91 protein-coding genes, 1 tRNA gene, 1 other RNA gene and 1 pseudogene are annotated in these 115,343 nt (G+C 52.2%); 53 read left to right on the forward strand and 41 right to left on the reverse strand.

Going from position 1 to position 115,343, the window contains the following annotated elements; translation table 11 throughout:
* Together A6301_RS19915 and A6301_RS19920 are read left to right on the forward strand one after the other, a co-directional pair.
* On the forward strand, window positions 1-919 hold a 919-nt coding region (locus A6301_RS19915), incomplete at its 5' end, for a putative Ig domain-containing protein (protein WP_234258559.1).
* A gap of 108 nt (window positions 920-1,027) precedes the next feature.
* The gene (locus A6301_RS19920; RefSeq protein WP_107170846.1) at window positions 1,028-2,536 is read left to right on the forward strand and encodes a TolC family protein; all 1,509 of its coding nucleotides are present in this window, start codon (window positions 1,028-1,030) and stop codon (window positions 2,534-2,536) included.
* Between the two features lie 79 nt (window positions 2,537-2,615).
* Here A6301_RS19920 and A6301_RS19925 read toward each other — a convergent pair whose 3' ends face one another.
* The 7 genes from A6301_RS19925 to A6301_RS19955 are packed head-to-tail and all read right to left on the reverse strand — an operon-like array spanning window position 2,616 to window position 18,696.
* Window positions 2,616-4,718: an amino acid adenylation domain-containing protein gene (locus A6301_RS19925; protein ID WP_234258560.1), complete on the reverse strand. Its 2,103-nt coding sequence runs from the start codon at window positions 4,716-4,718 to the stop codon at window positions 2,616-2,618.
* On the reverse strand, window positions 4,715-11,050 hold the full coding sequence (locus tag A6301_RS19930; protein ID WP_234258561.1) for a non-ribosomal peptide synthetase: 6,336 nt from the start codon (window positions 11,048-11,050) through the stop codon (window positions 4,715-4,717). Before A6301_RS19930 ends, A6301_RS19925 begins: the two co-directional genes overlap by 4 nt.
* 22 nt (window positions 11,051-11,072) lie before the next feature.
* A complete protein-coding gene (gene dhbA, locus A6301_RS19935) occupies window positions 11,073-11,846 on the reverse strand; it encodes a 2,3-dihydro-2,3-dihydroxybenzoate dehydrogenase (protein WP_234258562.1) in 774 nt (257 codons plus the stop codon).
* 5 nt (window positions 11,847-11,851) lie between these two features.
* Window positions 11,852-14,995: a non-ribosomal peptide synthetase gene (locus A6301_RS19940; RefSeq protein ID WP_234258563.1), complete on the reverse strand. Its 3,144-nt coding sequence runs from the start codon at window positions 14,993-14,995 to the stop codon at window positions 11,852-11,854.
* On the reverse strand, window positions 14,992-15,867 hold the full coding sequence (locus A6301_RS19945) for an isochorismatase (protein WP_234258564.1): 876 nt from the start codon (window positions 15,865-15,867) through the stop codon (window positions 14,992-14,994). The genes A6301_RS19940 and A6301_RS19945 overlap by 4 nt, the downstream gene beginning before the upstream one ends.
* Window positions 15,868-15,877: 10 nt before the next feature.
* Complete coding sequence (locus A6301_RS19950; RefSeq protein ID WP_234258565.1) at window positions 15,878-17,503, reverse strand: (2,3-dihydroxybenzoyl)adenylate synthase; 1,626 nt, start codon at window positions 17,501-17,503, stop codon at window positions 15,878-15,880.
* Window positions 17,500-18,696 (reverse strand): isochorismate synthase MenF, encoded by a 1,197-nt coding sequence (locus A6301_RS19955; RefSeq protein WP_215484113.1) that lies wholly within the window; start codon window positions 18,694-18,696, stop codon window positions 17,500-17,502. Before A6301_RS19955 ends, A6301_RS19950 begins: the two co-directional genes overlap by 4 nt.
* Before the next feature lie 331 nt (window positions 18,697-19,027).
* On the opposite strand from A6301_RS19955, the gene A6301_RS19960 reads away from it, so the two are divergent.
* Both A6301_RS19960 and A6301_RS19965 read left to right on the forward strand, forming a co-directional pair.
* Window positions 19,028-20,290 (forward strand): MFS transporter, encoded by a 1,263-nt coding sequence (locus tag A6301_RS19960; RefSeq protein ID WP_234258566.1) that lies wholly within the window; start codon window positions 19,028-19,030, stop codon window positions 20,288-20,290.
* Between the two features lie 97 nt (window positions 20,291-20,387).
* A complete protein-coding gene (locus A6301_RS19965) occupies window positions 20,388-22,349 on the forward strand; it encodes a TonB-dependent receptor domain-containing protein (RefSeq protein ID WP_234258567.1) in 1,962 nt (653 codons plus the stop codon).
* A 49-nt stretch (window positions 22,350-22,398) separates the two neighbouring features.
* Here A6301_RS19965 and A6301_RS19970 read toward each other — a convergent pair whose 3' ends face one another.
* The 7 genes from A6301_RS19970 to prfC all read right to left on the reverse strand — a co-directional run bounded on the left by A6301_RS19970 (window position 22,399) and on the right by prfC (window position 29,133).
* On the reverse strand, window positions 22,399-23,115 hold the full coding sequence (locus A6301_RS19970) for a 4'-phosphopantetheinyl transferase (protein ID WP_107170836.1): 717 nt from the start codon (window positions 23,113-23,115) through the stop codon (window positions 22,399-22,401).
* Between the two features lie 148 nt (window positions 23,116-23,263).
* Window positions 23,264-24,541, reverse strand: coding sequence for a NupC/NupG family nucleoside CNT transporter (locus A6301_RS19975; RefSeq protein WP_205540913.1), 1,278 nt, complete (start codon window positions 24,539-24,541; stop codon window positions 23,264-23,266).
* A 301-nt stretch (window positions 24,542-24,842) separates the two neighbouring features.
* Complete coding sequence (locus A6301_RS19980) at window positions 24,843-25,640, reverse strand: TatD family hydrolase (RefSeq protein ID WP_215484110.1); 798 nt, start codon at window positions 25,638-25,640, stop codon at window positions 24,843-24,845.
* A 113-nt stretch (window positions 25,641-25,753) separates the two neighbouring features.
* Window positions 25,754-25,942 carry a stress-response protein gene (locus A6301_RS19985; protein WP_215484121.1) on the reverse strand — a complete coding sequence of 63 codons (189 nt, stop codon included), beginning with the start codon at window positions 25,940-25,942 and terminating at the stop codon, window positions 25,754-25,756.
* A gap of 162 nt (window positions 25,943-26,104) precedes the next feature.
* Complete coding sequence (locus A6301_RS19990) at window positions 26,105-26,266, reverse strand: DUF1328 domain-containing protein (RefSeq protein ID WP_012773166.1); 162 nt, start codon at window positions 26,264-26,266, stop codon at window positions 26,105-26,107.
* Window positions 26,267-26,414: 148 nt separating this feature from the next.
* The gene (osmY, locus tag A6301_RS19995) at window positions 26,415-27,023 is read right to left on the reverse strand and encodes a molecular chaperone OsmY (RefSeq protein ID WP_205540910.1); all 609 of its coding nucleotides are present in this window, start codon (window positions 27,021-27,023) and stop codon (window positions 26,415-26,417) included.
* A 520-nt stretch (window positions 27,024-27,543) separates the two neighbouring features.
* Window positions 27,544-29,133 (reverse strand): peptide chain release factor 3, encoded by a 1,590-nt coding sequence (gene prfC / locus A6301_RS20000; protein ID WP_205540908.1) that lies wholly within the window; start codon window positions 29,131-29,133, stop codon window positions 27,544-27,546.
* A 291-nt stretch (window positions 29,134-29,424) separates the two neighbouring features.
* Between prfC and A6301_RS20005 the strand changes: the two genes are divergently transcribed.
* Complete coding sequence (locus A6301_RS20005; protein ID WP_215484109.1) at window positions 29,425-30,354, forward strand: hypothetical protein; 930 nt, start codon at window positions 29,425-29,427, stop codon at window positions 30,352-30,354.
* 51 nt (window positions 30,355-30,405) lie between these two features.
* On the opposite strand, the gene A6301_RS20010 is transcribed toward A6301_RS20005, so the two are convergent.
* On the reverse strand, window positions 30,406-31,104 hold the full coding sequence (locus A6301_RS20010; protein ID WP_215484108.1) for a YtjB family periplasmic protein: 699 nt from the start codon (window positions 31,102-31,104) through the stop codon (window positions 30,406-30,408).
* A 156-nt stretch (window positions 31,105-31,260) separates the two neighbouring features.
* Between A6301_RS20010 and serB the strand changes: the two genes are divergently transcribed.
* The 3 genes from serB to nadR all read left to right on the forward strand — a co-directional run bounded on the left by serB (window position 31,261) and on the right by nadR (window position 34,956).
* The gene (serB, locus tag A6301_RS20015) at window positions 31,261-32,238 is read left to right on the forward strand and encodes a phosphoserine phosphatase (RefSeq protein WP_234258568.1); all 978 of its coding nucleotides are present in this window, start codon (window positions 31,261-31,263) and stop codon (window positions 32,236-32,238) included.
* A 17-nt stretch (window positions 32,239-32,255) separates the two neighbouring features.
* Window positions 32,256-33,638: a DNA repair protein RadA gene (radA, locus tag A6301_RS20020; RefSeq protein ID WP_005971086.1), complete on the forward strand. Its 1,383-nt coding sequence runs from the start codon at window positions 32,256-32,258 to the stop codon at window positions 33,636-33,638.
* A gap of 64 nt (window positions 33,639-33,702) precedes the next feature.
* The gene (gene nadR, locus A6301_RS20025) at window positions 33,703-34,956 is read left to right on the forward strand and encodes a multifunctional transcriptional regulator/nicotinamide-nucleotide adenylyltransferase/ribosylnicotinamide kinase NadR (RefSeq protein WP_107170828.1); all 1,254 of its coding nucleotides are present in this window, start codon (window positions 33,703-33,705) and stop codon (window positions 34,954-34,956) included.
* Here nadR and A6301_RS20030 read toward each other — a convergent pair.
* The 3 genes from A6301_RS20030 to zapA form a co-directional block, all read right to left on the reverse strand.
* Window positions 34,953-35,594, reverse strand: a complete 642-nt coding sequence (locus tag A6301_RS20030; RefSeq protein ID WP_234258569.1) for a 5-formyltetrahydrofolate cyclo-ligase — start codon at window positions 35,592-35,594, stop codon at window positions 34,953-34,955. The two genes, nadR and A6301_RS20030, sit on opposite strands and share 4 nt — an antisense overlap.
* 39 nt (window positions 35,595-35,633) lie before the next feature.
* Window positions 35,634-35,818: non-coding RNA, 6S RNA (gene ssrS / locus A6301_RS20035), on the reverse strand.
* Window positions 35,819-35,892: 74 nt separating this feature from the next.
* Window positions 35,893-36,222: a cell division protein ZapA gene (zapA, locus tag A6301_RS20040; protein WP_005971092.1), complete on the reverse strand. Its 330-nt coding sequence runs from the start codon at window positions 36,220-36,222 to the stop codon at window positions 35,893-35,895.
* Between the two features lie 192 nt (window positions 36,223-36,414).
* Between zapA and A6301_RS20045 the strand changes: the two genes are divergently transcribed.
* The 4 genes from A6301_RS20045 to ubiI all read left to right on the forward strand — a co-directional run bounded on the left by A6301_RS20045 (window position 36,415) and on the right by ubiI (window position 40,833).
* Window positions 36,415-37,002 (forward strand): YecA family protein, encoded by a 588-nt coding sequence (locus A6301_RS20045; RefSeq protein WP_107170826.1) that lies wholly within the window; start codon window positions 36,415-36,417, stop codon window positions 37,000-37,002.
* Between the two features lie 61 nt (window positions 37,003-37,063).
* On the forward strand, window positions 37,064-38,389 hold the full coding sequence (pepP, locus tag A6301_RS20050; protein WP_234258570.1) for a Xaa-Pro aminopeptidase: 1,326 nt from the start codon (window positions 37,064-37,066) through the stop codon (window positions 38,387-38,389).
* 25 nt (window positions 38,390-38,414) lie between these two features.
* Entirely contained in the window at window positions 38,415-39,593 is a 1,179-nt protein-coding gene (gene ubiH, locus A6301_RS20055; RefSeq protein ID WP_234258571.1) for a 2-octaprenyl-6-methoxyphenyl hydroxylase, read from the forward strand.
* A gap of 28 nt (window positions 39,594-39,621) precedes the next feature.
* Window positions 39,622-40,833 (forward strand): FAD-dependent 2-octaprenylphenol hydroxylase, encoded by a 1,212-nt coding sequence (gene ubiI / locus A6301_RS20060; protein ID WP_234258572.1) that lies wholly within the window; start codon window positions 39,622-39,624, stop codon window positions 40,831-40,833.
* A gap of 138 nt (window positions 40,834-40,971) precedes the next feature.
* Here ubiI and A6301_RS20065 read toward each other — a convergent pair whose 3' ends face one another.
* The 6 genes from A6301_RS20065 to A6301_RS20090 form a co-directional block, all read right to left on the reverse strand.
* Entirely contained in the window at window positions 40,972-42,375 is a 1,404-nt protein-coding gene (locus A6301_RS20065) for an APC family permease (protein WP_234258573.1), read from the reverse strand.
* A gap of 85 nt (window positions 42,376-42,460) precedes the next feature.
* On the reverse strand, window positions 42,461-43,615 hold the full coding sequence (locus tag A6301_RS20070) for an iron-containing alcohol dehydrogenase (RefSeq protein ID WP_234258574.1): 1,155 nt from the start codon (window positions 43,613-43,615) through the stop codon (window positions 42,461-42,463).
* A 10-nt stretch (window positions 43,616-43,625) separates the two neighbouring features.
* Complete coding sequence (locus A6301_RS20075) at window positions 43,626-44,996, reverse strand: aspartate aminotransferase family protein (protein WP_234258575.1); 1,371 nt, start codon at window positions 44,994-44,996, stop codon at window positions 43,626-43,628.
* A 198-nt stretch (window positions 44,997-45,194) separates the two neighbouring features.
* Window positions 45,195-46,019, reverse strand: coding sequence for an AraC family transcriptional regulator (locus A6301_RS20080; RefSeq protein WP_005971115.1), 825 nt, complete (start codon window positions 46,017-46,019; stop codon window positions 45,195-45,197).
* 87 nt (window positions 46,020-46,106) lie between these two features.
* On the reverse strand, window positions 46,107-47,144 hold the full coding sequence (locus A6301_RS20085; RefSeq protein ID WP_234258576.1) for an NADP-dependent oxidoreductase: 1,038 nt from the start codon (window positions 47,142-47,144) through the stop codon (window positions 46,107-46,109).
* A 94-nt stretch (window positions 47,145-47,238) separates the two neighbouring features.
* Window positions 47,239-47,745, reverse strand: a complete 507-nt coding sequence (locus A6301_RS20090) for a TIGR00645 family protein (RefSeq protein WP_012822286.1) — start codon at window positions 47,743-47,745, stop codon at window positions 47,239-47,241.
* A gap of 464 nt (window positions 47,746-48,209) precedes the next feature.
* Between A6301_RS20090 and rhaT the strand changes: the two genes are divergently transcribed.
* The 4 genes from rhaT to A6301_RS20110 all read left to right on the forward strand — a co-directional run bounded on the left by rhaT (window position 48,210) and on the right by A6301_RS20110 (window position 50,927).
* The gene (gene rhaT / locus A6301_RS20095; RefSeq protein ID WP_234258577.1) at window positions 48,210-49,244 is read left to right on the forward strand and encodes an L-rhamnose/proton symporter RhaT; all 1,035 of its coding nucleotides are present in this window, start codon (window positions 48,210-48,212) and stop codon (window positions 49,242-49,244) included.
* Window positions 49,245-49,441: 197 nt separating this feature from the next.
* Window positions 49,442-49,957, forward strand: coding sequence for a hypothetical protein (locus A6301_RS20100; RefSeq protein ID WP_234258578.1), 516 nt, complete (start codon window positions 49,442-49,444; stop codon window positions 49,955-49,957).
* Between the two features lie 172 nt (window positions 49,958-50,129).
* Window positions 50,130-50,549: a hypothetical protein gene (locus tag A6301_RS20105; protein WP_234258579.1), complete on the forward strand. Its 420-nt coding sequence runs from the start codon at window positions 50,130-50,132 to the stop codon at window positions 50,547-50,549.
* Window positions 50,550-50,597: 48 nt separating this feature from the next.
* The gene (locus A6301_RS20110) at window positions 50,598-50,927 is read left to right on the forward strand and encodes a hypothetical protein (RefSeq protein ID WP_234258580.1); all 330 of its coding nucleotides are present in this window, start codon (window positions 50,598-50,600) and stop codon (window positions 50,925-50,927) included.
* Window positions 50,928-50,988: 61 nt separating this feature from the next.
* On the opposite strand, the gene A6301_RS20115 is transcribed toward A6301_RS20110, so the two are convergent.
* Window positions 50,989-51,663 carry a hypothetical protein gene (locus A6301_RS20115; protein ID WP_234258581.1) on the reverse strand — a complete coding sequence of 225 codons (675 nt, stop codon included), beginning with the start codon at window positions 51,661-51,663 and terminating at the stop codon, window positions 50,989-50,991.
* Between the two features lie 169 nt (window positions 51,664-51,832).
* Here A6301_RS20115 and A6301_RS20120 point away from each other — a divergent pair, with 169 nt between their 5' ends.
* From A6301_RS20120 to A6301_RS20130, 3 genes are all read left to right on the forward strand, one after another.
* Entirely contained in the window at window positions 51,833-52,222 is a 390-nt protein-coding gene (locus tag A6301_RS20120; RefSeq protein WP_234258582.1) for an Imm10 family immunity protein, read from the forward strand.
* 114 nt (window positions 52,223-52,336) lie between these two features.
* Window positions 52,337-52,801: a DUF4265 domain-containing protein gene (locus tag A6301_RS20125; RefSeq protein WP_107170812.1), complete on the forward strand. Its 465-nt coding sequence runs from the start codon at window positions 52,337-52,339 to the stop codon at window positions 52,799-52,801.
* Between the two features lie 86 nt (window positions 52,802-52,887).
* Complete coding sequence (locus A6301_RS20130) at window positions 52,888-53,232, forward strand: hypothetical protein (RefSeq protein ID WP_107170811.1); 345 nt, start codon at window positions 52,888-52,890, stop codon at window positions 53,230-53,232.
* Window positions 53,233-53,522: 290 nt separating this feature from the next.
* Here A6301_RS20130 and A6301_RS20135 read toward each other — a convergent pair whose 3' ends face one another.
* Window positions 53,523-54,137 carry a YagU family protein gene (locus tag A6301_RS20135; protein ID WP_107170810.1) on the reverse strand — a complete coding sequence of 205 codons (615 nt, stop codon included), beginning with the start codon at window positions 54,135-54,137 and terminating at the stop codon, window positions 53,523-53,525.
* 545 nt (window positions 54,138-54,682) lie between these two features.
* Here A6301_RS20135 and A6301_RS20140 point away from each other — a divergent pair.
* The 4 genes from A6301_RS20140 to A6301_RS20155 are packed head-to-tail and all read left to right on the forward strand — an operon-like array spanning window position 54,683 to window position 59,777.
* Complete coding sequence (locus A6301_RS20140; RefSeq protein WP_234258583.1) at window positions 54,683-56,296, forward strand: ABC transporter substrate-binding protein; 1,614 nt, start codon at window positions 54,683-54,685, stop codon at window positions 56,294-56,296.
* A complete protein-coding gene (locus A6301_RS20145; protein ID WP_107170808.1) occupies window positions 56,274-57,233 on the forward strand; it encodes an ABC transporter permease in 960 nt (319 codons plus the stop codon). Before A6301_RS20140 ends, A6301_RS20145 begins: the two co-directional genes overlap by 23 nt.
* The gene (locus A6301_RS20150; RefSeq protein WP_234258584.1) at window positions 57,226-58,092 is read left to right on the forward strand and encodes an ABC transporter permease; all 867 of its coding nucleotides are present in this window, start codon (window positions 57,226-57,228) and stop codon (window positions 58,090-58,092) included. The genes A6301_RS20145 and A6301_RS20150 overlap by 8 nt, the downstream gene beginning before the upstream one ends.
* Window positions 58,089-59,777 (forward strand): ABC transporter ATP-binding protein, encoded by a 1,689-nt coding sequence (locus A6301_RS20155; protein ID WP_234258585.1) that lies wholly within the window; start codon window positions 58,089-58,091, stop codon window positions 59,775-59,777. Before A6301_RS20150 ends, A6301_RS20155 begins: the two co-directional genes overlap by 4 nt.
* Window positions 59,778-59,845: 68 nt before the next feature.
* Here A6301_RS20155 and A6301_RS20160 read toward each other — a convergent pair whose 3' ends face one another.
* From A6301_RS20160 to rhaS, 4 genes are all read right to left on the reverse strand, one after another.
* Window positions 59,846-60,142, reverse strand: coding sequence for a type II toxin-antitoxin system RelE/ParE family toxin (locus tag A6301_RS20160; protein WP_234258586.1), 297 nt, complete (start codon window positions 60,140-60,142; stop codon window positions 59,846-59,848).
* Window positions 60,130-60,420 (reverse strand): CopG family ribbon-helix-helix protein, encoded by a 291-nt coding sequence (locus tag A6301_RS20165; RefSeq protein ID WP_012822277.1) that lies wholly within the window; start codon window positions 60,418-60,420, stop codon window positions 60,130-60,132. Before A6301_RS20165 ends, A6301_RS20160 begins: the two co-directional genes overlap by 13 nt.
* 61 nt (window positions 60,421-60,481) lie before the next feature.
* Complete coding sequence (locus tag A6301_RS20170) at window positions 60,482-61,336, reverse strand: helix-turn-helix domain-containing protein (protein WP_205540880.1); 855 nt, start codon at window positions 61,334-61,336, stop codon at window positions 60,482-60,484.
* 24 nt (window positions 61,337-61,360) lie between these two features.
* Window positions 61,361-62,200: an HTH-type transcriptional activator RhaS gene (rhaS, locus tag A6301_RS20175; protein ID WP_205540879.1), complete on the reverse strand. Its 840-nt coding sequence runs from the start codon at window positions 62,198-62,200 to the stop codon at window positions 61,361-61,363.
* A 368-nt stretch (window positions 62,201-62,568) separates the two neighbouring features.
* Here rhaS and rhaB point away from each other — a divergent pair, with 368 nt between their 5' ends.
* The 7 genes from rhaB (at window position 62,569) to A6301_RS20210 (ending at window position 74,125) form a co-directional block, all read left to right on the forward strand.
* Entirely contained in the window at window positions 62,569-64,059 is a 1,491-nt protein-coding gene (gene rhaB, locus A6301_RS20180) for a rhamnulokinase (protein ID WP_205540878.1), read from the forward strand.
* A complete protein-coding gene (locus A6301_RS20185; RefSeq protein WP_107170802.1) occupies window positions 64,056-65,318 on the forward strand; it encodes an L-rhamnose isomerase in 1,263 nt (420 codons plus the stop codon). The genes rhaB and A6301_RS20185 overlap by 4 nt, the downstream gene beginning before the upstream one ends.
* A 4-nt stretch (window positions 65,319-65,322) precedes the next feature.
* The gene (rhaD, locus tag A6301_RS20190) at window positions 65,323-66,147 is read left to right on the forward strand and encodes a rhamnulose-1-phosphate aldolase (RefSeq protein ID WP_107170801.1); all 825 of its coding nucleotides are present in this window, start codon (window positions 65,323-65,325) and stop codon (window positions 66,145-66,147) included.
* A 138-nt stretch (window positions 66,148-66,285) separates the two neighbouring features.
* The gene (rhaM, locus tag A6301_RS20195; protein WP_107170848.1) at window positions 66,286-66,600 is read left to right on the forward strand and encodes an L-rhamnose mutarotase; all 315 of its coding nucleotides are present in this window, start codon (window positions 66,286-66,288) and stop codon (window positions 66,598-66,600) included.
* Window positions 66,601-67,038: 438 nt separating this feature from the next.
* Entirely contained in the window at window positions 67,039-68,616 is a 1,578-nt protein-coding gene (locus A6301_RS20200) for a methyl-accepting chemotaxis protein (RefSeq protein WP_234258587.1), read from the forward strand.
* A gap of 500 nt (window positions 68,617-69,116) precedes the next feature.
* Window positions 69,117-71,825, forward strand: coding sequence for a magnesium-translocating P-type ATPase (gene mgtA / locus A6301_RS20205; protein ID WP_234258588.1), 2,709 nt, complete (start codon window positions 69,117-69,119; stop codon window positions 71,823-71,825).
* Window positions 71,826-72,175: 350 nt separating this feature from the next.
* Window positions 72,176-74,125, forward strand: coding sequence for a methyl-accepting chemotaxis protein (locus tag A6301_RS20210; protein ID WP_205540874.1), 1,950 nt, complete (start codon window positions 72,176-72,178; stop codon window positions 74,123-74,125).
* A gap of 97 nt (window positions 74,126-74,222) precedes the next feature.
* Here A6301_RS20210 and A6301_RS20215 read toward each other — a convergent pair whose 3' ends face one another.
* The gene (locus A6301_RS20215; protein WP_234258589.1) at window positions 74,223-75,320 is read right to left on the reverse strand and encodes a DUF1615 domain-containing protein; all 1,098 of its coding nucleotides are present in this window, start codon (window positions 75,318-75,320) and stop codon (window positions 74,223-74,225) included.
* Window positions 75,321-75,473: 153 nt separating this feature from the next.
* On the opposite strand from A6301_RS20215, the gene A6301_RS20220 reads away from it, so the two are divergent.
* Both A6301_RS20220 and A6301_RS20225 read left to right on the forward strand, forming a co-directional pair.
* Window positions 75,474-76,265, forward strand: coding sequence for an HNH endonuclease (locus A6301_RS20220; RefSeq protein ID WP_234258590.1), 792 nt, complete (start codon window positions 75,474-75,476; stop codon window positions 76,263-76,265).
* Window positions 76,266-76,347: 82 nt separating this feature from the next.
* Window positions 76,348-77,385 (forward strand): S66 peptidase family protein, encoded by a 1,038-nt coding sequence (locus tag A6301_RS20225; RefSeq protein ID WP_234258591.1) that lies wholly within the window; start codon window positions 76,348-76,350, stop codon window positions 77,383-77,385.
* 156 nt (window positions 77,386-77,541) lie between these two features.
* On the opposite strand, the gene A6301_RS20230 is transcribed toward A6301_RS20225, so the two are convergent.
* From A6301_RS20230 to A6301_RS20240, 3 genes are read right to left on the reverse strand one after another with little or no spacing between them, the layout of a single operon-like run.
* Entirely contained in the window at window positions 77,542-79,143 is a 1,602-nt protein-coding gene (locus A6301_RS20230) for a hypothetical protein (RefSeq protein ID WP_234258592.1), read from the reverse strand.
* A gap of 45 nt (window positions 79,144-79,188) precedes the next feature.
* On the reverse strand, window positions 79,189-79,980 hold the full coding sequence (locus A6301_RS20235) for a nucleotidyltransferase domain-containing protein (RefSeq protein ID WP_234258593.1): 792 nt from the start codon (window positions 79,978-79,980) through the stop codon (window positions 79,189-79,191).
* A 4-nt stretch (window positions 79,981-79,984) separates the two neighbouring features.
* A complete protein-coding gene (locus A6301_RS20240; protein ID WP_014913985.1) occupies window positions 79,985-81,220 on the reverse strand; it encodes an RtcB family protein in 1,236 nt (411 codons plus the stop codon).
* 191 nt (window positions 81,221-81,411) lie between these two features.
* Between A6301_RS20240 and rtcR the strand changes: the two genes are divergently transcribed.
* The 10 genes from rtcR (at window position 81,412) to A6301_RS20290 (ending at window position 93,076) form a co-directional block, all read left to right on the forward strand.
* Entirely contained in the window at window positions 81,412-83,001 is a 1,590-nt protein-coding gene (rtcR, locus tag A6301_RS20245) for an RNA repair transcriptional activator RtcR (protein ID WP_234258594.1), read from the forward strand.
* 160 nt (window positions 83,002-83,161) lie between these two features.
* Window positions 83,162-83,431 carry a hypothetical protein gene (locus tag A6301_RS20250; protein ID WP_039462890.1) on the forward strand — a complete coding sequence of 90 codons (270 nt, stop codon included), beginning with the start codon at window positions 83,162-83,164 and terminating at the stop codon, window positions 83,429-83,431.
* Window positions 83,432-83,444: 13 nt separating this feature from the next.
* Window positions 83,445-83,789 carry a hypothetical protein gene (locus tag A6301_RS20255; protein WP_052902170.1) on the forward strand — a complete coding sequence of 115 codons (345 nt, stop codon included), beginning with the start codon at window positions 83,445-83,447 and terminating at the stop codon, window positions 83,787-83,789.
* Window positions 83,790-84,271: 482 nt separating this feature from the next.
* Window positions 84,272-84,607 carry a hypothetical protein gene (locus tag A6301_RS20260; protein WP_234258595.1) on the forward strand — a complete coding sequence of 112 codons (336 nt, stop codon included), beginning with the start codon at window positions 84,272-84,274 and terminating at the stop codon, window positions 84,605-84,607.
* A gap of 591 nt (window positions 84,608-85,198) precedes the next feature.
* Window positions 85,199-86,194 carry a LysR family transcriptional regulator gene (locus tag A6301_RS20265; protein ID WP_010286764.1) on the forward strand — a complete coding sequence of 332 codons (996 nt, stop codon included), beginning with the start codon at window positions 85,199-85,201 and terminating at the stop codon, window positions 86,192-86,194.
* 376 nt (window positions 86,195-86,570) lie between these two features.
* Entirely contained in the window at window positions 86,571-88,010 is a 1,440-nt protein-coding gene (aspA, locus tag A6301_RS20270) for an aspartate ammonia-lyase (RefSeq protein WP_005971181.1), read from the forward strand.
* 374 nt (window positions 88,011-88,384) lie between these two features.
* On the forward strand, window positions 88,385-89,800 hold the full coding sequence (locus A6301_RS20275) for a TolC family protein (RefSeq protein WP_215483973.1): 1,416 nt from the start codon (window positions 88,385-88,387) through the stop codon (window positions 89,798-89,800).
* Window positions 89,797-90,789, forward strand: a complete 993-nt coding sequence (locus A6301_RS20280; RefSeq protein WP_205540865.1) for an HlyD family secretion protein — start codon at window positions 89,797-89,799, stop codon at window positions 90,787-90,789. The genes A6301_RS20275 and A6301_RS20280 overlap by 4 nt, the downstream gene beginning before the upstream one ends.
* A complete protein-coding gene (locus tag A6301_RS20285; RefSeq protein WP_215483975.1) occupies window positions 90,789-91,904 on the forward strand; it encodes an ABC transporter permease in 1,116 nt (371 codons plus the stop codon). Before A6301_RS20280 ends, A6301_RS20285 begins: the two co-directional genes overlap by 1 nt.
* The gene (locus A6301_RS20290) at window positions 91,898-93,076 is read left to right on the forward strand and encodes an ABC transporter permease (RefSeq protein ID WP_234258596.1); all 1,179 of its coding nucleotides are present in this window, start codon (window positions 91,898-91,900) and stop codon (window positions 93,074-93,076) included. Before A6301_RS20285 ends, A6301_RS20290 begins: the two co-directional genes overlap by 7 nt.
* A 63-nt stretch (window positions 93,077-93,139) precedes the next feature.
* Here A6301_RS20290 and A6301_RS20295 read toward each other — a convergent pair whose 3' ends face one another.
* Together A6301_RS20295 and A6301_RS20300 are read right to left on the reverse strand one after the other, a co-directional pair.
* Complete coding sequence (locus A6301_RS20295) at window positions 93,140-94,267, reverse strand: lipase family protein (protein ID WP_234258597.1); 1,128 nt, start codon at window positions 94,265-94,267, stop codon at window positions 93,140-93,142.
* Window positions 94,268-94,567: 300 nt separating this feature from the next.
* On the reverse strand, window positions 94,568-95,689 hold the full coding sequence (locus A6301_RS20300; RefSeq protein ID WP_205540862.1) for a cupin domain-containing protein: 1,122 nt from the start codon (window positions 95,687-95,689) through the stop codon (window positions 94,568-94,570).
* A gap of 499 nt (window positions 95,690-96,188) precedes the next feature.
* Between A6301_RS20300 and A6301_RS20305 the strand changes: the two genes are divergently transcribed.
* The 8 genes from A6301_RS20305 (at window position 96,189) to A6301_RS20340 (ending at window position 105,867) form a co-directional block, all read left to right on the forward strand.
* Window positions 96,189-97,265: a YafY family protein gene (locus tag A6301_RS20305; protein ID WP_234258598.1), complete on the forward strand. Its 1,077-nt coding sequence runs from the start codon at window positions 96,189-96,191 to the stop codon at window positions 97,263-97,265.
* Between the two features lie 77 nt (window positions 97,266-97,342).
* A complete protein-coding gene (locus A6301_RS20310; protein ID WP_234258599.1) occupies window positions 97,343-99,001 on the forward strand; it encodes a dynamin family protein in 1,659 nt (552 codons plus the stop codon).
* Window positions 98,994-100,529, forward strand: a complete 1,536-nt coding sequence (locus A6301_RS20315) for a dynamin family protein (RefSeq protein ID WP_234258600.1) — start codon at window positions 98,994-98,996, stop codon at window positions 100,527-100,529. The genes A6301_RS20310 and A6301_RS20315 overlap by 8 nt, the downstream gene beginning before the upstream one ends.
* Window positions 100,526-101,356, forward strand: a complete 831-nt coding sequence (locus A6301_RS20320; RefSeq protein WP_234258601.1) for a hypothetical protein — start codon at window positions 100,526-100,528, stop codon at window positions 101,354-101,356. Before A6301_RS20315 ends, A6301_RS20320 begins: the two co-directional genes overlap by 4 nt.
* Window positions 101,353-102,330 (forward strand): hypothetical protein, encoded by a 978-nt coding sequence (locus A6301_RS20325; RefSeq protein WP_234258602.1) that lies wholly within the window; start codon window positions 101,353-101,355, stop codon window positions 102,328-102,330. The genes A6301_RS20320 and A6301_RS20325 overlap by 4 nt, the downstream gene beginning before the upstream one ends.
* Window positions 102,327-104,441 carry a dynamin family protein gene (locus tag A6301_RS20330; RefSeq protein WP_234258603.1) on the forward strand — a complete coding sequence of 705 codons (2,115 nt, stop codon included), beginning with the start codon at window positions 102,327-102,329 and terminating at the stop codon, window positions 104,439-104,441. The genes A6301_RS20325 and A6301_RS20330 overlap by 4 nt, the downstream gene beginning before the upstream one ends.
* 226 nt (window positions 104,442-104,667) lie before the next feature.
* Window positions 104,668-105,372 carry a LuxR C-terminal-related transcriptional regulator gene (locus tag A6301_RS20335; protein ID WP_234258604.1) on the forward strand — a complete coding sequence of 235 codons (705 nt, stop codon included), beginning with the start codon at window positions 104,668-104,670 and terminating at the stop codon, window positions 105,370-105,372.
* 255 nt (window positions 105,373-105,627) lie between these two features.
* Window positions 105,628-105,867 carry a helix-turn-helix transcriptional regulator gene (locus A6301_RS20340; protein WP_341614430.1) on the forward strand — a complete coding sequence of 80 codons (240 nt, stop codon included), beginning with the start codon at window positions 105,628-105,630 and terminating at the stop codon, window positions 105,865-105,867.
* Window positions 105,868-106,219: 352 nt separating this feature from the next.
* Here A6301_RS20340 and A6301_RS20345 read toward each other — a convergent pair.
* The 4 genes and pseudogenes from A6301_RS20345 to lptF all read right to left on the reverse strand — a co-directional run.
* Window positions 106,220-106,381 (reverse strand): annotated as a pseudogene (locus tag A6301_RS20345) (Arm DNA-binding domain-containing protein); the annotation flags it as partial.
* A gap of 220 nt (window positions 106,382-106,601) precedes the next feature.
* Window positions 106,602-106,686 (reverse strand) — tRNA-Leu (locus A6301_RS20350).
* Between the two features lie 219 nt (window positions 106,687-106,905).
* Window positions 106,906-107,982, reverse strand: a complete 1,077-nt coding sequence (gene lptG / locus A6301_RS20355) for an LPS export ABC transporter permease LptG (RefSeq protein WP_107169455.1) — start codon at window positions 107,980-107,982, stop codon at window positions 106,906-106,908.
* The gene (lptF, locus tag A6301_RS20360; RefSeq protein ID WP_234258606.1) at window positions 107,982-109,097 is read right to left on the reverse strand and encodes an LPS export ABC transporter permease LptF; all 1,116 of its coding nucleotides are present in this window, start codon (window positions 109,095-109,097) and stop codon (window positions 107,982-107,984) included. Before lptF ends, lptG begins: the two co-directional genes overlap by 1 nt.
* A 282-nt stretch (window positions 109,098-109,379) precedes the next feature.
* Here lptF and pepA point away from each other — a divergent pair, with 282 nt between their 5' ends.
* The 3 genes from pepA (at window position 109,380) to A6301_RS20375 (ending at window position 114,313) form a co-directional block, all read left to right on the forward strand.
* Window positions 109,380-110,891: a leucyl aminopeptidase gene (gene pepA, locus A6301_RS20365; RefSeq protein WP_005973662.1), complete on the forward strand. Its 1,512-nt coding sequence runs from the start codon at window positions 109,380-109,382 to the stop codon at window positions 110,889-110,891.
* Window positions 110,892-110,995: 104 nt separating this feature from the next.
* Window positions 110,996-111,445 (forward strand): DNA polymerase III subunit chi, encoded by a 450-nt coding sequence (locus A6301_RS20370; RefSeq protein WP_005973664.1) that lies wholly within the window; start codon window positions 110,996-110,998, stop codon window positions 111,443-111,445.
* Between the two features lie 12 nt (window positions 111,446-111,457).
* The gene (locus A6301_RS20375) at window positions 111,458-114,313 is read left to right on the forward strand and encodes a valine--tRNA ligase (protein WP_234258607.1); all 2,856 of its coding nucleotides are present in this window, start codon (window positions 111,458-111,460) and stop codon (window positions 114,311-114,313) included.
* Window positions 114,314-114,416: 103 nt separating this feature from the next.
* Here the strand turns inward: A6301_RS20375 and A6301_RS20380 are convergent, their stop codons facing one another.
* Window positions 114,417-115,037, reverse strand: coding sequence for a LysE family translocator (locus A6301_RS20380; protein WP_234258608.1), 621 nt, complete (start codon window positions 115,035-115,037; stop codon window positions 114,417-114,419).
* Window positions 115,038-115,343: the final 306 nt, after the last annotated feature.

The following is a 115,343-nucleotide window of genomic DNA, read 5'->3' on the forward strand; positions in this document are numbered from 1 at the left end:
CAACGTCAACGATGCACCCGTGGTCGCCACGCCAATCCCGCCGCAAAGCGTGGCACAGGATGGTGGCTTCAACTTCACCGTGCCTGACGGCACCTTTAGCGATCCAGATGGTGACACGCTGACGCTCAGCGCTACTCTCGCCAACGGGTCACCGCTGCCAAGCTGGCTGCGTTTCGATCCGACTATCGGCACCTTCTCCGGCACGCCGGGCAATACGGATGTTGGTACCTTGGTAATCCGGGTAACAGCCACCGACGGCAGCAATACCTCCATCAGCACCAGCTTTGGCCTGACGGTGACGCGCAGTCTTGTGAGCGGCGATCCGCAGTTCAAAGCTAACGACGGTATTGGCCGGACACCATCAGCTAGCGATACACGCCAGTTGTCGGCGCAAGATGCCATAACAGCACCGCCGACATTAGGTGGTTTGATTGCCAATCCTTCACTCGGCAATTTCACCGTGGGTAGCGACGGTGCACCGAAGTCAGTGATGTCTGCTATTTTCGCTACCGGACGTCAGAACACCGAGGGAGGCTCCCTCCCAGCTAGCCAGGTGGCCAGCACTTTCGGACGTGGCGTAGCCAGCGGCATTGGCATTAATTTCGACAGCACACTAGGTTCCTTCCCCAGCTTCAGCAAAGATCCCGCGTTAGGCGGCACCTCATCGCTGGCTAGCGCATTCTCGGGGATCTATCTGCCTTCACTGACGCCAATGGAGGTCTTCTCCAGTGGCAGTTGGAAGGACATTCCGCTCGATAGAGTAAGTAACACAATGAATAGCACCGATGACGGCACTGGGCGTTCCGTGGCATTTACGCCTTCGCTAGATCGGCAGCTACAACAGATAGGTGACTCGGAACTGCAACGTCTGGCAGCTATTGAGCAAGCATTGCAGGAAAGTGGTCAGCAGCAAGGATAACCCTGCACCACTGTGCAGCAAGCAGCGATACGCCAGGCGATCGCAATAACAACCAGAACCATCACAAGAACAAAATTGGTAATAATGACAATGACGAGGAGCGGAATCGTGTTAAAGGGTCGGAAACTATTTAGCCTTAGCGCCATCGTGCTAGCCGCCAGCGGCTGTGCCGTAACCACCCAGCCGATCAGCAAGGTCGAAAGCGGGCAACGCAGCCAGCAGGACCGAGTCGCCATGTTCAGCCAGCAGGAGCCGGTTACAGCACCGATCACGCTGTATGATGCGATGGCGCGTGCGCTGAAATACAACCTCGAATCACGCTTAAAGGTGATGGAATATGCGCTGAGCCAGCAGCAGGTGGATCTGGCACGCTACGATATGTTGCCGAAACTGGCGGCATCTGCGGGCTATGTGGGACGCAATAATATGAGTGCCTCCAGCAGCCGCAGCGTGGAAACAGGACGTACCTCTCTGGAACCGTCCACTTCACAGGATCGCGACCGCGATGTGGCCGATCTGACTATGGTGTGGAATGTGCTCGACTTTGGCGTCAGCTACGTTACCGCTCAGCAAAAATCGGATCAGCGCTGGATAGCCGAAGAGCGTAAACGCAAAGTCGTGCACACCATCCTGCAAGACGTGCGCTCCGCCTACTGGCGCGCCGTTGCTGCCGAGCGTCTCTTGGGACAGATTGACAGCCTTATCGCCCGCGTTAACGCCGCACGCGACGCGAGCGAGCATATGTCATCACAGCAGATTGGCGATCCGATTGAAGCACTAAGCTATCGGCGCGCGCTGATTGACGCCACGCGCCAACTGGAAGAACAACGCCGCGCGCTGTCTCTGGCTAAAACGGAGCTGGCAACGTTGATGAATCTGCCGCTGGATACGGCCTACAAACTCGCGTTGCCACAGAGCGGTGATGAAGTCGTACCGCAGTTGAATGTCGATGTGAAGGTGCTGGAAGAGACTGCACTGGTCAGCCGCCCGGAGCTGCGCGAGCAGGATTATCAGGTGCGAATTCATGCCGCCGAAACCCGCAAAGCGCTGCTGCGTATGCTGCCCGGCGTGGAAATTAGCGCAGGCGGCCACTATGACAGTAACTCCTTCCTGGTCAATAACAGCTGGGCGGACGTCGGAGTAAAAGCCACTTGGAATCTGTTTAACCTGTTGTCCGGCCCGGCCGCACGTAAAGCGGCGCAGGCTAACGAGTCGGTGTCGGAAATTCAGCGTCAGGCGATGTCGCTGGCGATCATGGCGCAGTTATACATCGCCAGAGCCAACTTTAATGAGGCACAGAGACAGTATAAAACCAGTGCAGAATTGCGCGATCTAGACACCCAAATCGTCGAACAGTTGCGAAACCGCTACAAGGCCAACAGCATCGGCGAATTGCAGCTGATTCAAGGTGAGCTAAATGCCCTTAACGCCAGCCTGCGTCAGGACTTGGCCTATGCAGAACTACGCAATACCTATGGCCAGATATTCTCAACGATCGGATTGGATTTACTGCCGAAATCATTGCCATCCGATAGTCTGGTAGATATCAGCAAGTCACTGCGCCAATCTGACACCAACTGGCAGCAGGGTAAAATCAGTACATTACAATCGTTCTGATAGCCGTGTGGCAATCGTGTATTGCCACCGCCGCTTTTTACGCAGACACAGAGGGCAGCAACGCTGCCCTCTGTGTCTTTCAGACTTCGGTCAGGCGTTTACGATCGACCTTGCCACTACCCGTTTTGGGCAGCTTGTCGAGCACCACAATGCGCCCTGGCACCATGTAAGCCGGCAAGAACTGGTGTAACTGTTTGCGCAGCGCCAGTTTGGTCATCTCTGAGCCGGGTTTATATTCAACGTAGCCGACCAGTACCGCCTCATCCCCTTCCCCCTGAAGTTTGACGGCCGCATCCTGCACCTGTTCGATGCGTTTTAATTGTGCCTCGATCTCCCCTAGCTCGATGCGAAATCCGCGTAATTTTACCTGATCGTCGAAACGCCCGAGATATTGGTAACGATCGTCCGCCAGCAGCCGGACTTTATCGCCCGTGCGGTACATCCGCTGTCCCGACTCCGCCTGTTGAATAAAGCAGTCTTGCGTCAGATCGTCACGCTGCCAGTATCCACTGCTCAGTGCGTCACCGAGGATGCACAGTTCGCCAACCATCCCTTCCGCCAGCGGATGACGATCGTCGTCGATCACCAGATGCTGATAGCCCACCAACGTGTTCCCCAGCGCGACCGTGTGCTGGTTCTCCAACGCTGCGCTATCTATTTGTGCCATCTGCGACCAAATCGTCGCTTCAGTTGGCCCATAGCAATTCCATAACGTCCTGCAACGGCTGACCAAACGCTGTGCCAGCCGCAGATCCAGCGCTTCGCCGCCGCACAACGCCACCAGATCGGGTTTACCCTGCCAACCCGCTTTGAACATCATGCGCCAAAATGCGGGCGTGGCCTGCAATACGTTGATTTCCGGTCGAACCTGTAAATACGCCGCCACTGCTTGCGGATCTTTGTATTCCTCATGCGTGGTCAGGTGCAGCACGCCACCGATCCACAGCGGGGCAAACACTTCCAGCATGGAGATATCAAACGCCAGCGTGGTAATCAGCAGCCAGTTGGCGTTATCCGTTAAAGCCAGCCGATCTACGCTGGCATGAATAAAGGTTTGCAGCGCCCGCTGACCGATCACCACACCTTTCGGTTTCCCCGTCGAACCAGAGGTAAACATCATGTAGGCCGCCGTTTCCGGTCCTCCGACCCGTGCCAACTGTACGCTCGCCGTAGAATCGCTGGCGGCATACGGTAAATCACACAGATTCAGTACCGGGCAGTTAAACGCCAGCGACCCACCGGTATAGCCGTCCTGCAAGACCGCTGCCAGTGCTGCTTCTCGCTGAATCGCTTGTAGCCGCTCTCCCGGAAAATCCGGCTCCAGCGGCACAAACGCTACCTGAGAAAACAAGCAGGCCAGCAGCGCCGCTACCGTGTCAGGCTGCCGACTGAGATGCAGCCCCACACGCTGACCAGCAGTGATACCCTGCGCCGCCAGCACCTGTTGAATCAACGCCACGCGTTGCAGCAGTTCCCAATAGCGAATTTCGCGTTCCTGAAAGGCGATCGCCACACGATCCTGACGCGTTTCCTCAGTAAGACGCGCCAGCAGTTCATCGTGCAATGCGAGCGTCGTCGCTCTATGCGGTAGCGGTGCCACCTGCGGGCTGAGGCGAATCTGCGTCAGCCGCTCCCAGCGCTGTGCCAACAGGCCATCGAGTAGCTGCGTGAGATGACGAGACATACGCTGTAGCTGCTGATTATCGAACTGCCCATCAGGTGTCGTCAGAATTAACCGATCATTCTGCACCTGTACGATCAGCGCCACTTTTTGCACGCCTTCAGGCAACGATGCCGCATCTCCCGCAATTAGCAGGCTGCTAAACAGCGCATGCTGAGTTTCATCAGTCAGAACTGCGGACGCAGGCTGTGAATCGCACGACGATCCCACCTCTGCGGTCCACTCGCTGACAAGACGATCGCGCTGGTGGAAATGAGCGATCAACGGCCTCACGTTATCAGGAAGATCGGACGTAACGAACGCAGCACATACCTGTTCTTCACCACTGTATTTGTACAGTAGCCAGCTCCACGCCGCACACACCAGCGATGTAGGATACTGACGGGACAGCTCACTGCTGTGGCGCTGTTCACCGTGCGCGGCACCCGTCCGCTGCCCGAAGGCTGTCGGTTGCTGAATATCTACCAACAGATTCCCGATGGCATCGTTACTCCCTGTCATGACAGCGTTTCCTCATTGGCAATCGCCCTCGACAGAGCCAAATACTCGCTCAGCGCCTGTGGTGACGGGTAGCGCTGCAAGAGCGCAACATTTATCGGCAGCGCTAATGCACGGCTCAGCGCCTGTGCCAACGCAATACGCTGGAGCGAATCGACACCGCTTTCACACAGCGTCTGCGACCAGAGGCCAGATTCAGCGAGATGCAGCGTCTGCGCCCACACGCGCAGCAGCAGTTGAGCAGACGGCGTAGTCGGCTGGCTAACACCGCTATGCGGCGCGATTTTCTGTGCAGCCGCTAAACCTGTCGCTTTATCATGCCCGATAATCTCGGCGGGCTGCTGTGGCGAACTGTTCACCAACGCGACCACATCGTCATGCCAGCGCATCAGCACCCGACGCGCCTGCGCACTATCCAGCGCATCGGCATCAAACTCGAAGCGCAGCAGCATACAGCCCGCCTGCTCACGCACCACCAAATTCAGCGGCATCTCGACTTTTTCATAGGCGGCGGAGAACTCGGGAGATAGCCGATGCGGTTCGTCAGCGCGTTGGCCCGGTTCTGCTTTCACATCTGGATAGTTTTCATAAATAAACAGGCTGTTGAACAGACGCGGACGTCCGGCTGTCAGCGCAATCAGCGACTGCGTGGCATGCTGATTCATCGCCATCAATTCATTCTGCAACTGCACCAAATGCTGTTGCAGCGACACGGACTGCTGCCAACTCAGCGCCAGCGGCAGGCTGTTGATGTACAGACCTACGCTGCTCGCTACGTCCTCCACCGGACTTTCCCTGCCCGACAGCACATTCCCGACAATACTGACCGCATCGCCGGTCGACCGCGCCAGCAGCCGGTGCCAGGCGTATTGCGCGATAATGCTGTGCGTAACGCCCACCTCGCGGGCAAAGGCGATGAGTGCAGCCTGATCCTGTTCGTTCAGGCTCACGCTGGTAACCTGCGGTTCAATCTGCGTCAGGTGCTGGCTGAGATCGGCGCGTTTCCCCGCCGCCGCAAACAGCATCGCTACATCGTTGGTCTGTGCCAGCAGCGGCTCCCTCTGCTGCCAGAAAGCCTCGACAACGGGCTGCTGCGCCACGGCGTGCAGCGTATAATCCACATAAGCACGATCCACCTGAATCGCGGGCGCTTCGCCGTGCATCAATATCTGACTGTTCATCAACATCTGATAGTCACGGTGCACCGCCCCCAATAGCTGTGGCCCGCTCCAGCCATCGATCACGCTGTGGTGGCAGCTTAAGAGCACCTGATAGTCCTGCTCGCCCAAACGGAAACAGGCAATGCGCAACAGCGGCGGCTGTGACAAATCAAATCCGGTGCGTAAATCCTGCTGACGATAGCGTTCGATGACCGCCAGTGGATCGGCATCCCGCATCAAATCCTGATAGTAGAAAGGCAGGTCTGCCTGCTTCACAATCACCTGTACGCAGGCACACTCGCTCTCCAACGCAGCACGCAAAGCAGGGAAACGCTGAATCTGGCGCTGCCACGCCTGACGATAGCCTGCCACATCCAGCGCCTGCGCATAGCGAATCGGCGTTTGTAGATGATACGCATCATCCTGCGGACAACGCAGACGGTGATACAGCATCGACTGCTGGAGAGATGACAGCGGCAGCAGTGTATCGATGTCATAACGCTGCGACAGGCTGTCGAGCTGCGTCTGGCTCAGGTTAACGGCCGGGAAATCGCTGGGGGTAAAGACGACTCCGTGACGTAGCTGTGCCAGACAGGCTTTCGTCAGCGCCCGCAGATTTTCCGTCAGCCTCGCCATCAGGCGTTCGCTGTCGCGCTGGTTGAGGCAACCGACCTGGCGCAGCGTCAGCTGTCCGCCCGTAATACCACCGTGAAGGCTGATAATCTCTGCCGGTTTATTCTCCGACGATACACAGACTCCCGGCGCGACATCGACCGGACGCCACACGCCAGCCGCCTGAACCGATAGGCCAAGATAGTTGAATACAATCGGCGATAGCGTCAGCGAACCGCCCTGCGGGTGATGGTAGCGCAGCGGGTTAAACCCAACGCCTTTGTCCGGCACCTGACGCAGCCGTTCCTTGCTAGATTGAATCAGGGAAGTCCAGTCAGGCTTATCTTGCAGACACACTGGATAGGTGCTGGTAAACCACCCGACAGTGCGGCTGACATCCAGCGTCGGATCAATCGTTTCGCGACCGTGTCCTTCCAGCATGATACGTGCTTTATCGCCCCAGCCGAGATCGTTTAGCGTGCGCATCAGCGCGGCCAGCAGTAAATCGCTGACGTCGGTATTAAAGGCACGATTGGCCTCGCTCACCAGTTGGCCGGTGGTTTCCGTATCCAGCGTCAGCATCGCGGCGCTGGCCTGGCCCTGTGGATCTTTCACCGCCAGCAGCGCCGTCTGATCCACGCCGTCTTCCTGCGCCTGCCAGTACGTCAGCTGTTCTGCATGTTGTGTAGCGTAGTTTTGCAGTGCCGTCCCCCACTGGCGATAGCTCGACGTTTTAGGCAGCAGCGGTTCACCGAGGTACAGCCGCTCAAGATCGTCGACCAGAATGCGCCAGGAGACGGCATCAATCACCAGATGGTGGAAAGCGAGGAACAAGGCAGTGTCCGCCTGTGGATGGTGTCGCACCAGCGCACAACCCATCGTTCTTCCTTGGGCGGGATCGAATTCACTCTGCAACGCGGTAAGCGCCTGCTGTAGGCCATCGTCGCCAAGCTGGCGATAATCCAGTGTCGACACAACAGGACAAGGCACGTCTGCCAGATAGCGTTGCCCTTCGGCATCACAGGCCAGACGCAGCGCGTCATGTTGCGCCATCAGCGCCTGCAACATGGTGGTAAGCCGTCTGGCATCCACCTCTGGTAATTGGATCATCGCCGCCTGATTCCAGTGTTCAGGACGTACCAGCGCTTGATCCATAAACCAGCGCTGAATCGGCAGCAGCGCGAATTCGCCTTCCAGCGTGCCCTGCTCTGCTACGATACCGACATCACGATTATTCTGCGCCAGCACGCGACACAGACGCCGCACGCTCTTCGCTTCAAAAACGTCTTTCACCGTGCAGACATAGCCTGCGCTGCGCAGTCGCGTCGTCAGTTGGATACTGAGGATGGAATCACCGCCTAAGCGGAAAAAATCATCCTCAACGCCCAGCGGCGTATTCAGCACGCTGCGCCAAATCGCTAGCACGTCCGCTTCCAGCGGATTATCGGCTTCACCGTCGCCGTCATTCGCTTCCAGCACCGGCGGCAGCTGTTTCGTATCCAGCTTGCCGTTTGGCGTCAGTGGCATCTCTTCCAGCACAATCAACCGGAAAGGCACCATGTATTCCGGCAGGTGCTTCGCGACATCAATCAGCACGGCAGCAGGTTCAGGGGTGCTGCTACCTACTTTCACCGTGCCATAAGCGACCAGCGCCGGACGACTCCCCACCGGCGCCACAATGACTTTAACCTGCTTCAGAGACGAGCAGACCGCCGCCAGCTGTGCCTCGATTTCACCCGGTTCTATGCGATAGCCACGCAGTTTGATCTGCTCATCAATACGGCCACAGTATTCATAGTCACCGTTGTTCAGCAGTCTGGCTTTATCGCCCGTGCGATAAATGCGCACGGTCACCGTACCCAGCCCCGTATTGTTCACGTCGTGTAGCGTGATGTGCTCGAAGCGGCTGGCGGTCATCTGCGGTTGATTAAGGTAGCCACGCGCCAGACCAAGTCCCGCAAGGCATAGCTCTCCCGGCACGCCCACCGGACACAGCTGTCCAGCCGCATCCAGAATCAGCGCCTGAATATGAGCGATGGGCTTACCGATGGTGACAGGCTGACCTTTACGCAGGCGGGTGCTCAACGCCGTAACGGTACACTCCGTCGGCCCGTACATGTTGTACAGCGCAACCTTATCGGCCCAGTTTTCCACCACGGCATTCGGGCACGCTTCACCGCCCATGCCAATGGCCTGAATGCCGTTAACCTGTTTGGGATCGAGAATCGACATCAGCGCTGTTGGCAGGATCAGGTGCGTCGCCCCTGCCTGTTCCGCCTGCACAATCGCCCGATCGTTGGGTTCGCCAAACGCCAGCGTGCCACCGCTGCTCAGCGGCAACAGCGTCGTCATGTTACCGGCGTCAAACGACAGCGACATGCAGTTGAACATGGTGCTTTGCGGCGTGAACGCGATGCGATCGCGATGATCGTCCAGCAGATTGATCAGCGAACCGTGTTCGATCATCACGCCCTTCGGCAGACCGGTCGATCCCGAGGTGTAGATCACCTGTGCCAGTTGCTGTGCATGGCGCAGAATGGCTGGCGGTTCATCGCCCGGCAGATCGTGCCACTGCGCGGCAACCGTAGGATCGGTCAGATCGATACACTGCTCGGCTGACCACTGCGCCAGTGGTTGCCCATCACCACCGAGAATGACGGAAAGATTGGCATCGGTAATGATGTGGCGTAGCCGCTCTGGCGGGTAATCAGGGTCCAATGGTACATAGGCTGCGCCTGCTTTCCAGACGGCCAGCAGCGCAATGACAAAATAGCGATCGCGCTTCGCCAGCACGCCGACCAGCGACTGCTCACCCAGCCCCAAGCGGTATAACCAATGTGCTAGCTGGTTAGCCTGCCTATTCAGCTCAGCATAAGTCAGCGAGTCAGCGAGACTCTCGCCATCAAAGGCAACGGCCAGTTGCTGTGGATCGCGCTGAGCCACCGCTTCAATCACGTCGGTTACCGTCAGTTGCGGCTGCGGATAGCTACGCGGCAACTGCTGTGTTTCCGCCAACACGGCGGCAAATCGATCCGCTTCCATCAGCGGCAGATGCCAGACATCGGTTTCCGGGCTCTCCACCACGGCTTCGATCAGCCGGATAAAGCGGTCGGCGTAGTACTGGATCGTCTGACGCTCAAACAGCGCAGTGGCAAACAGCCAGTCCAGCCGTACTTCGCCCATCAGTTCCGTCACTTTAACCGAGATATCCGTCTTCGCCGGCAACACCGGCGAGGTTTCCTCCGCCGCATCACAGCCGGGGATCAGATCGTTAAAATCCACTTTAGCCTGATAAACCAGCATCACCTGAAAGATCGGGTTGATCGCCGTGGTGCGATCGGAACCGATCGCTTCACTCAGCGCTTCAAAGCGATAGAGCTGATGATCGAAAGCGGAGAGATCTTGCTCACGGCAGTATTGCAGGTAATCGACAAAGCTCTGTTGATCCTGCAACTGGGTGCGCAGCACGATGGTGTTAACGAAGAAGCCAACGACATCTTCGATATCCGGCCGCTCGCGGTAGGCCAGCGGTGAACCAATGACGATATCTTTCTCACCGCTGATGCGCGCCAGCATCAGGGAAAACACCGCATGCAGGCCAATGAAATTAGACGTGTTGTAGCGCTGACACAGACGCTTAAATTTATCCCACAAATCGTTGTTAATCGCGGAGAAGATCACCTCACCGCCACTGTTCTGGTGTGCCGGACGCGGTTTATCCAGCGGCAGGCTATGTACTTCAGGAATACCCGTCAGCCGCTCAACCCAGAACGGTTTGAATTCATTGTGGTAATCGAGAAACGACGCAGAGTTAAACCAGTGTGCGTAGTCGATATAGTTAAGCTGCGTGGTCTCGACGGGATAGGGTTGGCGGTTCTGACAGGCCAAAAAGGCCGGCTTGAAGTCCGCAAACATATTCTTCACCGACCAACCATCGGAAATAATGTGATGCTGGGTGATCATCAGAACGTGCACCCGTTCGTTCATCGTTACCAGCCGCACACGGGTGAGATCGCCTGCCGTGAGATCGAACGGACGGCTGATTTCCGCTTTCACCTGCTGTTGTAAACGCGCCTCCCGTTCGGCTTCCGGTAACAGTGAGAAGTCATCATGCTGTATCACAAACGGCTGATAGGCATCGATACGCTGCTCACCCTTGCCCTGTTCATTGACCACAAAACGGGTGCGCAGGCTGGCATGGCGCTGTGCCAACGCGTCAAAGGCAAACTCCAGTGCGGCCACATCCAGCGTGCCGGTCAGACGAAAATAGACCGGCATGTTGTAGAGGTGCGATTGCTCTTCGTATTGCTCGATAAACCACAGCCCACTTTGCGATGATGACAGCGGGCCAGACGTCGCATTCTGCGGCGCGATGGGGCGTTCAAACGCCTGTTGCGCCGTCAGGCAACGCACGATGGCGTCCTTGTTTTCCTTAATCGTGCGCCCAATCTCTGCCGTGATCGCGTCTTTATTGGACTGAGAAACCAACTGCCCTTGTGCATTTAACGCCAGACGAACACCCTGCCGTTCCAACTGCTTTAACAGCGTTACGATATCTTTCATGACTTGTCACTCTCTTCGCAAATCAGGCCGTCAGCGTTGCCCCGCCGTCCACCACCACGTCCTGCATGGTGATGTGGCTGGCCAGATCGGAAGCCAGAAAAACCACGGTATTGGCGATCTCATCCGGCTGAGCAATCTTACCCAGCGGAATTCCCAGCTTGTACTGGTCAGGAAAGCCCGCGATAGTGCGCTGCTCGGCATCAGCGCTGTGCCACATGCCGCGCTGCATCGGCGTATCCGTCGAACCAGGCGATACCAGATTGCAGCGCACACCGTAAGGCGCCAGCTCCAATCCAGCACAGTGAGACAGACTGGTAAGCGCCGCTTTCGAGGCGCAGTACGCCGCCATCTGTAGACGGGGGACATGGGCGGCATTAGAACCGACGCAAACAATCGCACCGCGACGCTGCTGCTTAAAGTGCGGAACCAGTGCGTTCAGCAGATAAAATACGCCGGAGGCATTGACGTTAATGCACTGATGCCAGTCGTCCACACTCAGCGCATCAATGTCACCTAAACGCAGAATCCCGGCGGCGTTAACCAGAACATCAAGCCCCGTTTCCGCCAACTGCTGACGGCACACCGCCGCCACGCGATTCGGCTCGCTAATATCCAGCGTCACGCTGGTAAACGGGCGATCGTTATACGGTTGAAATGCACGGTCGAATCCGATCACGTTCGCGCCCAGCGCGACAAACTGGCGGGCAATACTTTCTCCAATGCCGCTCGCCGCACCGGTTACCCACACCGTTTTCCCACTGAAATCAAACTGAAGAGGTTGTGCCTTGTTCATCATTTTCCCTACCACACCATTTCCACGCTGTTTTCATCCTGCGACAGCCTGTCATCCAGATAACGGCAGAAGTCGCTGAGCTGTGGGTGATCGAATACATCAGACACTTTGATGCTGACGGAAAATTCAGCAGCCAGACGATTAACAATCTGAATGGTCTGCAATGACTGCCCGCCCAGCTCGAAGAAGTTATCCCGCGATTGAATCCCCGATACACCAAGGATCTGCTGCCAGATAGCGCTGACCCGGTTCTCGGTTTCGTTGGCCAACGCCTGCGTAGGAGCTTCATCGCAGTATTCCGCCAACAGACGTTTGCGATCGACCTTGTTGGAGCCGGTTTTCGGCAACTGGTGGAAGGCACGGTAATCCGTAGGGATCATCGCAGGCGGTAGCACACTGCTCAGACGCTGTTTCAGCGCACGAGCATCGATTTCTCCCTCTTGCGTCGCGACAAACGCCACCAGACGCCGCACTCCGTTGGGATAAACCATGCCCTGCACGCAGGCTTCGTCGATATCAGGCTGTGCCAGCAGATGAGCTTCGACTTCCCCTGGCTGAATCCGATAGCCGCTGATTTTAAATTCGTTATCCATCCGCCCGAGGTACAGCAGCCGCCCTTTTTCCAGCCGTACTCTGTCGCCCGTGCGGTAGGCAGGCCGTTGCCGATCGCCCACCGCCAACGGCGCAAACGCCGAGTGCTCCGTGCCGATATAACCCGCCGCCAGCGTTGGCCCCAGTAGCACCAGTTCCCCTTCTGCCGCAGGGCGGTCACCCACCGCCAAAATCAGCGCGTTGACGCCTGCCAACGGCAGACCGATAGGAAGCTGTGCCACATCGGCAGACTGCGTTTGCAGATCGCAAGTGGTCGCCACCACCGTGGTTTCTGTTGGACCATAGGTGTTGATTAAGCGCAGCGTATCCGGCGCATAGCGTTGCCACTGCACCAGTTGTTCGGGATACACGGCTTCACCGCCAATGATGATGGCACGCAGAGCAGAGGGCATCGCCAGCGTGCCGGTTTTCAGCCCGATTACCCATTCGTTCCAGAATGCGGTCGGCAGATCGAGCAACGTAATCGCCTGTGCTTCTACCTGCTCAACAAAGGTCGGAATCGATTCCAGCATCTCATCGGTGCGCAGCACCAGCGTCGCACCGCTGGTCAGCGTGGCAAAAATCTCTTCAATGCTGGCATCAAAGTTAAACGGGGCAAATTGCAGCACGCGATCCGTTGCACGCAGGCCATAGCGTTGGCGTGCCGCCGCCGTGAAGTGATCCAACGCGCTAGCGCCGATCTCCACGCCTTTCGGCAATCCCGTCGATCCAGAAGTAAACATGACATAGGCAATCTGTCCTGCTTTCGACTCCACAGTAGGCATAGCCACGGCCTGCGCGTGGGATGATAAAAGATGCCCTGCCAGAACGATCTCACCAGAAAAAACGGAGGCTAGCCGATGCTGGTAGTCCGCCTGCGTCACAATCGTACGCAGCTCAGCAATCTGGATAATGTGCTGCTGCCGTTCGCGTGGCTGTTCAGGGTCGAGTGGCACATAAACCGCGCCACACTGCATCACGGCCAGCAAACTGATAATGGTTTCCGGGCTACGATTCAGCATAATGCCGATGCGTTCGCCGGACTGTACGCCACGCTCATGCAACGCCGCGGCGGCCTGAACGCTCAGATCCAGCAGTTGCTGATAGCTGTATTGCCGATCGCGCTGCACTAACGCGATATGATGCGGGTTTTTACGCGCAGCCTTGGCAATCGCCGTCAGAACGGGTTCAACAAACGGCTCAGGCTCACGGCTAGCGATCAGCGCCAGTTCACGTTCTTCACGCAGCCAGCGTTCTAGCAGTTCGCCGCTGGTTTGCTGCGGCTGCGCCAGCCAACGCTGAAGCAGCGTGAACAGGGTTTCTTGCAGGCTGGCAAGCGCTTCCGCGCTGTAACAGGCAGGATTGGCATCAAAGTCCAACACCGGGGTGCCATCCGGTTTAAAATGGATCTCGATCGTCAGATCTTCTACTGGCCCAGCGCTGAGATTCAGCGTGCTGGACGACAGCGATCCGTAATTGAGCGGATGATCGAATGGCATGATATTGATCAGCGGCCCGAACAGGCGCTGTTCACCGCCGACGCGGTTCAGATCGCGCCGTAAATGCTCATAGCGATAATGCTGATGACGACGCAACGTGCGTTTGGTGCGGGCAACCTGCTGCGCCAGCGCCACAAAATCCGCCTGCTCATCCACCTGAATGCACAGCGGCACGATATTCATCTGCATGCTCGGCACCGTCAGCGAGGCGGAACCGATTCGGTTCATCACCATCATGCCGAACGTCAGTCGGTCGCTGCCGGATACCAGTTTCAGGTGCGTCGCCAACATCGCTAAAAATAGATCCGGCCAGCTGATTTTATTGCCTTCACACAGCGCCGTTAGCGGCTGCCAGAGATCCGCAGGCATATCACAGCTTTGACGCAAAAAACGCGCCGCTATCGGCGCTTTCTTCTCGCTGAAACTGACCGGTTCCGGCATCGCATTCAGCGTTTCCAACCAGAAATCACGCGCCTGTGCTGTCTGCCCACGGGTATCGCGCTGCCGTTCCTCTTCCAACACCTCGCTGAATGGGCCAAACTCGGCCACCGGTGCAGATTGTCCTGCCGTCAGCGCGCTGTAGATCTGGGCGATACGTTGAAACAGCATCGTGGTGCCGAAACCGTCCAAGGCAATGTGGTGAACGCAGCTGTAGAGAAAATCACGCTTTTCACCGCACAGCAGCGCAAAGCGGCAAGGTAATCCGTTTAGCAAATCCAGCGGCTGGGAGATTTCATCACGCGCCCACTGGCGTATCGTCTGCTCTTCATCCGCCATCGGCACAGGCAACAGTTCGACAATCGGCAGCACGCCAATCGGAACGGGTAGTTGCGAAGCGACAAAACCGATCTCTGGTTGCTCTGCATGTTCACCCGCAACCTCAACAAACTGGCAGTACAGGCATTCGCATTCCATCACCGCCTGACGGATTGCGCTTAACATGGCTTCAATATCGATTTTGCCATCAAATGCGATGCACTCCGCCGTGTTGAACGTCGCCTTATCCTCGTTCAAGGCATGGCCTAACCACAGCCCGCACTGCGCCACGCTCAACGGCTTCATGATACGGCTCCCTGCTGTTTTTCGATCAGCGCCCACCAGGCATTCAGGCTGGGGTTACGCGCCAGATCGACAAAGCTCAGCGTCACGCCCTGATTGCGCCATTCGGTCAGCAGCGCCATCATACGCACCGAGTCCAGGCCATAGTCGATCAGATTTTCATCTTCATCGAACTGATCGTCTTCTTCGTCGATCAAACTCAGCAGATGCGCTCTCAGCCCTTGTTTCGTGAGTGCCTGTGCCATTTTTGCTCCTGTGAGTTCTGCTGTGCTAATCACCCGTCCGGCGCGCGTCGCCACATATTTCAGCGCCATCTGGTGTTCCTGAAGTGAGAAATCCGCAATCGCATCGCCGACCATGAAGGGCTTGATATCGCGCATGAAGGCATCCGTCGCGGTAATCATGCAGCCGATATGCCCATAAACACCGCAGATAATCAGTTGATCTTTGCCCATCTCTTTCATCATCGGTTCCAGCGGGGAACGATGGAATGCGCTGTAGCGCCATTTCACCAGCACGGTGTCATGTTCATCGGGTGCCAGTGCGCTCACAACACGCTGTTTTTCAGGATGATTATTCAGCCCTGCGCCCCACATATCGTTCAGCAGCGCGCGGTCAGCCGCGCTCTGCGCGTTAGGTTGCGCGGTATACACCACCGGAACGCCCTGCGCTTTGCAGTAGGCTCGCAATGCCGCAATGTTTTCAATCAGCTGTTGCATCAGCGGACTGTCCGCGCCATAGAAATTCACGAAATAGTCCTGCATGTCGTGAATCAGCAGTACCGCACGCTCAGGTTCAAACGCCCAGGACACCTTGTTGTCTGGGAAATCCTGTGCGCACGGCAGGGGATACGAAGCAATAGAAGGGATTGCCATCACAAAATCCTTATTTATTTTGAATGCTAAGTTGGGTCTGAATGCGCTGACGGAGTGATTTCTTATCAATCTTGCCGACGGGTGTGACGGGCAAGGTGTCGATCATCTCGAAGCGGTCTGGCAGTTTGAATTCAGCAATACCCTGATTCCGCAGATATTTTCTTAATGTGATGGCTTTCAGCGAAGGATCGCTGACCACCAGAAAAGCACAGCTCTTTTCGCCCATAACCGGGTCAGGCATGGACACCAGCGCGGCATGGAGAATGCCGTCATGCTTGAGCAGCAGGTTTTCGATTTCTTCGGCGGCAATCTTTTCTCCACCGCGGTTGATCTGATCTTTCTCCCGCCCGACCACGCGCAAATAGCCCTCTTCGGTCATTTGCACCACATCACCCGAGTGATAGAAACCTTCTCCGTCGAAAGCTCGGGCATTGTGTTCCGGGCTGCGGTAATAGCCACGGAAGGTGTACGGACCTCTCGTCGCCAGCAGCCCCGCCTCGCCTCTCGGCACCGGATTACCATCAATATCCAGCACTTTCACCTCATCGTCCGGGCTCATCGGGTAGCCTTGCGTGGTGAAGATATGTTCATCGCTGTCATCCAGTCGGGTGTAATTCACCAGCCCTTCCGCCATCCCCAGCACCTGCTGTAGCTGACAGCCCAAGACTGCCGGGATGCGTCGGGCAACGGCTTCACTTAACTTCGCGCCCCCCACCTGCAAAACCTTCAGGCTACGCAACGCCGCACCAAACTGCTCTGCCGCCTGAACCCACAACGCGGCAGCGGGCGGCACCAGCGACGTAATATCGATCTGATGGCGCTCGATTAACGGGAAACAGGTCATCGCTCCCGGATCGGACGCCAGCACGACGCGTCCACCAGCGTAAAATACGCCGAGCGAACCGGGCGAACTTAACGGGAAGTTATGCGGTGCGGGCAACGCGCACAGGTAGCGGGTTTGTGGCGTCAGCTCGCAAATTTCTACGCTACGACGCACGCTGTAGTAGTAATCGTCATGGGTGCGAGGAATCAGCTTCGGCGTACCGGTACTGCCGCCAGAAAGCTGGAAGAAGGCGACCTGCCCCGACGCGGAAGGCTGATACTGACTGCCCGAAGCATTCAGTTGCAGCCAGTCAGTCAGACTGTGCCCTAGCGGGCTGTCGCCGAGCATCACCACCGTTTGCAGGCGAGGAACCTGCGTCTGTAGCCGATCCAGAAACTCACCGTTGCCAAACAGCGGATGCTCTGCTGATGCAATCAATAAGCGTGGTTCGATCTGCGTGGCATACGACAGCAGCTCCAGCTTGTTATGACTGAACAGCGCGTTAACTGGCGCGACCCCCATTTTCAGCAATGCAAAAAAGGTCAGGTAAAATTCGGCTACGTTTGGCAGTTGCACCAGCGCGGTATCGCCACTGCGCAAGCCCTGTTCCGTCAAGCGAGATGCCAGCGCGGAAGACTGTTGGTCCAGTTCCCGATAGCTCCACTGACGCTCACCGCACACGACCGCAACGGCATCCGGCTGCGTCGTCAGGTGGCGCTCCCAGGCGTCCGTTAACGGCAAGCCGACCCAATAGCCTTTCTCACGGTAGCGCTGTGCCAGCGCCTCTGGCCAGGGCGTAAATTCAATGCTCATAGTCCATCCACACCTGAGTTAAGCCCAAATGCATTCAGCATCGTGTTTAATTTGGCAGCGGTTTCAGCCCATTCATCCTCGGGGACGGATGCCTCAACAATGCCCGCGCCAGCAAACAGGCGGACTTTATTGTGTTTGATGGTGCCGCAGCGAATCGCGATCGCCCATTCGCCATCACCGTTGGCATCACACCAGCCGACAATGCCGCTGAATACGCCACGGTCATGCGGTTCCAATTCTGCGATCAGCTGGCGCGCTTCCTGCGTGGGGAAACCGCAGAGTGCGGGGGTGGGGTGTAGCTGACAGGCGACCTGAAGCGCTGTCATCTCAGGGTTCACCAGCTCGCCTCTAATCGCCGTGGACAAATGCCACATTGAAGCGGTGCTCATCAGCGAGGGGACCGATGGAATGGTTAACGACACGCACAGCGGCATCAGGCGTTGGCGAATGTCGTCCACCACCAGCTTATGCTCGTGCTTATCTTTGCCAGAATTCAGTAAACGCTGGCTGTTCAGGTAGTCCAGATGTTCATCGCTCATCCGTCGTGCCGAACCCGCCAGCGGATTAGAGACAATCACACTCCCCTGCTTACGCAGCAGCAGTTCCGGGCTGGCACCCAGTAATACCGAACCATCCGGCAGCGGCAGCGAGAAGTGATAGCCACCCGCATTCTGTACCATCAGGTTGTTGAGGATCGTCTGAGCCTTAACGGGTTCCGTCAGCTCAATGTCCAGAATGCGCGACAGCACCGCTTTGCTTAGTTCACCGCGTCGGAACCGCTCAACGGCCTCTGCCACAATGGATTTGAACTGAGATTCATCAGGAACACTGTTTAGCGTTGATGCTTTAGGTGCCGCAGTCGTGTACTTACGGGCGCGGCTAACGAGTTCCGATTTCGTCGTAACGGTGTAGCTATCAGGCACATAGAGACAAGAAGGTTGTGTGGTATCAAAGGGGATTGCCCCTACAACAATAGGCAGCGACTGCCCTGCTTGACGCGCGCGCTGAAACGCCTGCGCGATTGCTGAGCTAAGCCTGTCATCGTGCGAGCCCGGAGTACAAACAGGGGAAGAAATACGTTCAAATAAGCCGGAAGTAGAAAGGCTTCGGTGTTCCGATGCATATAAAAAAGCGGTCTGTTCTGAATAAGTTAGCCCGCTAAATGTTTCAGTTTCTGTAATCAGTGTATCCACAAGACAGCTCCTGCGCTCGCAAATTAAATACCAATGATTATTAAAATCATTATCATTTATATTAAGCGCAGTTAAATTACACTGAAGTAACGTGTTCGGTCAATCCTTCCACAAAATGGTTATTTCCTCCCCAAAATTGCGGGTTATATTGATGTTAATCAATTTTATTGTTCATCTTTCATAACCGTTAATGATTAGCAATAGGAATGTATTGATTATAAAACCCACATCACAGATGATAATGAAAATAGTTATCATTCATTGTCAGCGGAATTAAGCTGCGCTAGACTGCGCCAATATTTTACTAACTGTGTCTAAATGTGAGCCTGTCATGGATGAAAGCATGTACCGCCAGCACACCCGATCTGTTGTGCATCTGGCGTTGCTAATCAATATGCTTTCTCTCGGTAGCCTAATGATGGTGATGCCGCTAGGCCCCGACTTCATCAGCGCACTCTCCATGGATGCCAAAAACATCGGCTATATTAGCGGCGGCGCAACGTTTGCCTCAGCCATCGTCGGCTTCCTCGCCGCGCCTTATCTGGATAGATTTAACCGTAAACACGCCCTGCTTGTTCTACTGACGTTGCGCTTTGGTCTGACGGCAGCCTGCATGTTTGCCACCAGTCAAACCCATCTTTTGCTGCTGTTTATTTTGGCGGGCTGTGTTGCTGGCCCGGCATCGGGCGTCTTGATGGCGGCGGTTGTTGATATCGTGCCGACCAACGAACGCGGAAAGCAGTTGGCCTACGTCGGAATGAGCTTCTCACTCGCAGCCATTGTCATCATGCCGCTGTCACTGGAGTTGGCCCACCGAATTAACTGGCAAGCACCGTTTTATACCTTCGGCCTCGGCGGCCTGCTACTGGCGCTGTTAGTGCTGTGGTTTTTTCCTTCAATGCCTCCGACGCACCGGGTTCAGCAAGGTTCGTCACCCACGACAGCGCCCGCTTCGGTATTAAAAGACCTGCTGGCATCACCCATTTTCCTATTGGGGCTGACGGTGATTTCGCTACAAATGTTCGGACATTTCCTGCTGATCCCCCATTTCTCCAACTATTTTCAGTTCAACCTCGCTTTCCCTCGGGATGATATTTCCCTGCTCTATCTCTGTGGCGGGCTGGCAAGCATGGTGACCATGCAGCTGTGTGGCAACCTGTTGGATCGTGGGTATGCCAGCCAGACAATCATAGTAACGACACTGCTGCTGGCGGTTGTCATTCTCTGTGGCTTTGCATTGCCCTTCTCGCTCTCTCTGTATCTGATGTTCCCCTTGTTCATGGCGCTGAGTGCGGCTCGTTCTAGTAGCACGCTGGCGATTACCGCAGGTATTCCGCTACCGCATCAGCGCGCCGCGTTTATGTCCTATCAGGGAACAGCGGCCAACATTGCATCAGGGCTTGCTAGCGTTGCCTCAGCCGCTTATCTGAGCACCTCCACCGAGGGGAAAATTGACGGGTTCTCACAGCTTGCCGTGGCCAGCACCGTATTTGCGCTGGTCGCCATGCTGCTGACCATGCGCTTGATTCCGCAATTGGCTGAACGCGGCCGGAGAATGGCAGCACGCCAATCAGCACAGGTGACTGGGCAATAAACCGATCGACTCACGCAACGAGTGGGTCGGCAATACTCACAACACAGTGAGTTACTTACGGGGATGTTTTTTTCTACTATTTGATGGGGTCTTTGACATGCAGCTAAAACCGGAAAGTCGTTTTTCACATCATCATTTCCCACACAGCAAGGTGTATCACGCCCTGCTGATGACTGGATTACTGGCACTGCCTGCACTTGCGCAGGCAGAAAACGCGGCAGATGAAAAAATCGTCGTGACAGCAACACAGACGAAGCACACCACGCTGAGCGCGCCCGCGAGTGTCTCTGTCATCACGCGTGCCGAGCTGGAAAAGATGTCGGTGAATAACATTTCCGACGCGGTGAAAAAGCTACCGGGCATTAACATCAATCCGTCGACGAGTTATGGTCGTAACGAAATCAAGATCCGCGGTATGAAAGCGGACTATACGTTGTTACTCATCAATGGCCGTCGAGTTAATTCCCGTGATGCGCTTGCTGGAAATATGGGTAATGATTTCGATCTGAGCGCAATTCCCATCTCAGCGATCGAGCGTGTTGAAGTGATCCGTGGGCCGATGTCCTCCCTGTACGGTGCCGATGCACTGGGCGGTGTCATTAACGTCATTCTGAACCAACCGAGCAACGAACTAAAAGGCGAAATTGGCTATAACATTACATCGCCAATGGAAGGATCGGGTGGTGACCATAACCGTCTGAATGGTTATATCAGCGGACCACTCATAGAAAACACGCTGCTGGGGAGCCTGCTGGCCGATGGCGGAGAGCGCGATGCATGGAAAACTGAACAGTCGGTAAATCAGAATACTGATGCGCTGGAAAAACGTGATAATTACAGCGTGATGGGAAATTTAACGTGGTTGATTGATGATCAACAGAGCTTGGATTTCGACGCCACATATGCCAAAGACGACCGTGACGTACGTTGGAATAACTATGGTGCAGCTGTGCGTAACATTCAAAAAATGGAACGTCTGGGACTGGGATTAACGCACAACGGTAGTTGGGATAACGTCGATACGCGTCTACGCTATTTCTATGAAAATGTGGAGTTGATGGATAATTCCCAACTCAATAATGGCAAAGCCGACATTACGCAGGATAACCATACGATTGACGGACAGGTCTCTGGCTATCTAGGCGATCATCTACTGACTGGTGGCGGAGAATATCGCCTCACTTCCTTGAAACACAGTATGAACTTGCCCAACGGCACCATTGACGTGAGTCAGGGTGCACTCTTCCTGCAAGATGAATTCAAGTTATCCGATCTGGCATTAACCTTCGGCGGACGTGTCGATAAGCATGAGACTTACGGTACAGAGTTCAGCCCGCGCGCTTACGCCACCTATAGCCTCACCGACAACTGGGTGGTAAAAGGCGGCGTCAGCAAAGCGTTTAAAGCCCCCTCAATTGCACAATCATCGGAATCGTACGCGATTGCCGCCTGCCGTGGCCGCTGCCAGACGGTAGGTAACCCGGATTTGAAGCCTGAAACGTCAATCAGCTATGAAGTCGGCACCGCTTATGAAGCCGAGCGCTTTGGCGCGGGTGTTACTTTATTTAATAACGATATTAAAGACATGATTCAGGTTCAGACCTGGGACAGAGTCGCGACGCGCCTCACCTATGAAAATGTGAATAAAGCGCGAATTCAAGGGATTGAAACTTCATTCTGGGTCGATGTGACAGATGACCTGAACTGGACCACTAACTGGACTATTGTCGACGCGGAAGATCGCACCACCAGAATGCGCCTGAAGCAAACGCCAAAAAATACGGTTAACACGCAGTTGAACTGGCAGGCGTTAGATAATCTATCGACTTATATTGCTTACCAATACACCGGCAATCAATATCTGTTTGATAAAGAGGTCAGCAAAACACGTGGCTTCAACACCGTGGATATCGGTGCCACCTATACGCCAGTTAAAAATGTGGACCTGAAATTAGGACTCACTAACCTGACCAACGAAAAACGGGATTACGTCGCAACCAACAACGACTACTTCCTGTCTGGGCGGACGATATACGGCGGCGTGAGCTACAAGTTCTGATACCAATACGTTCTAATGAATGACTCGGAGCCCGCTAACGCGGGCTTTTTTAGCAGCAGAGAAAGGTAGTGACGTCGTACTCTCTCAGCAGATACGCACCTTTAAAGCGGCGTCCGGCGTAAAAAACGGGGGTCAGATCGGTCAACAGCTCCAGCTCAAACTCGCGTTTAGTGATATCCAGAGCCACCAGTCTGGCATCCAGAAAATCGAAGTAGTGCCGAACCTGCGGATAAAGCGCCTTGAACAGGCTCTCTTTTGCCGAGAAACTTACCGTCAGCAGGCAGCAGAACGACTCCTCCCGCTCCAGAAACCACTGGAACTCTTCGTCACCAATGATTCCGGGCCACAGCGACTGTGCACGCTCGTCGGATATAAACCCTTCGATATCAACCCCCACGCACGACAGCTCGTCATTACGCACATGTGCAGCGCAAAGAACGCTGTCTTTATTATGACTCAGCGAACCAGCGATGTTTTCCGGCCATTGTGGCGAACGATCCTCCCCACTATGCAGAACAAAATCGGGATGACCCAACTTATTCAACACATGTCTGGCAAGGTAACGTCCAGCCAAAAATTCAGCCCGCCGTTTCGGTACAGCACGCTCTAGCGCATCAGAAAAAGGAATATTCGCCTCAGCGAAAAGTGCATCATCATAGGCAGAAGAATGGAAATGGCAGCGAGCAGTAATACCTGGGTAGGCGGCACCGTCCGTTGCCCGTGGAAAAGTAATCCATTCAACATCATCAATAAAAGCAGAAAGCATGTCACTCCACTCAGGCAAGCAATCGCGCCCACATTCAGTAAACATCGCGTAGATCACGCTTAAACCCTGAAAAACGTAGGGTTTAAAACGAACAATGGGCGACTTTCGCCGCCCATCATCTCGCTACTGCAAGAATGCCTGGTTACATTTACAGAGCCAAAAAGAACCCTGCGATGCAGGCGCTCATCAGGTTAGAAAGCGTACCTGCCGCAACCGCTTTCAAACCAAAGCGGGCAATATCCTGACGCCGAGTCGGTGCCATACTGCCCAAACCTCCAATAAGAATAGCAATAGACGAAAGGTTAGCAAAGCCGCACAGCGCGAACGAAATCACAGCCTTGGTATGATCCGACAGAACCTGCAAGCCAGCGGCCTGCACCACGTCATCTGCTTTCAGATATTCACTGAAATTCATGTAAGCGACGAACTCGTTGACGATCAGTTTTTGCCCAATGAACGAACCCGCAACGGTCGCTTCACTCCAGGGAATACCAATCAGGAACGCAACAGGCGCAAAACACCAGCCCAAAATCAATTCCAGCGACAGCTGCGGGTAGTCAAACCAGCCGCCAATTCCGCCAAGAATACCGTTCAGGACGGCGATCAAGGCGATAAATGCTAGCAGCATTGCACCGACATTCAGCGCCAACTGCATACCGGAAGCCGCACCGCTTGCCGCCGCATCGATGACGTTAGCCGGACGATCGTCTTCATCGACAAACCCAACCATTTCGTCATGGTCGTGCGTTTTTTCCGTTTCCGGCACCATCAGTTTGGCAAACAGTAATCCACCCGGAGCCGCCATGAAGGACGCCGCAATCAGGTATTCCAGCGGCACCCCCATCTGGGCATAGCCCGCCATTACGGCACCCGCAATCGATGCCAACCCACCGCACATTACCGCAAACAGCTCTGATTGCGTCATGTTGGCAATATACGGACGTACTACCAGAGGGGCTTCCGTTTGGCCAACAAAGATATTGGCTGTTGCAGAGAGCGATTCAGTACGGGACGTTCCCAGCAGCTTCTGCAATCCGCCACCGAGCACCTTGATGACCAACTGCATAACGCCCATGTAGTACAACACGGCGATAAGGGAAGAGAAAAAGACAATAATCGGCAAGACTCGGAGCGCGAAAACAAACCCACCGCCGCCAAATACCTCGAACATTTTGTCGGAAACCAGACCGCCAAACATGAACGACACGCCTTGATTTCCGTAGGCGATAACGTTTGCTACACCGCTCGTCATGCCCTCCAGAATCTTGCGCCCGACGGGTACATATAGCACCAAGGCACCGATACCGATCTGAAGAATGAAAGCACCGGCTACGGTGCGCAATCTGATAGCTTTACGGTTATTGGACAGCATAACCGCGCACAGTATCAGAACAATCATGCCGATGAGACTCATAACGAGTTGCATGTGCAGTTCCCTATAACGCGTGAAAAAAGTGAGAGCATAATAAAAATCGTGTCGCCAGAACGGTCAGCACGCGCTGGCGAGCCGATTATAGAGATAGGCCCGTAAAGGTCGCTAATTTATGTCACAAATACATACAACATCGAACAGTCCAAAACACAAAAAAGTGATCTTCATCACAATTTAATGGTTGGCATATGAAATCAAAATGACTGTTCTGCCTGTTGTCGCACAGAAATAACAGAAAAGCGGAAGCAGAGCGTCGTTCCGCTTTGGGGAATATCGTGGCGTAGCAGTAGCCGTGCTACGCCGGAGTGAGCCGCTCAAACAGCCTAAGCGAATTCTGCCAGAGCGCCTCCGCTATCACCTCAGGCGATTCAGCGCGTAGCTCACATAACGTTTGAAACGCACACGAAATACGTTCGGGTCGGTTTGGCTGCCCCTGATAACCGCTCATCGGCATATCGGGGGCATCCGTTTCCAGCAAAAGCCGTTCTAACGGCAGTTGCGCGATTGCCTGACGTGTTTTATTCGCTCGATCATAGGTAATGGTTCCCCCTACACCGATGTAGTAACCCAGCCGGATAAAGGCCTCTGCCTGCGCCAGGCTGCCCGCAAACCCGTGAATCACACCAGTACGCGGCACATCAATACGCCGGAGTAATTGTGCCAGTCGGTCATGGCTGCGCCGCGAATGCAGAATCACTGGGAGATCGTATTTTTTCGCCAATCTAAGCTGCGCCTCAAGGAAAGCAAGCTGTCGCTCGAACTGCGGTTCCGGCATATAGAGATCCAAGCCAATCTCACCGATCGCCACCAGCGCTGCGGGCAATTGGCTTAGTTCATCCTCCAGCCGAAGCAGATCGCTTTCCTGATGTTCAGCAATATAAAGTGGATGAAGGCCAAGTGCGGCGTAAAGCGAAGAATAGGTGCGAGCAAGCGTCAATACGCGCTCAAAATGCTGAGAAGCCACCGCAGGAATAATGATGCGTTCAACCCCAGCATCTTGCGCCAGACGCAAACTTTCCGGTGCATCATCGTAGAATAGGGGAAAATCGAAATGGCAGTGGGTATCGATAAAACGATGTCGTTCAGAAGGCACGTCGCTTCTCTCCGCTAAGATTAAGCCCGTCAGATGAGGCAACCTAATCGACACACAAGTCATATCCTGCCAAAGCATCATGGCAGAATCGGACTTGTCGTTGCGGTGAAGCCTCAGTGTAACGTGGTTTTCTCTGAGGATACCTCTTCGTGGGCTTTTCCGTAACCCTCTTGTAAGACGCCGGACAAGTAATCATTACTTCCTTCCAGCCAGGCACAGTCGCTGTCAAACCAATCGGCCCACAGCGCCAGAAAACTCCCTTTCCACTGTTTCCATTTGCCAACAACAATATCGTTATTCATCATAAACCTCCTGATAAACTGTCGAAATGCAGCAAATACACGAGTAGTATCGGTAAAGGATTAGTGTGCCGGTAAAATGTGACAGCCGCGTGGCGCGGCTGTGTGCTCTGTATGACAATTATTTAGATAAAATAATGTATTTAGATCAAATAATGCGCTGTGCTACGGTCGTTTCCGACCGGTGAACAAGCTAAGCAGAAACAGAATAATACCGACCACAAAGACGATTTTCGCCGCGCCAGCTGCCGTACCGGCCAACCCGCCGAAACCCAGTGCTGCCGCGATCAGTGCGATAACTAAGAATATAATGCCCCAACGAAACATACGCTCTCCTTACCAGACAAAATGAAGAATCATGGTGGTCATCCTGACGCGCGTCGTGCGTCCTGATTGCGTATCCACAGGTGGTGTTTTATTGTGCGGATTAAGTAGGGTTACCCGCGATAACGGATAACCCCGAGTGAAATAGCTATTATTTAACTGTCAGGTCGTTTTTGACGCTTTTCACACCGTCAACAGCCTTCGCAATACTTTCTGCCCGGTCGGACTGCGCTTTGTTATCCACTGTGCCACTCAATAGCACAACGCCTTCTTGCGTTTCGACTTTCACTTTACGAGACGGAACAATATCATCCGCCAACAGTTTGGCCTTAATCGTGCTCGTTACTACGGCATCATCGGCGTAAGCGCCAACCGATTGTGATTGATTATCTTTAACCTGAAGTTTGTCGCTAACAGATTGGACGCCCTCAACCTGTGTGGCAATTTCCACTGCTCGGGTGCTGAGTGCCTGACTGCCGACAAAGCCACTCAGCGTAACGACGCCATTTGATGTTTCGACTGAAATGTCGCTGCTGGTAATCGATTTATCTTCCAACAACGCGCTCTTCACTTTTGCCGTAACAGCACTGTCGCTCATGTAGCCAGACGCTTTATTAGCGGAGCTATCGATTTTTGCACCAGTTGTATCCGCGATACGCTCTACCTTCTGCCCTAACGTTTCTTCAGCTATTGCACCACCAGCCAGAATCGAACTCAGGGCAACTACGATCAGCGATTGTGTCAATTTGGTCTTTTTCATCGATGTCTTCCTTCTTATGCTTTTCTGTAAACCCGAAATAACTGACCCGGGTCACGTTTACGCCTGCACGGTCATCAGCAAATCAAGGTGATAATGACGTTGCCAATACTCCGATGATTCTCTCTTCCTACATAAAAAATCAGAGTATTGAATTGCAAAAGCGAAACAAATAAAAATAATGAACCAACTTAAATTGCATTAACAGTTGAACGAGCCAAATCAGTTAACACGCTGTTAACTATAGCCTACAGAATGAGAAATCACAGGGGAGCAAGGAGAAATGCACAGCAATTCAGATTTGTCTGTTGCACCGAGGCGAGAAAGGACGCAAAGAGAAATAAAAAAATAACACATTGATTTTTAAATCATTTAAAAATAAAAACACCCGGCATTTTTGGTCTAAAACCAAATATAACCGGGTGATAATTAGTTTAACAAAATGGTTACTATTTAAACGCCATGATCACGGATTTTTCGTGAAACCATGGCACAATCCAGCGAAATTAATGTCGTTATAAGATTAATGTTCACGCGTTTGGTGGAACGTGACTTCAGGATAACGTTCCCGCGTCAGGTTCAGGTTCACCATCGTCGGTGCGATATAGGCCAGATTATCGCCGCCATCCAGTGCCAGATGCAGTTCGTTCTTACGCTTAAACTCTTCGAATTTCTTCACATCACTGCACTCAACCCAGCGCGCGGTTGAAACGTTAACGGACTCGTAAATCGCCTCAACGTTGTATTCCGTTTTCAGACGGGCAACCACCACATCAAACTGCAGTACCCCAACAGCACCAACAATAAGGTCGTTGTTGGTCAATGGACGGAATACCTGCACCGCGCCTTCCTCGGACAGCTGTACCAGCCCTTTCAGCAGTTGCTTCTGCTTGAGCGGGTCACGCAGGCGGATACGACGGAACAGTTCCGGCGCAAAGTTGGGGATACCGGTGAATTTCATGTCTTCACCCTGTGTAAACGTATCACCAATCTGAATCGTGCCGTGGTTGTGTAACCCAATGATATCGCCGGGGTAGGCTTCTTCAATGTGGGAACGGTCGCCTGCCATAAAGGTCAACGCATCTGAAATCACCACGTCTTTGCCCGTACGAACCTGACGCAGCTTCATGCTTTTTTCATATCTTCCGGACACAACGCGCATAAACGCTACGCGGTCACGGTGTTTCGGGTCCATATTGGCCTGAATCTTGAACACAAAACCGGTGAATTTCTCTTCCGCTGCCGTCACTTCGCGGGTATCCGTTTTACGCGGCATCGGCGCAGGTGCCCAGGCGACTAATCCGTCCAGCATATGGTCAACGCCAAAGTTACCCAGCGCGGTACCAAAGAAGACTGGCGTCAGCTCACCGGCAAGAAACGCATCCAGCTCAAATTCGTGCGATGCCCCTTTAACCAGCTCCAGCTCTTCACGCAGTTGAACAGCCAGTTCTTCACCAACGGCAGTATCCAGCTCAGGGTTGTCCAGCCCTTTAACGATGCGCACTTCCTGAATCGTATGGCCTTTACCGGTCTGATACAGATAGGTTTCGTCTTTATAAAGGTGGTATACGCCTTTGAACAATTTACCGCAGCCAATCGGCCAGGTGATCGGCGCGCAGGCAATTTTAAGCTCACTCTCGACTTCATCCAGCACTTCCATCGGATCGCGGATGTCACGGTCGAGTTTGTTCATAAACGTCAGAATAGGTGTATCACGCAGACGAGTGACTTCCATCAGTTTACGCGTACGGTCTTCGACCCCTTTTGCAGCGTCAATCACCATCAGACAGCAGTCCACCGCCGTCAATGTACGGTAGGTATCTTCGGAGAAGTCTTCGTGCCCAGGGGTATCCAGCAGGTTAACCAGACATTCACGATAGGGGAACTGCATCACGGACGTGGTGATGGAGATACCACGCTGCTTTTCCATCTCCATCCAGTCGGATTTCGCATGCTGGTTGGAACCACGCCCTTTTACCGTACCGGCAGTCTGAATCGCCTGTCCGAATAGCAGGACCTTTTCGGTAATCGTCGTTTTACCGGCATCAGGGTGAGAAATGATAGCGAACGTTCTTCTTTTAGAGACTTCGCGGGCGTATTCACTTGGAGACATGATTTTCAGGTTTCTTTTGTTAGCCACCCGGCGCCAGCATCAAGTCAACAACACACCGATGTCAGATCGTCAGGCAAAGCGGAAATAAACTGTAGCCAAGCATTTTCCCTGATTTAACGTGCAGACACAATCGGTGATGGCATAAACAGCGCGGATGAATCATGCCTTGAGTCACCGTTCTGATACCGCGACCAACAATTACGCCATAAATCATTTATAAAGTTATCATTTATCTTTGCCGATAATGTTTGGGTCAATATTTAACCATTTGATCGCACTTAAGGAGAGAGTATGAGCTTGTCTGTAAATGATACGGGTTATAGCAATTCTCAGGCCCAAAGCACCGCACGACCATCAAATACCACACCGTCTGCTGCCGCTCCTTCAACAACGACAAGTACCCCAACAGACTCTGCAAAAGTCTTTGACCCCATTACCGGTAAAACCTTCATCTTACCTAAAAGTGTAGAGATCTCTGAGGAAGCCATCGCACGTATAAGGGAAGAGTTTGCTGATGCGCCGATTTTGGGCCACAAAGAAGAAGAAAAAGCGCTAGAAGCGATGAGCGCGGCGAGAGCTCGTGAGCTTGAACGACAAAACAATGCCGCCAGTCTTCCTCTCGGCAATATCAATGTCTCTCCTGATAACATCGGCACGCACGAAATGACCATCGGGCTTTGGTCAAACCACCTCAAAGAGGACAGCGGCATCAGTAAGGAGGCGTTTCTCGGCCTCGTTAAAACCGCCTTATCCTCCCCGCCTGAAGTCAGTCTATGGAGCTACACTACCGATAGTATGGAAATTGCGATTACGGCCAGTAAGCTAGAGACATTGAAAAATCGCTATGTCGACAACGATTACCAGCATCAGGCAGATCGGGATATTCAGGGCATTATACAATTCAAATCTGATGCGCTGAGTAATCTGGAAAAAAACCTCCTGCAAGACGAATACCAGCGCAGCGTTGACGCAGGAGACGCCGATAAAGCGAATACTACATTTCTGCAACTGCAAAAGAACGCAGAAGGCACCTCTACCACCCAACTTCAGCGCCAACAAATTTTCTCGCTAGCCGCCTCAACAGACGTTTCTACCGGGTTTGGTCGCTTTCGCGACTACATCGCCTCTTCAAATTTCGATCGCTATACCAAAAGCGAGTACACCTCGATACTCAATCAATTCCATAGCCACTGGATGGCGTTTCAGTTGGCATTGAAATAACCGCGTAGACCCCGTAGAAGCAGACCATTTTTACGGGGTGCCGTTAGCGCATCAGAGGCGTTTCTCTTCTCCGTCTTTTTTTACTAGCACGCTACCAGCCGTCTGCGTGCCGTTCTCTGCCTCATCCTCTTCTTCTTTCACGGGCGTACTCGCAGTAAGAAGATAAGGTGACTGTTGCCAGCGAGTGCGGCGATTTTGCAACAGCGTTCGAGTCAGAATGATGCCGATAGCCAGTGAAAGTAAGATCATCAGACGCAGAATATTGGTCGTGTTATCCACCTGTCTGGCTTCGGTCGCCAATACGTGCGTATCCAGCGTGATGCGCAGGAAACCGATAGGCCCTTCTTTTCCTTCAATGGGTTGCACCAGTTGATGGTTAAAGTAGCTACCGACACGGTTACCGTCCAGCGCCAGCCGGTCTCGCAACTGTACCTGTTCACCCACATGCGCCACCAGCGAACCGTCCTGCTGATACACGCCAGCATCCAGAATACGGCTATGATCGGTGAGTTGTTTGAGGATGGTCGTAATCTTTTGACCATTATCATCCACGCTGCCCATCAACGGCGACAGGCTGTAAGCCACCTGCCTGGAGAGCGTGCGCGACAGATCTTCGACCTGCTCAGAACGCGCCATCTGGTGGCTTAAACTGAAATAGGACGCACCTTGCATTAATACCACCAGCAGGGCGAGGCAAATCAGCACAATTGCCGTGCGATGTAGACGAAATTTCACCCGGGCGCGAACCATGATAATCCTTACACGATTTGGATACTTTCATGTTGCCAGAAGCGCCAGCGATAGGATAGCTTGTTGCCCAGTTTTTGAAGGGATATGTTTGGTCGACGCCACATCCCTTTTTATCGCACGACTTTATCGCACTACTGCCAGCAGAGGATTTACCCCATGTCGAATAGTCTGACCTATTGTGATCTCCCAGATGAGATCAACTGTTGGCCGGGACTGCCATTATCACTGAGCGGTGACGAAGTGATGCCGCTTGACTACCGCGCTGGCGACACAGGCTGGCTGATTTATAGCGACGTTCTCGATAAAAACCTGATTTCCCGCTACCAGCGTAAGCTGGGCAGCGCGATGGTTATCGTGAGCGCCTGGAACGTGGGTGATTATCAAGTCGTCCGTTTGGCGGGTACGCTGACGCCACGCGCAACCAAGCTGGCTCACGAGCTGGGTATCGATGTTGCGGCCATGCGTAACGCACCGACGCTACGCTCACCGGGTTTACTGGTGATGGACATGGATTCCACCGCAATTCAGATCGAATGCATTGATGAAATCGCCAAGCTGGCAGGCACAGGCGAGCTGGTGGCGGAAGTCACCGAACGCGCGATGCGGGGCGAGCTAGATTTCGCCGCCAGCCTACGTCAGCGCGTAGGGACATTAAAAGGTGCAGACGCCACTATTTTACAGACGGTACGCAAAACCTTACCGCTGATGCCAGGCCTAACCCATATGGTTAGCCAGCTTCAGGAAGCGGGTTGGCACGTTGCGATTGCGTCGGGCGGGTTTACCTACTTTGCCGATTATCTGCGTGACGAGCTAGGTCTGGTTGCCGCCGTTGCCAACGAATTAGGTCTGCAAGACGGCAAACTGACGGGTGAAGTCATAGGTCAGATTGTCGATGCAAAATATAAAGCCACTACGCTGCAACAGTTGGCGGAAAAGCTGGAAATTCCCATGCACCAAACCGTTGCCATCGGCGACGGCGCGAACGATCTTCCGATGATCAAAACAGCCAGCTTAGGCATTGCCTATCACGCCAAACCCAAGGTTAATGAGCAGTCTGCGGTAACGATCCGTCATGCCGATCTCACTGGCGTGCTCTGCATCCTCAGCGGCAGCATGAGACACGAAAAGCGTTAATTAGCAGGAGGTGATACGTGGCAAAAGCCGTCAAACGGGCGTTTGTATGTAATGAATGCGGGGCTGATTACCCGCGCTGGCAAGGGCAGTGCAGCGCCTGCCACGCTTGGAATACCATTACTGAAGTGCGCCTGGCGTCGGCATCCGTATCACGCTCCGACCGCCTCACCGGCTATGCCGGTGAGAGTGCTGGCGTCAGCCGGGTGCAAAAACTCTCAGAAATCAGCCTTGAAGCGTTACCCCGCTTTTCCACTGGCTTTCAGGAATTTGACCGCGTTCTGGGCGGCGGCGTCGTTCCTGGCAGCGCGATCCTGATTGGCGGCAACCCCGGCGCAGGTAAAAGTACGCTGCTACTGCAAACGCTCTGCAAACTGTCAGAAAATATGAAAACCCTGTACGTTACCGGGGAAGAATCCTTGCAGCAGGTCGCGATGCGGGCACACCGTCTTAATTTGCCGACCCAGAATCTCAACATGCTGTCAGAAACCAGCATCGAACAGATTTGCCTGATTGCCGAGCAGGAACAGCCGAAGCTGATGGTGATCGACTCCATTCAGGTCATGCATCTCGCCGATATTCAATCGTCCCCCGGCAGCGTAGCGCAGGTGCGCGAAACCGCAGCCTACCTGACGCGCTTCGCCAAAACGCGCGGCGTCGCCATCGTGATGGTCGGCCACGTCACCAAAGATGGCTCGCTCGCCGGACCGAAAGTATTGGAACACTGCATCGACTGTTCCGTGCTGCTGGACGGCGATGCCGATTCACGCTTCCGTACCCTACGTAGCCATAAAAACCGTTTCGGTGCCGTCAATGAGTTGGGCGTGTTCGCCATGACGGAACAAGGGCTGCGTGAGATCAGCAATCCATCGGCCATTTTCCTCAGCCGCGGGGATGAAGTGACGTCCGGTAGTTCGGTCATGGTCGTGTGGGAAGGCACGCGCCCGCTGCTGGTTGAGATTCAGGCGCTGGTAGATCAATCGATGATGGCGAACCCGCGCCGCGTCGCGGTTGGGCTGGAGCAAAACCGCCTGGCGATTCTGCTGGCAGTACTGCATCGCCACGGCGGTTTGCAGATGTCGGATCAGGATGTGTTTGTGAATGTCGTCGGCGGCGTCAAAGTCACCGAAACCAGCGCCGATCTGGCGCTGCTGCTATCGCTGGTTTCCAGCTTCCGCGACCGCCCGCTGCCGCAGGATCTGGTCATCTTCGGTGAAGTCGGTCTGGCGGGCGAAATTCGCCCGGTTCCCAGCGGGCAAGAGCGAATTACCGAAGCTGCCAAACACGGTTTTAAACGTGCCATCGTTCCTCATGCCAATATGCCAAAGAAAGCGCCTGCCAGCATGCAGGTATTCGGCGTGAAAAAGCTGGCCGATGCGCTGGCGATCCTCGACGATCTCTAAACAAGCCACAGAAAGCGATATTCTGTGGTATGTTGTTTAGTAAGCTAAACAAGAGTGTTGCACCATGTCATCATTTGATTACCTGAAATCCGCTATCCGCCAGAAGGGTTGCACCCTACAGCAGGTTGCCGACGCAACCGATATGACCAAAGGCTATCTCAGTCAATTACTTAATGCCAAAATCAAAAGCCCTAGCGCACAGAAGCTGGAAGCGCTGCATCGTTTTCTCGAGCTGGAATTCCCCCGCTACGAAAAGAATATTGGTATTGTCTTCGGTAAGTTCTATCCGCTACACACCGGCCATATTTATCTGATTCAGCGCGCCTGTAGTCAGGTCGATGAACTGCATGTGATTTTAGGCTACGATGAGCCGCGCGACCGTCTGCTGTTTGAGAACAGTTCGATGTCACAGCAGCCCACCGTCAGCGACCGCCTGCGTTGGCTGTTGCAAACCTTTAAATATCAGAAAAACATTCATATTCACGCTTTTAATGAGCAGGGAATGGAGCCCTATCCGCACGGCTGGGATGTGTGGAGTAAAGGGGTTCAGGCGTTCATGCAGGAAAAAAGCATCACGCCCAATTTCGTCTACACCAGCGAAGAACAGGATGCCGCGCAATATCGCGAGCATCTGGGGATTGAGGCTGTCTTGATAGACCCACAGCGATCGTTCATGAACATCAGCGGTTCGCAAATTCGCCACGATCCTTTCCGCTACTGGGACTATATCCCGACCGAAGTGAAGCCGTTCTTTGTGCGTACCGTTGCCATTCTTGGCGGGGAATCCAGCGGTAAATCCACGCTGGTGAACAAACTGGCTAATATCTTCAACACCACCAGCGCCTGGGAATATGGCCGCGATTACGTGTTCTCCCATCTGGGTGGCGACGAGATGGCGTTGCAATATTCCGACTACGACAAGATCGCGCTGGGTCAGGCACAGTACATTGATTTTGCGGTCAAATATGCCAATAAAGTGGCCTTTATCGACACCGATTTTGTCACCACGCAGGCATTCTGCAAAAAATATGAAGGGCGTGAACACCCGTTCGTTCAGGCACTGGTCGACGAATACCGCTTCGATCTGGTGATTTTGCTGGAAAACAACACGCCGTGGGTAGCCGATGGGCTGCGCAGTTTAGGCAGTACCACCGCACGTTCGGAATTCCAGAATCTGCTGAAAACGATGCTGGCTAAAAACAATATCCCGTACGTTTACATCAAAGAATCGGACTACGATTCGCGTTTCCTGCACTGTGTAGAACTGGTACAGCAAATGCTGGGTCACGATCGGTCACCTGAACAGATAAAAAACTAGCGCGTGTTCCACTGCCAATGGCGGGAGGGGGTAATAATTTCCGGCAGCGGAATGTCCCAACTTTCCACTGGCAGTTCATCAACCTGCTGACAATCATGAGCCAGCCCCATCGGATAAGGCCCGCTGTCCGTATGACGACGATACTGCAACGTACGGTCGTAAAAACCGCCGCCCATACCCAAGCGCTGTCCCTGATGATCAAACGCCACCAGCGGCGTCAGCAGAATATCCAACTGGGGTAATGGCAACACCTGCCGCACGTCCAGACGCGGTTCCATGATCTTCAGACGATTGCGCACCAATTCAGTATCTGGCGCATAGCGCAGGAACAGCAGATGTCCGGCACGAAACGGATGAAGAACCGGCAAATACACGCGCTTCCCCTGCTGCCATAGCTGTTGAATCAGCGGAATCGTATCCAGTTCGCCGTCAAATGACAGAAAGACCGCGACGCTATCTGCTTGTATGACTTTCGGGTGCACCACGACGCATTCGCACACCTGTTGCGCAAAGCGCGCCTGCTGTTCCGGTGTCAATAAACGTCGACGCTGGCGTACAGCCTGACGAATCTGCTGGCGTGGTGCTGCTGTAGAAGAAAATGAGGTATCGGGAAGAATTGACGAATCAGAAGATGACATGGGCTGTATTCGCCACGGGTCAAGAGTGATAAAAGAAAGGGAATCTCCGAGATGCCGCCGCAGGCTGTAACCCTTGAACCCTTGGTTCAAGGTGAACATAACGTCGCAGTCTTAAGGCTTCTCGGACGAACCGAGCGTGCTCACCAACCGCAGAGCATTACATTCTGTTTGGTATGAAATATCGGCTCAGGGGACTGACCCGCTGACAAACATCTCAGAGAAATTTTATTCGTTACTCGCGATAAACCTTAGCACGTCTTATCGCGTAAAAACACCGTACTTTTGTCAAAATACGACGTTATTCAAATTGTGTACCCTGACGCTCCGTGATCTTGCCCTGTTCCAGCAATGCCTGCTCAATAGTCTGCTGCAACATACGAATACGCTGTTCCATATTCGACGCATAATCACGCGTTTTGCCCCGTTCCTGCGCCAGTTCATGACACACATTCAGCGCGGCAATAAACACCAGTTGCTCGGTGTTGGTGACTCTAGTGCGAACTTTAAGATCTTGCAACCGCTGGTTAAGATCTTCCGCTGCCTGATTCAACGCTTCCTGTTGTTCTGGCGGACAATTCACTCTTAACGAACGGCCAAAAATTTGAATATCTACTGGTTGTGCAGACATACCACCTTCCTGCCTTTTGTCGTTCTTGCGCCCGCGTGTCGCATAGCATGAGCATTACCCGTTACATCGGGTTCGTTAAAGCGGGCGCCACTATATATAGCCGAGATCTAAGATACAAGCCCTTTCTGGAATCCAAAGGGAGCTTGGTGGTAGCATAGCACGAACCAATCCAGCCAACGATGACGAATCCGCATGTCCATAGAGAATACGTTTCCTGCCTATGAAGGCCTTGACCAACTGCTTCACCAACAGCAAGTCGCGCTGACCGCAGCAGAAATGCACGGCTTGATCAGCGGAATGCTGTGTGGTGGAAACCATGACGACAGTTGGAGAACGCTGGTTTTTGAACTGACTAATGAAGGTATGGCGTTTACTCAAACGCTGTCGCAACCGCTTCAGGATCTGTATCAGGCTACGCGTGAAGCGCTGGAAGATGATGGTTTCCTGTTTCAGCTTTTCCTGCCAGATGATTCGCAGGACGAGGTAAGCGTTTTCGATCGCGCCGATGCGCTGGCAGGTTGGGTCAACCACTTCCTGCTTGGTTTGGGCGTCGCTCAACCGAAGTTGAACAAGGTTAAGGGCGAGTTGAAAGAAGCCATCGACGATTTGCGCAACATTGCACAGCTTGGCTACGACGAAGATGAAGATCAGGAAGAATTGGAACAATCACTGGAAGAAGTGATTGAGTATGTTCGCGTTTCTGCCATTTTGTGCCATACCGAATTTACCAACCAGAACGTTGTGACGGCGCCAGAACAGCAAAAACCAACGTTGCACTAATACCGTATTACGCAGGGCGGAAGGGAACAGCAACCGCACGGACTACTTTCAGGAGCAGGTGATGAATCCACAAGAATTTCTTCGTCGTCGTCAGGGTCTGTTAGAAAAAATGGCACCGGGCAGCGCGGCGATTATTTTTGCCGCGCCGGAAGCGCAGCGCAATGCCGACAGTGACTATCCTTATCGTCAAAACAGCGATTTCTGGTATTTCACGGGGTTCAACGAACCAGAAGCCGCTCTACTGCTGGTAAAAAGCGACGCCAAACACCATCACAGCGTTATCTTCAATCGCGTGCGCGACCTGACCGCAGAAATCTGGTTTGGCCGTCGTCTTGGTCAGGAAGCCGCCCCCGCCAAACTCGGCGTTGACCGTGCACTACCGTTTGGCGAAATCAACGCACAGCTGCATCTGTTATTGAATGGATTGGACGTGGTGTACCACGCGCAGGGGCAGTACGATTACGCCGACAAACTGGTCTTCACCGCACTGGAGACCCTGCGCAACGGCCCCCGTCAGGGATTTGCCGCCCCCGCTACGCTCACCGACTGGCGTCCGTGGGTGCATGAGATGCGTCTGTTCAAATCACCTGAAGAAATCAGCGTCATGCGCCGCGCTTGCGAAATTACCGCGCTGGCTCACACGCGCGCTATGCAAAAATGCCGTCCCGGCATGTATGAATATCAGCTTGAAGGCGAGATTCACCACGAATTTACCCGTCACGGCGCGCGCTACCCGTCTTATAACACCATTGTTGGCAGCGGTGACAACGCCTGTATCCTGCATTACACCGAGAACGAAATGCAAATGCGCGACGGCGATCTGGTGCTGATTGACGCAGGCTGTGAATACAAAAGCTATGCTGGCGATATTACCCGTACCTTCCCCGTCAACGGTAAATTTACCGCGCCGCAGCGGGCTATTTACGACATCGTACTGCGCTCACAGCTGCGCGCGCTGGAGCTGTTCGAGCCGGGTCGCAGCATCCGCGATGTAAACGAAGAAGTGGTGCGCATCATGGTTAACGGGCTCATCAAACTCGGCGTGATGAAGGGTGAGGTTGAAGCGCTGATTGCCGAACAGGCACATCGCCAATTCTTTATGCACGGCCTCAGCCATTGGCTGGGTCTGGACGTGCACGACGTCGGCAACTACGGCACGACAGACCGAGGCCGTCCGCTTGAACCCGGAATGGTACTGACCATCGAGCCAGGTATTTACATCGCGCCCGATGCCAAAGTGCCACAGCAGTACCGGGGAATCGGCGTGCGTATCGAAGACAACATCGTCATCACCGAAAACGGTAATGAAAACCTGACGGCTAGCGTGGTCAAAGACGCCGATGCCATCGAGGCGCTGATGGCACAGCAGCATGGCAAACACGCATAAATCGCTTTTTCAACAGGACTAAAACATGGCGGTCATGATTGTCGGTGGCGGAATGGCAGGCGCAACGCTAGCGCTGGCACTATCGCGGCTCTCGCAAGGTACGATCCCGGTCGAGCTGGTTGAAGCCTATTCTCCGCTCGATAGGGCACATCCTGGCTTTGACGCACGCGCGATTGCGCTGTCCGATGGCACACGCCAGCAGTTGGCGACGCTGGGTATCTGGCAAGCATTGTCGGGTCATGCGACCGCGATTACCGACATTCATGTCAGCGAACGCGGACATGCCAGCGCAGTGGATCTGCACGCGTCGGACTACCACGTTCAAGCATTAGGCCATGTGGTTGAACTGCACGACGTCGGCCAACGCCTGTTTTCTCTGCTGCAACAAGCCCCCGGCGTACGCCTGCACTGTCCAGCCAAAGTCGTTGCCGTCACGCGGACGCAAGGGAATGCGACGCTAACGCTGGACAATGGCACGGAGCTAACGGGCCAGCTACTGGTGGCTGCCGATGGAACGCACTCCATGTTGTCACAATCCTGCGGGATTCGCTGGCAACAGCATGAGTATAATCAGGTCGCGGTTATTGCCAACGTGACCACCACCGAACCCCATCGCGGGCGTGCATTTGAGCGGTTTACCCCGCATGGCCCGCTGGCGCTCTTACCGATGAATAATGGTCGCTGTTCGCTCGTCTGGTGTCATGATAAACATCGTCAAACTGAGATCGATGGGTGGAGCGAAACCGAATTTCGCCAACAGTTACAGCAGGCTTTTGGCTGGCGTTTGGGGCAGTTTACCCACATCGGCGGACGCCATAGCTACCCGCTGCGCTTGCTAACGGCTAACCAGCACATCAGTCATCGGCTGGCGCTGGTAGGTAATGCAGCACAAACGCTGCACCCCATTGCCGGACAAGGCTTTAATCTGGGGATTCGCGATGTGATGTCGCTGGCGGAGACTATTGTCGATGCGGCGAAGAATCAGCAGGATATCGGCCAGTACACGGTGCTCAGCCGCTATCAACAACGGCGTGAACCCGACCAACACGCCACCGTGGCGATTACCGATGGTCTGGTCAGACTGTTCGCTAACCGCTATACCGCGCTGACCGTCAGTCGTAATTTGGGTCTGATCGCCATGAATAACCTGCCGCTGATGCGCGATGCCTTTGCCCGTCGCACGCTGGGTTGGGTAAAACGTTAATTAAGCTCGCCAACAGGAAAATACGGAAATGCAATCATTCGACGTGGTTATTGCCGGTGGCGGTATGGTCGGTCTGGCACTCGCCTGTGGTTTACAGGGGAGCGGCCTGCGCATCGCTGTACTGGAAAAGCAGACGGCAGAACCTCAGCCGCTTGGGAAAGACCATGCCCTGCGCGTCTCCGCTATCAATGCCGCCAGCGAGTGCCTTCTACGCCATATCGGCGTGTGGGAAAATCTTGTGGCACAGCGCGTCAGCCCTTACAACGATATGCAGGTCTGGGATAAAGACAGCTTCGGTAAAATCAGCTTCAGCGGTGAAGAATTCGGCTTTTCCCACCTTGGGCATATCATTGAAAATCCCGTGATTCAGCAGGCATTGTGGCAACGCGCTTCACAGTTAAGCGACATCACCCTGCTCTCCCCGGCGTCATTAAAACAGGTCGCCTGGGGGGAGAACGAAGCCTTTATTACGCTGCAGGACGACAGCATGCTGACCGCCCGGCTGGTGGTCGGCGCGGACGGCGCCCATTCATGGCTGCGTCAACATGCGGATATTCCGCTGACTTTTTGGGATTACGGCCACCATGCGCTGGTCGCCAACATTCGCACCGAACAGCCTCATCAATCCGTCGCGCGTCAGGCGTTCTACGGTGACGGCATTCTGGCATTCCTGCCGCTGGACGATCCGCACCTTTGTTCGATTGTCTGGTCGCTTTCACCAGAGCAGGCGCAGGTGATGCAGAGTTTGCCAGTGGAGGAATTCAACCGTCAAGTCGCCATGGCGTTTGATATGCGATTGGGATTGTGTGAACTGGAAAGCGAGCGCCAGACTTTCCCACTGATGGGGCGCTACGCTCGCAGCTTCGCGGCACACCGGTTAGTGCTGGTCGGCGACGCGGCACACACCATTCACCCGCTGGCAGGGCAAGGCGTCAATCTGGGCTTGATGGATGTCGCAGAACTGATTGCAGAGCTTAAACGTTTACAGGCTCAGGGCAAAGATATCGGTCAGCATCTTTATCTGCGGCGCTATGAACGCCGCCGCAAACACAGCGCCGCCGTGATGCTCGCGAGCATGCAGGGGTTCCGCGAATTGTTTAACGGTGACAATCCGGCGAAAAAGTTGCTGCGTGACGTCGGGCTGGTGCTAGCGGACAAACTGCCCGGAATTAAACCCACGCTGGTACGTCAGGCAATGGGATTACACGATCTGCCAGACTGGCTCAGTGCCGGGAAATAATAGAGCTAAAATCTATAATAGATTGAATTTTAAAATTTTACTGATTTTTAAATCCTTATTCATTTTTAATAAAGGCGACTCACCAACGAACCGGACTCATCTCACCCTCATAAGTCCGGTTCGTTTAGCGTGACACTGCTACGGCATATTTTCCTGCGGCGATGGGATGCGTATCCGGCTGGCAGACAGATAGCCTAATAAAGCGATACCGAACACGCCCCAGGGCAACAGCGAAACGATCTGGGATGATGAGCCACTCAGGACATCAACGTTTCTGACGACCATAATCAGCGCCGAAAGCATCGCTACCGTTGAGATAATCGGTGCCCACAGACGACTCCATGCCGAAACCGGATGCTGCGTTTCGCGTTGGAAGAAGCGAATAACGGCCAGCGACACACCGACCTGAAGCAGCAGGATCGCCATCGTCGCGATCGCCGATCCTAACGCGAAGATCTGCATCATCGGATCGAGATCCGCCACCACCATCATACACAATACGCCCAACACAACGATCGTCTGCACAATGCTCGCCACGTAAGGCGTACCTTTATTTTTACTCACCAGAGCCAATCTGGGGGACAGCACGCCATCTCGCCCAATACTAAATAGATAGCGTGAGATATTATTATGAAACGCCTGAGCCGCAGCAAACAGGCTGGTGATCAATAACAGCGATATCATCTGCTCAGACCATTTCCCAACCAGCACGTTCGATACGTTAAAAATAAAGCGTCCGGGATCGTTAATCGCCTGCTGCCGAACCTGATCCACTCCGTAAGCTTGCACCATCATCCAACTGGTGAAGGCAAAGAACAGCATAATCAATATCACAGCAGCCAGCGTCGCACGGGGAATGGTTTTCTCAGGATTGCGGCACTCTTCACCGTAGATCGCCGTGGATTCAAACCCGATAAACGCAGCGATACTAAAAATCAACGCAATACCCATGCTGCCCTGATTAATCACACTGGGTGAAAACGCCTCTAGCGTGAGCGGTGGCGTATCGTGGGACAGCAATACCGCACTATCCACCACCAGCATGATGCCCACTTCCATCAACATCAGTACGCCAAGCACACGCCCACCAACTTCCACGCTTTCAATACCTAACAGGCACATCAGCAACAGCATCACTACGCTATAGAGCCACCACGGCAGATCAATACCAAGGTGTTCCTGTAGATACATGCTGCTGAAAAAACCAAACATCGCGACCACCGCGATCTGAATGGCAAAATAGGCCAGCAGCGCGACGGATAAGGCACTAAACCCCGCACGACGCCCCATACCTAAAGTGATATAGCTGTAAAATGCGCCAGCATTGGTCACATAGCGGCTCATGGCGATATAACCAAAAGAGAAAATCAACAGTATGCCGCCCGCCATCAGGTACACCGCAGGAATACCAGCCCCGTTGCCAGCGGAGATCGCAACAGGCAAACCGCCAACCACGCCAGTTAGCGGTGAGGCGGCAGCGACAACAAAGAAGACCAACGACCACAGTCCCAGACTGTTCTTTTTCAATTGATGAGTATTCATCTTTGCCCCCGGATACACAAAACGACCCCAATAGCGTGATGTCGCGCAATCGGGCCGATGGTAAATCCCTTGCTGCCGCGCCACCTTACAGGCAGGTGCGATACAGCGCTTCAATGTCCTGACGTGAGGCCCAGCGCGGGTTCTGTTCCAGACTCACGCCCATCGTCTGCACACAGTTGTCCGCCAGCCAGGGAATATCCTGCTCACGCACGCCCAGATCGCGCAGCGTAAACGTCAATCCAAGGTTTTCCAGAAAACGCTGCACCAGATAGACGCTGTGTCTAGCCCGTTCCGTGTCATTAAGATGCGTTACGCTATCGCTCATCGCACAGGTAACAGCGGCGAAACCCGCGACATTTTCAGCACAGGAAAAACGCATCAGTTCGGGATACAGCGCCGCAAGCCCTTCGCCATGCGTGATGTTGTACAGCCCGCTCAGCGGGTGCTCCATCGCATGCGGCAGACCACAGGCAGACTTCCCAATGGCCATGCCACCGAGCGTATTCGCCCAGCACACGCGATCCCAGGCATCCAGATCGGTCACATCCCGGCAAACGCGTGGCAAAAATGTGGTCAGCAGCCGAATGGCGCGTTCAGTCATGATTTCCGTCATCGGATTGCAGAATTTACCCACCCGCGCCTCGATGTTATGGCTGAGTGCGTCAAACCCCGTTGCCGCCACCATACGTGGTGACTGCGTAACCATCAGCGTCGGATCGACAATGGCTGTCCGTGCGTACAGCGCTGGTGAGAAAAATGCCGGTTTATCGTGGGTTTCAGGATTGGTGAAAACGGCGACACAGTTGCCCTCGCTCCCCGTTCCCGCCGTCGTGGTCACTAACACCAGCGGCAGCGTCGTGGCTGGCGTCGGTGGTTGAGACAGATAATCCAGCAGTTTCCCCGAATGGCATGCCATAAAGGCGATGCCCTTGGCGGCGTCCATCACGCTGCCACCTCCCACGCCAAGCACCACATCACACTGCTGTTCACGCGCCAGCGTTGCACCGTCATCCACCGTCGTGGTAAGCGGGTTGGCTTCAATGCTATCGAATAGCACCCAACGCACACCGCTCTGCGTTAATAGGTCGGTCAGACGCGTCAGTAACCCGGTTTGGCGACAGCTGGTTTTCCCCGTCACCAGCAGCACGCGCTTCCCCAACAGCGCCACTTCTTCGCCTACTCGGTCAACCTCACCTCTGCCGATACACAGTTTCACCGGCTGTGAATATGTAAATGTCATCGTAGCCACCTCACGCCGTCATGACAGAGTTACTGGCCTGCTCAGCCTGTTCAACCACGCTGATTAGCGCAGCTTCAAACGCGTTCAACGCATAGTCGAGTTCTTCTTCGCTAATCGTCAGCGCCGGTAGGAAACGAAACACCGCCAGATTATTGATGGTGAAATTCACCTGAATACGCCATTTCTCTACCAGCAGGCCCGCTATCGCCATAGAATAGAATTCGCCCATACTGGCTTGCAGTGCCTCCGGCAAACGGCCAAACTCAATGCCAATCATCAGCCCTTTGCCGCGCACTTCTTTGATCACCTGCGGGTGGCGAGCCTGAATTTCATGCAGCCGCTGCATCATTAATGCGCCTTTACGCTCCGCCATGCCGCAAAGATCGTGTTCGATAATGAACTGTAAGGCACCCAGTGCGGCCGCCGCACTCAGGGTATTTTCCTGATAGGTAGCAGTGTGGTGGTAGCAGGTTTCGATGGTGCCATAAGCGGCTTCATACAAGGTTTCCGTACAGAGATAGCCGCCAAACGGCACCAGCCCTCCGGACAAACCTTTGGCGAACACGATACAGTCCGGTACCACATCATCGTGTTCGCAGCACCAGAATTTGCCCGTACGCGCGGCACCACACTGAATCTCATCCAGCACCAGCAGGGTGTCATAGCGATCGCACAGCTCGCGTGCGGCTTTCAGGTAACCCGCTGGCGGCACGATAATCCCGCCTTCGCCTTGGATCGGTTCCACCACGAACGCCTTGTATTTTCCTGTCGCCAACGCATTTTCCAGCTCCGTGACCGAGCCGTAGGCAACATGATCGATATTGCCTAATGTCGGCTGCTGCCCCGCCCGCCACTTATCCTTGCCACCGAGCGACACCGCACCAGACGTCTTACCGTGAAACGCGCCCAGCGTCGCCAGCAGGTGAGTCTTGTGTGCTTTATGTCGAGTGCCGAGCTTGACCAGTTTGATCATTCCCTCAATCGCTTCTGCTCCTCCGGTCGCCGTACCCATTTTGGTCAGTTTTCCCTGTGGCGAGAGCAGCGCCATGTTGTGCGCCAGCGCTGCCGCCACGTTGTGATACGAAATCGCGCCCATCATGAAGAGACGGTTATCGAAACACTTCTGCAAACAGGACCACACGAATTCATTGTTGTTGCCGACCGTCACCACTCCGACCGCACCAATCATGTCCAGATGCTTTTCACCTTTGTCATCAATGAAGGTGCTACCTTCCGCTCGAACAAAGTATTTGGCATGGCCATCCAGAGAGCGCATGCGGTTCAGGTGGGTTAATTGCAGCGCGCGGGTGGTCTCGCCATCCAGTGCGATCGCGTCATCAATGGTGTAAAAACCCGGTACGATGTCTTTTGCCTGTGCCATAAAAAACCTCACAACGTTCACAAGAGAAATGTGCGATAGCGCACGGTGTGAAACGTTTATAGCAAGGGGTAAAGCGGGGAAAATAGAATAAATCGGCACACGCCACGGTGCAGTAATAGCCTCTTTTTGGTGCAGATTGCCCCAAAAAAAGCGGCATAGGACGAGAGGTGCCTTCGCACTGGCGTCATCATGGCGGATTCAGCACTGGCGGATACGGTACTGGTAGCGCACAGCCTGTAGCCGTGCCAGATAGTGCTGCGGCGAACAGGAGGTAAACGCTTTGAATTCACGGAAAAAATGCGATTGATCGGCGTATTCAAGACGCTGTGCCAGCGTGGTTAAGTTGTCGATATTGCCCTGATTGAGCAACGCAAGCGCCCGCTGGAAACGAATCGTGCGGCAGAACGTTTTGGGCGACATACCGCAGTTATCATGAAATAAACGGTGAATGTAGCGGGCGGAATAGAGCGTTTTCCGCTCCAGTTCATCGACTCTGATTTTGCCGTCATGGGCCATAATCAGATCGATGATTTGCAGCAATAGCGGCGGTGCCGAACGATTCGTCCAGTAGGAAAAATAGTGCAGAAACAAGCTGACCTGTTCGTTAAAGTCATGGCTGTTTACCAGCCGTCTCAGCAAACGTGGCGTGTCAGGTGCAACCTCATCAAAAGGGATCTCCTGCCCTGCCAGTTCCCCCGGCGACAGGTCGAGAAAAGCGGGCATGATCCCCGGCATAAAGCGCACGCCAAAATAGCGCTCTCCCGGCATCAGTCGGGTAATCTGTGCCGATGCGGTACTGCCGCAAACGCGCCCACTTGGAGCATCAGGACAGCAGTGCAGCAACAGATCGACGCTGCCATCCGGCACAGCCAACGTCATCGATTCGGCACGATCGACCGTGAAACTGTAAAAATGGGCAATAGGCGACTGGCTGACATTTTTCTTCAGGTAATCTTCCGCCGCGTTGATGACAAACCACGGCTGCAACGGCCGCACGCGAAACGACGCAGAATCAGGATGCATTGGCCTTCTCCCCCGCAACGATGACGCAGGGGATCAGGCAATTTTTACGCCAACTCGTTTTTCGTCAGCGCCATTGCGCGCTTGTCGCTACGCATCCGGCCCGACTCTGACCACTAACTTGCCAAAGTTGCGGCCGTGTAGCAGGCCGATAAAGGCCTCTGGGGCGTTTTCCAGACCATCGACAATTTCTTCCCGATATTTGATCTTGCCTTGCGCGACCCACGGCGACACCGCTTTCCAGAATTCGTCAAAGCGATGTCCATAATCATCAAAGATAATGAAGCCCTGCATGCGAATGCGTTTTTTCAAGATAGTCCCTGCCAGCAGCGCTAGGCGATCGGGTCCATCAGGCAGCCCTGTGGCATTGTAGCCAGAGACTAATCCGCACACCGGAATACGCGCCGAGGTGTTCAGCAGCGGTAGCACCGCGTCAAAAACTTTCCCGCCGACATTTTCGAAGTAGATATCGATACCCTGTGGGCAAGCCTGTTTCAGCTGTTCGGCAAAATCATCCGCTCGGTGGTCGAGACACACATCAAATCCCAACACCTCAACCGCGTAGCGACACTTCTCCGCGCCTCCCGCTATGCCAACGACCCGGCAGCCTTTCAGTTTCCCGATCTGACCGACCGTCGCGCCGACCGGCCCAGTCGCAGCGGCAACCACCAGCGTTTCGCCCGCTTTCGGCTGACCGATATCCGTCAGCCCCATATACGCCGTAAAGCCCGGCATACCGAGTACGCCCAATGCATAGGAAGGATTGGTGGGCGACTGCCCTAAATTGGTTAATCCTTTCCCATCGGAAAGCACATAATCCTGCCAGCCACTGTAGGAGAGCACACAGTCGCCAGTCTGATAATCCGGATGCTTTGACTCGGCGACGCGGCTGATGGTCCCACCGACCATCACGTCATTCAGCTCGACGGGTTTAGCATAAGAGGGCGCGTCGCTCATGCGGCCACGCATGTAAGGGTCGAGGGAAAGAAATACGGTGCGCAACAACACCTGCCCCGTTTCTACTGACGGGACAGCCTGCTGTTCCAGACGAAAATTCTCTGGTGTCGGCGCGCCGTGCGGGCGTTGAGCCAGAACCACACGACGGTTAATGCGATCGGTTTGCGGCATAATATCCTCCATTAGACAAAGCGCGTTGATAAAATCACTTCGTTAACAATAGGATCTGTTCTTTCTTCTGGCTACGCAAACCGTGCGGCGTTGATTATGCCGTTTTGCTTTTTTCGTAACGCGACATGCGATCCAGATACCCCATGACGAGCGCAGACAGCACAAACGTCAAATGGATAATCACATACCACATCAGCTTGTTGTCTGGGATATTACGCGCGTCCATGAACACGCGCAGCAGATGGATAGACGAGATAGCGACAATCGAAGCAGCCACTTTGTTTTTCAGCGAGCCAGAGTCCATTTTCCCCAGCCAACTCAGCTTTTCCCGGCCTTCAGTGATATCCAATGCCGACACAAAATTTTCGTAACCGGACAACATCACCATCACCAGCAATCCGCCGACCAGCGTCATGTCGATCAGCGACAGCAGAACCAATACCAGATCCGCTTCCGCAATATCTAAGATATTGGGCAGGACGTGGAACACCTCCTGGAAAAACTTGATCGCCAACGCCAGCAGCCCCAACGATAGCCCAAGATAAACAGGGGCAAGCAGCCAGCGCGATGAGTACATCAGATTCTCAATAAAACGTTCCATAACTCACTATATGCAGGTGAAAAAAGAGGGAAATAATAGCGAAAAATTCTGCTGCGGTGGTAATCAATTCTTGAACAGAATACGCCATTTGCGGAATGTTCTGCCCTATCGCGCCTTCAACGATGATTTCTGCGTTTTGTGATCCTGCCTGCATCCACCTTCAAACCGATGCCGCTCTTTTCCCCCTGATGGCACGCATCTGAAGGTGCGCATTTTTTCACCTTTCTACACTGCCTATACCCTAAATAATTCGAGTTTCAGGACAAAACGTTAACGTTTTGAACAACGCGAAGCGTTAGCCCGTTAGGGCGATGCTCAGCCATGAGCATCGTAACGCGGCCAACGCACATGCAACTTGAAGTATGACGGGTATAGCGCCAGCCGGTCTGGCAACAATCATACACCGTACTCTACATACAAAGCCGACTACAGGCTTACTACAAAGTAAAAACAAGGGGTTACGCATGAGCAATCCTATTCTTCTTGGTATTTTCTGGCACTTCATCGGCGCGGCCAGCGCAGCCTGCTTCTACGCACCGTTTAAGCAGGTCAAAAATTGGTCGTGGGAAACGATGTGGTCACTCGGCGGATTTTTCTCGTGGATTATCCTGCCCTGGAGCATCAGTTGGTGGCTACTGCCTGATTTTTGGCGTTATTACGGTTCGTTCGATATCGCCACCCTGCTGCCGATCTTCCTCTTCGGTGCTATGTGGGGGATCGGCAATATCAACTACGGGCTGACGATGCGCTATCTTGGCATGTCGATGGGCATCGGTATCGCTATTGGCGTGACGTTGATTATTGGCACACTGATGACGCCCGTCCTACAAGGTAAATTCTCGATTCTGTTTGGTTCAGCAGGTGGCCAAATGACGCTGCTGGGCGTGCTGGTCGCGGTCATCGGTGTCGCGATTGTCAGCTACGCGGGCTTGTTGAAAGAACGTGCACTCGGTATTCGCGCCGAAGAATTCAACCTGAAAAAAGGGCTGATTCTGGCTGTCCTGTGCGGGATCTTCTCCGCTGGCATGTCCTTTGCGATGGATGCCGCCAAGCCGATGCATACCGCGGCACAAGATTTAGGAATCAACGCGCTGTATATCGCGCTCCCCAGCTATGTGGTGATCATGGGAGGCGGAGCCGTCGTCAATCTGGGGTTCTGTTTCATTCGTTTAGCGACGTGTAAGGGAATCTCACTAAAAGCCGACCTGGCGCAGGCTAAACCTTTACTGATTGCCAATGCGCTCTTCGCCATTCTGGGCGGCGTCATGTGGTATTTGCAATTCTTCTTCTATGCCTGGGGCCACGCCAATATTCCAGCTGATTACACCTATATCAGTTGGATGCTGCACATGAGTTTCTACGTGCTGTGCGGCGGCATCGTCGGCTTGCTATTTAAGGAGTGGAAAGCCGTGGGTCAGAAGCCCGTACGTATGCTGGTTCTGGGCTGCGTGGTGATAATTCTGGCGGCGAATATTGTTGGGTTAGGCATGGCTGTGTAACCGTTTCATCATCGCGTTCGGTGCCACCAGACTATCGTCGAACGCGATGGCAATAATATCAACATAGACGAAAAGTACGTTAACACATTGATATTACCGCATCCCGCCCTATATGCTGCCTCTCTGAAAACGTCATTATTCATCATGATATGAATTCTACCTCATCGATTAAACACCCAACATCAGAAGGATGAGTAATGGGTAACCCAGAAAAAATCGCTTTCTTCGTGCTATTAAAAGCGTTTGATCGGTTCAGTGATGTACTTCACCCGATGAGTATTAAGTTACCGCAGGAGGTTACCTCACTTACGGACGATCTTTGGAACTACCTTGCATCAGAGACGCAATACCTCAATGTCGTTCGGGCTCTTGAGGCGATAGATGCAGCCATGGTGGATGAACAAGATGCTAATAACGAAGAGATTTTAAAAAATCTGTATCTCTACGCCTTTTCAGACTTCCTGATGTTTTTCTCTGAAGGTAAAGCGAGCTTAGAGGCAGCAGAGTCTTCTCTTATTGACGCTCATGACTACCTGGCGGCTCAGCGCTTTTTACTCAACGAGAAGGAAGGAAAAGCGGCAATCTTGAGTGATGATGACGAGAGAACAATAAAAAGCGATCCACTGTATGCGGGAGAGCTTAGCGCCCTGCAAGCAGACAGGACTTTCGCTGAGAATATGATTCAGTGGAGCACAGTGGCAACATTCCGATGAGAGTACGGCTCAAATGATAAAACACATAATGATGAGTTTGTCGTGATTGGATTAATCGAATGCTATTGCTATAGGAAAAAAGAATAAGCCACTCGACGATTTCATCCGCAGCGATGAACTTGTTGGATAAATATCCAACATTCGCAAATTTTAATTTTGTGGAAACAACGACATGAAGGTCTCAGTGACATTGAGTGAAATAGCCGAGCTTTCCCCAAGAGATTTACAACGCTACGCCTCTGCCTGTTTACAGGCTTACTGCGACGCAAAATTGATTCGGCATCCCTCGATCGCGGCGCTGATAGCTCATCTTAACGACTATCCTGAAAGTGGCAGCCTGGTTGAGTGGGAAAGAAAAGGGGCAATGCTGCCGTTAAATGGTCGCGGAGATGAGATACCGCAAGATCTCGGCCGATCAATTGCACCGCAAGATAGTGAAGCATTCTCCTTTCTTGTTGATAGTGCCGTTGAGGTCGGAATAGTCGATATGTATGGCGCACCGACGACGCTTCCGGCTGAGCTTGCAGGAAAGATCGCCTTTATTCTATCCAAAAACAATATCGACTTGCCTCTAATATGGCGATCGAAATAATGATTAATGACGTTGAACAGCGTTCAGCATAAATAAGCCCCCAACAATATGAGCTATGAGTACAAACTCGTCTTTGATGACACCTCGATTACCCAACGTGTTATGAATGCGATTAAGAACAATGACGCCTGTGTTCATGCCGAACATGGCGATATCTATCTGAAAGACCGTACCCTAAACAATAATACTCCCTATGACGCCCGTTTGATCTATGGGAATGAAAATTCGCTGTGGCTTCAGGTCAATGTAAAATCGGCGAACTTGTATGCGCAGGTGCTAAATATACTCAGCGATAGCGCCTTCAAGTGCTTTGAAGATGGGGATGCAGAAAGTGAAGTCGAATTGAACGAGGCCTTTCGCCTGAAGAACGGTCAGTGAACGACTTCTGTTCATCGTACCCAGATATTCCTCGTATCAATGATCGATAGCGGCAGGCCGTTTAACTGGTTGATTTCTTGCGCCAAACGGATGTATTACCTGACGTTATCTCAGCAAGTTGCCCGTCATTATCGTAGTGATAGAACCATTCATCTTCACTGGGCCACCCTTTGGAAAACGCTCGGCCAGACAGCACCTGACCAGCAGAGGAATACTGGTAAAGAAATACGGAAAAAGCCTCTCGAATACCAACGCCCACATAAACCACAGCGCGATCTTCTACTTGCAACATTCTCCCCGAGCCAAGCAATTTTGATTCAACACGTTCTGGACGATCTATTCCCTTAAAACCGAGAGTAGCAATCTCTAAAACATCGCCCGTACGGTTATATTGGGTTGCCTGAATGGCGTGAATGCCCTTCTGCCCAGGAGAAACGGTAATAGCATGACAGCCACCAGAGAAACCGGCGCAATATTTCCCCAGCCAACGCGCTTCATCTACATTGGCATATTTCCTTTTCATCAGTCGGGGTGACGAAAATCCCATACGCTCATCGCTGTACGGTAAATGTCCAAAATAATCGCCGTCAGAAAATTTCCATTCATCGACCAAATCACAACACGCCAGGTAATCAGAATATGAATGGGTCGTATCAAATACCTGAAATTGTTTTCTGAGATCGTCAAGCGTCGACGTCACGATTGGCATATCGAGCAACATTGTAGTCTCTGTCATGAGCAACCTTATTCACCCTTTTTCTATCAAACATGTTCCGTTCTGAATCCGATATTGCCACAGATTTTGCAAAAAGAGGTTTTCATCACGTCAGCGACTGTAAACATACCGTCCTGCGTGATAAGTTCCTGCTGCCGCTGTTATAGATAGATCAGTCCTGGAGAAAGTCATGAGCGTTAAATTTTCGGCAGCCTACTATGATGCATCGGCTGAAGAGGTGGTTTTAACGGTTGGGTTTGCCGACAATGCCGATAATCCACAGCATTTTCTGATTTTGCAGCGAGCGGAGGAACCTGACGAGCAGGATAAAGAGCTGGGTCAAGATACTTATTATGTTGAGATCGGCAATCCGGGCATGGCTGGGTATGGCGGAATTGATGATGTTTTAGTCACGACAGACAAAATCATTTTTACGTGCTCAAGCGCGACAAACTGGTGCAAAACGATAAAAACGGTTGAGATAGGACTCACACCTAAGTTGGGAACCATTGACGAAATTGACGCCTCGCTTCGGCAGATATTTATCGATACACCAACAAAGTTCTCTCGATCATCGTAACGATTCGCCGTACAAACAACAGCCTTATGGAAAACAAAATACGAAAGTGTATTTTTAGGCTAACATCGGGGCATAATTTTACGCTACGCACTCAAATATTGGTAATACCCACCTATGTTAGTTCATATTTATGTAGCAAATAATGATGATGGTCCGGTGTTTGAAGAACTCCCCGTCCGAGAAATCGAGAAAAATACTTACGAACTGTTGTCTTCTCCTGGCCTGGCACTAAATTTGGCACGCGGAGATACCTTCCGAATTAAAGACAAGCACGCACATCCAGAAGTACTGAGAAGAGGCGGTAATTTTTGCATTCATATTTATGCCGATGAACTTCCCCCTGAAGATATCACCCGTTTAGAAAATGAGGTGCTAAACCAACTGAATGGAACCTTAGACGGTATATTTGAGGGAAATTTGACATTGGCCGTTCCTGCAAGGAATGGGATGGATAAGATTGCCGATGTTTTCGACGCCTTTCGCGAAAAAACAGGCATCGAATGGTACTTTTCAAATATTTATAAGAACATTGACGACGATGAAGACGAGACGCTTCTAAATTGGTGGCTGGATAGCTGAGGTCACATAGGCACAGGCTGACCACTCAATTAAAATACTGAGTTTCTCAATCTCGGAAGGCATAAAAAACCACAGCGAATTTAACCATGCAAAAAGCGGATCGAGCACACCCCAGCGCGCAACAAAAGCAGACCTGCGATAAGTATCAATTACCGCTGCATCCCCCAGAGGAAATGATCGCCATTGCCTTAGACACCTTGCAACATTCCCCCATTTACGGAACCCGGATCGTATTACCGGAAAATGGCACGATAAGCTGGTTTATTCATTGTGGCGACTATTCCGCTGAGAGTGGTTTTTATCAGGCACTTCACACGAGTCATCTGGAGGAAATGTTGCCTGAAGTCATACCGTATCTATTTTTACCCGAAGGAACAAAATTCATCATCGATCGGGCCGGATATGAGGACGTTTGGCAAGATGAAGCATAGCAGGTAGCGTTTACTGTTTGGTTCCCTTGCTCCCAGTAAAACCAATAAAGATGTAAGTGCTCACAAACTTAAATAAACGTCGTTGCTTTATGCTCGTTCGATCGCCCTCCCGTGAGGTAAACCTGACAGTCCGAGTGGCAATCGCGTTGATAACCAAGAAAGTAAAAACGCCCTGAGAGAGTCTCAAGGCGTTCTGGAATAGCTTCAATTTTTATTGCAAGCTTATTTTTACTGTGAAACAGAAAGAATAAGCCTCGTAATATTTTATATCACTAAAATAAAATCACGATTTATCGTGAAGCGCCCAAAGGAATTTCCGGGTCAGGTTCGTGAGTCATACGATTACGCAAATCACGGCGAATAATTTCAATAGACCAGAACCAAATGAGATGGCCCACGATTTCTGATACATGTTCATACCAAGGAAGAACAAATAGCGAAGGCGTCAGACCCATCAATGGGAATGAAATCATATGGACAAATAATTGAGCCAGCGCACCAGCCAACAAACCCTGCCATAATTTTATTTTAGGAAATACTTCGGCAACAACGCAGTAACCTACGGCAAAAACAATAGAGAAAATAATATGCGTTACACCAACCCAATTGAATACGTGGCCGGCAAAGGTATAAACAGCCGCATTAGGATCAACGACGCCAAGCCAATCGCGTAAAAAAATGTAGGGAGGGTTAAGAAAGTTACGAGAACAATCAATTTGCTCAGCAGCTCTAATCAATGATTCGGGTGCACAAGCGCCACTAAACATATCAGTAGGGCTACGCGGTGGAAGCGGATTTTCTGCACCCCACTTTACGAAAGATGAAACAATACCTGCAATCAAACCAATAAAAGCAGCTAATCCATAGCGTCTCCGAGATGGAGATGTTTGTTCAAAAAAGTTCATTTTTTTACCAATCTAACCATTAAAGGTTATATTCTTACATAGGTATTATGTACTTATAAAGAGGTTAATTGATATATCCAACAATCTCTCTAGGTTATTTTGTTATTAGGAATGCGGTTTTAATTTTTATAAAATGACAATAAGAAATCACGAGTTGATTTTTTGTGAAATTTTTATTCAATAATTGAAAAACCAGATTCTATAACGTAGACGAAATGTATATTTACAGAGAGAGAAATGAATAATAACTCAGCAATAAAGTGTCAATAATAAATAGCCTGGTTATTTATTTGTGAAATAATAACAGTTCCGTAACTCATACTCTCACCTTGCATCACACATGACCCCGTGACAAAGAACGTCCCGGCACGTAGCCAGTAAAACTACATCAGCGAAGTAAAGCGTTCCTGCCAATCCCCTTCCGCATATATATTTTTATGGAATTGAAAATCAATTTTTATTCTTTTACATGCATAAGACAGCCCTTTAGAGTAGCGAAAAGACCGCCGTGTATGGCCTCATGACATTCGTAAAGGACACAGGGAATGGAAAAAAATCATCCGCAGGTTACGACTCTCGCCGCAGGATTACTCTCATTACTCTTCGCACTCAACCCCGGCGCTTACGCGGCGCAAGGTGCTGAAAAACCAGTAGCCGGCGGCATTCTGAATGTCGGTTTGGGCAGCGATACTCCCGTTATCGATCCGCACATTACCGCCTACGGCGTGGCCGCACTGATTTCCCGTAACGTTGTTGATTCACTGGTTGGGCAAGCAGAGGACAACCGCTTTACGCCTTGGTTGGCAGAAAGTTGGAAGATCAACGATAACAATACCGAATACACCTTCCATCTGCGCAAAGATGTCACGTTCAGCGACGGCACCAAGCTCGATGCAGAAGCCGTGAAATATAATATCGAACGCATTCTCGATCCAAAAACCACCTCCAGCTACGCCAAATCGCTGTTAGGCCCGATCGACAAAATATCAACGCCGGATGACTATACCATTGTGCTCCACTACAGCTCACCGTTTGCGGCGCTGTTACAGGGGTTGAGTCTACCGTATCTGGGCATTCAATCGCCGACTTACCTGAAGAACACGCCAAACACCAGTAATACCGTGGTGGGATCTGGGCCATTTATTCTCGATTCCTTTGTAAAAGGCAGCGGCAGCAAACTGACGAAACGCCCTGATTACAACTGGGGACCGGGCTATGCAAAACATACAGGCCCTGCTTATCTGGATGGTCTGGTATTCAAATATCTGCCGGAAGCATCAGTTCGCCTTGGCGCACTGAGCAGTGGACAGATTCAGGCAATTGATGCCGTACCGCCTGCCAATTTCCCAACGGTGAAACGTAATCCGAAACTGGAAGTCATCACCTATGAAAATCCAGGCGTTAACCGCGTGCTCTATCTCAACACCTCCAAAGGTCCTTTCCAGGACGTCGCGGTGCGTAAAGCATTCCAGAGCGCAGTAGACAGCAACGCCGCGGTAAAAGTCGCCTTCTTCGGTACGCTAAAAGCGGCCGATAACGTGCTCGGTCCAGCCACGCTGTACTACGATCCGAGCGTCGCGTCACGCTGGGGCTTTGATGTGAAAAAGGCCAACGACCTGCTGGATAACGCAGGCTGGAAACAGAAAGACAGCGCAGGGTTCCGTACCAAAGACGGCAAGCGCCTGAGCGTCAGCTTTGTCTATGCATCAACCAACGTTGAAGCAGCGGATGTCGCTCTGTTCCAGGCCGTGCAATTCCAGGTGAAACAAGCAGGCTTTGACGTCCAATTGACGCCAGTCGACGCAGGTGAATTCACCACGCGCACTAACGCTAACGAATACGACATCGCGTCTAACTTCTTCGTACGTGCAGAGCCCGATATTCTGCGTACCGTCTTTGATTCGGCCTATGCGCCACCGAACGGCAACGGCTTTACTCGTATCAGCGTGCTGGATGATAAGCTGAGAAAAGCCATCGGCGCAGGCGAAGCGGAACGTAAACAGCTCTATAGCGAAATACAGCGCGAAGTCATCGATCAGGCGTATGTCGTTCCTCTGTACGTTCCTGCTTACCAGCTCGGCTTGTCCAAACAGGTACAGGGCATAAGCTGGGCCACCAACGCAAAACCGAATTTCTATGATGTCTGGATTAAACGTTAACCTGCTCGCGTTAGGCAAACGTCTCTTCACCATTCTGGCTGTGCTCTGGGGCGCAGCCACATTGACGTTTATTGCCGTCAAACTGATCCCCGGCGATCCCGTTGCCATTCTCAGCGGCGGCGAAAACGTGGTGGATGCAGCCTATCGTGCCGTGCTCATCAAACAGTTTGGCTTGGATCAACCGCTGTGGGTGCAATACCTGCGCTACTGCGGGCAGGCGCTACAGGGTGATTTTGGCGTCAGCTATCTCTATCGCCAACCTGTCGGCTCCGTCATCGCAGATGCCATGCATCAAACCCTGCCGCTGGCATTTGGTGGTTTGGTATTGGCACTGTTCCTCGCTATCGTCAGTGCGCTACTCACCGCAGGTCGCTATGGCGTGTTACGCAGCGCCGTATCGTGGCTGGAACTGACGCTGCTTAGCACGCCAGTCTACTGGATCGGTATTGTGCTACTCAGCCTGTTCAGTTTTCGCCTGCAATGGTTCCCTGTCACTGGCAACGACGGTTTTATGTCGTTGGTATTACCGGTGATCACGTTAAGCCTGCCGATTGCCGCTATTCTGAGTCAGGTACTGCGTGATGGTCTGGAAGATGCGTTATCCCAGCCGTTCTCGTTAACCGTTCGTACTCGCGGTGTCAGCGAAATCCGACTGCGTTTCCGCCACGGTTTACGCCATGCGTCACTGGCCGCTTCAACGCTGACCGGTACGTTATTAGCAAGCGTGCTGGGGGGTTCCGTACTGACTGAAACCGTGTTTGGCCGCGCCGGTATCGGACAGGTCACGCTGAGCGCGATTGAAAACCGCGACATGCCGCTGGTGCTGGGTGTCGTTATGCTGTCCGCGTTCCTTTTCGTCGTCATCAATTTGCTGGTGGATGCGCTGTACCTCATCATCGATCCCCGCTTACGCAAGAAGGCGAGCGCCCATGAGTAGTGAACCCATGCCCCACACGCAGACACCATCAAGAAAACACTATCGCAGCCCGTGGCTGACCACCGCGACGCTGCTGCCCGCCGCTATTGTTTTCCTGCTGGCGCTGGCGGTCTTTTTTCCGTCACTGTTTACCAGTCGCGCCGCAGATGAAATGGATATGGGCGCGGTATTTCAGTCACCGAATGCCACCTATTGGTTCGGCACCGATCAGTTGGGGCGCGACATTTTTGCCCGCATCGTGCACGGTACGTCACTGTCGCTAGGTATTGGTGTCGGAGCGATGCTCATCGCCTGCTTCGGCGGCGTGCTGTTTGGTACGCTGTCGGTGCTCGCCCCGCTGCGTATTCGTCAGGTTCTGGTGCGCCTACTGGATATCATGCTGGCGTTTCCCGATCTGTTGCTGGCGCTCTTGGTGATCGCCGTGCTGGGACGTGGGCCGGAAAACACCATGCTGGCCGTCGGCTTGGCAGGCATTGCTGGCTATGCCCGTCTGATTCGTTCTCAGGTGCTACAGGTCAGGTTATCCGGCTATGTCGAGCATGCGATTGCGCTGGGTGAACACCCGTTATATATCGTCTTCCGCCATATCATTCCCAATACGCTGCGCCCGCTGCTGATTGTCGCCACCATTGGCGTCGGTCACGCCGTACTGTCAGCCTCAGCGCTGAGCTTTCTGGGGCTGGGCGTCGTCCCACCGACCGCAGAATGGGGCGCACTACTCGCCGACGGGCGTAATTTCCTTGATATCGCACCGTGGGTCAGCCTGCTACCCGCCAGCGTCGTCGCGCTGTCGGTGATTTCTATTACCGTGCTCGGTCGCCGTTTACAGGCTATTTTGGCAAAAGGAGAGGCACGATGAGCCTGAACACACCTTCTCACCCCTCTTCAGATACACCGGCGAAAACGCCGCTGCTGCGCGTGGACAGCTTGAGCGTGACGTTTCCCAGTCCCTTCGGTCCGATTCGTTCAGTTAAAAATCTCTCTTTTCAGGTTAATGCCGGAGAAATTCTGGCGTTAGTTGGCGAATCGGGTTCAGGGAAATCCGTCACGGCACGTACTCTGGTGGGATTATCCGGCGAAGGCGTCGATGTTCAGGCAAATACGATTGAACTCACGCGCCATGATGGCAGCCTATGCGATTTACGCTATCTGACCGATCGCGACTGGCGTGCGATTCGCGGCCGCGAAATTGGTTTTGTTTTGCAGGATGCACTGGTGTCTCTCGATCCGCTGCGCAAGATCGGGCAGGAGGTCGCCGAGCCGATTCTGACCCATCGCTTATTGCCTCGCCAACAGGTTCCCGCACGCGTAGCCGAACTCCTGAAACAAGCGGGCATCCCTGACCCAGAAAATCGAGCTGCACAGTACCCCCATGAGCTTTCCGGCGGCCTGCGTCAACGCGCGTTGATTGCTTCCGCGTTGGCAGCGGGTCCACAGTTGCTGATTGCCGATGAACCGACCACCGCGCTGGATGCTACGGTGCAGAAGCAGGTGCTAAAAGTCTTCACCGCATTGGCACAGGCGGGTCACGGTGTTCTACTGATCACCCACGATCTTGCCGTTGTCGCAGACGTCGCGGATCGCGTTATCGTCATGCAACAAGGTTCGCTGGTTGAAGGTGGCGAGGCACGGCAGATCCTGTCTGCGCCGACGCATCCCTATACCCGCAAACTGCTGGCGGCAATCCCAACAGCCTCCACGCGTGGCAAATGGCTGGCTGGAGCCGATCCATTACAGGGCGGTATTGCACCATCGCTGACAACCGAACGCATCAACACCGACACGGTAGCGCTGACGGCGGATCGGATTGCCGTATCATTCAAACGCCCGGACGGCAGTCGGATGCAGGCGGTGAATCAAGTTTCTCTTGAGATCAAACGTGGTGAAACACTGGGTATCGTCGGGGAGTCCGGTTCAGGTAAAACCACGCTGGGGAAAGTCATTCTGGCACTGCAAAAGCCGGACAGCGGCGACGTCCGATTAGCAGACAGCGCCTGGAGTACACTGACAGAACGCGAGCGCCGACCACTGCGTGCGCGCATTCAAACCATCACGCAAGATCCACTCAGTTCTTTCGATCCGCAATTTACCGTCGCACAGATTCTGAACCAGCCGCTGCGTTTGCGCCGCGATCTGAGCGAGGATGAGAAACAGCGTCGTATTCTGACACTGCTGGAATATGTCGGGCTGACACCCGACCTGCTAACCCGGCGTCCTAGAGCACTGTCTGGCGGACAACGTCAGCGTGTATCCATCGCACAGGCGTTGGCTTCAGAGCCAGAAATTCTGATCTGCGATGAGCCAGTATCAGCGTTAGATGTCACCACACAGGCGCAGGTGCTGGATTTGCTGGTCGCGTTGCAACGCCAGTTGGGGCTGACAATGCTGTTCATCTCCCACGATCTGGGCGTCGTGCAGCACATGAGCCACCGTATCGCGGTAATGAAAGACGGGGATATCGTAGAAACGGGACCGGTCGAGCAGATCTTCAACCAGCCACAGCATCCTTACACGCGTTTATTGCTCTCGACGGTGGCGGAATAGCGCTGTTGACGTGTAGTGGCACGCTAAATTTGGCGAATGGGTAATCTCAGAGGACAGGATTAAGGGTTTTAGTAACCGGCTTCTTTTTGATGCTTGACGGTCAGGATCACCACTCTGTCAGTCAGTTCATCATGGCGGTAAAGCATCACGTACCCGCTGCTGCCGAATTCGATCACCAGTTCCTGATATTCAAGAGGGAGATGTTCAACGGGTCGCCCGATATTCGGCAGCGCTTCTAACTGACGAATGCCCCGAATCAAAACTTCAGCGGCCTTTTTCGCAGCCAGCGCATTTTTGTTTTTTAGAAAATCCTGCAGACGCTGCAAATCACGTCTTGCGCGTTCTGAAACAATCACTTGTGGCATGCAGGCGCATCCTGTTCATGCCCAGAACCCCAGGATTCTAACCAGGTGACCGTCTCATCGGCGGTGATGTGTTCGCCGGTGTTCTGGTATTCCTCCCACGCGGCCAGCGCCTCTTTACGGTACTGACTGCGTTTTTCTTCACGCTCCACGTATTCGGCGATGGCTTCCAGCATTAGCGCATGGGCTGAGCTATGGCGGTCATCGGCCAACGTTTTCAGTCGTTCTTTAATGTCCTGATCGATGCGCAGCGTCGTGGTTTGGCGTGGCGTGTCAGCCATGATGTGCTCCGATTAATATCACTGGTGTCACCAATGATATTAACCCTGAATGATGCGGGTGTCACTCCACATTCAGGAAGCGCTGGCGGTAGGCGCTGGGCGAAACACCGAACGCCTGATGGAACACCACAGAAAAGTAATTGCTGTCTTCAAAACCGCACAGTGCCGCAACTTCACCAATCGTTTGCAAATCATAACGCAGCAACTCCATCGCTTTGCATAGCCGTAGCTGACGCAGGTAATGCGGTACGCTCATGCCCGTTTGTTCTTTAAAGCGCGAACGCAAACTGCGGGCGCTAAAGTGGTGCTGTTCGCAGAAGGCTTCAAAACGGAACGGTGCGGCAATACTGGCGCGTAGGGCATTCATCAACATATCTAGCTGGTGGGCATCCGCCAATTGCGGATTATCCGGCGTGTGGCGATAGCGCGCTGCCAGCAAAGCGATCTGCAACAGCAGTGCCTCACTCAGTTGCAGCGACAATGCATCCGATTTCATACACTCCTGCGTCAGCGCATCCACCTTCTCACGAATGGTATCCATACCTTCTGAGCCCAAACACCAGTGGCGCTGGCTTTGCGGATGCTCTCCACCCGGCAGTAACGTGTGCCAGTCGGCGGATAACGTCAGGCGATTGCGAATATAGAGAATGTTGTCCAATTCAAGCTCGTGGACGGATTCATAGCTGTGACGATCGTGCGCGGAAACATAGAACATATCGCCGCGGGTAATACGGTAAGGCACATCATTCCAGAGATGTAGCCCATTGCCACGCCAGACAATAACTAATTCGTCAAAATCATGATGATGCAGCGGAAACACCGGCTGCGGGTGCCGTTCGGCAACCATCACGGCATTCTTGTCAGTGAGGAAATAGTCTTCAGTCTGTAATTTCAAACCCCGTATTGCTGTCGCCATTTCCTCACCCGCAGTGACTATTGCCTACTCTTCACGAGAAAACGCCTGATGGCGTAGTGATTTGGGCGCCTGCGAGAATGCCTTGCGGAATTGCGTCGAGAAGTGATTGCTGTCGCTAAATCCACAGGCGTGCGCAATGGTGGTGATCGAGTCATCACTCTGCTGCAACCGCCGACGTGCCTCCAGCAATCTTAACCGATTCAGATAGCGTTGTGGTGTCATACCCGTGTGTTGTTTTAGCTGACGGTGCAATGTACGCAGCGGAAGCGAAAACTGATCGGCCAGACCGCCCCAGTTAACCTCTTCACTGTAATTATTTTGCAGCCAGCCCAACAGCGCTTGTACTCCCTGACGCTCGGAGCCGTTACCCTGCGTTTGGAAACAGTGCTGACGCAGTTGCACCAAAATTTGCAGAAACAGGCTCTCGCTGGCGGCAATCGCTTCCGGCGCATCGCTCTGCGCCAGATCCGCCAGGCTGTTCAGCGACTGCTTCAATTGTTGCATCCCCACCGCATTCACCTGCCACTGCCCTTGCCACTCGCCATTTGGACCATACGGCAAAAATGCGGCGATATCAGACAGGAAACGAAACCCGCGCGGCGAGCGGTACAACATGTTGGTCAGGCACAATCCTTCTACATCTTCGAACAGATGCCGATCGTTATCGCGAACAAAGAACACCGTCCCGCTACACAGTGCGTAGGGTTGGTCGTTAAATACATGGACACCAGCGCCCTGCTCCACCAGCACAATTTCCCAGAAATCATGATAATGCTCAGGAAAGGCCGTCTGTGGGGTACGCGGCTCTACCGCGACCGTCACGGCACGCGAAGTAAAAAAATCATCACCACGAAGTAACGTCATTTCAGCTCTCCATTCAGCCTTTGGCAAAAATGCGACCTTTGAAAAATACAGCCGTTGAAAAAGGCAGTCTTTGAAAAAGAGTAGTCATAAGCCACAAAACCAGCCTTCAAATACCGTCACCCACGCGCCGTCTGACTGCACTTTTTTTAAGATCGCTCCGCCTAATTGATTGAAGTGTGGCAAGGATCACACGGCGTTTTCCCTGATTTTTTCATGGTTATTCTCTGAGTAATTTCCCAGATTGTGAGCCCTTTCACGGTCAGCTTTGTCATTTTGCCAATCGCCTGTTACAGGTGGCACTCACCGGAAGGTGGCTTCTGTTACCGATCCTTACACTGCAACACATTCAACGATAAGGAGTGGCGGCTATGGCGGTGAAGAATATCGTGGCGGTGGATTTGGGCGCATCCAGCGGTCGGGTGATGCTGGCGACGTTCCATACCGCAACGCAGCATCTGACGCTGAAAGAAATTCACCGTTTCAGCAACACGCTGATTTTTCAGGACGGTCATCACCAGTGGGATCTGGCCACACTGGAACACGACATTCTTACTGGATTACACCAAATTGATGCTACGGGTCTCGCCCCCGATAGCATTGGGATAGACAGTTGGGGCGTGGACTATGTGCTACTCGATAAAAACGGACAGCGCGTCGGCCTACCGTATTCTTATCGCGACCATCGTACCGACGGTGTGATGGCTGCCGTCACCGCTGAGCTGGGCCGTGAGGCCATCTATCAACGTACCGGCATTCAGTTTCTGCCGTTCAATACGCTGTACCAGCTCAAAGCGCTGTGCGACATGCCTCCCGACGATCGGGATCGAGTAGAGCATTTGCTGATGATCCCCGACTATTTTCACTATCGCCTCACGGGTCAACGGGTCTGCGAATACACCAACGCCAGCACGACTCAACTGCTCAATCTGGAACAGAAAACCTGGGACGGCGAACTACTGGACTATCTGGATGTGCCGCGCCGCTGGTTGAGCGATCCAGTGCAGCCGGGGCACGCCGTCGGGAATTGGGCCGCGCCGAGCGGGCGGCAGATTCCCGTTACCGCCGTCGCGACGCACGATACCGCCAGCGCGGTAGTCGGTGCACCGTTGCAGAGCCGCGACAGCGCCTACCTCAGTTCTGGCACGTGGTCGCTGATGGGCATCGAGAGCGACACCCCGTTTAACTGCCCTCAGGCGCTAGCAGCCAATATCACCAATGAAGGTGGCGTAGACGGCACCTATCGGGTGCTGAAAAATATCATGGGCCTGTGGCTGCTACAGCGCGTTTGTCAGGAGCGTGGCATCAAGGATTTAGGCGCATTGATTCAGTCCGCCGCCGCCCTGCCCGCTTTTGTTAGCCTCGTTAATCCTAATGACGAACGCTTTATCAACCCACCGTCCATGCATCAGGCAATCCGTGACTATTGCCGTGAGCACGGTCAACCCATTCCCCAAAGCGATGCCGAGCTGGCACGCTGCATTTTCGACAGCCTCGCCTTGCTCTACCGGCAGGTCGTGTTGGAGTTGGGCGAATTGCGTCATGCGCCAATCCGCCAGTTGCATATTGTCGGCGGCGGCAGCCAGAACGCGTTTCTGAACCAACTGTGTGCTGATGTATGCCAGATCCCAGTTCTCGCCGGGCCGGTCGAAGCCTCTACGCTCGGCAATATCGGCTGCCAATTGATGGCGCTAGGTGCTGTCACCGACCTTACTGCATTCCGTCACATGCTGACTCATAACTTCCCTCTGCATCGCTATACCCCGCGTGCAGAGAGTGATTTTGCCGGGCACTGGCGTCGCTTTCAGGCGCTCAGCCAGCCAGAAACCGCCCCACAGGGCAAAAAGGAGACTACGCAATGAGCACACCAATTGAAACCGCATGGCAGTTGGCAAAAGCGCGTTATGCCAGCCTGAATATTGACGTAGAGGCCGCGCTGGAACAGCTCGACCAGATTCCGGTGTCAATGCATTGCTGGCAGGGCGATGATGTGGCCGGATTCGAAAACACTGGCGGGCCATTAACGGGCGGTATTCAGGCCACCGGCAACTACCCCGGTAAGGCAAGTACGCCGGATGAACTGCGTGCCGATCTGGAGCAGGCATTTGCATTGATCCCCGGCCCCAAGCGGCTGAACCTGCACGCTATCTATCTGGAATCCGCACAGCCTGTCGCCCGTAACGAAATTGCCCCAGAACATTTCAGCTCTTGGGTTGCGTGGGCCAAGCGCCACCAGCTTGGGCTAGACTTTAACCCGACCTGCTTTTCTCATCCGCTGAGTGCAGACGGCTTTACGCTGTCACACCCAGACGAAAAAGTGCGCCGCTTCTGGATTGAGCACTGTCAGGCAAGCCGCCGGATTTCTGCTTACTTCGGTCGCGAACTCGGTACGCCGTCAGTCATGAACATCTGGGTGCCGGACGGCATGAAAGATTTAACCATCGATCGTCTGGCATTCCGCCAGCGGCTGCTCAGCGCACTGGATGAGGTCATCGCCGAACCGCTCGATCAGGCACACCATATCGACGCCGTGGAAAGCAAGCTGTTCGGGATCGGCGCGGAAAGTTTTACCGTCGGCTCCAGCGAATTTTGTCTCGGCTACGCAGCCAGCCGCGGCACCGCACTCTGTCTGGATGCCGGACACTTCCATCCGACGGAAGTGATTTCCGACAAGATCTCCAGCGCGATTCTTTACGTCCCCCGCCTGTTGCTGCACGTCAGCCGCCCGGTGCGCTGGGACAGCGATCATGTCGTGCTGCTGGATGACGAAACGCAGGCTATCGCTCACGAGATCGTGCGCCATAAATTGCTTAATCGCGTCCATATCGGGCTCGATTTCTTTGATGCCTCAATCAACCGCATCGCGGCCTGGGTCATCGGCACGCGCAATATGAAGAAAGCTCTGTTGCGCGCGCTGCTGGAACCCACGGAAACGCTGCGCACATTGGAGCAAAACGGCGATTACACCGCACGTCTGGCGTTGCTGGAAGAGCAAAAATCGCTGCCGTGGCAAGCCGTGTGGGAGCACTACTGCCAGCGCCATGACGTCATCCCAGGCAGCGACTGGCTGCAACAGGTACGTCAGTATGAAGAAACTATCCTCACTCAACGTCAAGGGTAAGACTATGCAAGCAATTCTCTCTTCCTGGTTTGTACAGGGAATGGTTAAAGCCACCAGCGACATGTGGCTCAAAGGCTGGGACGAACGTAACGGCGGTAACGTCAGCCTGCGCCTGACGGCTGAGGATGTGACGCCTTATGAAAGCGATTTCTATCCGCAGCCGCGTCATGAAGCGCTATCACAGCCAATGCCAGAACTGGCGGACTGCTGGTTTATCGTTACGGGCTCCGGCAAGTTCTTCCGCAACGTTCAACTGGACCCGGCGGATTCACTGGTGGTGTTGCAGATCGATAGCGACGGCAAAGGCTACCGCATCTTCTGGGGGCTGACCAACGGCGGGTTGCCAACCTCTGAACTGGCCTCGCATTTCCAGTCGCACATTGTGCGCATGGGTGTGACCCACGGACACGATCGCGTCATCATGCACTGCCACGCAACCAATCTGATCGCCCTGAGCTATGTGCTAGAACTGGATACCGCCAAGTTCACCCGTGAGCTATGGGAAGGTAGCACGGAGTGTCTGGTCGTCTTCCCTGACGGCGTAGGCATTGTGCCGTGGATGGTGCCGGGCACCGATGCCATTGGCGATGCCACCTCCGAGCAAATGAAGCGTCATTCGTTGGTACTGTGGCCATTTCACGGCATTTTCGGTACTGGCCCAACGCTGGATGACGCCTTCGGCCTGATCGATACTGCCGAGAAATCCGCCGAAGTTATGGTGAAAGTCATCTCGATGGGCGGTAAGAAACAAACGATCTCTACCGAAGAGCTGATCGCACTGGGTAAACGTTTCGGCGTCACTCCGCTGGAAGCCGCGCTGCGCGTGTAGTTTAGATAATACGTGTAGTTTAGATAATACGTGTAGTTCAGATAATGCATAGGCGCATACAACATTGCCTTCAATCTCAAAACGCCACGGCATACCATCGTGGCGTTCTGTTCTGCTAACGATGATGAGGACGCAGCCATGTTGCGTAAAGCTTTTGTGATGTCGGTTTTTCCTGACTGCCACGACGAATATCAGCGTCGTCATAACCCGATCTGGCCGGAATTGGCCGAGGTGCTGAAAAACCACGGGGCGCACCACTACAGCATTTTTCTAGACGAGCAACGCAACCTGCTCTTCGGTTATGTAGAAGTCGAATCCGAAGCGCGCTGGGAGGCGATTGCGCAAACGGAAGTCTGCCAACGCTGGTGGAAACACATGAGCGACGTGATGCCCGCCAACCCCGATAACAGCCCGGTCAGCGCTGCACTGAAACCTGTGTTTTATCTGGACTGAGTAATGCTTTGAACTAAGAATAATCCTGCGGAGGTAATATAATAAATATATTACCTCCGTAATTTGATGAATAAAGAAATGAAAAGAAACTATTTGTCATTTAATGAATAAATTCTGTTACAGACAATTGTTATTTTAAAAGATATAAATAACTATAGATTGTTGACGATAGTCACATTTTATTTATCCCATTTGTGAATACCCCTCTTTACATCAATAATAAAAACATTTATTAAAATAATTTTTAACCCTCCATTGTCAGGGTAAATATATTATCAATTTTTGATTTATCAGGATTTAGTGTTGACATGGCAATGCAGAGTGACATTAAACTCCGTTTATTCATTAAGGCCAATTTATCGAATTCCGTATTATAAAGATCTTATTTTCTTTGCCGTTATCACTACTACCTTCTCTATATAATCAATAAGAATAGCGATGAAATTTTCTCAACTCACAGTGCTTTCCAAGTTATTACTCGGCTTTTCCGTGCTGATAGCAATGATGTTGCTATTAGGTGTGGTTTCACTACTCCAGCTTAGCGTTAATAATAGTCGTATTGATGAATTAAGCAGCAGCAGCCTACCCGGCGTACGATATAGCCTGGAAATGCGCGGTTCGTTATCTGAAACGCGCTTACAGCAAGTACAGTATATTGATTCCAAAACCCCCGAAGAACGCGAAGGCCATCGCAAAGAGTTACTGCAAAACGCCGATACCTTTCTTAACGCATTAAAAAACTATCAAACGGTTGCCAGCAATGAGGATAAAAAAGCACTGATCAAGGTGATTGGCGAAAACTTCTCTGCTTTCAACTCAGTCAACGCCACGCTGATTGACATCGTGAATCGGGGCGATCTGGCAGAAGCCAGTAAAATCAGTGGAGCCAGCTCCGGCAAGTATCGCAGCCAGCTCATGAAAGACCTGGCGAAACTCGTCGAGATGGAAATCGCAACAACAAAAACTATCGTAGACAGCGCCGAAACGACATACCGTACCTCACAATACTACGTGTGGGGGCTGCTGGTGTTGGCTCTGCTGGCAACCATTGCTATCGCTACGATTATTTCACGTAATATTTCTCGTCAGCTCGGCGGCGATCCTCATTACGCACAAGAAATCATGACCGAGATTGCGTCCGGTAACCTGACAGCAAAAATCCAGCTGCGTCAGGGCGACAACTCGAGTCTGCTCGCGTCAATCAACCACATGAACCAACAGTTGATGAACATCGTGCATACCATCATGAACGGCAGTGAATCCATCTCGCTGGCATCCAGCGAAATTGCTCAAGGTAACAGTGACTTGTCACAGCGTACCGAAGAGCAGGCTGCTTCGTTGATTCAGGCATCGGCCAACATGCAGCAGTTGACACACACCGTGCGGCAGAATGCGGATAACGCTAAAGAAGCCAGCCAGTTGGCGCAGCAAACGTCGGAAACCGCCTCTCAAGGTGGGCTCATCGTGGATGATATGCTTAAACGTATGCACGAGATCTCCGACAGTTCACAGAAAATTGTCGATATTATCGCCGTGATCGAAGGTATTGCCTTCCAGACGAATATCCTGGCATTGAATGCCGCAGTAGAAGCGGCCAGAGCAGGAAGCGAAGGGAAAGGTTTTGCCGTTGTGGCTGGCGAAGTTCGGACGCTGGCACAGAAGAGCGCCAACGCCGCCAAAGAGATCAAAACGCTGATTGAAGGCACCGTGGAGAAGATCACCGACGGTTCCGCACGGGCAGATAAAGCCAGTCAGGCGATGTCGGAGATTGTGCAGTCGGTGAAAAAAGTGACGGATATCGTGGCGGAAATTTCTCAGGCATCCAACGAGCAGCATATTGGCATCAAAGAGATCAGCGTCGCGGTAGAACAAATGGATCGAGTCACCCAGCAGAACGCCGCGCTGGTGGAAGAATCCGCCACGGCAGCACATGCCATGACAGAACAGGGCGAACAGCTGCGCGATGCCGTTCGTTTCTTCAAAGTTAATCAGGACCACATGCTGAGAATTCATTAATTCTCAGCAGCCCCGCTGGCTACCCGGCGGGGCGACCATTTGTTTCTAACTCATTTGTTTCTCATTCATTTCTTTTCCGACCTCTCTCCGCCGTGCAGTACGCCACCGTAACACCCGCTGATTGGCAACAAGCCCCTCTGATGTCACTCATGAGTAAACGTTGACGTGCGGTTTAGGCAAACTGAGTTATGGTTGCACCACTAAACTATGTACTTTGTTTCTACGTACTCTGTTTCTACGTACTTTGTTTTTACGAACTTTGCTTCGCAAACCGACAACTATTTCGCTACATGGCGATAAGGAGACAACATGGACGAGCACCCTAGATGGCCCGGTGAACCGCATCCGTTAGAATAAGGACCGTCTTCTTCCCCGACCTCTCTGTTCTCTCGCCTGCGCCGTTTACCTCCCTTAATACCTTCATTTTTTCCGCTTTACGTCCCTTTATCCGGGATGCGCGCCCGTACGCGGCGGACAGGCAACATTAAGAGAGCAGTATCATGACCGATATGATCACGCAAACGGGGCATCATCACGCCCGTAAGACCCCCACGGCCACCTTTGCGATTGCCCGTGAGGCGCAAAACAGCCTCGACCAAACGCTGGCTAACCTGAATACCCACCTGCACGGCTTAAGCCATGATGATGTCATTGAGCGCCAGCAAACCTATGGCGAAAACCGCGTCGCCCATGAAAAAGCGCCACACGCACTGGTGCAGCTAGCCGCCGCATTTAATAATCCGTTTATTTACGTGCTGATGGCGCTGGCCGCTATCAGCTTTTTCACCGATTACTGGCTACCGCTGCGTGACCATGAAGAGACGTCGCTTACTGGTGTTGTCATCATTCTGGTGATGGTTAGCCTGAGCGGCCTGCTGCGCTTCTGGCAAGAGTTTCGTACCAATAAAGCCGCAGAGGCGCTGAAATCTATGGTACGCACAACGGCCACCGTACTACGACGCCCTCACGCCAGCGCCACTGCTGTCATGCAGGAAATCCCTCTTCAACAACTGGTTCCCGGCGATATCCTGACCCTCTCAGCCGGCGACATGGTGCCTGCGGATATCCGGCTGGTGGAATCACGCGATCTGTTCGTCAGTCAGGCAGTGCTGACCGGTGAATCGCTGCCGATCGAAAAATACGATGTCTTCAGCGATATCAGTGCCAAAGGCTGTCAGCCCACTGGCGGCGGAGAAAGCGATCTGCTGGCGTTATCCAACATTTGCCTAATGGGAACCAACATCTCCAGCGGCACGGCGACGGCAATCGTGGTGGCAACCGGCAGCCATACCTATTTCGGTTCGCTGGCAAAATCCATCGTCGGCACGCGTTCCCAAACCGCCTTCGACCGCGGTGTTAACAGCGTAAGCTGGCTGCTGATCCGCTTTATGATCGTGATGGTGCCTGTCGTACTACTGATTAACGGCTTCACCAAAGGTGACTGGATGGAGGCCAGCCTGTTTGCACTGGCGGTCGCGGTCGGCCTGACGCCGGAAATGCTGCCGATGATTGTTTCTTCCAATCTGGCAAAAGGCGCGATCGCCATGGCGCGACGCAAAGTGGTGGTCAAACGGCTGAACGCGATTCAGAATTTTGGCGCAATGGATGTGTTGTGCACCGATAAAACCGGCACGCTAACGCAGGATCGTATCATCCTTGAGCATCACCTCAATACGCAGGGCCAGGTCGATGAGAGCGTGCTGCAACTCGCCTGGCTTAACAGCGCGCATCAGAGCGGTATGAAAAACCTGATGGATCAGGCCATCATGCAATTTGGTCGCCATAATCCTGCCATTGCCGCACTGGGCCGCTACCGCAAAATCGATGAGCTGCCGTTTGACTTTATCCGCCGCCGCCTGTCCATCATCGTGGCCGATGAGCACAACCAACAGCGCCTGATTTGCAAAGGTGCGGTAGAAGAAATGCTGGCCGTTGCTACACATGTCAGTGAGAACGGGCAGCGGCATGAGCTGGACGACGAGCGCCGCCACACGCTGAAAAAACTGGCAGAAAGCTACAACCAGCAAGGGTTCCGCGTGCTGATGATCGGCACACGCGGACTGAGCCCAGTGGGCAGCACCCTGCCGCTCAGCGCCGAGGATGAACGCGATCTCACCCTCTGCGGCCTGCTGACGTTCCTCGATCCGCCGAAAGAAAGCGCCTCTGCCGCGATTCGCGCCCTGCATGAAAACGGTGTGGCCGTTAAAGTCCTGACGGGCGACAACGCGATTATTACCAGCAAGATCTGTCGCGATGTCGGGCTGGAACCGGGTGAGGTACTGGAAGGGAATACTATTGATGCGCTTAGCGATGAACAGCTCGGCGTACTGGTAGAACAGCGCACCATTTTTGCCCGGCTGACCCCGCTACAAAAATCCCGCGTGCTGAAGGCGCTGCAAGGCAATAATCATACGGTTGGCTTTTTGGGCGACGGCATCAACGATGCGCCCGCTCTGCGCGATGCCGATATCGGGATTTCCGTCGATACCGGCACGGATATCGCCAAAGAATCAGCCGATATCATTCTCTTGGAAAAGAACCTGATGGTGCTGGAAGAAGGCGTCATCAAAGGGCGAGAAACGTTCGGTAATATCATCAAATACCTGAACATGACCGCCAGTTCCAACTTCGGCAACGTGTTTTCCGTGCTGGTCGCCAGCGCCTTTATTCCTTTCCTACCGATGCTGGCGATTCATCTGCTAATTCAGAACCTGATGTACGACATCTCTCAGTTGTCGCTACCGTGGGACAAAATGGATAAAGAGTTCCTGCGCAAACCCCGCAAATGGGATGCTAAAAACATCGGGCGTTTCATGCTGTGTATTGGACCGACGTCATCGATTTTTGACATCACCACCTACGCACTGATGTGGTTCGTGTTTGCCGCCAACAGCGTCGAGCATCAGGCGCTGTTCCAGTCAGGCTGGTTCATTGAGGGGTTGCTGTCACAAACGCTGGTGGTGCACATGCTGCGCACCCAGAAGATTCCGTTCATTCAGAGTACGGCGGCGCTGCCAGTAATGTTGATGACCGGACTGGTGATGGCGCTGGGCGTCTACCTACCCTTCTCTCCGCTGGGGCCGTTGGTCGGCTTGCAGCCGCTGCCGTGGGAATATTTCCCTTGGTTGGTCGCCACGCTGATTGGCTACTGCACCGTCGCACAGCTGGTCAAGCGCGCCTACATCCGCCGCTTCGGCCAATGGTTCTAATCCTTTCGTCACATCTTCACGGCGGGCGCGCTATTACCCGCCGTATCACGATACGACTCACAGTAATCCAGATAGCAAAAATACCGGCATCAAGGCAAAAAAACGCATACCACCTTAGATGTACGATAAGTTAAAGATCTCATTGCAAAAAATCACATAACCCATTAAATAATAATAAATATATTTTCATCAATATGGTGGTATTCGGAATAGGCGTGATTTTTTTAAGGGAACGATGAAATCAATGCTAAACCATTGTCCCATTACGCCGAAACTAAAATAAACCCCTGTCTACTTTTGCACACTGCACATGTCAGATACGGACGGATTGCAAGCAATGGAGCATATCTATGAAATCCCTACATCACATATCGATCCGTAGTAAGTTCATTTTGGCTCTCCTACCGCCAATCCTTGCCCTGTTGTGGTTCAGTTTTTCCGGCGTGGTGGAGCGACGCAGCACGGAAAATGAAATGGTTCGCATGGCGAAACTGATTACGCTGGCGCGCGATGCAGGCGAGTTCGCCCACCAACTCCAGCGCGAACGTGGTTTGAGTGCGGGCTATTTTGGCAGTCAGGGGAAAAATTTTGGTGCAGAGCTCACTACGCAGCGGCAAGCGACCGATCGGGCACAGCAGGTGCTGGAGCAAACCACCGCTAACCTAAGTCAGGACGAACTGGGGTCTGCCGTTAGCGAAGAGCTTGGTAAAATCGCGCAGAAAGTACAACAAATCGGCGAACATCGCCGTAATGTCGATAATATCTCGATCTCTGTTACCCAGGCGCTCGGCTACTATTCCGATTCCGTCACCTATCTGCTGAATATTGTCGGAGATATGACCCATCTAGTCAGTGACGGCGGCATTGCACAGCGGCTGGCGGCCTACTACAACCTGTTGAACGTTAAAGAACAAGCCGGGCTTGAGCGCGCCGTACTCTCCAACACCTTCTCTGCCAATAGCTTTGCTACCGGGATGTTCGAGCGTCTGAACCAAATGGTGGGTAAGGGAGAGGCGTATATCACTGCCTATAACATGTTCGCCAATATCGAGCTGCGCAAGGCTTTCGAACAGGCTCTTAATAACCCTTCCGCCCAGAGCGCACTGCAAATGCGCAATAAGGCCATCGCTTCCCCTGGCGGTAATTTTGCGATTGATGCAAGCCAGTGGTTTAACCAACAAACAGCAAAAATAGATGAGTTGAAAAAGGTTGAACAGCTCGCCGCCCACGATCTGGCTACACAGGTTAACACCTTGGCTGCCGATGCACGCCAGTCTTGGATTAGCTATTTAGCAGGAGCTCTGGTGTCTCTGCTGATGGCGATCGGTCTGGCCTTAATGATTATGCGCAGCATCAACGAACAGCTTCAGCAAACGCTGACAACCATTCGCGAAATGGGCGGGGATCTTACGCGCCGTCTACGCGTACCGGGAACCGATGAGCTTTCGCAGTTGAATCAGGCGTATAACGCTTCATTGGAAAACATCGCCGATATGGTGGTGAATATTAAGCGCAGTTCACAGACCATCGGGCGTGCAAGTAGCGAGATCGCCAACGGCAATCAGGATCTGGCACAGCGTACCGAAGAGCAATCCGCTTCACTGGTGCAAACCGCTAGCAGCATGGAAGAAATCACCGTCACGGTAAAACAAACCGCAGACTTTGCCGGGCAGGCACGTCAGTTGACGACAGAGGTAGACGATCAGGCTCACCGCGTCGGAACCATTACCGAATCGGCCAGCAGTGCAATGGAAAGAATTCAGGATTCCAGCCAGCGCGTAAACGCAGTCGTTGCCGCCATTGATGCTATTGCCTTTCAAACTAACCTGCTGGCACTGAACGCCGCAGTTGAAGCTGCACGGGCGGGACAGCATGGCAGAGGGTTCTCCGTTGTTGCGGCGGAAGTTCGTCAACTCTCACAGCGTAGTGCAGACGAAGCGGGCAAAATCCGTGCGCTCATCGCCGATAGCATTGCCAGCGTCAGTGAAGGGACGAAGCTGGTCAACCAATCGAACCGGGGGATCAACGACATCGTCACCGGTACGCGTAAAGTACGCGATCTGGTGAATGAGATTGCGGTTGCTGCCGATGAGCAGTCGCTGGGCATCGCGCAAATTAACGAAGCACTCAGCCAATTGGAGATGGTCACGCAGCAAAATGCGACGCTGGTTTCTCAGGCTTCCGTTGCCAGCCAATTACTGGATGAACAGGCAATTGAAATGGAATCGCTGGTCAGCCGCTTCAAGGTTGACGATAGCGCACCACAGCAGCCTTTACCGCACGCGCTGTTATCAAGGTAGCGGAGACGATACCGTTCGAGAAGAGCAGACCACATCGCCTAATGGTCGGCCTGCCCTTTCCACATTGTGATACTAACGCCCTCACTGAGGGCGTTGCCTATTTGGCTCTCACCAGGCACCGCTGACGGCGCTCATCAACACGTTGGGCAAACCATGCCGTAGTGAGTTTGCGGGTGATCTTCGGACTTTCCAGCGTAATCCCCGGCAGGATGGCGCGCGGCGCTTTCGTGCCCGACTTATCCACTAGCGCAAAAACGCGTTCATACAGGCTGGTGTCTTCAAAATCGAGGCTATTGCCCTTCTCCAGCGCACGACGAATCGCGCTGTCGCTCATGTCCAGACGTTTTCCCAACGCACGCACCGCTAGCTCCGTAGCGCTGGCTTTATCCGAACGGTAGTTGATTAAATCGCCGTCCAGCACCAGCTTAATCCCTGTCAGACGACTCACGGCACGCTGGAACGCCGCGTTCCGGCTGGCATACCGTCCTGCGTTGAAATCAGCGAACCGATAAATGGACTGCGGATAATTTGCTGGATAGTCCAGCAAGTGTTTGATGCCAAAATACATCCCACCGCGACGGCTAAACACTTCCTGCCGAAGGGTGCCATCCACGGTATATGGATAGCCCTTCGCGTTAGCTTCCGCGAACGCGATACTCACCTGCATCGGCCCGCCGGTATGCACCGGGTTTAGCCGGCCAAACAGCGTCTGCCCCATCGGCACCATATCGATGAAATCATCAAAGATCGCGCTGAGCTCTTTTTCCGTGCGTACTTTATCGAGCCGTTCGCTGTAGCTTTTTCCGTTAGGGGATTTGATGAGCAGCGCGGTGCGCACCAGAAACGCCGGTACATGAACTTTCTCCGCACGGCGGTCAATCTCCTGCCAGGCAATTTTCGACAAATTCGGCACCTGCGGATCGGCGTTAAACGTCGATTCCTGCTCGGTTACGGCCAGTACCGAGCACAGATTTTCATTACTGGGTTCAAGCCCCTGTACCGTAAATGCCGTGGCGATGTCGGTCGCCCAACCCTGACGATCTTTCACGTTGTCCGGCAGCAGCTTGAGTACCTGAGCACGAACATCCTCAGGCCGCGATTCCGGCAGCGTCGCGGTCTTGCTAGAACAGCCCGCCAGCACCAGCAGAGCCAGCACGCACAGGGGACGAAACAAGGGAATAGAAGAACGGGGCATAGTCTCTCGGCGTCATAATAGGAAGGCTGTCAGAACGTTAGCGCAGCCCGCGGCAATTATCCAGCCGGAGGCAAGCGCATGCATTTTACCGGCTGACCTGGCATAGTTAACGCTATCACTAACCCGACGCGCTAACGAACGGACAACACACGCATGGCTGCTACCAACCATTGGACGCGAGATCAGTTACTGATCGCCTTCACCCTGTACAGTCAGATACCATTTAGCAAATTCGATAAGCAGAATAAAACCATCATTCGCTACGCCGAGTTGATTAATCGCACGCCTTCCGCACTGGCAATGAAACTGTCTAATTTTGCCAGTCTCGATCCGATTATTATCGATTCTGGCCGAAAAGGCCTGAGTGGAGCCTCCAACGCTGACCGCGCGCTGTGGCAGGAGATGGACAGCAACCCCGAGCTATTTGAACAGCAGTGTCAACAAGCGATGGTATCGTTCGAAGCAGGAGCGGCGGAAGCGACAACAGCACCAGCACTATTCCAAGCCAACGAGAGCGAAATCCCGGATTACCACGGCGGAGAACGCCTTACACAGGTAAAAACGCGCATTGGCCAGCAGCTATTCCGCAAACGCGTACTCAGCAACTACGGCGAACGCTGCTGCGTGACTGGATTGGAAGAGCCCGCGCTACTGGTCGCCAGCCATATTCAACCGTGGAAAACAGCGGCAGAATATCGCCTCGATCCCAGCAACGGTCTCTGTCTGTCCAACCTGCACGACAAAGCCTTTGATATGGGACTCATCAGCTTCAATGATTCGCTGGAAATGCTGCTTTCTCCACGCATCAAAAAGCTGAAAAGCGCCGTCAGTGACGTCAACTTTGCCCAGTACGAAGGTAAGCAAATTCACCTGCCAGACGCCTACCCACCCGACCTGTCACAAATGGCGTACCACCGTGAGCATATCTTTTTGGGGCAGGGGTAATCACGCCATATTACCAAATAAATCTGGTAGTTAAGTTTAATTTATGGACTATGGATTGCCTTGAAGATAAGGATTTAACTACATGAGTATCCGCTTCCCCCCCAAACTGGTTCCAGGAGATCTGATTGCTATAACTGCGCCATCATCTGGTGTCCCTCAACATTTGCATGCTCGACTGGAACTCGCCATAAAAAACCTAAAGGAAAAAGGATTTAGAGTCCGTGAGGGGGAATGCTTACGCACCCAGCATAAAAATAAAAGTGCCAGCAAAACGTCACGAGCAAAAGAGCTGATGTGTTACCTAACCGACCATGAGGTAAAGGCAGTTATGCCACCATGGGGAGGTGATTTGGCCATCGAATTACTTGAGCTACTAGATTTCAATCGGTTAGCAAAAACCGAACCTAAATGGTTTGTTGGATTTTCAGATCTCAGTACATTTCATTTCCCACTGACTACGCTTTCTGGTTGGGCAACGGTACATGGGCCTAACCTCATGGATCTTGGTGCCAAAGAGCTAGATCCCACCACGCAAGCCATATGGAATATTTTGGAGAGCGACCGGGGAACGGTAGTTAAACAACACGCATCAACTGCGTTTCAAATTGATGAAAATCAATGGGGTACTGCAACCGATGCGGGTTTTAATCTGACGCAAAAGACAAGGTGGAAGCACCTTGATGGAACCACTTCTTCTGCCTATTTTCAGGGACGCCTAATTGGTGGATGCCTGGATATCATATCAAGGTTAGCGGGTACCCCATTCGGTAACCTATCTTTGTTTAGGGCACAGCATCACGACGAAGGAATCATTCTGTATTTTGAAAACGTGGAAATGAACCCCTGTGAGCTAACGCGAGCATTATTTAGCTTACGCTTACAGGGTTGGTTCAATGACTTGAAAGGTGTTCTGATAGGCAGAAGTGCAGCACCAGACGTAAGTGACCCCACACAACAACATTATTTAGACGCTTTACGTTCTGCTCTCGGGGATCTCACTATTCCTGTGCTGTATGATGTGGACATTGGCCATATTCCCCCTCAAATGTCACTCGTCAATGGTGCAAGAACGAGTGTGGTATTCACTGAAAATGGCGGCTCCATCACTCAGTTGTTGTAAATGAAAAGATGGGCATAGCCATAGCAACGACGTTGCCCAATACAAATGCAAGCAAATCCATCTGCCAGACGCCTACCCACCCGACCTGTCACAAATGGCGTACCACCGTGAGCATATCTTTTTGGGGCAGGGTAACATCAACACGGCCAGATCCTCTTAGCCCTTCATTGCCTCAAATACGGTTGCGAGGGCGCTTAGGCGTTCTCGTACCTGCTCATCAGGCTCTTGACGCAAGCATTCAACAATACGCTGCGCAATCGCGTCATCCCACGTAGGCCAAACTTCCAGCGCATTAATCGCCATGTGACGATTACGGACCACTGAGCTTTGTAAACCAACCTCGAGTAATGACCATCCCATCCCCGGAAATCGTTTCAAGTCCTGAAGCACGAAGTCCAATGCGTGATGCTGCCGATATTCTGGCCCCATTCCCATGCAGTTGTCAGGCCCTGAAGCAATGCTTTGTAAATCCAACTGTTGTTCCGCCAACGTAACAACATTGGCAACATAGTCAGGATTATCCGTCTGCATCAGCTGATACCAGTTATCGTCCTGAGGGTTATCACGCTGTCTGGCATAAATAAACATCCAGGGATCGCTATGGCGTAAACGGCTGGCTGAAAGCGCAAGATTAAAGTGGTACTTATCCTCCCCCTCAAGACAATCGGCAATAATGCTCTCCCATTCTGGCCGGTCCAGTAACCGCGTTGTTCGATCAATGAGTTCACTGCACTGTGCCGATTCCCAACCCCCCTCTTCACTTTGCTGCTCAGAAGCAAAACGGCAGATATCGCTTATCGCCAGATAGTGGCGAATATCACGCTGAAAGCTTGCCTGCATTTGCTCAAGATATCGCTGGCAAGCTTCTGCGCCATCAGGATAGTCCTGCATATCCTGAGCGGGTCCACCATTGATTAACGCCTGTAGAATTTCCCCAGCCCCCAACAATAATGGCGCATCGTTTTCTTGTTTAAGCGCGTCAACCAGTAACCCCTTTGTCGCACAATGCCACGCCGTATACTCATACATCACCGCATTGACATAACCTTCACGTAATAACCAGTCACGCGTCGCTTTGGCTACGGTTTCTGGTAAACGCTCAATCAGTTGAACACGTCCCCAGCCACCCACACGTTTCGCTAAAGCCAGACTCTCACGCTCATATTCATCACCGTCCAGAATCGCGCCGAGTGCCACAATCGCATAGAGCGTCAATTCATCATGAGCGCCCAGGACTTTCAATATTTGCACACTGTTCTGCGTAGGGAAAAAGGCCAGCAGAGCCATCGCAAATTTTACGACATTCCGATCGGGGCTTTTCATCGCCAGCCATTCAACCAGTCGGCATAATGCTTCAGCGGGAACACGCTGATCTTCCGCTATTATTTCCAATAACGCATCAATGTAATCCAGCGGTGAGTCACCCTGTAGCAGGTGATAAAGCCGCGCCATATTCTCGTGTTCAGGCCGAGCCAGTACCGCTTCAAGCGCCTTAACAATCGTTTCTGCGGATGACGCATCACCTGATGACCTAAAATGGTGACCCATCGCGCCATCAAGTGCCCCCGCCGACCAACGGATCTCGCCCTTTTTCACGGGTAACTCATCCGGTAATGTCTGTGCGCTATCCGGCAAAATCTCTCCAGAATCCACATAAGGTGCAAGCCAGTCATAAATCGATGGCCGCGTGCGTTCCCACGTCACCGGAAAAACAGGGGCATTTCCTTTGCCCAATAAACGGGCTAACCATGTTTTCATTTTTTATCCTTAATATCTTTTCTCTGACGGCAGGAACATAGCCAATTACGCCATCACCGTCCGGTACAGCAGCGCATCCAGCATCGTGTCGTCATCGGACTTACTGTCTGGCAATACCACGAGGCTATCGGCATCGTTCAGCATCTGCGTGATAAACGCGTGGATCACTTCCCGTCGTGGGCCGTATTCCGCCTCACCTGACCGTTGCTTTATCTCCAACAGTTGATGAACTTCAGCCAACAGGCGCGGATCGTTTACCGTTCCCGCAAGCAACTGCGAAAAGCGCATCGGCGGCATGCCTTTACCCGCTTCTATCCAGCGCACCGCCAGCAGTGGGCGTAGCACATAGAAATATTTTTTGAGGCGTACCGTCTCGTCTTGCAAATAACCGCGAAAGTTTTTACGCGCCATCGACAGATAGTGCCAGCGAGCCTTGGATGGCGAGAACCACGTCGGCACCGCCGCCCGCAGTTCAGCCGTAGCATCCCGATCTTCCTGATAGACTACGGGCGAATCCAGCCATTCGATCAGCGTCGGGTTAGCCCGTTTAAGCAGGCCGAGTGCTTTACGCCATTCCCAACCGCAGACGTCCAGCTCATCGTCGATAGGCAGCTCTATCACATCGCGCTGTGCTTCGACACGTAAATACCACTCCGGCCGATGCACGTAGAGAAAGCGCACGTCGTAGTCGCTATCTGGGGAGGCAAATCCCCAGCTACGGCTCCCCGACTCACAGGCATACAGCACCTTCACCTGATAACGTTCTTCCACATCCTGTAAGACTAATTTTATCCGCGTCCGCATAGCCGCATCGACGCGATAATCCTTTTCCATCATGATCTTATCCTTTCACGCACACCACCTGACGCAGCGTGTGCACAATTTCCACCAGCGATGACTGTGCCGCCATCACCTTATCGATATCTTTGTACGCCATCGGGATTTCATCGATAACGTCGCTGTCTTTTCTGCACTCAACGTGTGCGGTCGCGCGAATCTGGTCTTCCACGGTGAAGCGTTTTTTCGCGGCGGTACGGCTCATGGTTCTTCCCGCACCGTGGCTACAGGAACAGAAGCTCTCTTCGTTCCCCAATCCGCGCACGATAAAGCTCTTCGCGCCCATCGACCCCGGAATAATCCCCATTTGGCCTTTCTGCGCCGACACCGCCCCTTTACGGGTGATCAGCACCGATTCACCAAAGTGCGTTTCGCGCTGCACGTAGTTATGGTGGCAGTTCACGCCTTCCTGCTGGGTGGTAAACGGCTTCGTCACAATACGGGACAACGCCGCCAGCGTATGCGACATCATCACTTCACGGTTATGACGCGCAAAATCCTGTGCCCATTCAACCGCTTCGATGTAATCATCAAAGTGCAGACTTCCTTCCTCGAAATACGCCAGATTACGGTCTGGCAGATTCGCAATGTGCTGCTGCATATCTTCCTGCGCCAGCTTGATGAACAGCGACCCAATCGCGTTCCCCACACCACGTGACCCGCTGTGCAACATCACCCACACGCGATCCACTTCATCCAGACAGATTTCAATAAAGTGGTTACCCGTTCCTAGCGTTCCCAGATGCTGATAGTTGTTGGTTTTCAGCAACTGCGGATATTTATCCGTCAAACGTTTAAAACGCGGCTCCAGCAACGACCAGTGTGCATCCACCGTCTGCGGCGGGTTCTGCCAGGAACCGACATCACGTTTGGAACGCGTGACGCTACGTCCGTGCGGCACTGCCTGTTCAATCGCGCTACGCAGCCCCAGCAGATTATCCGGCAAGTCGCTGGCAACCAGTGACGTACGCACCGCAATCATCCCACAACCGATATCCACGCCGACCGCCGCCGGGATAATCGCGCCACGCGTCGGGATCACGCTACCAATCGTCGATCCTTTTCCCAGATGCACATCCGGCATCACCGCCAGATGTTTAAAAATGAACGGCATTTTGGCCGTATTCAGCAGTTGATCGCGAGCTTCCGGTTCCACAGGCACGCCCTGTGTCCACATTTTTACCGGTGCGCTATTCACGGGTGACATCATGTCGTAATCCTGCGTTTTCATCTCTTCCATTTTTTCTTCTCTTTGTTTGTCATTATTCGCTATAGATATTGCCAAAGGCGTGCCAGTTTTCTGAAAAAGACAAAATAAAAATATAAACAATTGATAATTAATGATTAAAAAATAAATCATGAAAACTAGCAACGAAACAAAAGAACCGGTAAATTTATCCTATAGGATAATAATTTATAACAAGGTATATCATGAAGCGTCGTGTCGTCATTGGTGTTCTGGGAACCAAGCTGGATAGGCGGGGTAAACGGGAGAATCGCTGGACGAAATGGCGGCCTACCGTCGGCCTGTGTCAGCAGCCCGATTTTCCGGTCGACCGTCTGGAACTGCTGCATCAATCGCGCAACGAGGGAATGGCACAACAGGTGGCGGAGGATATCGCTGTGGTATCACCCGCCACGCAGGTCACGCTTCAGACCGTTGAGTTAAACGATCCGTGGAATCTGGAAGAGGTCTACAGCGCCTTTCTGGACTTTGCGAGCCGCTACCCGTTCGATACCGAGAACGAAGAGTATTTCGTTCACATCACCACCGGCACCCACGTCGTACAGATTTGCTGGTTCCTGCTGACCGAAGCCCGCTACCTGCCTGCCAAGCTGCTGCAAACCGCGCCGGGGGAGCAAGCGGATCGTCCGGCACCGCAGGGCATCTATGCCGTTATCGATCTGGATCTTAGCCGCTACGCGACCCTCACCAGCCGCTTCCAGCATGAGCAGGAGCGCTCCGTCTCGTTCCTGAAATCGGGTATCGAAACGCGCAACAACACGTTCAACGCGCTGATCGACCAGATTGAACGTGTCGCACTACGCTCTATCGCGCCGATGCTGCTGACTGGGCCGACGGGCGCGGGGAAATCCTTTCTTGCCCAACGCATCTATCAGCTACGTCAATCTCGCCATCTGGTCAGCGGTCGGTTTGTTGCGGTTAACTGTGCCACGCTGCGCGGCGACAATGCGATGTCAACATTATTCGGTCATGTGAAAGGCGCGTTTACCGGTGCGTTACAAGCAAGAACGGGGCTCCTACGTGAAGCAGACGGCGGCATGCTGTTTTTAGATGAGATCGCCGAACTCGGGCTCGATGAACAGGCGATGCTGCTCAAGGCCATTGAAGAAAAACGCTTTTTACCATTTGGCTCAGATAAAGAAGTCAGCAGCGATTTCCAACTGATTGCCGGTACGCACCGCAACCTGCACGAGTGGATTGCACAGGGTAAATTTCGTGAAGATCTCTACGCCCGTATCAATATGTGGACCTTTCCCTTGCCGGGCTTGGCGGAACGTCGGGAAGACATCGAACCGAATATTGACTACGAACTCCAGCGCTTCGCACGCGATCACCAAACGCAGATCCGTTTCGATAAAGATGCACGGCAGCGCTATCTCTCGTTTGCCTGTTCGCCGCAGGCCGCGTGGCGCGGTAACTTCCGCGAACTCGGCTCTTCCATCGCCCGCATGGCGACGCTGGCGGAACAAGGCCGCATCACAACCGCACTGGTCGCGGAAGAAGTTACTCGCCTGCAAGCCAGTTGGCAAAGTGACACCGCAGCAAGCGCGCTTTCACCCAAATTACCGCCCGAACTCGCCAACATCGATCTGTTTGAACAGCGCCAGCTTGAAACCGTGCTCGACGTCTGTCGTACCGCCAATTCGCTCTCAGAAGCTGGCCGCCAGCTGTTCGCCGTTTCACGCCAGCAAAAACAAAAGCCTAACGATGCTGACCGACTACGGAAGTATCTGGCACGTTTTGGGCTGAGCTGGGAGGGGTTGAAGCGGGTATAAATTCATCATAAATTTATACCTTACGTGTAGGTTACGATATAATTGTTCTGTTCCCCTCAGGTAGCAGCAAGATGAAAGTATTGGCTATCACCACATGACAGGAGCCTACCGCTTATAGCCATACTTGCTATAAACGATTGTTTTAATTAAGGCAGATGATATGAAAACCACAATGTCTCAGAAGTCGGCTCGTGAAGGCCTTGGCAACCCTGAACTGTTCCAGGGGGGCGTTTATGTAACGAAAAATGGTTCCGCAGAACTCTTTGTGCAAACAGCGGCAGAACGGGAAGCAGAACTGCTTGAAAGAGAAAGAGAAAGGCAATCTAACGCACTCTTGAAACTGGTGATGACGGCCAAAAAAGAAATTAAAAACGGTCAGGGAATGTCCGCCGAGGAAGCCCTACAAAAATTACGTGAAGCACGAACGTAAATAAGGAGCCAATTTGGCCAGTTCGTACACCATTAAAGTCGCACCTGCGGCTGTCTGGTCTTTGCAGGATGCTGAGTCTTATAAATCTCACTATATCGGCATTGCGCAGGCCGCTACATGGTCTGAATCGTTGTTCTCATCATCCATACAGGCCATTTCTCAAGATCCTGTACGCTACAGGCACAACGCGATATTATCCGATAAGGGAATTTCGCTCCGTGAACGTCTCTCAGTAGAAGATGATTTTCGCTGTTTGTATGATGTTGATGAAGAGAATGGCGTCATAGAGATCCTGCTTTTCGTCAGCATGAAACAGGACCTTGAGAAAATGCTCTATCGCTATCATGTGTTGAGCTGACTGGCTCCACAAAATACCGCTCGATAAACAGAACGCTTTTCCGCCCCCACAGGCAGCATAGTCGCCTCATTTTAGGGGAAACACAGGGGGAGGTTCCCGCAGGGAGGCCTCACCCCTGTGGTCGCCCCGAGTATCGCGGTTTGACAGCGGAGGCTTTCAAGCCTGTTTCTGCGAGCAGCATTCCAAAATACGCTGTAACTCTACTGTAAATCCATCCACCCTATTTCACGTTTTCCGCCGTTGGAATAGAGTCTCTGTGCTGCGGCAAAATCCGTAGCCGGGCGTGGAACCCCGACTATCTAGAACTGAAAACGCTTTGTTTTTTCAGGGGCTACGTGCACACTCTAATCCGTGGCTCAGGCAGGGCAACCGCAAGGTTGGCCGGTCGCTAGATCCGGTGTTCCAACCCTGTCTGGGTCACACCTTTAGTTTGGAACCTGAAGGCGTGATGAAATAATTATCTAGCAATGGAAGATTCAAACATGACGGACACTCACGCCACACCTGCTGACAGTACCATTACCATTTTCCGCGATCTGATCGCCAACCTGCCTTTTGCGCAGTTAGATGACGTTCAGCTTTGCGACCTCGGCGCAATTGCCGCCGAATCGGTCGAAGGCCTGTGCCACGGCCTGCATTACCTCGGCGACACACTGCAAAATGACGTTGAACTGCCGCAAGAAAGCCTCAGCCAGCTCGGCGCGTGCCTCAACGCCACGGCGCACCTGATTCCAGCACTGCTGGAAATGTGTGAACAGGCTGAACGCCATGTACGAACAGTAACAACAGTGAGTGACGTACCTTTTACCACACAATAAAAACAATGAGTTATGACTAATCAGGTTGGTCTTAGCCACATTTTTATGCTGCCGTTGAGGTAGTTTCGTGCGCGATAATGACGTCATTTTCATGCGACTTCGTAGCACGCGCCCGACACGGGACGGCTCACACGCCGCTCGCCCCGTGACCCCAGGCTTTCGGCGGAAATTATGCCGCTGACGCGGTACCTTCGTCGGTATCTGACTTAGCGGACCGCTTGCGACACGTTCCCGACGTGGCGCAAGCTTTCGCCGCGTCCTGCGGCTCATCCGAAGCCAGCTATCTCCTCAGCATAATTTTTTACGCCGGGTAACAGCAAAATCCGCAATCCCCTGTATTTATGTATAAAAACAACACTAACAAGGGGAAGAATACAATCGGTGCTCTAGCAGCCACACCGTGTCATTCACTTTATCTTCAGATCCGCTAAAGCTAGAAATAAGAAAAAATTAATCAGTGATGCAACCTGTATTTTTTCTGAAGTTAGCCGACTATTCTGACATCAGTTAGCGAGGTCGTAGTCAGCGAGATGAGATAGACTAACGCTTCATATTTCGACGACATTCACCTTGCAGCGTAGGCAAACTCATATGGTTAAACGCACAGTGTCCGCCAATAAATCGATCGATATGTACGCCGTCTATGTTTTTGTGACGATGGCGGAAGCAGGAAGCATGACGGCAGCCGCCACGCGGCTAGGTCTGACGCCTTCTGCCATTTCGCAAACGATCCGGTTATTGGAAGAAGATTTCGGCGTCAAATTGGTAAACCGGGCTCGTCGCCCCTTTGTCCTGACGCCTTACGGCATTGCGTTGAAAAACCGGGGAGAAATCCTGACGGAGGAGATTGCGAACCTGAAGGCGCAGGTGTTGGAAGCGGGAAAAGGGATTAAACCTGACTTGCGTATCGGCCTGGTGGATTCGTTTGCCATCACCTGCGGTTCGGTGTTTACCAAGAGTTTGATGAAGAGTTCATCGCAGTTGCTGATTCGTACCGGGCTCAGTCCGCAGCAGGGTGAAGCGTTAATGCGCCGCGAGCTGGATATGATCGTCACCAGCGACCCGTTGATCGACAGCGATAGCGTAGTGCGTCATCAGCTGTTTTCCGAAGGCTATTTCATTATCACGCCGCCGGATTACCGCAAACGCATCAAAACGGTTGAGGATATCCGCGAGCTTTCCGCCGCACTACCGCTAGTGCGCTTTAACCGGAACTCGCAGATTGGGATGCAGATTGAGCGTTACCTCCGACGCATCGATGTCCGCGTACCAAACATGCTCGAATTTGATAATGCGGATACCTTAACCTCGATGGTGGCGGCAGGTATCGGTTGGGCGGTAACCACCCCGCTCAGTTTCCTGCAATCCGTTGCACACTCCCGCGAGGTGCTAACGCATATGCCGGAACAGCTGAATATTAAGCGTTCGCTGTATATTGTCGGGCACCGAGATGAATACAGCGCGTTCTTTGAAGAAGCGTGTGATGTCACACATGACATTATTAAAACCGTATTTATTCCGAAATTGAAAACGCTGAACCGCGGAATAGAAAAGCTGGTTGAGATCAACCCGGATAATACGGAATAACAGTTAGATATAACTATTCACGATTGGGAGACGTAGCAAAAATGGAGGAATATATCCACCGCTAGCCATTTAACAATGCTTATTTCATGTTCGTCTCCCCGAGAACGCTTTTTATACCCGTTATACTTCAAGTTGCATGTGCGTTGGCTGCGTTCAGTCACCCGAATCACTTACCTGTGTAAGCTCATCGGGATTCCTTCGCTTGCCGCCTTCCTGAAACTCGAATTATTTAGGGTATAGCCATGATTTTATACAAATCGTGATGGGTTCGTGTTACCTGAAAATCAAAAAACAGGAAATAAAAACCCTAAAAAATCCTAGTCTTAATATTGAAAGCGATGCTATGTACATCGAACAAGAAAAAGGAAGAAGAACCATGTCAACGAATATCCGTATTGAAGAAGACCTGTTAGGTACCCGTGAAGTCCCTGCTGATGCCTATTATGGTATCCATACGCTGCGTGCAATTGAGAACTTTTATATCAGCAATAGCACCATCAGCGATATTCCAGAATTTGTCCGCGCCATGGTGATGGTAAAAAAAGCGGCTGCGCTGGCGAATAAAGAACTGCAAACCATCCCACGTAAAATTGCCGACACTATTCTACAAGCCTGTGATGAAGTACTGAATAACGGTAAATGCCTGGACCAATTCCCTGTCGATGTCTATCAGGGCGGCGCGGGTACGTCAGTCAACATGAATACCAACGAAGTGCTGGCGAATATCGGTCTGGAGCTGATGGGTCACCAGAAAGGTGAATACCAATACCTCAACCCGAACGACCACCTGAACAAATGCCAGTCCACCAACGATGCTTACCCAACCGGCTTCCGCATCGCGGTATACACCTCTATCCTGAAACTGGTTGAAGCGATTACCCAACTGAGCGATGGCTTTGAGCGCAAAGCAAAAGAGTTCGAAAACATCCTGAAAATGGGCCGTACCCAGTTGCAGGACGCCGTACCGATGACCCTTGGTCAAGAATTCCACGCGTTCAACGTGCTGCTGAAAGAAGAAAACCGTAACCTGCTGCGCACCGCTGAGCTGCTGCTGGAAGTGAACCTGGGCGCTACCGCCATCGGTACACGTTTGAACACGCCTGATGAGTACCAGAAACTGGCCGTTCAACATTTGGCAAAAGTCAGCGGCCTGCCTTGCGTACCGGCTGAAGACCTGATCGAAGCAACCTCCGACTGTGGTGCTTACGTGATGATGCACAGCGCCCTGAAACGCGTCGCAGTTAAAATGTCGAAGATCTGTAACGACCTGCGCCTGCTGTCTTCCGGCCCGCGCACTGGCCTGAACGAAATCAACCTGCCAGAATTGCAGGCAGGCTCATCCATCATGCCAGCCAAAGTTAACCCGGTTGTACCAGAAGTCGTCAATCAGGTGTGCTTCAAAGTGATCGGCAACGATACCTGCGTCACCATGGCGGCAGAAGCAGGCCAGTTGCAGTTGAACGTGATGGAACCGGTTATCGGGCAGGCCATGTTCGAATCCATCCAGATTCTGTCCAGCGCCTGCTACAACCTGCTGGAAAAATGCGTCAACGGCATCACCGCCAACAAAGACGTGTGTGAAGCTTACGTCTTCAACTCTATCGGTATCGTGACCTACCTGAACCCGTTCATCGGCCACCATAACGGCGATATCGTCGGAAAGATCTGTGCCGAAACCGGTAAGAGCGTGCGTGAAGTCGTGCTGGAACGTGGCCTGTTGACCGAAGAACAGCTGGACGACATTTTCTCCATCCAGAACCTGATGCACCCGGCCTACAAAGCCAAACGCTACACCGACGAAAACGAAGCCGTTTAATTTTCGTTTTCTGTCACTATTTTCGATCGCTGCTATACAGGCCCGGAGGAAACTTCGGGCTTTTTCTTATTCATTATTTACAGTATGACGATACTATTTTTATCCGCCGAGTGCTGACGTAGCAGAGATACCGTGACTTATTTCCCGCTGCACCTCTCCCCTAAAAATAAATTTCCCAATTCAATCCCTTATATTATTTGAATAATTTGGGATTTAGACCAAAACTAAATCATCTCCGAAAAATAATAGGGGATAACGCAGTTGGTTTACCTCAGAACCAGCTCTGCTTCGTTATCCTACACAGGCATCGCTTTTCAGCGGACCTATTTTTATCAACTTGGCTGTACTTGGGTAAAAGGATGATTTCACCTAGCATGCCTCGAATAACACACGGAAAAATCGGGATTCTGACTTCTTTCCCCGCAGCGCTGTTGCTGTGCTGGTCATCCACGGCCTTTGGACAAACTATCTCATTTAGTCAGGCCTGGGCTCGTCTGCTGCAAAGTGATGACAGCATTGCTGCCGAACACGCGGGGGTTGATCGGGCGCAGTCCCTGCGAGAATCCGCTAAAGGTCTCTATTGGCCGCAGGTCAACATAGGCGCGAGCTATACACGTCTCGACAAACCTGTCGAACTCGATGCCCGTGACCTCAATCCGCTGGCAAATCATCGAGATATCTTCGCCGCGCTGAACCAACTTGTTAACATCAGCGGTAATCCCTTTGTCACCCGTTTCACAGAACAAAACGTGGTCACCAGCTCCGTTCAGGTTGTCTGGCCGCTATTCACCGGAGGTCGGATTGATGCCGCGCAGTCGATCCGCGCCGCGCAGGTGAATGAGGCAGAACAAATGCTGATCGTCCGCACGCTGGCGCAGTTTGAGGCGCTGGCACAGACCTACTACGGCGTGGTGATGGCGCATCAGGTGATGAAAACGCGTCAGGATATCGAGAAAGGCATGGCGCAGCATTATGACCATGCTCGTAAACTGGAAGCACAGGGGCAAATCGCCCGAGTCGAGGTGCTGTCTGCCCAATCCGCTTATGACATGGCGCGTATCGAAACGCAAAAGGCGCGACGGAGCATGGAAACCACCGAAATGGTGTTCGCCAAGCTGATCAAAACCGAAGGCGCAACGCCTTCCTCTGCACTGTTCGTCAACAAAACGCTTCCCGAACTGCCTGCGTTGGTGAAACAAACGCTCAACACGCACCCCGGTTTAAAGGTACTCTCCGCCAAGCGCGATCAGGCCAAGGATCTCATCCGTATCGAGCGCGCCAAATACGCTCCTGATGTATTCCTCTTCGGCAACTATCAACTCTACGAGCAGGACACGCTGGCCGCCAGAACCACGCCAGATTGGATGGTGGGCGTCGGCGTATCCGTCCCGCTCATCAGCCGTGAAGGCCGCTCCGACAATATCGCCGCCGCGAAAAGCGCAGAAATGCAGGTTAACCATCTGGAAGCGGATATGCGGCAAAACCTTGAGATAATGGTCGAGAGCACGTGGCGAGAAGCGCAGTTGGCGCTGGAAGAGTTCAATTCCCTGTCTTCGACGCAAAAACTGGCCGAAGAGAATGTCCGGTTACGCAACAAGGCGTTTATGCAAGGCATGTCTACCTCGTTGGACGTGGTCGATGCGCTGAATCAGTTAGCCGGAGCCAAGACACAGCGCGCCTCCGCCGCCTATCGTTACGTGGTTTCCATCGCCAGATTGATGGCCATTTCTGGCCAGATAACCCGCTTTCCTGACTACCAGACCCAACACGCCATACAGGTGACGCCATGACACAATCTCTTTCGCGTTCAAAACGCAAATGGTTCCTTCAGGCGATTCTGCTGATTGTGGTGGTCTGGATCGCCTATCGCTTCTGGCTCGCCTATCAGCCCGAACCAATACGGTTACAGGGGCAAATCGAAGCACAGCAGTATTCGGTGTCATCAAAAGTGGCAGGCCGTATCGCAGAAGTGCAGGTGCAAAAAGGCCAGCAGCTTGACGTGGGCGACCTCGTCTTTACGCTCCTGACGCCGGAACTGGACGCAAAGCTGGAACAGGCGAAAGCAGGTGAAGCCGCAGCGGGCGCCGTGGCGCTGGAGGCTCAGAAAGGCGCACGTGAACAACAGATCGCCGCCGCCAAAGATCAATGGCAAAAAGCCAAGGCCGGTTCCGAGCTAAGCCATAAGACTTATCTGCGCGTACAAAACCTCTATCAGGAAGGCGTGTTACCGCTGCAAAAACGGGATGAAGCCAAAGCCTCGTGGGATGCTGCGCGCTATACCGAAGGGATGGCGTGGCAGGAATATCAAATGGCGCAGGAAGGCACGCGGAAGGAAACTCAGGTCGCCGCAGAGGAAAAAGCGCGTATGGCGGCAGGCTCCGTCGCCGAGGTGGAGGCCTATCTGGCAGAGGCCCGCGTTGTCAGCCCGCACACTGGCGAGGTCAGCAATGTGCTGTTGCGCAGCGGTGAAATTGCGCCACAGGGCTTTCCTGTGGTCACGCTACTGGACATGAGTGACATCTGGATTCAGCTAGCGGTACGCGAAGATCTGCTGGAGCGCTTTGCGATGGGCACCGAGTTTGAGGCACGTATCCCGGCGCTCAATAACCAGACATTCCGGTTTAAGGTATCTTACGTTTCCGTCATGGGGGATTTCGCGACGTGGCGGGCAACGGACACCCGCCAAGGATTTGATATGAGGACGTTCGAAGTAGAAGCGCGGCCAGTTCGACCGGTTGACGGGCTGCGCGTTGGCATGAGCGCGCTGGTAGAAATGTGATGGTACGTGAATGGAAGGCGCTGTGGCGCGACCGCTGGGGGATGGCATTAGCGCTCTGGCTGCCGCTTGTCACGATGCTGATTGTTTGGTGGACGCTATCTGGAGCGATTGTCCGCGAGCTCCCCATCGGTTTAATTGATCTGGACAACAGCACGATGTCGCGCCAATTTGCCAGAGAGTTGCATGCCTCATCCTCCTTCGACCTGAATCATCAGTTCTCATCAATAGAAGAAGGCTCGACCTCGTTGCGCGGTGGCAAGATCTATGCGCTGGTGGTCATCCCCCGCCACTTTGAGCGTGATATTCGCCTGAAAACATTACCGACGATTACTGCCTGGAATAATGGGCAGTTCGTCCTGATTGCCAAAGTCATCAACAGCTCATTGGCGCTGGTAGCAGGGACATTCAACGGACAAATTGCCGTGGTGCAGGCGTTATCTCAGGGGGCTGCCGTTCCTGAAGCCAAAGGACTGGCGGTACCCATTGGCGGGCAGATTACCGCACTGTTTAATCAGAACGCCAACTACGCCCAGTTTTTGCTGAACGCGATCATCCCCTCGATCTGGTCGATTCTACTCGCGCTATACGGCCTGAATACGCTGGCACGGGAGGATCGGCACGGAACACTCTGGGTGCCAGAGAATCGCACCGCCATCGGTTCTAAATTCCTGACGCACTGGCTAATCGGCTGGGCATGGGGCGGCCTATGGAGCTATGCGCTGTATAGCCTGCTTGGTTATCCACTCAACGGTTCAGCGCTGCTGCTCGTTATCTCGATTGGCATCACTGCCGGTGCCTGCATCGCGCTAGGCATGGCCTTCTATGCGCTGATTCGCGACCCGGCACGCGCCGTTTCCATTGTCGGAGCGCTAATGGCCCCCGGACTGGCGTTTATGGGCATCACCTTTCCCGCCGCCGCAATGGAGACATTCGCTACGTTCTGGCGACAATTACTGCCTGTCGCGCACTATGGCGACATTGCCATTGCCATCACCAGCTACGGTGCTGGGATCGCTCAGATCGCGCCCGCATTGGCAGCGCTCGCCCTATTCTGGCTGCTGCTACCGCTCACTCTCTGGCGTTACCGCTCCAGTGGCAAGGAGGCCGCATGCTGACTCTCGCCACTCTCATCCGGTTTGAGCTGCGCAGCTTACTGCGCGATCCGACTATCTTACTCACCCTGTTCGGCGGGATTCTGCTCTATTCCTTTCTCTATCCGCGACCTTACCTCGCCCAGACGCCACGCGAACTACCGGTGGTATTGGTGGATGAAGATGGAACTCAGCTCTCACGCCGTCTGGCATTTATGGCCGATTCTACACCGGAGGTACATCTGGTGGCGCAGCGCAATACGCTGGATGAAGCTAAAGCGCTGCTTCTGCATGGCGAAGCGAAGGGAATTCTCTACATTCCGCGCCACTTCTATCGCGACATCATGCAGGGGAAAAGCGTTACGGTAAGCTATTCGGCCGATGCCGGCTACTTCCTGATCTATGGCGCGATCGCGCAGTCTTTGGCGACGGTCGGCGGCACCGCGGGCGCACAGGTCAAAGTCGCACGGCTGCTTGCTCAGGGAGAAGGCATACCCGCCGCCAGCTCGCAGTGGCAGGCCACTTCTCTGAATGTTGTGCCGGTCTTTAATCCAACCATGGGCTATGTCGATTATGTAGTTCCTGGTGTCTTCATGTTGATACTGCACCAGATTTTACTAATGGGATGCGGCCTGCTCGGTGCCGGACAAAATCAGCGCACTCGGTCCGGCTGCGTGCGCTACTGGCAGTATGCCGCACCGTGGCGTTTACTGCTGGCGCGTACGCTGGTCGTTGGCTGTGCCTACCTGTTGTCGCTGCTCTATATGCTCGGCTTTTGCCTTGATGCCTATGGCATCGCACGCGAAGCCAGCATGAGTCAGCTACTCCTGTTTACATTACCCTTCATCCTTTCAACGCTGTGGCTTGGCGTCGTATTGGGGGCCACCTTTACACGCAAAGATCTCCCTAGTCAGGCGGTGCTGCTCTCCTCCATTCCGATTGTCTTTCTTGCTGGCTTCATCTGGCCCGTGGAAATGATCCCCGCACCACTGAACTGGCTGGCTCAGTGGATACCCGCGGTCTTCACGATTCAGGGAATATTGCGTCTTAATCAGATGGGAGCAGATTTCACCCAGATCGGCGCATTTTGGTGGCATTTGTGGATGCTTGCCGTGCTTTACGGCCTGCTGGCGTGGGGGATGCTAGGGTATCGGCAGTGGCAGTACCGCCGCGAAAACCAGACCGCGCGTCGATAACGGGAATACTGTCCCGGCGAACACGCCGGGACAAGAGGTTTACGGTTTTACTGGATGTCTACACTATTTACTCAATACGAAAGGCACAGAATTACGCAGTGAAACGTTCACCGTTTCGCTATGATCCATGCCTTTATATTGGTGCACATCGGCTGACGTCCCCGCACTCACGACATCTTCCGCAAAGTGAACCTGCATCTTGGTAGGCACGTTGATGTCATTGGTTCCAATCCCGATAAAGACCGGAGGGGTAACACGTAGCGTGTTGTAGCGAAAATGCGCCATTTGGTCATCCAATAGGTCATAGATCGCAGGCTTCAGACTATTGGCGGCATTCAGCCCCTCTTCCATTACTTTTTGCGTCAACTCACCGATACACATCTTACGAGCATCTTCGACAAGTTTAGCGGCTTTCGGCTCGAAATAATCCTCGACCTTAAACCCTGGCTTCATATCGGTTGCTGACAGATAGATATACATCACATAAGGGATTTTAGGATCGCCGCCCTTTACGTCCACGCCAAAAATCTTTTTCGCCGAGGTTTTATCATCAAAATAGGGCGTGCCGGTCAATACGGTCGAGGCGATATTCAGATTCGGCGCATAACCCGGTTGGTAGCCCATACTCGCAAAGGCCGCGTGTGCCCCCTGCGACTGGCCGACGATCGTCAACTTATTTTGCAGCGGGAATGTGGTCAGTGACGCTTTGACGCTATCCAACACGCTCCATGCCTCACCACGTGAATTGAGGTAGTGATGCAAGCCAGCAGATCCTAGCCCCGCATAATCCGGTGCCACAATCGCAAACCCCAGCGACAGCCAGGTATTCAGGTACTGCGAGTCCCGAGCGGAACGCGGATTGAGGGATGGCGCGCAGGAGGTTCCCACACCAATCGTCCCATGTGTCCATACCACAACCGGCCAGCCCTCTTTGGGTGCCTCACCTTTGGGGATGAAAACCGCGCCAGTATCTTCCCGCAGGCTTTCACCATCGACGCCACTCTTCGAAGAATACTTGATTCGATACTGTTCCCCCGCCTCCATAAGGCCTAATTCTTTCTTCAACTCCGTCTTTTCTATCAGGGTACCGGGTGTTTTCGTCTCTGCAAAAGCAAACGGAGCCATCATCCCGACAGAGAGGGTGAGAAGTAACGCTAAGGGTTTTTGCTTGAGTGTAGGCACATGAAGCATGACGTTTCTCCAGAGTTATTTAATTGGATATCACTCTAAAGATAGTTCAGTTATGGATTAAATTGCGTGACGGGATAATTTTTTATCAATAAATTCAATAGCTAGCTAATTTTTAGTCAAGGGATGTTAACGCTATAACGATCTGCACATTGGCGTTATCGACGTCAGGTCGACTGCCGAGTATTCACAGGGCTAGCCTATACGCGTGCTGTACTGCGAACCATTCAAGGGATAATGCGCGGCTCCCAAATCACGTCATGCAAGACGAACGTGCCCAGAAACCGCTAAAGAGAAGGAAATTTATTCGTCGAAGAACCAGTAGCCCTGATTAACCAGCGCGGTTAATTCCGCCACGAATGCTGGATTCTCTAGTGCCTTGCCCAGTTCTTTTTTACCGAGAACGGTGTAACGACACAGCGCATCAGCCGCTTTCGGATCAACGGTATCCAGTCGTTCACTGTTGATGAAGTAGTCACCACCCACTTCCAGAACGCGCAGCCCGCTCAGGCGCGTCAGCACGTCACCGTCCATCAGCGCCCCCACAATCTCATCCTGCTCGTAAGGCGGTTCCGCCGGAGCGATATCCAACTCGTGGCGCGGCGTCGTTACAAAGCGGCCGAACCACGCTTTAAGCGCTTCCGGCTGATTAATCACGTCGATCATCATCTCGCGAAGACGGTCAAACTCATAGTCTTCAACCCGCCCTGGATGCTCCCGACAGGTCAAATCAGGGTCGCTGTAGTGCTCACCACCGAGATCGTTCTCCAGCACATAGTCAGCAAAACTGCTGATTAAGTCTCTACCATTCGGGCCACGAAATCCCACGGAATAGTTAAGTGCGGTTTCGTGAGTAAAGCCGTCATGTGGGAAACCTGGCGGAATATAAAGAATGTCGCCCGGCTCAAGATCTTCATCAATAATCGGCGGGAAAGGATCGACATGCAGCAACGCAGGGTGCGGGCAGAACTGACGCATCGGCAGTTTATCACCCACGCGCCAGCGACGGCTGCCCATCCCCTGAATGATGAAAACATCGTACTGATCGATATGTGGGCCAACACCACCGCCCGGTACGGAAAAGGATATCATCAGGTCGTCTAAACGCCAGTCTGGCAATACGCGGAACGGACGCACAAGTTCAGCAGACGGCGCATGCCAGTGGTTCACCGCCTGAGCCAGCAGCGACCAGCCAGTTTCACCCAGATTATCAAAATGTTCAAAAGGCCCATTGCTGGCCTGCCATTGACCATTTTTATAGCTGACCAGACGGCTATCAACCTCCGCCTCCATCGCAAGACCCGCCAGCTCATCCGGCGTAATGGGGTCAACAAAATTCGGGAAAGCGTTCTTCAATACAACAGGTTGTTTTTGCCAGTATTTTTCTAAGAATTCGGGCCAGTTAAGATTAAGTTGGTAAGCCATGCGTTCACACCAGTGAGAAGAGAAACGGGCATGATTATAAAGAAGGTGGTGCCAGCACGACTTTGTCATTGGTCAATGGGCGGGTATTAAGTAAAGCGAAAAGTAGGGCGATTATGGAAGGGGGAGATTGAGTCACTAAAGATCATAGATACATTATAGTTTCTCACTATTCAGTCGATAATGATCGCGGGCTAAAAACCCTTTTCACGGCAACGATGATGACACTAGCACAACATTTTTCTATCAAGCGACGCAGAATGTCGCTTGGTTGTCTGAAGGTGTAGCTCGATACATTATCTAGCTTGATTAAGGTGTTCAACATGAAAGGATTTATCTATTTTACTGTTGGTCTGGTCGTTGGAGTCTGGCTGGTGAAGCAAAACCAGACGATAGATGACTTGAAAAGAGATCTAGAGAACGAGTAGATCAACACAGCGGACGATAAGAAAAACTATCGTATTCAACTTTTAAGCACAGCATTCTTTTTAGGCTTGGCACTATGTCAGATCCCAAAGACAGATTATTTCGCCATCTGGCGCTCCTGCGCCTGATACCTCGTCAACCACGGAGTATTTCTACTCCCGCACTACTGCAAAAACTCAAGGATCGCGAGTTTGACATCGATTTGCGTACTTTACAGAGGGATCTTGGCGGACGACTAAGCAAGGATTTCCCGCTCCATTGTAATGAAGATGAACGACCTTACCGCTGGAGTTTTCCCAGCAATATGCCCCAGTTTGATTTCCCTGCGCTAGACACACCAACAGCGCTCGCTTTCGCTTTTGCCGAAAATTATCTAGAGAAATTATTACCCCCCAGCGTTCTCCATCTACTTGAGCCACATTTCGCAATGGCTAACAGGCAATTACAAGGGCTTGAGCATAATGGGCTAGCACACTGGGCGAACCATGTGCGGGCTTTACCTAACGGTAAAATCCTTCAACCTGCAGAAGTGGATGCTGACATTTGGGTTCATGTCTCTACCGCGCTAATGGAAAAACGCCAGTTACAGATTCTCTACCTCAGCCGTAGCAAAGGTGAGTCCAAAAATCTGCATATTCACCCCGTCGGTCTGGTCGCGCGGCACTCAATAAGTTACCTGATTGCAACTGTCGATGGTTATGACGACCTGCGTCATTTCGCCCTGCAACGCATCCAACACGCAGAACGTCTGGATATGCCCGCCCGCGCGCATGAGAGCTTCGATATTGACAGCTATATCGCATCTGGCGCTTTTTCTCCAAGACAGAGTGAAACAGAGGTGGAGTTAATCGCCGATGTTCACCCACAAATTGCCTGGCTCTTACGAGAAACACCACTTAGCCAGCAGCAAACGCTTGAACCGTTATCAGGCAGCGACTGGCTACGCCTACGGGCTTACGTACCGCTGGATCAGGAGACACTGTGGTGGATCTTTGGGCTAAACGACAATATTCGGGTGTATAAACCTGATTGTTGGGTAGCGGAGATTCGGGAAAAAGTCGAAAAATCAGAGAGATGTATGAAGGAAAAGGCAGAGCGATTTAAGCGTGGTGCCAGTGGCTTATCGTCAAAATCAACGATCTCCTTTGAATAACGCCCGAGACGCTAACATCGCACCGTTTCACATTTTTATTTTTCGCCTTTAGTTTCGATTATACAAGGAAGGGCAGCATGTCATTACAACAAGAAGAATTACGGGTTAAAGCCTGTTTTCCACAGCTACAAACCTACTGGCAACGATATGAATTCCCTGAGGCTCCTCTAAAAGAGCTAGAGAATACTCTCAGCACGTTTTCGGTACGTTTACCGCTAATCGGTGCCTTCAGCGCGGGAAAATCATCACTTATCAATACCTTTTTGCAAGAAAACTTGCTTTCCGTTGCCATCGATCCAGAAACCAGCTTACCCACAGAACTACGTTTCGCACCACATGAACGCATCGTATTACAGCGTAAACACCACGAATCACAGACACTCACCCGTGATGCACTTAAAAACCAACAGTATGGCGAGCATAACTCAGAAAATATTGTGGAAGTTTGCCTGCCCTCTCAAGAATTGGCACACCTCGAAGGCATGACGCTGGTTGATATGCCAGGTTGGGAATCGGGGATCAAACAACACTCTCTCGCCATTGATAACTACCTGGATCGCAGTGCAGCCTACTGTGTAGTCGTCAGCGTTGATGAAGGCGTACTGAAAGAGAGCTTGAGAAAAATTATTGAAGAGCTGTCTATCCATGAAAAGCCCGTGATGCTGGTCATCACCAAATGTGACAAAAAACGCCCAGAAGATGTGGACGCGGTTGTCCAACACGTTCAGCAGCAGGTTGAAGCCATCACTAAAAAGCCGCTGCTCGCAGTTTGCCGCACACAGCGTAAAAATGCCACAGAGTGGGCTATAGCATTACGACGCTTACTCCCCTTGCAGCAGCATTTTTTCCATCAGGCTATCGGCAGTGCCGTGCAGAAGCACATCGGGGACGTGCTATCGCGTGTCAATCAACTGGCACAAAGTCAGAATCAAACATTGGACAGCATCGAAAATAAACGAGAAATCTTAACGTCGCAGTATCAGCGCTTACAGGATGATTTACAGCAAGTAACTGTGACGCTTCAAAAACAGCAGGAAGTGGCTACACAGGCAATTATTAATGATTTCGCCAGTAAATTGAACGCTCAATTAGACACACTCGCCTACGCGTTGTTGAATGGAGAAGAGACGGGTAGCACGATTGGCCACGCTCTGCGTATGGCCTACTCTCAGGGGGTTGAGCGTCACCTCAAACCGGCAATACGTCAGGAGCTTGGGCAGTTGCACTTACAGGGCGGTCCGCTGGCGGAAGGAATGAATTTTTCTTATCAGTTCCAGTCTGATTCGACCGCTCAGGACATCATCACCAGTACCTTAGCCTACATCTTGCCTATGGCTATCACACTCATCACGCGTATCCCGATGGCGAAGCTATTAACACCCATTATTACCTCAGCGCTGGAATCACTGTTTAGTCGCGGTAGTAAAGAGCTGATACAGCGTCAGCAGCAGGAGGAAGCCCGACAGCATGTCATCAACACGGTGATCCCTGCTTGTCGCACAAAAGCTGCACCAGAAATATCGCAAGCGCTGAGTAGTACGATTGATGACATCATGAGAGCCATTAGCGCGGCCGCACAGGAAAAATTAGCAACCGTGCAAACGACATTAGATCAGGTCGCGCGTGAGTTAGCCGCAGAGAAAAGTGCCGAATCGCAACGCCAACAAACATATCAACAGGATCGCGCTGCGCTGCAACAGATGTTGACGCAATTGCAGGAATTCAATCATGGCTGATGTAATCGCAACGCTGGGTGAAGATGTACTACGTGAACGCTACAGCCTACTTTGCCAATCCTGCGAGGACCGCCCCAACGGGGCCGCAAAAGAGGATGAAGCCATCCTGCAAACGCTGGAAAATCTGATTGAACAAGATTTGCCTACCTTGGCACGCAAAGGTAGCCCTTCAACCTTTACCGATATTTTGCATGAATTACGGCATGAAATGGTGCGTTTTCGCGAATTTTGCGAGTATCCAGAACTTTCCAGCAAGGTAGTCGTTGGCTTGGGGGGGAGTTTCAGCGCGGGGAAATCATCACTGATTAATGCGCTTGTCGGCGATCGCAACTGCCTGGTAATAGAAGTGGATCCCACCACCTCTTTGCCTACCTATTTGGTAAAAGGGAACGACGGTGAAGCAACAAAAGTCAGAGCCATTAATCTATTTAACCGCCTTATCTCAATCAGCCACAAACAGTTTCGCACCCTGACCCATGAAGAACGGGAAAGCTATGGCAGCCAGGTGAGCCGGATGCTGAAATCGGTGATTGTTTCTCATCAAGGATTTGGCTGGGAAAATCTGGCACTGCTGGACACCCCCGGATATAGCAAAGCGGATGAGCAGGGAAGTGCCAGAACCGATGCCAGCATTGCTCGCAGCCAATTAAATAGCGCACAGTTTATTATCTGGCTAGTGCCAGCAGACCAGGGCACGATCACTGAAGACGACATCACGTTTCTCGCCACGCTCGATCGCGCGATCCCAAAACTCGTTATTGTCAGCCGTGCGGATAAACACCCTGAAGAAACAATTGGCAATATCATCGCGTTAGTGGGCAAAACGCTGGCACAGCGCGGTATTGAGGTATTAGACGTCCTTCCTTTCTCAAATCGCTCACGCCAGCCGTACTCCGTGTCTCCGTTGGAAAAATACCTTGATGGCTGGGATCGCATTCCACGCGATCCTGGGTTCACACGGCAATTTAAACGCCAGTTTATGACGTATGGAAACTATCTGGACGAAGCACGCCAGGATGCGCAACGTCAGCTCAGTAAGTTCAACCGTATTCTAACCCTGAGTGATGATCCAAGCGTGCAGGCCGATATTCTCAGCCTGCAACGTAAAAACAAAGCCAGCCTGCATCAACTGGAAGACATTAGCCAGTCACTCAATGTTATTCAGCAACAATTCTTTAGCGGACTCAAACAGATTGGTCAGCGTCTGGGTATTCCATTAGACGAACCAGAAAGCGTATCACTGCTAGAGTATGCCCCCATCAGCCTACAAAAAATGTTATTAACCTTGGCTGACGAGCGTGATATGGATTTACATGATGAGGTGGATACCGAACTGTGGCGGCCATTGACATGGGATATACAGCCAGAAAACGTGGAGCGCCTGCTGCGACGCGATGTTCCTGAGATGACAGACATCTGGCAACCGTTGATGGACGATGCCCCGTTGTCTGGGCTGGATGCTTTACTTCGCCGCGATCATACACACTTCGCCTCGTTACAAGCCCTGAGCAAAGGAAGCTCATCATGACCCACAATAATTTGGATGCATTGATAAATACGGCACGCATCGGGCTGGAACCGTTAGACGCTCATTATATTGCGCCACAAGAGGCTGCATTTAAGAACGACTATCTGACTTTGCTGGCCACCCTTCTGCTAGAAAATGGCGCACTCAATGACAATCAGCATCGACTGATGACACTGCTCCTGCCAGCTATTAACCCTTCATTTCCGCTGTCTCATTATCTTCAGCAAGCGTCTAAATTAGATGCGGATAAACTGCGGCATATTCTCGATAATCTGCGACGGGATCAACACGCCTCTCAGGCGCTACTTTTTGATTTTGTGGTCGCCCAGAGAATTGCCGGACCACTCAGCACAACCACGACCGAACGTTTATCCTGGATAGCCAAATTAACGGGATTACATGAAGAACAGCTCTTACATATCAACTTTTGGAGTATGCAACTGCTGGGCCTAGCCACACGATTGGCGGATTTCTCCAACCTCGCGGAGGAAGTGAACATCGCGGTATGTGATTCGTCATCCATATCCAATGATCCAGACAAAGCGACCTTTCCTCAAAAAGGTGAATTCTTAACTAAAGGGCGCTATGTGTATGTCTATGAAAATAATTTTGGTTCTATGCCCATGTATTTCATAGCACAATTAAGTAAATATATTTTACGAACAGTCTATCTTCCCCAATCCTGCATCGTATTTAGCATCATTATGAATGAGGAAAAAAATAAAGAGCGTGATTACGGTAAAAATGGCGAATCAGTTTTTGAAATCATTCCTCTCCCCACGGCCTTCAGTGCCTGGCAATCTTTTTTTTATAGAGAACTACCATGAGTGAAATAAACCCTCTCACGATCCTAAATCAATTAGATCGCTTACGCATAAAAGAAAATCCTTATTCGATCCACTCGCTGAATGAGGAAGACGAACATACCCGCCAGCATTACTGTGCGTTGTTGTTGATGGTGATATTAAGCCATGGCCCAATCAGTGCCGATCAACAAAGAATGCTGCAATTCTGGCTGCCGACTATTGGTATGGAAGGTCGACAGGCGGAATTGTGTCAGTTAGCGATGAAGCTGGGACAGGATGGACTGGCAGAGGCGATAAACGCCTTGCGTGATGTAGGGGGAAATTACAGTTTTATGCTGGATTGCCTGATCTTCGCGCGAACGAATGGTCCGCTAACACAACAGCAGGTCACACTGCTGGAGACGTTAGCGACCTTTCTGGATATCGAACAATCACATATGGAAACCATCGTTTATGCTGCCTGCCTGGTATTAGGATTACCAACAGGAGAGAAAAAAGCATCGGAGCTCACGCTGGGTATTCACTATATATCTGTATGGCGAGAGTTTTTGGATGACTATATTGAGCTACTGTTTCTTGGGTTAAAAGAGTGGGGGGAAAGTAATGGTTTACCTTATAGGATACCTCAAAAAAAAGAGGATTTAGTAAATATTAGGGAAATTAATATTTATAGCAATGAATGGCAATATGTTACACCTTTCCCTGCGGGTTTATCTTTGTTAAAAAATATGGAAACACTTACTTTCGACTCATACAAAATCACAGAGTTCCCTAATGTTAGTATATTACCTAAAAACCTACGTGAAATAAAAACGGGAGGTTACGGTAAATTTAATACACTACCAGACTCTATTTGTCAGATGAAAAATTTAAAGAGACTGTCAATCCCGACATCAAGTTTGCAAAACATCTCAGAAAAAATCTTCACATTTCTCAAAGACAATAACATTGCACATAGCATTGCTGATAGCTGCTTTATTAAGGGGCCAAAATGACAACGTTGTTGCAACAGCGTATTCAGCGCGTACTTGAAACTACCACAGCTTCCCACTCTCAATTTATTAACGAAAGTAATGCGTTGCAGGCATTAGCAAAGGATTATGCACAAAAACTCGCTCGGTGGCAGCATCATGAGCAAACGCTAAATATTGGCATTATGGGGCAGGTGAAGGCCGGAAAGAGCACCTTTCTCAATACTCTACTTTTTGATGGCCGCCCTATTCTACCAGAAGCTGCGACCCCCAAAACGGCCAACCTAACGCGTATCGGTTACGGGGAACAGCACAGCCTGCAAGTGGAGTATTACAGCAAAGAAGAATGGCAACAAATAGCGGCTCAGGCGCAGCAATCCTCCGTAAGTGATAGCCACAAGGTAGCGCGTGAGCTATTGGAGATGTCAGCGCATGCTGGTATCGATTTAGCCGCACACTGGCAAAAAGTAGCGTGCCTCGAGAATCATACGGAAATCGTCTTAGCCGATAATATCAGCGAGCTACAGGGATTATTAAACACATATACTGGCAACGATGGTCGGTTAACCCCGCTGGTAAAATCCACCACCCTCACCCTGCCGGACGAGACGCTGAAAGGGTTTGAAGTCGTCGATACCCCTGGTATGAATGACCCCGTCCAAAGCCGCTCACAGAAAACCCGTGACTATATGGCGAACTGCGACGTGGTATTTTTCCTCTCTCGTTGCAGCCAGTTTCTTGATGATGCCGATATTCGCTTATTAGGCGAGCAGCTTCCCAGCAAAGGCGTCAAACGGCTGGTACTGGTAGCGGGACAATATGATTCCGTGATTCTGGATGATGGATACGATCGCGGTTCTTTAGCAGAAACAGAAAACAACATCCAAAAGCGGCTGTTACGTATTGCCCAACAAAAATCTGCTGAATTGGTGGAATTTCAACGGGGAAACGGCAATGACGCACGGGCAACCATTCTAGAGGAATTAGCACATCCGGTGTTTGCCAGTACATTCGCATGGGGATTTGCCCACTGGCCGCAAGAAAAATGGAGCGGCAGTATGTCGCATACCTTTAATCAGCTACAGGGCATCGCTGAAGAGTGTTGGCCCAATACGTTCACACAGCAGGACTGGCTGCGTATCGCCAATTTCGACACCTTAAGTAAGGTATGGCAACAGGCACGTCAAGATCGCCAGCCCCTTCTGGAACAGCAGCGGGCTGCATTTACGCACGAAAGCGACACCCAGCTAGCACATATTCTCACGCACCTATCGGGCAGGCTCAGAAGCCGTATACAGCTGTTAGAAAATCAAGACATACACAGCTTGCAGCAGCAGCAAGCATTGTGTCAGAAACGGCTTGAGGGTATCGCGTCAGAGTTACGCACAATTCTGGGCGATACCATCCATACAGCTCGTCAGGAAACAGAACGCGTCAAAGCGCGGCTAAGTGAAGATATTACCCGTCATCGTGAGTTGAGAAATCATACTGGTTCTAAGCAAGAACGCTATTCCTACGAGGTGAGTGACTCAAGCTGGTATAACCCTTTTTCCTGGGGAAGCACACGTACCGTATACGATTCCCGTACCGTGTCTTACCACTACTTTAGTCCTCAGGATGCGATAGAACAGGTTCGTCAATATAGTCGGGCATGCGCCAGCCAGATCCGCCAGCATTTTAATCGGTTAATTGAGCCCGCTGCGCTAAAGAACCAATTACGTCAGGCGCTTATCCAACATTTGAATACAAGCAGCGATCAGTTTGATCCTAGCGTATTTCGTAGTGCACTGGAAAATGCGATCTACAGCCTGGTGTTACCGGAGCTTATGCTGGAAGTGGATGAATCACGCATCATGATCCCCTTTCAGGATGAAATCAAAACAAGCGAGGACAAACAACGGTTACAAAATGCACTGGATGATGCCTTGGGATCGATGTTTATCGGCTTGTCCCAACAGCTAACCGTAGGAGCACAGCAAATCTTCTCCCAACTCGATATGCTGAAAAATACCCTCCAGGAAACGTTAAGCGAGAATCTGGAAACAGAAGTCAGTGAAATTAAAGCAGGGCTTCAAGATAAAGAAAATGAAATTAACGGGTATCGATGTTTACTCCGCCAGCTACAGGACAGTTAAGCATCGCGTCCATATGGATGTAACCCTATAAAGGCTAAAATAAGTTCGTATTGCTATACTTGCACGATAGTCAATGCGAACTTGCTATTTCTTATTACCCACACATCAAATCGTCGCGTTAAAACCTTTCATAAGAAAAAAACCTTCTTCTTTACCTCACGCGACCCAAACTGTCGCTCCCATCAGAATAATAATAAGTCACATAGATTCGTGGGCAAGCAACATCATGGATTACTCCATTCACTACGCGAACACGCAAGCTGACATAGACATGGCCTTTGCCAGCGCTCTATCACGACCGAGGGATTTCATGATTGCGATTAACGTTGATCATTTAACAGTGATAAATCATACCTATGTACCTAGAGAATGTCTGAAAAAAGCAACGATCCAGCCAGCAATTGATATCATTACCCCCTGTATCTTCACGAAAAAAGCATTTGAAAATATAAAAATAGATGATCATGCCGGAATATCTATTATTGATATTGAACATGGTATTGATCTGGCATTATTAGCTCACCATATCGCTAGCCAAGAACGAAAGGTTATTATTCTGAACAACCGCAGGCATGCGCCAGTGATGATCGCAGAAAAGGTAATACTGTTATCAAAACACACATCGATGAGCACAATTAAAAAAGTTATCTCAGCCATGTCATCATTCAGAGAAATAAAAGGGAAGACGATATCGTTATCACCGAATGAGAAAATATTCTTCAGCTATTGGTTAGACGGAATATCAATAAAAGATATCGCAAAAAAGATGGCGATAACCCATAAAACCGCCAACAACATGAAAAATAATATCTACAGAAAATATGGCATAAAGGATCTGCTTACCTTTTTACTCATCGCTAGAATCTCACACATGCAAAGTATCGCTGATGCCGAACATCACAGGGTTATCTACGTCGATAAGGTAGCGTAACATGAAATTCCGAGAGCAGCAGGAGGCTTGAATCCCACTGATTTTGCTAGCATTGTCGCAATATATTCCCTTCCAGTTTGTGTTGCGTATGCCATCTGTTCAGGAACTTCAAACTGCAATTTCCAACATGTCTATATGTCGTAAAGGTGATGTCGGCGCGTTGATCCTCAGCTGCACCAAGATATAAGACCCCGAAAGCTGAAATAGTGTTGGCAAAGTCAAGATGGGAGGAATTGAAAGGCGGCAGTTAAAGGTATCAACTTCTTTGAAGTTAAAAAAGCGTATGAGGACGAGACTCAAGAAGAAGCGCTTCGCGCTGTTCTGATCGAAATGAAGTCCAAGTCAGGTCTGACAAGTACAGAGATCGCCGCTCGCATGGGTGTAAGCCAACCTGCGGTGAGCCGCCTTGAGAGAAATGTTTCCAGTGCGAGTATCTCAACCTTACAACGGTATGCCGCTGCTTGCGGGATGCAGCTTAAGCTGTCACTGGGTTAAGATTCGCGTGGTATTCATAAGCCAGATTTTGCACTGGTTTGCCGATTAGCATTGGTGCTACAGGTGTCGCTTGCTATTTCTACATGGTAGAAGACGAGCTGGCGGAAATGATACTTAGGTATTAAAAGAATCAGAAAAATCATCTACATAAGAAAAATGAGCACCAGCCCCTCCCAAAAAAGGGGCTGATGCGGAGCTTAATGCATAGGCTTTAGATACAGGGTACGCCCTGTATTTCTATCGATTATGCTTGCTTCAGTCTGGCGATAAACGCCCGCATATCAGCGTGATTTACAACACGCTCTGCATCAACATCAGCAAGTCCCTGTAACACCCTCTGATGACGCTGTTCACCGAACGCAAACCGGCTCTCCTTACCTTCAAAGCGGTACTTGAGATACCAGCGCTTAGAACCGTTAGGACTCACCAAAAGATACAGGCCGTGCGCGTCCGCGAGCTTATAGGCTTTCTCGCGGGGCTTTGCGGTACGGGCAACAACGTCGGTCAGTGCCATAATTTGGGGGTCAACTCATAATCGAAGTGAATTGACCCTTATCTTGACCCCCAAATCATCTGGATGTCAATGGACGAAAAAAGACCACTGTGGATAAAACAGACAAAATCGCAGCGAGAGAAATGAAATTAAAATCGTTATTTTACAGATAGATATGGACGTTACTGGACGATTACGGACATAAAAAAAGCCACCCTGAGGTGACTTGATTTTCATACGATGGTGCCGAAGGCCGGACTCGAACCGGCACGTATTTCTACGGTTGATTTTGAATCAACTGCGTCTACCGATTTCGCCACTTCGGCACAGAAGTAGTATGCGGAAAACGGGTGCATTATACCGTTTGATGGCCCACGCGCAACGTTAATCCACTCTACACTCGGCTAAGTGCTGAAAAAATCATCTTTAGCAACGCGTTATGGCTACTTTGCCGTCAATATTGTGTGGTATGAACGTTTTAGCGAACAATAAAAAAGCGCCGAGGGTTCATTCGCACGGCGCTTCTTTCTAAGACTCGTTGAGTTCTATCGCCGTTTCAACAGCAAGGCCACGCTGATGAATAAAAATACCGAGCTAGGCAACACCGCGCCCAATATCGGTGGAATACCATAAACCAGGCTAAGTGGACGGAAAATCTCATTCAGCAGGTAGAAGAGAAAGCCGAAGCTGATCCCTATCACGATACGTGAACCTGCTGACACGCTACGCAGCGGGCCAAAGATGAAAGAGACTGCCATAAGCATCATCACCGCCACCGAGACCGGCGCAAAGATCTTACTCCACATATTGAGCTGGTAGCGGCTTGATTCCTGACCACTCTGTTTCAAGTATTTGGCGTAATCATGCAACCCACGAATCGATAGCGCATTAGGTTCCAGCGCCACCACACCCAGTTTATCCGGCGTCAGGTTGGTTTTCCATTCGCCACTGAGCGTCTGACTGCCACCAATTTGTTTGCCGTCGCTCAAATCAGATTCATCAACTTGCGAGAGGTTCCAGACATTCCTGTCCTTATCAAACTCAGCGGAGGCCGCGTAGCGTACCGACAGGAGTTTGTTCCGATCGTCGAAGTGATAGATGTTGACGCCAGACAGCTCTTTATCGCCGACTACCCGTTCAATATAGATAAAGTCATTACCATCTTTTGCCCACAGTCCGCCCTGCGTAGAGATCATCGACCCACCGGAGATCATCTGAGAACGGTAGTTACGCGCCATCTGCTCCCCTTGCGGAGAAACCCACTCACCAATCGCCATCGTCAGCAATACCAGTGGGATCGCTGTTTTCATCACGGCAGTCGCGATCTGCAAGCGGGTGAAGCCTGAAGCCTGCATTACCACCAGCTCGCTGCGGGTCGCGAGTTGACCCAATCCTAGCAGCGCGCCGAGTAGTGCAGCCATAGGAAAGAAAGTCTCAATGTCTTTTGGGACGCTAAGCAGCGTATACAGCCCCGCGCCCAGCGCCGAATACTCGCCCTGCCCGACTTTACGCAGTTGGTCGACAAACTTGATGATGCCGGAGAGCGACACCAACATGAACAATGTTGTCATGATGGTGGTGAAAATCGTTTTACCGATATAGCGGTCTAATACACCAAACATCAGGCCGCTCCTTGGATTCTAAGGGAACGGGGCTTAAAGCGAGCGCGCACTTTGCGCATCGGCACGGTATCCCATAGGTTAAGCATCACCGCGATGCCAAAGTACATCAGGTTGGTCAACCAGACCCATACCATCGGATCAATTTTCCCTTTACTGGCGTTAGAACGCAGCGAGCTTTGCAGCAGAAAGAAGATCAGGTACAGCAGCATCGCAGGCAGCATACTCAGTACCCGTCCCTGACGTGGATTCACCACGCTCAGCGGCACCACCATTAGCGCCATGATCAGCACCGAAATAATCAACGTCAGCCGCCAGTGGAACTCTGCGCGCGCATCGTGCGCATCCGAATGCCAGAGGGTTGACATATCCATTTGCTGCACGTCGCTATTATTTAACGTCACGCTCTGGTGACCAATCACAGCCTGATAGTTGGTGAAATCCGTGATACGGAAGTCGCGCAGTAGCGCAGTGCCTTCGTAACGCGATCCGTTATCCAACGTCACAACCTGCGCCCCCTCTTCGTTTGGCGTGATATGACCACGATCGGCCACGACAACAGAAGGTCGTGCGTTACCGCTGGGCCGCAGCTGTGCCAGAAAAACGTGCTGAAACTCAGAACCTTTCACATTGCCGACAAACAGCACCGCATTGCCACCTTGTGCAGATTGGAACTGTCCTTCTACCAAGGCGGCCATGCCAGGATTGGCTTTCGCTTCTGCCAACACTTCTTCCTGATGCCGTGACGACCACGGGCTGAGCCACGTGACGTTAATCGTTGCGATGATGGCAGTGAATACAGCCAAGGCCAGCGCGGCTTTCAGCAACACGCGTTTGCCTAATCCGCAGGCGTGCATGACGGTGATCTCGCTTTCCGCATAGAGGCGGCCAAACGTCATCAATACGCCAAGAAACAGACTTAATGGCAGGATGAGCTGCACCATCTCTGGCACGCCCAATCCCAACAGGGAGATAACCAAATTTGTCGGGATTTCACCATCAACAGCGGCGCCCAGTATCCGTACTAATTTCTGACAAAAGAAAATCAGTAGCAGAATGAAAAGGATCGCCAGTTGGCTCTTAAAGGTTTCCCGTACCAGATATCGAATGATGATCACGCTTAATTACGCCTGTGAAAACTTGTCTTTTTGCAGGAAAATCGATAGTTTCTTCGCTAACGCGCCATTTATACTCATTTTTGGCAGCCCTCTTAGCTAAGACTGTATTACAACACATTGCGTTTGAGCAGTTGTATCAGAACCTGCTTATAGTCACCAAAACAGGTTCGCTACGTCGTTAAGATTAACACAGGTTATGTTAACGCAACGGCGGGAAAGTATTACGGAGTGTCACATTCTAGCCGTTGCCCCCGCCTTTGTCTTTAAGATTCAGGAGAGTACATGGAGTTCAGCGTAAAAAGCGGTAGCCCGGAAAAACAACGCAGTGCATGCATTGTCGTCGGCGTGTTTGAACCGCGTCGTCTGTCCCCTATTGCCGAACAACTCGATAAAATCAGCGACGGCTATATCAGCGCGTTGCTTCGCCGTGGTGAATTAGAAGGCAAAGTGGGGCAATCACTGCTCTTGCACCATGTACCTAACATTCTTTCCGAGCGCATTCTTCTGATTGGCTGCGGTAAAGAGCGCGAACTTGATGAACGCCAGTACAAACAGGTGATTCAGAAAACCATCAACGCTCTCAACGAAACCGGTTCGATGGAAGCTGTCTGCTTCCTGACTGAGCTACACGTGAAAGGCCGTAATACGTACTGGAAAGTGCGTCAGGCGGTCGAAACCGCAAAAGAGACGCTGTATACCTTCGATCAGCTCAAAAGCAACAAGGTCGAGCTGCGCCGTCCGCTACGCAAGATGGTATTCAACGTGCCGACGCGCCGCGAGTTGACCAGCGGTGAACGCGCCATCCAACATGGTCTGGCGATTGCTGCGGGTATCAAAGCTGCGAAAGATCTCGGCAATATGCCGCCGAATATCTGTAATGCCGCCTATCTGGCGTCGCAAGCACGTCAACTGGCCGACACCTACAGCCAAAACATCATCACACGCGTGATTGGTGAACAACAGATGAAAGAGCTGGGCATGAATGCCTATCTGGCCGTGGGTCAGGGCTCGCAGAATGAATCGCTGATGTCCGTGATCGAATACAAAGGCGATCCGAACCCGGAAACTCGCCCGATTGTGCTGGTCGGTAAAGGTCTGACCTTCGATTCCGGCGGCATCTCCATCAAACCTGCCGACAGCATGGACGAAATGAAATACGACATGTGCGGTGCGGCAACGGTCTACGGTGTGATGCGTATGGCGGCCGAGCTGGCGCTGCCATTGAATATCGTCGGCGTACTGGCGGGTTGTGAAAATATGGTCGATGGGCGCGCATACCGTCCAGGCGATGTGCTGACCACGATGTCCGGCCAAACGGTAGAAGTGCTGAACACCGATGCGGAAGGTCGGCTGGTCTTGTGTGATACACTGACCTACGTTGAGCGCTATGAGCCGGACGTCGTCATTGACGTCGCGACGCTGACGGGTGCATGCGTGATTGCGCTGGGGCACCACATCACCGGGCTGATGGCGAACCACAATCCGCTGGCGCACGAGCTGTTGAGCGCGTCCGAGCAATCTGGCGACCGAGCATGGCGTCTGCCGCTGACCGACGAATTCCAGGAACAGTTGGAATCCAATTTTGCCGACATGGCGAATATTGGTGGTCGCCCTGGCGGTGCAATTACCGCAGGCTGCTTCCTGTCGCGCTTTACGCGTAAGTACAGCTGGGCACATCTGGATATCGCGGGTACTGCATGGCGCTCTGGCAAGGCCAAAGGCGCAACGGGTCGTCCGGTCGCACTGTTATCACAGTTCCTGCTTAACCGCGCCGGACAGAACGACGTAGAATAAGACTTTCGCGTCAGTGCGATGGCCTTATCATGTCATTGTCGTCTTATGGGCCGGACTTCCGGCCCTTATCACTTTCTGGCTCTTAGCACTCAATAGTGTAAACAATGAAAAACGCAACGTTCTATCTTCTCGAACACGACAGCAAAAGCGGTGAGCTCAGCGCCCATGAGGCACTGGCATGCGATCTGGCGGCAGAACGTTGGCGAGCAGGAAAGCGCGTGTTGATTGCCTGCGAAGACGAGCAGCAGGCTATCAGGCTGGATGAAGCATTATGGCAGCGCGATCCCAACGCGTTCGTGCCACATAATCTGGCAGGCGAAGGGCCGCGTCACGGCGCACCGGTTGAGCTGGCATGGCCACAGCGACGTGGTAATGCACCACGTGACCTGCTGATCAGCCTATTGCCGCAGTTCGCAGATTTTGCCACCGCTTTCCATGAAGTGATAGACTTTGTCCCTTACGAAGAATCCTTAAAACAGTTGGCGCGCGACCGCTACAAAACCTATCGCAGCGTCGGCTTCCAATTGACCACGGCTACGCCGCCAACTCACTGAATTTTGAGCATAATGGAAACGAAATATAACCCGCAAGATATCGAGCAGCCGCTCTACGAACTCTGGGAAAAGCAAGGCTACTTCAAGCCGCACGGCGACACGAGTAAAGAAAGTTTCAGCATTATGATCCCGCCGCCCAACGTCACCGGCAGCTTGCATATGGGTCATGCTTTCCAGCAAACCATTATGGATACGTTGATCCGCTATCAGCGTATGCAAGGCAAAAATACCCTGTGGCAGGCGGGTACCGATCACGCCGGTATCGCTACGCAGATGGTGGTTGAGCGCAAGATCGCCGCAGAAGAAGGCAAAACTCGCCACGATTACGGCCGCGAGGCGTTCATCGACAAAATCTGGCAGTGGAAAGGCGAATCCGGTGGCAACATTACTAACCAGATGCGCCGTCTGGGCAACTCTGTTGACTGGGAACGCGAGCGTTTCACCATGGATGAAGGCCTGTCCAACGCGGTGAAAGAAGTTTTTGTCCGCCTGTATAAAGAAGACCTGATTTATCGTGGCAAGCGCCTGGTAAACTGGGACCCGAAGCTGCGCACCGCGATTTCCGATCTGGAAGTCGAAAACCGCGAAGTGAAAGGGTCGATGTGGCACCTGCGTTATCCGCTGGCCGATGGCGTGAAAACTGCTGAAGGGAAAGACTATCTGGTCGTCGCCACGACTCGCCCGGAAACGATGCTGGGTGATACCGGCGTTGCCGTTAACCCGGAAGATCCACGTTATAAAGATCTGATCGGCAAAGAAGTGATCCTGCCATTGATTGGCCGTCGTATTCCGATCGTTGGCGATGAACATGCCGACATGGAAAAAGGCACCGGCTGCGTGAAAATCACGCCAGCTCACGACTTCAACGACTACGAAGTGGGTAAACGCCATCAGTTGCCGATGGTAAATATTCTGACGTTCGACGGTGATATCCGCCAGAGCGCCGAAATTTTTGACACCAATGGCGAAGTCAGTACCGCTTACAGCAGCGACATTCCAGAAACCTTCCAAGGTCTGGAACGTTTTGCTGCACGTAAAGCACTCGTCGCCGCATTCGATGAACTCGGCCTGTTGGAAGAGATCAAGGCACACGATCTGACTGTTCCTTACGGCGATCGTGGCGGTGTTGTTATTGAACCGATGCTGACTGACCAGTGGTACGTGCGTGCTGCCGTGCTGGCTAAACCTGCGGTGGAAGCGGTAGAAGATGGCCGCATCCAATTCGTGCCAAAACAGTACGAAAACATGTACTTCAGTTGGATGCGTGACATTCAGGACTGGTGTATCTCCCGTCAGCTGTGGTGGGGCCACCGTATCCCTGCCTGGTACGATGCCAATGGCAACGTCTATGTGGGCCGTACCGAAGCGGAAGTACGCAGTGAAAACAACCTTGCTGACGATGTCGTTCTGAATCAGGACGAAGATGTGCTGGATACCTGGTTCTCATCCGGGCTGTGGACGTTCTCTACATTGGGTTGGCCGGAACAAACGCCCGATCTGAAAGCGTTCCACCCAAGCAGCGTGATGGTCAGTGGCTTCGACATCATCTTCTTCTGGATTGCTCGCATGATCATGCTGACCATGCACTTCATCAAAGATGAAGACGGCAAACCGCAGGTGCCGTTCCACACTGTCTACATGACCGGCCTGATCCGTGATGAAGAAGGCCAGAAGATGTCTAAGTCCAAAGGGAATGTGATCGACCCGCTGGATATGGTCGATGGCATCTCGCTGGAAGCGCTGCTGGAAAAACGCACCGGTAACATGATGCAGCCACAGCTAGCGGAAAAAATCCGCAAGCGCACTGAGAAGCAATTCCCGAACGGCATCGAACCTCACGGTACAGACGCCCTACGCTTCACGCTGGCGGCGCTCGCCTCTACTGGCCGCGACATCAACTGGGACATGAAGCGTCTGGAAGGTTACCGTAACTTCTGTAACAAGCTGTGGAACGCCAGCCGTTTTGTGCTGATGAACACCGAAGATCAGGATTGCGGTTTTGGTGCTGGTGAAAAAGTGCTGTCGCTGGCTGACCGTTGGATTCTGGCAGAATTCAACCGCACAGTGAAAGCTTACCGTGATGCACTGGACGGTTATCGCTTTGATATTGCCGCCAACATTCTGTATGAATTCACTTGGAACCAGTTCTGTGACTGGTATCTGGAACTGACGAAGCCTGTAATGAACGGTGGTACAGAAGCGGAACTGCGCGGTACACGCCACACGCTGGTTACCGTACTGGAAGCATTACTGCGTCTGGCGCATCCGATTATTCCGTTCATTACCGAAACCATCTGGCTACGTGTTAAAGCGCTGAAAGGCATTAACGATGGCACGATCATGTTGCAGCCATTCCCTGAGTTCGACGCCGCGCAGGAAGATACGCTGGCATTGAACGATCTGGAGTGGATCAAGCAGGCGATTACCGCAGTGCGTAACATTCGTGCAGAAATGAACATCGCGCCGGGTAAACCGCTGGAAGTCTTACTGCGCGATGCCACTGCCGAAGCACAGCGTCGTGTGGAAGAGAACCGCAGCTTCATCCAAACGCTGGCACGTCTGGAAAGCATTACGCTGCTGCCAGCGGGCGATAAAGGTCCAGTTTCCGTCACTAAACTCATCGATGGTGCCGAGCTGTTGATCCCAATGGCCGGCCTAATCGACAAAGCGACAGAGCTGGATCGTTTGGCGAAAGAAGTGGCGAAAATCGAAGCAGAGATTGAGCGCATCGCAAGCAAGCTGTCCAACGAAGGCTTTGTGGCACGTGCACCGGAAGCGGTTGTTGCCAAAGAGCGTGAGAAGCTGGACGGCTACGCCGTAGACAAAGCTAAGCTGCTGGAGCAGCAAGCAGTCATCGCGGCGCTGTAACGCTAATCGATTTCCAGCAGTAGTATGATTAATATGAAAGCCTCGTTGCAAAACGGGGCTTTTATTTTTTTCTCGTGTAAAGATGTTCTACTATCAATATGAATTAAGACAAACCAGAGAAAATAGAATAGCTGCCAGTGAGAATTAACGAACTACCACTAATGACAGAGAGAATTTTAATAAATGAAGCATTAACAATGTTTTTTCCAATAGAAGAAACTGCCGCATATAGAAGATCTGTTGTCATACTCACACAAATAAAGACAACACCTAATATAATAAAGTTAAACTCATAGTCAGATAAAGAGTATATAAATGACGGGATAAATGTGGAGAAAAAAATAATAGCTTTAGGATTAGATAATGTCGTTACCATTGCCTTTATTAAACTAACAAAAAACCTATTATCATCTTTTTTATTGGTACTGCTCACTCTTCTTTTATTTAAAATAATTCTACAGCCTAAAAATACAAGATAAGCGCCACCAACTAGTTTTATAAGATAAACATATTCACTAAATGCTTTAGCCCCAACATAGGTAATGACTAAAGATGCGGAAATCAACATCACCTCACCTAAACGAAACCCAATCATAAAAGGAAGTGTTTTTTTAAATCCGTTACTAATTCCTTCGTTAATTAAAAGCGTTACTGCCGGCCCAGGAGAAAGTGTTTGCAGAGATGCGATAATACTAAAATAAATAATTGTCGATAACGTTAACATTATTAAAACTCCGGCGTTTTAAATGAAATGGGAGGCACATTATCCCATAACGTCAGCGCTCTGGCTGACAGTTTTTTATCCTGTACATCGTCGTTTCTGCTATTGCCCACTGCCCACAAATTATAATCTGTTGCCATTTCCACCTCACATTACTGCACGTCAGCCGTCGGCTTGCCAGGACTGAACTGCGCTTCTTACCGATAAAAACAACGATCCTGGCTCAAGGGCCGTGAGCATTCAAGCGTATGAAATCAAATTGAAAACTTCTGCTCTTAAGCAATCAAACTCTTCATTTTCATCAAATAG

Source organism: Pectobacterium sp. IFB5596 (assembly GCF_021432585.1).
GTDB lineage: Bacteria > Pseudomonadota > Gammaproteobacteria > Enterobacterales > Enterobacteriaceae > Pectobacterium > Pectobacterium punjabense.

Excerpts from the sequence above, each read along its gene's own strand:
- A6301_RS20250 (WP_039462890.1), top strand. The coding sequence starts at position 83,162 with ATGAAAACCACAATGTCTCAGAAGTCGGCTCGTGAAGGCCTTGGCAAC.
- A6301_RS20240 (WP_014913985.1), bottom strand. The coding sequence starts at position 81,220 with ATGGAAGAGATGAAAACGCAGGATTACGACATGATGTCACCCGTGAAT.
- A6301_RS20290 (WP_234258596.1), top strand. The coding sequence starts at position 91,898 with ATGCTGACTCTCGCCACTCTCATCCGGTTTGAGCTGCGCAGCTTACTG.
- A6301_RS20140 (WP_234258583.1), top strand. The coding sequence starts at position 54,683 with ATGGAAAAAAATCATCCGCAGGTTACGACTCTCGCCGCAGGATTACTC.
- A6301_RS20070 (WP_234258574.1), bottom strand. The coding sequence starts at position 43,615 with ATGACATTTACATATTCACAGCCGGTGAAACTGTGTATCGGCAGAGGT.
- A6301_RS20105 (WP_234258579.1), top strand. The coding sequence starts at position 50,130 with ATGAAGGTCTCAGTGACATTGAGTGAAATAGCCGAGCTTTCCCCAAGA.
- ubiI (WP_234258572.1), top strand. The coding sequence starts at position 39,622 with ATGCAATCATTCGACGTGGTTATTGCCGGTGGCGGTATGGTCGGTCTG.
- lptG (WP_107169455.1), bottom strand. The coding sequence starts at position 107,982 with ATGTTTGGTGTATTAGACCGCTATATCGGTAAAACGATTTTCACCACC.
- rhaS (WP_205540879.1), bottom strand. The coding sequence starts at position 62,200 with ATGACGTTACTTCGTGGTGATGATTTTTTTACTTCGCGTGCCGTGACG.
- A6301_RS20310 (WP_234258599.1), top strand. The coding sequence starts at position 97,343 with ATGTCATTACAACAAGAAGAATTACGGGTTAAAGCCTGTTTTCCACAG.
- A6301_RS20075 (WP_234258575.1), bottom strand. The coding sequence starts at position 44,996 with ATGGCACAGGCAAAAGACATCGTACCGGGTTTTTACACCATTGATGAC.
- A6301_RS20285 (WP_215483975.1), top strand. The coding sequence starts at position 90,789 with ATGGTACGTGAATGGAAGGCGCTGTGGCGCGACCGCTGGGGGATGGCA.
- aspA (WP_005971181.1), top strand. The coding sequence starts at position 86,571 with ATGTCAACGAATATCCGTATTGAAGAAGACCTGTTAGGTACCCGTGAA.
- nadR (WP_107170828.1), top strand. The coding sequence starts at position 33,703 with ATGTCATCATTTGATTACCTGAAATCCGCTATCCGCCAGAAGGGTTGC.
- A6301_RS20085 (WP_234258576.1), bottom strand. The coding sequence starts at position 47,144 with ATGCCGCAAACCGATCGCATTAACCGTCGTGTGGTTCTGGCTCAACGC.
- A6301_RS20315 (WP_234258600.1), top strand. The coding sequence starts at position 98,994 with ATGGCTGATGTAATCGCAACGCTGGGTGAAGATGTACTACGTGAACGC.
- A6301_RS20065 (WP_234258573.1), bottom strand. The coding sequence starts at position 42,375 with ATGAATACTCATCAATTGAAAAAGAACAGTCTGGGACTGTGGTCGTTG.
- A6301_RS20300 (WP_205540862.1), bottom strand. The coding sequence starts at position 95,689 with ATGGCTTACCAACTTAATCTTAACTGGCCCGAATTCTTAGAAAAATAC.
- A6301_RS20155 (WP_234258585.1), top strand. The coding sequence starts at position 58,089 with ATGAGCCTGAACACACCTTCTCACCCCTCTTCAGATACACCGGCGAAA.
- A6301_RS19945 (WP_234258564.1), bottom strand. The coding sequence starts at position 15,867 with ATGGCAATCCCTTCTATTGCTTCGTATCCCCTGCCGTGCGCACAGGAT.
- A6301_RS20115 (WP_234258581.1), bottom strand. The coding sequence starts at position 51,663 with ATGACAGAGACTACAATGTTGCTCGATATGCCAATCGTGACGTCGACG.
- A6301_RS20265 (WP_010286764.1), top strand. The coding sequence starts at position 85,199 with ATGGTTAAACGCACAGTGTCCGCCAATAAATCGATCGATATGTACGCC.
- A6301_RS20080 (WP_005971115.1), bottom strand. The coding sequence starts at position 46,019 with ATGCATCCTGATTCTGCGTCGTTTCGCGTGCGGCCGTTGCAGCCGTGG.
- A6301_RS20235 (WP_234258593.1), bottom strand. The coding sequence starts at position 79,980 with ATGATGGAAAAGGATTATCGCGTCGATGCGGCTATGCGGACGCGGATA.
- A6301_RS19960 (WP_234258566.1), top strand. The coding sequence starts at position 19,028 with ATGGATGAAAGCATGTACCGCCAGCACACCCGATCTGTTGTGCATCTG.
- rhaD (WP_107170801.1), top strand. The coding sequence starts at position 65,323 with ATGCAAGCAATTCTCTCTTCCTGGTTTGTACAGGGAATGGTTAAAGCC.
- A6301_RS20225 (WP_234258591.1), top strand. The coding sequence starts at position 76,348 with ATGAGTATCCGCTTCCCCCCCAAACTGGTTCCAGGAGATCTGATTGCT.
- A6301_RS20215 (WP_234258589.1), bottom strand. The coding sequence starts at position 75,320 with ATGCCCCGTTCTTCTATTCCCTTGTTTCGTCCCCTGTGCGTGCTGGCT.
- A6301_RS19985 (WP_215484121.1), bottom strand. The coding sequence starts at position 25,942 with ATGAATAACGATATTGTTGTTGGCAAATGGAAACAGTGGAAAGGGAGT.
- A6301_RS20260 (WP_234258595.1), top strand. The coding sequence starts at position 84,272 with ATGACGGACACTCACGCCACACCTGCTGACAGTACCATTACCATTTTC.
- A6301_RS20295 (WP_234258597.1), bottom strand. The coding sequence starts at position 94,267 with ATGCTTCATGTGCCTACACTCAAGCAAAAACCCTTAGCGTTACTTCTC.
- A6301_RS20220 (WP_234258590.1), top strand. The coding sequence starts at position 75,474 with ATGGCTGCTACCAACCATTGGACGCGAGATCAGTTACTGATCGCCTTC.
- A6301_RS20100 (WP_234258578.1), top strand. The coding sequence starts at position 49,442 with ATGGGTAACCCAGAAAAAATCGCTTTCTTCGTGCTATTAAAAGCGTTT.
- A6301_RS19940 (WP_234258563.1), bottom strand. The coding sequence starts at position 14,995 with ATGAAGCCGTTGAGCGTGGCGCAGTGCGGGCTGTGGTTAGGCCATGCC.
- dhbA (WP_234258562.1), bottom strand. The coding sequence starts at position 11,846 with ATGATGAACAAGGCACAACCTCTTCAGTTTGATTTCAGTGGGAAAACG.
- osmY (WP_205540910.1), bottom strand. The coding sequence starts at position 27,023 with ATGAAAAAGACCAAATTGACACAATCGCTGATCGTAGTTGCCCTGAGT.
- pepA (WP_005973662.1), top strand. The coding sequence starts at position 109,380 with ATGGAGTTCAGCGTAAAAAGCGGTAGCCCGGAAAAACAACGCAGTGCA.
- zapA (WP_005971092.1), bottom strand. The coding sequence starts at position 36,222 with ATGTCTGCACAACCAGTAGATATTCAAATTTTTGGCCGTTCGTTAAGA.
- A6301_RS20010 (WP_215484108.1), bottom strand. The coding sequence starts at position 31,104 with ATGGTTCGCGCCCGGGTGAAATTTCGTCTACATCGCACGGCAATTGTG.
- A6301_RS19930 (WP_234258561.1), bottom strand. The coding sequence starts at position 11,050 with ATGAAAGATATCGTAACGCTGTTAAAGCAGTTGGAACGGCAGGGTGTT.
- A6301_RS20330 (WP_234258603.1), top strand. The coding sequence starts at position 102,327 with ATGACAACGTTGTTGCAACAGCGTATTCAGCGCGTACTTGAAACTACC.
- A6301_RS20325 (WP_234258602.1), top strand. The coding sequence starts at position 101,353 with ATGAGTGAAATAAACCCTCTCACGATCCTAAATCAATTAGATCGCTTA.
- A6301_RS20125 (WP_107170812.1), top strand. The coding sequence starts at position 52,337 with ATGTTAGTTCATATTTATGTAGCAAATAATGATGATGGTCCGGTGTTT.
- A6301_RS19975 (WP_205540913.1), bottom strand. The coding sequence starts at position 24,541 with ATGCAACTCGTTATGAGTCTCATCGGCATGATTGTTCTGATACTGTGC.
- A6301_RS20305 (WP_234258598.1), top strand. The coding sequence starts at position 96,189 with ATGTCAGATCCCAAAGACAGATTATTTCGCCATCTGGCGCTCCTGCGC.
- A6301_RS20135 (WP_107170810.1), bottom strand. The coding sequence starts at position 54,137 with ATGAACTTTTTTGAACAAACATCTCCATCTCGGAGACGCTATGGATTA.
- A6301_RS20120 (WP_234258582.1), top strand. The coding sequence starts at position 51,833 with ATGAGCGTTAAATTTTCGGCAGCCTACTATGATGCATCGGCTGAAGAG.
- A6301_RS20370 (WP_005973664.1), top strand. The coding sequence starts at position 110,996 with ATGAAAAACGCAACGTTCTATCTTCTCGAACACGACAGCAAAAGCGGT.
- pepP (WP_234258570.1), top strand. The coding sequence starts at position 37,064 with ATGAATCCACAAGAATTTCTTCGTCGTCGTCAGGGTCTGTTAGAAAAA.
- A6301_RS20165 (WP_012822277.1), bottom strand. The coding sequence starts at position 60,420 with ATGGCTGACACGCCACGCCAAACCACGACGCTGCGCATCGATCAGGAC.
- A6301_RS19950 (WP_234258565.1), bottom strand. The coding sequence starts at position 17,503 with ATGAGCATTGAATTTACGCCCTGGCCAGAGGCGCTGGCACAGCGCTAC.
- A6301_RS20280 (WP_205540865.1), top strand. The coding sequence starts at position 89,797 with ATGACACAATCTCTTTCGCGTTCAAAACGCAAATGGTTCCTTCAGGCG.
- rhaM (WP_107170848.1), top strand. The coding sequence starts at position 66,286 with ATGTTGCGTAAAGCTTTTGTGATGTCGGTTTTTCCTGACTGCCACGAC.
- A6301_RS20210 (WP_205540874.1), top strand. The coding sequence starts at position 72,176 with ATGAAATCCCTACATCACATATCGATCCGTAGTAAGTTCATTTTGGCT.
- mgtA (WP_234258588.1), top strand. The coding sequence starts at position 69,117 with ATGACCGATATGATCACGCAAACGGGGCATCATCACGCCCGTAAGACC.
- A6301_RS20320 (WP_234258601.1), top strand. The coding sequence starts at position 100,526 with ATGACCCACAATAATTTGGATGCATTGATAAATACGGCACGCATCGGG.
- A6301_RS20375 (WP_234258607.1), top strand. The coding sequence starts at position 111,458 with ATGGAAACGAAATATAACCCGCAAGATATCGAGCAGCCGCTCTACGAA.
- A6301_RS19990 (WP_012773166.1), bottom strand. The coding sequence starts at position 26,266 with ATGTTTCGTTGGGGCATTATATTCTTAGTTATCGCACTGATCGCGGCA.
- A6301_RS19925 (WP_234258560.1), bottom strand. The coding sequence starts at position 4,718 with ATGACAGGGAGTAACGATGCCATCGGGAATCTGTTGGTAGATATTCAG.
- A6301_RS20185 (WP_107170802.1), top strand. The coding sequence starts at position 64,056 with ATGAGCACACCAATTGAAACCGCATGGCAGTTGGCAAAAGCGCGTTAT.
- A6301_RS20335 (WP_234258604.1), top strand. The coding sequence starts at position 104,668 with ATGGATTACTCCATTCACTACGCGAACACGCAAGCTGACATAGACATG.
- A6301_RS20005 (WP_215484109.1), top strand. The coding sequence starts at position 29,425 with ATGAGCTTGTCTGTAAATGATACGGGTTATAGCAATTCTCAGGCCCAA.
- rhaT (WP_234258577.1), top strand. The coding sequence starts at position 48,210 with ATGAGCAATCCTATTCTTCTTGGTATTTTCTGGCACTTCATCGGCGCG.
- ubiH (WP_234258571.1), top strand. The coding sequence starts at position 38,415 with ATGGCGGTCATGATTGTCGGTGGCGGAATGGCAGGCGCAACGCTAGCG.
- A6301_RS20150 (WP_234258584.1), top strand. The coding sequence starts at position 57,226 with ATGAGTAGTGAACCCATGCCCCACACGCAGACACCATCAAGAAAACAC.
- A6301_RS20045 (WP_107170826.1), top strand. The coding sequence starts at position 36,415 with ATGTCCATAGAGAATACGTTTCCTGCCTATGAAGGCCTTGACCAACTG.
- A6301_RS20030 (WP_234258569.1), bottom strand. The coding sequence starts at position 35,594 with ATGTCATCTTCTGATTCGTCAATTCTTCCCGATACCTCATTTTCTTCT.
- A6301_RS19970 (WP_107170836.1), bottom strand. The coding sequence starts at position 23,115 with ATGCTTTCTGCTTTTATTGATGATGTTGAATGGATTACTTTTCCACGG.
- serB (WP_234258568.1), top strand. The coding sequence starts at position 31,261 with ATGTCGAATAGTCTGACCTATTGTGATCTCCCAGATGAGATCAACTGT.
- rhaB (WP_205540878.1), top strand. The coding sequence starts at position 62,569 with ATGGCGGTGAAGAATATCGTGGCGGTGGATTTGGGCGCATCCAGCGGT.
- A6301_RS20090 (WP_012822286.1), bottom strand. The coding sequence starts at position 47,745 with ATGGAACGTTTTATTGAGAATCTGATGTACTCATCGCGCTGGCTGCTT.
- A6301_RS20110 (WP_234258580.1), top strand. The coding sequence starts at position 50,598 with ATGAGCTATGAGTACAAACTCGTCTTTGATGACACCTCGATTACCCAA.
- A6301_RS19965 (WP_234258567.1), top strand. The coding sequence starts at position 20,388 with ATGCAGCTAAAACCGGAAAGTCGTTTTTCACATCATCATTTCCCACAC.
- A6301_RS20230 (WP_234258592.1), bottom strand. The coding sequence starts at position 79,143 with ATGAAAACATGGTTAGCCCGTTTATTGGGCAAAGGAAATGCCCCTGTT.
- A6301_RS20160 (WP_234258586.1), bottom strand. The coding sequence starts at position 60,142 with ATGCCACAAGTGATTGTTTCAGAACGCGCAAGACGTGATTTGCAGCGT.
- A6301_RS20130 (WP_107170811.1), top strand. The coding sequence starts at position 52,888 with ATGCAAAAAGCGGATCGAGCACACCCCAGCGCGCAACAAAAGCAGACC.
- prfC (WP_205540908.1), bottom strand. The coding sequence starts at position 29,133 with ATGTCTCCAAGTGAATACGCCCGCGAAGTCTCTAAAAGAAGAACGTTC.
- A6301_RS20275 (WP_215483973.1), top strand. The coding sequence starts at position 88,385 with ATGCCTCGAATAACACACGGAAAAATCGGGATTCTGACTTCTTTCCCC.
- A6301_RS20170 (WP_205540880.1), bottom strand. The coding sequence starts at position 61,336 with ATGGCGACAGCAATACGGGGTTTGAAATTACAGACTGAAGACTATTTC.
- A6301_RS20145 (WP_107170808.1), top strand. The coding sequence starts at position 56,274 with ATGATGTCTGGATTAAACGTTAACCTGCTCGCGTTAGGCAAACGTCTC.
- A6301_RS20200 (WP_234258587.1), top strand. The coding sequence starts at position 67,039 with ATGAAATTTTCTCAACTCACAGTGCTTTCCAAGTTATTACTCGGCTTT.
- A6301_RS20380 (WP_234258608.1), bottom strand. The coding sequence starts at position 115,037 with ATGTTAACGTTATCGACAATTATTTATTTTAGTATTATCGCATCTCTG.
- rtcR (WP_234258594.1), top strand. The coding sequence starts at position 81,412 with ATGAAGCGTCGTGTCGTCATTGGTGTTCTGGGAACCAAGCTGGATAGG.